103 protein-coding genes (1 of these 103 running past the window's edge) are annotated in these 115,343 nt (G+C 37.7%); 64 read left to right on the top strand and 39 right to left on the bottom strand.

Translation table 11 applies throughout. The annotated features are described in order from the left end of the window. Nucleotides 1-128, top strand: partial view of an anion permease gene (locus ACVWYG_RS04425; RefSeq protein WP_457268938.1) — the final stretch only. Its footprint begins 892 nt before the window's first position; only the last 128 of its 1,020 coding nucleotides appear in the window; its start codon lies beyond the left edge, outside the window; the stop codon is at nucleotides 126-128. Between the two features lie 63 nt (nucleotides 129-191). Here the strand turns inward: ACVWYG_RS04425 and ACVWYG_RS04420 are convergent, their stop codons facing one another. Together ACVWYG_RS04420 and ACVWYG_RS04415 are read right to left on the bottom strand one after the other, a co-directional pair. Beyond that, the gene (locus ACVWYG_RS04420) at nucleotides 192-1,991 is read right to left on the bottom strand and encodes a hypothetical protein (RefSeq protein WP_457268937.1); all 1,800 of its coding nucleotides are present in this window, start codon (nucleotides 1,989-1,991) and stop codon (nucleotides 192-194) included. Nucleotides 1,992-2,095: 104 nt separating this feature from the next. After that, nucleotides 2,096-3,865, bottom strand: coding sequence for a hypothetical protein (locus tag ACVWYG_RS04415; protein WP_457268936.1), 1,770 nt, complete (start codon nucleotides 3,863-3,865; stop codon nucleotides 2,096-2,098). A 201-nt stretch (nucleotides 3,866-4,066) separates the two neighbouring features. Here ACVWYG_RS04415 and miaB point away from each other — a divergent pair, with 201 nt between their 5' ends. The 7 genes from miaB to ACVWYG_RS04380 all read left to right on the top strand — a co-directional run bounded on the left by miaB (nucleotide 4,067) and on the right by ACVWYG_RS04380 (nucleotide 10,371). Beyond that, nucleotides 4,067-5,485, top strand: a complete 1,419-nt coding sequence (gene miaB, locus ACVWYG_RS04410; RefSeq protein ID WP_457268935.1) for a tRNA (N6-isopentenyl adenosine(37)-C2)-methylthiotransferase MiaB — start codon at nucleotides 4,067-4,069, stop codon at nucleotides 5,483-5,485. A gap of 64 nt (nucleotides 5,486-5,549) precedes the next feature. After that, the gene (locus tag ACVWYG_RS04405) at nucleotides 5,550-6,779 is read left to right on the top strand and encodes a sigma 54-interacting transcriptional regulator (protein WP_457268934.1); all 1,230 of its coding nucleotides are present in this window, start codon (nucleotides 5,550-5,552) and stop codon (nucleotides 6,777-6,779) included. A 13-nt stretch (nucleotides 6,780-6,792) separates the two neighbouring features. After that, the gene (locus tag ACVWYG_RS04400) at nucleotides 6,793-7,296 is read left to right on the top strand and encodes an LptE family protein (RefSeq protein ID WP_457268933.1); all 504 of its coding nucleotides are present in this window, start codon (nucleotides 6,793-6,795) and stop codon (nucleotides 7,294-7,296) included. Nucleotides 7,297-7,358: 62 nt separating this feature from the next. Further along, the gene (locus ACVWYG_RS04395; RefSeq protein ID WP_457268932.1) at nucleotides 7,359-8,369 is read left to right on the top strand and encodes a hypothetical protein; all 1,011 of its coding nucleotides are present in this window, start codon (nucleotides 7,359-7,361) and stop codon (nucleotides 8,367-8,369) included. A gap of 10 nt (nucleotides 8,370-8,379) precedes the next feature. Then, the gene (secG, locus tag ACVWYG_RS04390; protein ID WP_457268931.1) at nucleotides 8,380-8,736 is read left to right on the top strand and encodes a preprotein translocase subunit SecG; all 357 of its coding nucleotides are present in this window, start codon (nucleotides 8,380-8,382) and stop codon (nucleotides 8,734-8,736) included. 724 nt (nucleotides 8,737-9,460) lie between these two features. Beyond that, on the top strand, nucleotides 9,461-9,847 hold the full coding sequence (locus ACVWYG_RS04385; RefSeq protein ID WP_457268930.1) for a GreA/GreB family elongation factor: 387 nt from the start codon (nucleotides 9,461-9,463) through the stop codon (nucleotides 9,845-9,847). A 131-nt stretch (nucleotides 9,848-9,978) separates the two neighbouring features. Beyond that, complete coding sequence (locus ACVWYG_RS04380) at nucleotides 9,979-10,371, top strand: GreA/GreB family elongation factor (protein WP_457268929.1); 393 nt, start codon at nucleotides 9,979-9,981, stop codon at nucleotides 10,369-10,371. 334 nt (nucleotides 10,372-10,705) lie between these two features. Here the strand turns inward: ACVWYG_RS04380 and ACVWYG_RS04375 are convergent, their stop codons facing one another. The 5 genes from ACVWYG_RS04375 to yiaK form a co-directional block, all read right to left on the bottom strand. After that, complete coding sequence (locus ACVWYG_RS04375) at nucleotides 10,706-10,855, bottom strand: hypothetical protein (RefSeq protein ID WP_457268928.1); 150 nt, start codon at nucleotides 10,853-10,855, stop codon at nucleotides 10,706-10,708. Between the two features lie 269 nt (nucleotides 10,856-11,124). Further along, nucleotides 11,125-11,568, bottom strand: a complete 444-nt coding sequence (locus ACVWYG_RS04370) for a hypothetical protein (RefSeq protein WP_457268927.1) — start codon at nucleotides 11,566-11,568, stop codon at nucleotides 11,125-11,127. Then, the gene (locus ACVWYG_RS04365; protein WP_457268926.1) at nucleotides 11,565-11,960 is read right to left on the bottom strand and encodes a group III truncated hemoglobin; all 396 of its coding nucleotides are present in this window, start codon (nucleotides 11,958-11,960) and stop codon (nucleotides 11,565-11,567) included. Before ACVWYG_RS04365 ends, ACVWYG_RS04370 begins: the two co-directional genes overlap by 4 nt. A gap of 201 nt (nucleotides 11,961-12,161) precedes the next feature. Beyond that, complete coding sequence (locus tag ACVWYG_RS04360) at nucleotides 12,162-12,593, bottom strand: RrF2 family transcriptional regulator (RefSeq protein ID WP_457268925.1); 432 nt, start codon at nucleotides 12,591-12,593, stop codon at nucleotides 12,162-12,164. Nucleotides 12,594-12,740: 147 nt separating this feature from the next. Further along, on the bottom strand, nucleotides 12,741-13,757 hold the full coding sequence (gene yiaK, locus ACVWYG_RS04355) for a 3-dehydro-L-gulonate 2-dehydrogenase (RefSeq protein ID WP_457268924.1): 1,017 nt from the start codon (nucleotides 13,755-13,757) through the stop codon (nucleotides 12,741-12,743). A 134-nt stretch (nucleotides 13,758-13,891) separates the two neighbouring features. Here yiaK and efp point away from each other — a divergent pair, with 134 nt between their 5' ends. The 3 genes from efp (at nucleotide 13,892) to ACVWYG_RS04340 (ending at nucleotide 15,303) form a co-directional block, all read left to right on the top strand. Continuing rightward, complete coding sequence (gene efp, locus ACVWYG_RS04350; RefSeq protein WP_457268923.1) at nucleotides 13,892-14,452, top strand: elongation factor P; 561 nt, start codon at nucleotides 13,892-13,894, stop codon at nucleotides 14,450-14,452. A 126-nt stretch (nucleotides 14,453-14,578) separates the two neighbouring features. Further along, nucleotides 14,579-15,142 carry a 5-formyltetrahydrofolate cyclo-ligase gene (locus tag ACVWYG_RS04345; RefSeq protein WP_457268922.1) on the top strand — a complete coding sequence of 188 codons (564 nt, stop codon included), beginning with the start codon at nucleotides 14,579-14,581 and terminating at the stop codon, nucleotides 15,140-15,142. A 2-nt stretch (nucleotides 15,143-15,144) separates the two neighbouring features. After that, the gene (locus tag ACVWYG_RS04340) at nucleotides 15,145-15,303 is read left to right on the top strand and encodes a hypothetical protein (protein WP_457268921.1); all 159 of its coding nucleotides are present in this window, start codon (nucleotides 15,145-15,147) and stop codon (nucleotides 15,301-15,303) included. Nucleotides 15,304-15,311: 8 nt separating this feature from the next. On the opposite strand, the gene ACVWYG_RS04335 is transcribed toward ACVWYG_RS04340, so the two are convergent. Together ACVWYG_RS04335 and ACVWYG_RS04330 are read right to left on the bottom strand one after the other, a co-directional pair. Beyond that, entirely contained in the window at nucleotides 15,312-16,079 is a 768-nt protein-coding gene (locus ACVWYG_RS04335) for an exodeoxyribonuclease III (protein ID WP_457268920.1), read from the bottom strand. Nucleotides 16,080-16,150: 71 nt separating this feature from the next. Beyond that, complete coding sequence (locus tag ACVWYG_RS04330) at nucleotides 16,151-16,855, bottom strand: peptidylprolyl isomerase (protein WP_457268919.1); 705 nt, start codon at nucleotides 16,853-16,855, stop codon at nucleotides 16,151-16,153. 91 nt (nucleotides 16,856-16,946) lie between these two features. Between ACVWYG_RS04330 and ACVWYG_RS04325 the strand changes: the two genes are divergently transcribed. The 7 genes from ACVWYG_RS04325 to ACVWYG_RS04295 all read left to right on the top strand — a co-directional run bounded on the left by ACVWYG_RS04325 (nucleotide 16,947) and on the right by ACVWYG_RS04295 (nucleotide 20,764). Further along, nucleotides 16,947-17,348, top strand: coding sequence for an HYC_CC_PP family protein (locus tag ACVWYG_RS04325; RefSeq protein WP_457268918.1), 402 nt, complete (start codon nucleotides 16,947-16,949; stop codon nucleotides 17,346-17,348). Nucleotides 17,349-17,439: 91 nt separating this feature from the next. Continuing rightward, complete coding sequence (locus tag ACVWYG_RS04320; RefSeq protein WP_457268917.1) at nucleotides 17,440-17,976, top strand: heavy-metal-associated domain-containing protein; 537 nt, start codon at nucleotides 17,440-17,442, stop codon at nucleotides 17,974-17,976. Then, nucleotides 17,976-18,785, top strand: coding sequence for a hypothetical protein (locus ACVWYG_RS04315; RefSeq protein ID WP_457268916.1), 810 nt, complete (start codon nucleotides 17,976-17,978; stop codon nucleotides 18,783-18,785). The genes ACVWYG_RS04320 and ACVWYG_RS04315 overlap by 1 nt, the downstream gene beginning before the upstream one ends. A 10-nt stretch (nucleotides 18,786-18,795) precedes the next feature. After that, nucleotides 18,796-19,296, top strand: coding sequence for a DUF3347 domain-containing protein (locus ACVWYG_RS04310; protein WP_457268915.1), 501 nt, complete (start codon nucleotides 18,796-18,798; stop codon nucleotides 19,294-19,296). Nucleotides 19,297-19,498: 202 nt separating this feature from the next. Then, nucleotides 19,499-20,071, top strand: coding sequence for a YceI family protein (locus ACVWYG_RS04305; protein ID WP_457268914.1), 573 nt, complete (start codon nucleotides 19,499-19,501; stop codon nucleotides 20,069-20,071). A gap of 87 nt (nucleotides 20,072-20,158) precedes the next feature. Continuing rightward, nucleotides 20,159-20,476: a rhodanese-like domain-containing protein gene (locus ACVWYG_RS04300; protein ID WP_457268913.1), complete on the top strand. Its 318-nt coding sequence runs from the start codon at nucleotides 20,159-20,161 to the stop codon at nucleotides 20,474-20,476. Nucleotides 20,477-20,572: 96 nt separating this feature from the next. After that, a complete protein-coding gene (locus ACVWYG_RS04295) occupies nucleotides 20,573-20,764 on the top strand; it encodes a DUF6358 family protein (protein ID WP_457268912.1) in 192 nt (63 codons plus the stop codon). Here ACVWYG_RS04295 and ACVWYG_RS04290 read toward each other — a convergent pair. Beyond that, a complete protein-coding gene (locus ACVWYG_RS04290) occupies nucleotides 20,748-21,878 on the bottom strand; it encodes a dipeptide epimerase (RefSeq protein WP_457268911.1) in 1,131 nt (376 codons plus the stop codon). The two genes, ACVWYG_RS04295 and ACVWYG_RS04290, sit on opposite strands and share 17 nt — an antisense overlap. A gap of 42 nt (nucleotides 21,879-21,920) precedes the next feature. Between ACVWYG_RS04290 and ACVWYG_RS04285 the strand changes: the two genes are divergently transcribed. Beyond that, the gene (locus ACVWYG_RS04285; protein WP_457268909.1) at nucleotides 21,921-22,874 is read left to right on the top strand and encodes a hypothetical protein; all 954 of its coding nucleotides are present in this window, start codon (nucleotides 21,921-21,923) and stop codon (nucleotides 22,872-22,874) included. A gap of 125 nt (nucleotides 22,875-22,999) precedes the next feature. Here the strand turns inward: ACVWYG_RS04285 and ACVWYG_RS04280 are convergent, their stop codons facing one another. Beyond that, nucleotides 23,000-24,298: an HAD-IB family phosphatase gene (locus ACVWYG_RS04280; protein WP_457268908.1), complete on the bottom strand. Its 1,299-nt coding sequence runs from the start codon at nucleotides 24,296-24,298 to the stop codon at nucleotides 23,000-23,002. 58 nt (nucleotides 24,299-24,356) lie between these two features. On the opposite strand from ACVWYG_RS04280, the gene ACVWYG_RS04275 reads away from it, so the two are divergent. Then, nucleotides 24,357-25,301 (top strand): DUF3667 domain-containing protein, encoded by a 945-nt coding sequence (locus ACVWYG_RS04275; protein ID WP_457268907.1) that lies wholly within the window; start codon nucleotides 24,357-24,359, stop codon nucleotides 25,299-25,301. Here ACVWYG_RS04275 and ACVWYG_RS04270 read toward each other — a convergent pair. After that, nucleotides 25,291-26,259, bottom strand: coding sequence for an NAD-dependent epimerase/dehydratase family protein (locus ACVWYG_RS04270; protein WP_457268906.1), 969 nt, complete (start codon nucleotides 26,257-26,259; stop codon nucleotides 25,291-25,293). The genes ACVWYG_RS04275 and ACVWYG_RS04270 overlap by 11 nt on opposite strands. A 73-nt stretch (nucleotides 26,260-26,332) precedes the next feature. Here ACVWYG_RS04270 and ACVWYG_RS04265 point away from each other — a divergent pair, with 73 nt between their 5' ends. Both ACVWYG_RS04265 and ACVWYG_RS04260 read left to right on the top strand, forming a co-directional pair. Continuing rightward, on the top strand, nucleotides 26,333-27,514 hold the full coding sequence (locus tag ACVWYG_RS04265; RefSeq protein ID WP_457268905.1) for a formimidoylglutamase: 1,182 nt from the start codon (nucleotides 26,333-26,335) through the stop codon (nucleotides 27,512-27,514). Nucleotides 27,515-27,583: 69 nt separating this feature from the next. Beyond that, nucleotides 27,584-28,729, top strand: a complete 1,146-nt coding sequence (locus ACVWYG_RS04260; RefSeq protein WP_457268904.1) for a redoxin domain-containing protein — start codon at nucleotides 27,584-27,586, stop codon at nucleotides 28,727-28,729. Nucleotides 28,730-28,822: 93 nt separating this feature from the next. Here ACVWYG_RS04260 and purD read toward each other — a convergent pair whose 3' ends face one another. The 4 genes from purD to ACVWYG_RS04240 all read right to left on the bottom strand — a co-directional run bounded on the left by purD (nucleotide 28,823) and on the right by ACVWYG_RS04240 (nucleotide 34,615). Next, entirely contained in the window at nucleotides 28,823-30,094 is a 1,272-nt protein-coding gene (purD, locus tag ACVWYG_RS04255) for a phosphoribosylamine--glycine ligase (protein WP_457268903.1), read from the bottom strand. A 132-nt stretch (nucleotides 30,095-30,226) separates the two neighbouring features. Next, the gene (locus tag ACVWYG_RS04250) at nucleotides 30,227-31,102 is read right to left on the bottom strand and encodes an SDR family oxidoreductase (RefSeq protein ID WP_457268902.1); all 876 of its coding nucleotides are present in this window, start codon (nucleotides 31,100-31,102) and stop codon (nucleotides 30,227-30,229) included. A 59-nt stretch (nucleotides 31,103-31,161) separates the two neighbouring features. Then, the gene (locus ACVWYG_RS04245) at nucleotides 31,162-31,923 is read right to left on the bottom strand and encodes an enoyl-CoA hydratase/isomerase family protein (protein ID WP_457268901.1); all 762 of its coding nucleotides are present in this window, start codon (nucleotides 31,921-31,923) and stop codon (nucleotides 31,162-31,164) included. Between the two features lie 4 nt (nucleotides 31,924-31,927). Further along, entirely contained in the window at nucleotides 31,928-34,615 is a 2,688-nt protein-coding gene (locus tag ACVWYG_RS04240; RefSeq protein WP_457268900.1) for a TonB-dependent receptor, read from the bottom strand. Nucleotides 34,616-34,951: 336 nt separating this feature from the next. Between ACVWYG_RS04240 and ACVWYG_RS04235 the strand changes: the two genes are divergently transcribed. Continuing rightward, the gene (locus tag ACVWYG_RS04235) at nucleotides 34,952-38,059 is read left to right on the top strand and encodes a SusC/RagA family TonB-linked outer membrane protein (protein WP_457268899.1); all 3,108 of its coding nucleotides are present in this window, start codon (nucleotides 34,952-34,954) and stop codon (nucleotides 38,057-38,059) included. A gap of 11 nt (nucleotides 38,060-38,070) precedes the next feature. Then, nucleotides 38,071-39,489, top strand: coding sequence for a SusD/RagB family nutrient-binding outer membrane lipoprotein (locus tag ACVWYG_RS04230; RefSeq protein ID WP_457268898.1), 1,419 nt, complete (start codon nucleotides 38,071-38,073; stop codon nucleotides 39,487-39,489). Nucleotides 39,490-39,932: 443 nt separating this feature from the next. Here ACVWYG_RS04230 and dcd read toward each other — a convergent pair whose 3' ends face one another. Beyond that, a complete protein-coding gene (gene dcd, locus ACVWYG_RS04225) occupies nucleotides 39,933-40,469 on the bottom strand; it encodes a dCTP deaminase (protein WP_457268897.1) in 537 nt (178 codons plus the stop codon). 52 nt (nucleotides 40,470-40,521) lie between these two features. Here dcd and ACVWYG_RS04220 point away from each other — a divergent pair, with 52 nt between their 5' ends. The 5 genes from ACVWYG_RS04220 (at nucleotide 40,522) to ACVWYG_RS04200 (ending at nucleotide 43,574) form a co-directional block, all read left to right on the top strand. Then, on the top strand, nucleotides 40,522-41,193 hold the full coding sequence (locus tag ACVWYG_RS04220; protein WP_457268896.1) for a 4'-phosphopantetheinyl transferase family protein: 672 nt from the start codon (nucleotides 40,522-40,524) through the stop codon (nucleotides 41,191-41,193). Continuing rightward, on the top strand, nucleotides 41,190-41,930 hold the full coding sequence (gene lipB / locus ACVWYG_RS04215) for a lipoyl(octanoyl) transferase LipB (RefSeq protein WP_457268895.1): 741 nt from the start codon (nucleotides 41,190-41,192) through the stop codon (nucleotides 41,928-41,930). The genes ACVWYG_RS04220 and lipB overlap by 4 nt, the downstream gene beginning before the upstream one ends. Nucleotides 41,931-42,038: 108 nt before the next feature. Continuing rightward, nucleotides 42,039-42,686: an SGNH/GDSL hydrolase family protein gene (locus tag ACVWYG_RS04210; protein ID WP_457268894.1), complete on the top strand. Its 648-nt coding sequence runs from the start codon at nucleotides 42,039-42,041 to the stop codon at nucleotides 42,684-42,686. 66 nt (nucleotides 42,687-42,752) lie between these two features. Further along, on the top strand, nucleotides 42,753-43,238 hold the full coding sequence (locus tag ACVWYG_RS04205) for a DUF5684 domain-containing protein (protein WP_457268893.1): 486 nt from the start codon (nucleotides 42,753-42,755) through the stop codon (nucleotides 43,236-43,238). 12 nt (nucleotides 43,239-43,250) lie between these two features. After that, nucleotides 43,251-43,574, top strand: a complete 324-nt coding sequence (locus ACVWYG_RS04200) for a DUF2752 domain-containing protein (protein ID WP_457268892.1) — start codon at nucleotides 43,251-43,253, stop codon at nucleotides 43,572-43,574. Between the two features lie 386 nt (nucleotides 43,575-43,960). Here the strand turns inward: ACVWYG_RS04200 and ACVWYG_RS04195 are convergent, their stop codons facing one another. Continuing rightward, nucleotides 43,961-44,701, bottom strand: a complete 741-nt coding sequence (locus tag ACVWYG_RS04195) for an RDD family protein (RefSeq protein WP_457268891.1) — start codon at nucleotides 44,699-44,701, stop codon at nucleotides 43,961-43,963. Nucleotides 44,702-44,908: 207 nt separating this feature from the next. Between ACVWYG_RS04195 and ACVWYG_RS04190 the strand changes: the two genes are divergently transcribed. The 6 genes from ACVWYG_RS04190 to ACVWYG_RS04165 all read left to right on the top strand — a co-directional run bounded on the left by ACVWYG_RS04190 (nucleotide 44,909) and on the right by ACVWYG_RS04165 (nucleotide 51,019). Next, entirely contained in the window at nucleotides 44,909-45,886 is a 978-nt protein-coding gene (locus ACVWYG_RS04190) for a stage II sporulation protein M (RefSeq protein ID WP_457268890.1), read from the top strand. Beyond that, nucleotides 45,870-46,754 (top strand): hypothetical protein, encoded by an 885-nt coding sequence (locus ACVWYG_RS04185; RefSeq protein WP_457268889.1) that lies wholly within the window; start codon nucleotides 45,870-45,872, stop codon nucleotides 46,752-46,754. Before ACVWYG_RS04190 ends, ACVWYG_RS04185 begins: the two co-directional genes overlap by 17 nt. Before the next feature lies 1 nt (nucleotide 46,755). After that, on the top strand, nucleotides 46,756-47,481 hold the full coding sequence (locus tag ACVWYG_RS04180; protein ID WP_457268888.1) for a DUF4129 domain-containing protein: 726 nt from the start codon (nucleotides 46,756-46,758) through the stop codon (nucleotides 47,479-47,481). After that, nucleotides 47,478-48,668, top strand: a complete 1,191-nt coding sequence (locus ACVWYG_RS04175; protein WP_457268887.1) for a DUF4350 domain-containing protein — start codon at nucleotides 47,478-47,480, stop codon at nucleotides 48,666-48,668. Before ACVWYG_RS04180 ends, ACVWYG_RS04175 begins: the two co-directional genes overlap by 4 nt. Continuing rightward, nucleotides 48,649-49,626 (top strand): AAA family ATPase, encoded by a 978-nt coding sequence (locus ACVWYG_RS04170; protein ID WP_457268886.1) that lies wholly within the window; start codon nucleotides 48,649-48,651, stop codon nucleotides 49,624-49,626. Before ACVWYG_RS04175 ends, ACVWYG_RS04170 begins: the two co-directional genes overlap by 20 nt. A gap of 103 nt (nucleotides 49,627-49,729) precedes the next feature. After that, the gene (locus tag ACVWYG_RS04165; protein WP_457268885.1) at nucleotides 49,730-51,019 is read left to right on the top strand and encodes a DUF58 domain-containing protein; all 1,290 of its coding nucleotides are present in this window, start codon (nucleotides 49,730-49,732) and stop codon (nucleotides 51,017-51,019) included. A 358-nt stretch (nucleotides 51,020-51,377) separates the two neighbouring features. Here ACVWYG_RS04165 and ACVWYG_RS04160 read toward each other — a convergent pair whose 3' ends face one another. Together ACVWYG_RS04160 and ACVWYG_RS04155 are read right to left on the bottom strand one after the other, a co-directional pair. Further along, a complete protein-coding gene (locus tag ACVWYG_RS04160) occupies nucleotides 51,378-52,577 on the bottom strand; it encodes a DUF1501 domain-containing protein (protein ID WP_457268884.1) in 1,200 nt (399 codons plus the stop codon). 9 nt (nucleotides 52,578-52,586) lie between these two features. After that, nucleotides 52,587-54,017 carry a DUF1800 domain-containing protein gene (locus ACVWYG_RS04155; RefSeq protein WP_457268883.1) on the bottom strand — a complete coding sequence of 477 codons (1,431 nt, stop codon included), beginning with the start codon at nucleotides 54,015-54,017 and terminating at the stop codon, nucleotides 52,587-52,589. 72 nt (nucleotides 54,018-54,089) lie between these two features. Here ACVWYG_RS04155 and aat point away from each other — a divergent pair, with 72 nt between their 5' ends. Beyond that, nucleotides 54,090-54,725: a leucyl/phenylalanyl-tRNA--protein transferase gene (aat, locus tag ACVWYG_RS04150; RefSeq protein WP_457268882.1), complete on the top strand. Its 636-nt coding sequence runs from the start codon at nucleotides 54,090-54,092 to the stop codon at nucleotides 54,723-54,725. Here the strand turns inward: aat and ACVWYG_RS04145 are convergent. From ACVWYG_RS04145 to ACVWYG_RS04110, 8 genes are all read right to left on the bottom strand, one after another. Next, nucleotides 54,722-55,330 (bottom strand): TMEM175 family protein, encoded by a 609-nt coding sequence (locus tag ACVWYG_RS04145; protein ID WP_457268881.1) that lies wholly within the window; start codon nucleotides 55,328-55,330, stop codon nucleotides 54,722-54,724. The two genes, aat and ACVWYG_RS04145, sit on opposite strands and share 4 nt — an antisense overlap. Nucleotides 55,331-55,377: 47 nt before the next feature. Beyond that, nucleotides 55,378-56,160, bottom strand: coding sequence for a 3-keto-disaccharide hydrolase (locus ACVWYG_RS04140; RefSeq protein ID WP_457268880.1), 783 nt, complete (start codon nucleotides 56,158-56,160; stop codon nucleotides 55,378-55,380). A 161-nt stretch (nucleotides 56,161-56,321) separates the two neighbouring features. After that, entirely contained in the window at nucleotides 56,322-56,945 is a 624-nt protein-coding gene (locus tag ACVWYG_RS04135; protein ID WP_457268879.1) for a MarR family winged helix-turn-helix transcriptional regulator, read from the bottom strand. A gap of 821 nt (nucleotides 56,946-57,766) precedes the next feature. After that, a complete protein-coding gene (locus tag ACVWYG_RS04130) occupies nucleotides 57,767-58,081 on the bottom strand; it encodes a YgaP family membrane protein (RefSeq protein ID WP_457268878.1) in 315 nt (104 codons plus the stop codon). Nucleotides 58,082-58,220: 139 nt separating this feature from the next. Beyond that, on the bottom strand, nucleotides 58,221-61,112 hold the full coding sequence (locus tag ACVWYG_RS04125; protein WP_457268877.1) for a DEAD/DEAH box helicase: 2,892 nt from the start codon (nucleotides 61,110-61,112) through the stop codon (nucleotides 58,221-58,223). 374 nt (nucleotides 61,113-61,486) lie between these two features. Next, nucleotides 61,487-62,098, bottom strand: coding sequence for a rhomboid family intramembrane serine protease (locus ACVWYG_RS04120; protein WP_457268876.1), 612 nt, complete (start codon nucleotides 62,096-62,098; stop codon nucleotides 61,487-61,489). Then, on the bottom strand, nucleotides 62,099-63,790 hold the full coding sequence (locus ACVWYG_RS04115) for a M14 family zinc carboxypeptidase (RefSeq protein WP_457268874.1): 1,692 nt from the start codon (nucleotides 63,788-63,790) through the stop codon (nucleotides 62,099-62,101). Between the two features lie 54 nt (nucleotides 63,791-63,844). Further along, nucleotides 63,845-64,555, bottom strand: a complete 711-nt coding sequence (locus ACVWYG_RS04110; protein ID WP_457268873.1) for a hypothetical protein — start codon at nucleotides 64,553-64,555, stop codon at nucleotides 63,845-63,847. A gap of 59 nt (nucleotides 64,556-64,614) precedes the next feature. Between ACVWYG_RS04110 and pepT the strand changes: the two genes are divergently transcribed. Beyond that, a complete protein-coding gene (gene pepT, locus ACVWYG_RS04105; RefSeq protein ID WP_457268872.1) occupies nucleotides 64,615-65,874 on the top strand; it encodes a peptidase T in 1,260 nt (419 codons plus the stop codon). Between the two features lie 90 nt (nucleotides 65,875-65,964). Beyond that, nucleotides 65,965-66,831 (top strand): aldose 1-epimerase family protein, encoded by an 867-nt coding sequence (locus ACVWYG_RS04100; RefSeq protein ID WP_457268871.1) that lies wholly within the window; start codon nucleotides 65,965-65,967, stop codon nucleotides 66,829-66,831. Between the two features lie 114 nt (nucleotides 66,832-66,945). On the opposite strand, the gene ACVWYG_RS04095 is transcribed toward ACVWYG_RS04100, so the two are convergent. The 3 genes from ACVWYG_RS04095 to carA form a co-directional block, all read right to left on the bottom strand. Then, nucleotides 66,946-68,070 carry an ABC transporter permease gene (locus ACVWYG_RS04095; protein WP_457268870.1) on the bottom strand — a complete coding sequence of 375 codons (1,125 nt, stop codon included), beginning with the start codon at nucleotides 68,068-68,070 and terminating at the stop codon, nucleotides 66,946-66,948. Between the two features lie 97 nt (nucleotides 68,071-68,167). Next, nucleotides 68,168-68,932 carry an ABC transporter ATP-binding protein gene (locus tag ACVWYG_RS04090; protein ID WP_457268869.1) on the bottom strand — a complete coding sequence of 255 codons (765 nt, stop codon included), beginning with the start codon at nucleotides 68,930-68,932 and terminating at the stop codon, nucleotides 68,168-68,170. A 125-nt stretch (nucleotides 68,933-69,057) separates the two neighbouring features. Continuing rightward, on the bottom strand, nucleotides 69,058-70,170 hold the full coding sequence (carA, locus tag ACVWYG_RS04085) for a glutamine-hydrolyzing carbamoyl-phosphate synthase small subunit (RefSeq protein ID WP_457268868.1): 1,113 nt from the start codon (nucleotides 70,168-70,170) through the stop codon (nucleotides 69,058-69,060). Nucleotides 70,171-70,687: 517 nt separating this feature from the next. On the opposite strand from carA, the gene panB reads away from it, so the two are divergent. The 5 genes from panB (at nucleotide 70,688) to ACVWYG_RS04060 (ending at nucleotide 74,441) form a co-directional block, all read left to right on the top strand. Beyond that, nucleotides 70,688-71,503, top strand: coding sequence for a 3-methyl-2-oxobutanoate hydroxymethyltransferase (gene panB, locus ACVWYG_RS04080; RefSeq protein ID WP_457268867.1), 816 nt, complete (start codon nucleotides 70,688-70,690; stop codon nucleotides 71,501-71,503). Then, nucleotides 71,504-72,190, top strand: a complete 687-nt coding sequence (locus tag ACVWYG_RS04075; RefSeq protein ID WP_457268866.1) for an RluA family pseudouridine synthase — start codon at nucleotides 71,504-71,506, stop codon at nucleotides 72,188-72,190. A gap of 159 nt (nucleotides 72,191-72,349) precedes the next feature. Then, nucleotides 72,350-73,114, top strand: a complete 765-nt coding sequence (gene map, locus ACVWYG_RS04070) for a type I methionyl aminopeptidase (RefSeq protein ID WP_457268865.1) — start codon at nucleotides 72,350-72,352, stop codon at nucleotides 73,112-73,114. A 182-nt stretch (nucleotides 73,115-73,296) separates the two neighbouring features. Further along, complete coding sequence (locus ACVWYG_RS04065) at nucleotides 73,297-73,638, top strand: zinc ribbon domain-containing protein YjdM (RefSeq protein ID WP_457268864.1); 342 nt, start codon at nucleotides 73,297-73,299, stop codon at nucleotides 73,636-73,638. A 245-nt stretch (nucleotides 73,639-73,883) separates the two neighbouring features. After that, entirely contained in the window at nucleotides 73,884-74,441 is a 558-nt protein-coding gene (locus tag ACVWYG_RS04060; protein WP_457268863.1) for a DUF1697 domain-containing protein, read from the top strand. 12 nt (nucleotides 74,442-74,453) lie between these two features. On the opposite strand, the gene ACVWYG_RS04055 is transcribed toward ACVWYG_RS04060, so the two are convergent. Next, the gene (locus ACVWYG_RS04055; protein WP_457268862.1) at nucleotides 74,454-75,416 is read right to left on the bottom strand and encodes an isopenicillin N synthase family dioxygenase; all 963 of its coding nucleotides are present in this window, start codon (nucleotides 75,414-75,416) and stop codon (nucleotides 74,454-74,456) included. A 232-nt stretch (nucleotides 75,417-75,648) separates the two neighbouring features. On the opposite strand from ACVWYG_RS04055, the gene msrA reads away from it, so the two are divergent. The 4 genes from msrA (at nucleotide 75,649) to ACVWYG_RS04035 (ending at nucleotide 80,064) form a co-directional block, all read left to right on the top strand. Beyond that, entirely contained in the window at nucleotides 75,649-76,248 is a 600-nt protein-coding gene (gene msrA, locus ACVWYG_RS04050; RefSeq protein WP_457268861.1) for a peptide-methionine (S)-S-oxide reductase MsrA, read from the top strand. Between the two features lie 113 nt (nucleotides 76,249-76,361). Further along, nucleotides 76,362-77,822, top strand: coding sequence for a cysteine--tRNA ligase (gene cysS, locus ACVWYG_RS04045; RefSeq protein WP_457268860.1), 1,461 nt, complete (start codon nucleotides 76,362-76,364; stop codon nucleotides 77,820-77,822). 115 nt (nucleotides 77,823-77,937) lie between these two features. Beyond that, a complete protein-coding gene (locus tag ACVWYG_RS04040; protein WP_457268859.1) occupies nucleotides 77,938-78,795 on the top strand; it encodes a DUF4440 domain-containing protein in 858 nt (285 codons plus the stop codon). Nucleotides 78,796-79,176: 381 nt separating this feature from the next. After that, on the top strand, nucleotides 79,177-80,064 hold the full coding sequence (locus tag ACVWYG_RS04035) for a glycerophosphodiester phosphodiesterase family protein (protein ID WP_457268858.1): 888 nt from the start codon (nucleotides 79,177-79,179) through the stop codon (nucleotides 80,062-80,064). 53 nt (nucleotides 80,065-80,117) lie between these two features. On the opposite strand, the gene ACVWYG_RS04030 is transcribed toward ACVWYG_RS04035, so the two are convergent. The 3 genes from ACVWYG_RS04030 to ACVWYG_RS04020 form a co-directional block, all read right to left on the bottom strand. After that, on the bottom strand, nucleotides 80,118-81,485 hold the full coding sequence (locus tag ACVWYG_RS04030) for an OmpA family protein (protein WP_457268857.1): 1,368 nt from the start codon (nucleotides 81,483-81,485) through the stop codon (nucleotides 80,118-80,120). 255 nt (nucleotides 81,486-81,740) lie between these two features. Further along, nucleotides 81,741-82,703: an AAA family ATPase gene (locus ACVWYG_RS04025; RefSeq protein WP_457268856.1), complete on the bottom strand. Its 963-nt coding sequence runs from the start codon at nucleotides 82,701-82,703 to the stop codon at nucleotides 81,741-81,743. A gap of 5 nt (nucleotides 82,704-82,708) precedes the next feature. Then, a complete protein-coding gene (locus ACVWYG_RS04020; RefSeq protein WP_457268855.1) occupies nucleotides 82,709-84,073 on the bottom strand; it encodes a foldase protein PrsA in 1,365 nt (454 codons plus the stop codon). Between the two features lie 175 nt (nucleotides 84,074-84,248). On the opposite strand from ACVWYG_RS04020, the gene ACVWYG_RS04015 reads away from it, so the two are divergent. Together ACVWYG_RS04015 and rdgB are read left to right on the top strand one after the other, a co-directional pair. Beyond that, nucleotides 84,249-84,851, top strand: a complete 603-nt coding sequence (locus ACVWYG_RS04015) for a hypothetical protein (RefSeq protein ID WP_457268854.1) — start codon at nucleotides 84,249-84,251, stop codon at nucleotides 84,849-84,851. Nucleotides 84,852-84,913: 62 nt separating this feature from the next. Further along, nucleotides 84,914-85,486 (top strand): RdgB/HAM1 family non-canonical purine NTP pyrophosphatase, encoded by a 573-nt coding sequence (gene rdgB / locus ACVWYG_RS04010; RefSeq protein WP_457268853.1) that lies wholly within the window; start codon nucleotides 84,914-84,916, stop codon nucleotides 85,484-85,486. An 80-nt stretch (nucleotides 85,487-85,566) separates the two neighbouring features. On the opposite strand, the gene ACVWYG_RS04005 is transcribed toward rdgB, so the two are convergent. Then, a complete protein-coding gene (locus ACVWYG_RS04005; RefSeq protein ID WP_457268852.1) occupies nucleotides 85,567-87,867 on the bottom strand; it encodes an OstA-like protein in 2,301 nt (766 codons plus the stop codon). 65 nt (nucleotides 87,868-87,932) lie between these two features. On the opposite strand from ACVWYG_RS04005, the gene tilS reads away from it, so the two are divergent. The 9 genes from tilS to bshA all read left to right on the top strand — a co-directional run bounded on the left by tilS (nucleotide 87,933) and on the right by bshA (nucleotide 101,303). Then, complete coding sequence (gene tilS / locus ACVWYG_RS04000; protein ID WP_457268851.1) at nucleotides 87,933-89,258, top strand: tRNA lysidine(34) synthetase TilS; 1,326 nt, start codon at nucleotides 87,933-87,935, stop codon at nucleotides 89,256-89,258. 9 nt (nucleotides 89,259-89,267) lie between these two features. Then, complete coding sequence (locus ACVWYG_RS03995) at nucleotides 89,268-89,756, top strand: hypothetical protein (protein ID WP_457268850.1); 489 nt, start codon at nucleotides 89,268-89,270, stop codon at nucleotides 89,754-89,756. A gap of 116 nt (nucleotides 89,757-89,872) precedes the next feature. Then, nucleotides 89,873-90,337, top strand: a complete 465-nt coding sequence (locus tag ACVWYG_RS03990) for a hypothetical protein (RefSeq protein ID WP_457268849.1) — start codon at nucleotides 89,873-89,875, stop codon at nucleotides 90,335-90,337. Nucleotides 90,338-90,454: 117 nt separating this feature from the next. Next, nucleotides 90,455-92,338: a 7TM diverse intracellular signaling domain-containing protein gene (locus ACVWYG_RS03985; protein ID WP_457268848.1), complete on the top strand. Its 1,884-nt coding sequence runs from the start codon at nucleotides 90,455-90,457 to the stop codon at nucleotides 92,336-92,338. A gap of 257 nt (nucleotides 92,339-92,595) precedes the next feature. Then, a complete protein-coding gene (locus ACVWYG_RS03980) occupies nucleotides 92,596-95,559 on the top strand; it encodes a SusC/RagA family TonB-linked outer membrane protein (RefSeq protein WP_457268847.1) in 2,964 nt (987 codons plus the stop codon). Nucleotides 95,560-95,564: 5 nt separating this feature from the next. Beyond that, nucleotides 95,565-96,944 (top strand): RagB/SusD family nutrient uptake outer membrane protein, encoded by a 1,380-nt coding sequence (locus ACVWYG_RS03975; RefSeq protein WP_457268846.1) that lies wholly within the window; start codon nucleotides 95,565-95,567, stop codon nucleotides 96,942-96,944. Nucleotides 96,945-97,001: 57 nt separating this feature from the next. Continuing rightward, complete coding sequence (locus ACVWYG_RS03970; protein ID WP_457268845.1) at nucleotides 97,002-98,474, top strand: glycoside hydrolase family 30 protein; 1,473 nt, start codon at nucleotides 97,002-97,004, stop codon at nucleotides 98,472-98,474. 30 nt (nucleotides 98,475-98,504) lie between these two features. Continuing rightward, on the top strand, nucleotides 98,505-99,956 hold the full coding sequence (locus ACVWYG_RS03965) for a glycoside hydrolase family 30 protein (protein ID WP_457268844.1): 1,452 nt from the start codon (nucleotides 98,505-98,507) through the stop codon (nucleotides 99,954-99,956). 207 nt (nucleotides 99,957-100,163) lie between these two features. After that, entirely contained in the window at nucleotides 100,164-101,303 is a 1,140-nt protein-coding gene (gene bshA, locus ACVWYG_RS03960; RefSeq protein WP_457268843.1) for an N-acetyl-alpha-D-glucosaminyl L-malate synthase BshA, read from the top strand. A 34-nt stretch (nucleotides 101,304-101,337) separates the two neighbouring features. Here the strand turns inward: bshA and ACVWYG_RS03955 are convergent, their stop codons facing one another. After that, nucleotides 101,338-101,547 carry a hypothetical protein gene (locus ACVWYG_RS03955; protein WP_457268842.1) on the bottom strand — a complete coding sequence of 70 codons (210 nt, stop codon included), beginning with the start codon at nucleotides 101,545-101,547 and terminating at the stop codon, nucleotides 101,338-101,340. 385 nt (nucleotides 101,548-101,932) lie between these two features. Between ACVWYG_RS03955 and ACVWYG_RS03950 the strand changes: the two genes are divergently transcribed. Beyond that, nucleotides 101,933-103,066, top strand: a complete 1,134-nt coding sequence (locus ACVWYG_RS03950) for an acyltransferase family protein (protein WP_457268841.1) — start codon at nucleotides 101,933-101,935, stop codon at nucleotides 103,064-103,066. On the opposite strand, the gene ACVWYG_RS03945 is transcribed toward ACVWYG_RS03950, so the two are convergent. Next, nucleotides 103,056-104,165 carry an ROK family protein gene (locus ACVWYG_RS03945; RefSeq protein ID WP_457268840.1) on the bottom strand — a complete coding sequence of 370 codons (1,110 nt, stop codon included), beginning with the start codon at nucleotides 104,163-104,165 and terminating at the stop codon, nucleotides 103,056-103,058. The genes ACVWYG_RS03950 and ACVWYG_RS03945 overlap by 11 nt on opposite strands. Nucleotides 104,166-104,959: 794 nt before the next feature. Between ACVWYG_RS03945 and ACVWYG_RS03940 the strand changes: the two genes are divergently transcribed. The 5 genes from ACVWYG_RS03940 (at nucleotide 104,960) to ACVWYG_RS03920 (ending at nucleotide 113,055) form a co-directional block, all read left to right on the top strand. Then, complete coding sequence (locus tag ACVWYG_RS03940) at nucleotides 104,960-108,151, top strand: SusC/RagA family TonB-linked outer membrane protein (RefSeq protein WP_457268839.1); 3,192 nt, start codon at nucleotides 104,960-104,962, stop codon at nucleotides 108,149-108,151. A gap of 29 nt (nucleotides 108,152-108,180) precedes the next feature. After that, entirely contained in the window at nucleotides 108,181-109,785 is a 1,605-nt protein-coding gene (locus ACVWYG_RS03935) for a SusD/RagB family nutrient-binding outer membrane lipoprotein (protein WP_457268838.1), read from the top strand. A 16-nt stretch (nucleotides 109,786-109,801) separates the two neighbouring features. Further along, on the top strand, nucleotides 109,802-110,785 hold the full coding sequence (locus ACVWYG_RS03930) for a glycosyl hydrolase family 18 protein (protein WP_457268837.1): 984 nt from the start codon (nucleotides 109,802-109,804) through the stop codon (nucleotides 110,783-110,785). 23 nt (nucleotides 110,786-110,808) lie between these two features. After that, nucleotides 110,809-112,155 carry a glycosyl hydrolase family 18 protein gene (locus tag ACVWYG_RS03925; RefSeq protein WP_457268836.1) on the top strand — a complete coding sequence of 449 codons (1,347 nt, stop codon included), beginning with the start codon at nucleotides 110,809-110,811 and terminating at the stop codon, nucleotides 112,153-112,155. 120 nt (nucleotides 112,156-112,275) lie between these two features. Next, nucleotides 112,276-113,055 carry a glycoside hydrolase family 16 protein gene (locus tag ACVWYG_RS03920; RefSeq protein ID WP_457268834.1) on the top strand — a complete coding sequence of 260 codons (780 nt, stop codon included), beginning with the start codon at nucleotides 112,276-112,278 and terminating at the stop codon, nucleotides 113,053-113,055. A gap of 99 nt (nucleotides 113,056-113,154) precedes the next feature. Here ACVWYG_RS03920 and aspS read toward each other — a convergent pair whose 3' ends face one another. After that, nucleotides 113,155-114,900: an aspartate--tRNA ligase gene (gene aspS / locus ACVWYG_RS03915; protein WP_457268833.1), complete on the bottom strand. Its 1,746-nt coding sequence runs from the start codon at nucleotides 114,898-114,900 to the stop codon at nucleotides 113,155-113,157. Between the last annotated feature and the right edge of the window lie 443 nt (nucleotides 114,901-115,343).

Genomic DNA, 115,343 nt, shown 5'->3' with positions numbered 1-115,343 from the left:
GTGTTTCTGCGGTACGATGGGGTGTTACGGTGAGTCTTATTTGGGCATGGATACTAACAATTCCTATTTCTGCGCTTCTGGCAGGAATTATTTATGGATTTATACACTTCGTACTCCGTGTAGGATAATTTGTTCGACTATTGTATTCAAACCACATCACATTGTTAATTTTTATTGTTTGATGCCGATATTTAGCGGCGCTCTCTTTCTTTTCTTCGCTGCAATCGCCTCTCTTTACGCGCTTCATGGCTTGCCCTCATTTCCTTAAATTTGGCAATGTGCAATTTTACCTCTTTTTCTTTTTCCTCGGTGATGCCAATGCTATGTTTAACCCCAACAAAAAGACTACGCCATAGCATATTGAAGAAAGAACTGTTTTCCTCTCTTAGGTAGTGCACGGGAGCGGAGGTAAATTTGCCATCTCGCGATGGATTTTCTGAATTTATAAGCAATGCATTTGCAAGGAAAGAAATCAATCCTCGTTTAACCAGGTGATCCTTGTTTGGATCGTTTTCCATTAACGCAACAGAAAGGTCGTAGTATTTAAAGTTAACCACGCCGTCTGTGCCTTTTTCATCCGCCTTAAATTTAAAGCTCAATTCATCTATATTACCCCTATTTATCCGAACAAGTCCTAAGGGCTTTGTGATTTGATTTAATATCCTGGCATTTACATCTTTTAGCGATCCGTTGTAAGAAAAAGCGCCCTGATCGGAGTTTAAATCGAAATTAAAATTCACATCAAACTTTCCCTGACCCATTAAATAAGTAGTCAGTGCAACGTCCATAGAAGGATTAATTGCCTTAATCTTTGCTAAGTTAGTGACGTTTTTAAAGGTTCCACTCGTACTTTTAAAAGAGATTACGCCCCGTTGGTCGCTGTCTCTATCGTACTCCGCATAACCAATATCTATGTCTTTAAGATTTATCTGTTGGATAAGAACCGGAATATCTAACTTTTGCAGCAATTGTTGGGGGAACTTTCCAACGCGTCCGCCCTTACTGTTGTGACCCAAACTATTGTTGTTAAAAACTTCAACATGCCCATTTTGTATAGCCATCGTTTTGGCCCAAAGGGTTCGCTTTTTAATAAATAACGGTAAATCTATTTTATCTAACAATATGTCTCTAAATTCAATATCGAAACGATCTTTTGCATAACCTGCCACTTTACCAAACTCCATTTCACTGTACCGCGGTTGGACAGAGAATCTATCAATTCTGAGTTTTCCTGTTGCAGCTCCAAAATTTAATTCCTTCAGTTTTATGTTATACATGCTGTCAGGAGTTAAATAATTATAGTCGTGTATATTAATCCTAACATCTTTTAGGAGATAGAATCTGGTCGCATCTTCGGCAGACGTAGAATCGATCAAAAAATCTACTAGCGTAATGTTTATTTGATCTACATTAAGAACTTCGGGGATTTCGGTGTTTTTATCAATATATTTAAAACCAGCGTTATTAAATTTTATGTTGCCAATAGAAAATTCTGCTAATACGTTTTTTATTAGCGTATAAGGAGACTTGAGCGGCCTTGGCGGCCTGTCTTCGTTGAAGGCAAACTGCTTATTAATCATTACAACCTCTGGATTGTCAAAAATTATCTCCTCAATACGCAGCTGTCTAAACCGATAAAAGGTAACCGGATGAAAATGCTTAATTCTCATTTTCTTCAACTTCAGCTGATAGAGATTATTTGGAGCTCTTTTTAGCGCGATAAGTTGCCTGAATCTAACGGTATCTGCCTTAATTTCTACGTTTTCTAAGGTCGCGTTCCCAGTTAAAATATTCGTAGTTAGGTTTGTAAAGCTGATGGTATATAAACTATCGGTAGACTTGTATAGATTTTCTTTTATCTGCTGACTTAAAAAAGGCTTAGACTTAACATTTACGTACCAGGCCGCAATGGCAAGCAGTAATAAAACTACGGAAATGCCAGTGGCAATCCATTTAAATTTTTTAATCTTATGCTTCTTTGTTTGGGGCATGTTAAATAAAAAATTGGGCAGGCAAACCGCTCATCGATTCGGAAATAAGGCTTACAGGGTAAAAAAACGAATTAAAATTGATTGATCGTCGCAATAATCAATTTTTATTTTTTATCTGCCTTATTTTTTTGCTTTTGCTCCTTGATCTTTTTAGCCACTGCCCTTTGCTGCTCCACCGGATTTTTTTCCGGTACAATTCCTACACCAACAATGTCTTTTATGCCAACGAAAATGGTCTTCCACATTAAGTTAAAAAAGGATGCAGATGCAATTCTAGTATTTGACATTGTCGCTTCTCTTGGCGTTTCGCCATCCTTTGGATTTTTATCATTTACCAATAACGTATTTGCTAAAAAGGATAAAAAACCTTTTTTCTTTGTACCCTTACCGTCTATATCATCAGAAAGGAGCTCGACTTTTAAATTGTGATAACGCATACTTAACGAACCTGATGCCAAGTTGGTATTTCCTGAAGCGTTGAAACTCAGCTTATCAATTTGTCCTGTTTCTATTTTTACCAAACCAAGTGCTACAGACAAAGAATTTAATCCTGTCATGTTAAATTTCCCCATGTTGCCACTGTAGCTAAAAGCACCATCTTTCGCGGTTAAGTCAAAATCAATTTTCAAGTTTAAGCTACTCTTACCCAACAATGATGTATTTAGGTTTACCAAAGCATGGTGATTTTTAGCGAGCTCCAAACTGTCATTCGTTACATTTAATATACTACCGTTACTATTTTTAAAAAACACCGTTCCGATTTTCTTGCTGGCCGGACTATATTCGGAGTATGTTACGTCCAAATCCTTGATATTGATAGTGTCTAACTTTATGGGGATTCTCAGTTTTTTTAGTGCAATTTGAGGGAAATTCTTCGCTTTATCCAAGCCTGGAGGGGCCGGCGATTCCCTGCTCATAAATACAAAAACTTTTGCATTTGCTAACGAGAGTTTATCCGCCATTATATTTTGATCTGAACTTAAACCAAGAAAATCAACGTTTGTAAACTTTATTTTTCCAAAAGTTAAATCATATCTATCTTTTTGCACTTTATATTTTCTCGCAAATGCCAACTCTTTAAACATAGGAATCATTTTGAAGTTGCTAATTGTAATTTCCCTGGATTTTGTAGAGCCGAAAATAGAATCAATTTTCATGGTATACATCTTATCCTTGCTCAAAGATTTATAACCAATCAGCTGAAATCCAATATTTTTAGTGTAAAAAAATCTGGTAGAATCTCTGCCCGATAAAGAATCTAATAAAAAATCGTCTACCTTAATGTCAACATGTTTTAATAAAGTGTTGCCTGAACTCGCAACAGATTTATCCACATACACAAAATCAGCGTCCTTAATCGATATGGTATTAACGTGCACTGATTTTAGCGTCTTAGATAACTTTTGATAAATTGTGCTGTCGTTCTTTAAAGAATCTGGCTTTTTTGACACTTTATTATGTGTCATCTTTATGGAAGGATTTTCTAGCACAACCTCCTTCAGACTCACTTCTTTGTCAAAATAGGCTTTTAAAATACTAATCCTCGTAAGTTGCAGCTTTGCCAATTTTATTTCAAAAATATTTGCTGGTGCTACATTCGCAATTTTCAAGCTGTCGTAAACACTTATATTTGGTGTTAAAGTTACATTACGCAATGCCAAACTACCCGTAACGAGATTCAAGTTTATCTTATCAAAATTTATCGTATACAAATGATGGGAACCGTTATAAACACCTTCCTTTATTTTTTCGGTAAGCAAAGGTTTCCATTTAACACTTAATATAAATGCTGCAACTATTAGAACTAAAACAATCCCTCCCAGAATGCTTAATGTCCACAACCAGAAATTTTTTCTTTTTTTTGATGCCATCATTTTCTCAAGAAATTTATTAACAATTGGTTAAGACCAAAAGTTTGCGTTGTGTAGTCATAAAATAAATTAAGCGCTATTTGCTGCGTTTAATAAAATTAAATTGGCTACATGCAAAGCTTTGTAAAATGAAGATAACAAAACCTGTCAAATTGTCATTTTTAATATAAATAATGTACTTTTGCCAACTATATTTTTTAGTGTATGATGGATTTACAAATAGCAGACAAGGTGCATGATGAGGCTAGACAAGGTGAAGCTGTCCTGTTAGATTTACCCAAAAAACCTGATGCGAGAAAATTGTATATAGAAAGCTATGGCTGCGCGATGAATTTCGCTGACAGTGAAATAGTTGCTTCTATTCTTTCTGACACAGGATTTGATACGACCAATGATTATCATCAAGCGGACGTAATTTTTATCAATACCTGCTCCATACGGGAAAATGCCGAAACTAGGGTGAGAAATAGACTCTCGCAATTTAGTGCTGTAAAGCGCAAAAATCCGAAGCTGATAGTCGGCGTATTAGGCTGCATGGCAGAGCGCTTAAAATCTAAATTTTTAGAAGAAGAGCGATTGGTAGACGTTGTGGTTGGGCCAGATGCTTACCGAGACTTGCCAAACTTAATTGGGCAGGTAGAGAGCGGACAAAAAGCTGTAAATGTGTTGCTTTCTAGGGATGAAACTTATGCAGATATAAGTCCGGTTAGGCTAAATAGCAATGGTATAAATGCTTTCATTTCCATCACACGCGGGTGTGACAATATGTGCTCTTTTTGTGTGGTGCCTTTTACCAGAGGAAGAGAACGTAGTAGAAATGCACATTCTATCATTGCAGAAGCAAAAAGCTTGTTTAACGATGGCTATAGAGAAGTTACTTTACTGGGTCAAAACGTAGATTCCTATCTTTGGAATTCGGAAGATGGGACTGAACAGGTCAACTTTGCGAGCCTTTTGGAACAAACAGCCTTAGTAGACCCATTGTTAAGGGTTAGGTTCTCTACTTCGCATCCTAAAGACATTACAGATGAGGTGCTTTACACCATCGCTAAATACAACAATATTTGCAACTACATCCATTTACCTGTTCAATCTGGCAACAGCCGGATTTTGGAACTGATGAATAGGACTTACACAAGAGAATGGTACATCAATAGGATTGAGGCCATAAGAAATATAATTCCTGGCTGCGCCATTTCCACTGATATCATTGCTGGTTTCTGTACCGAAACAGAAGAAGATCACCAGGAAACCTTAAGTATAATGGATTTTGTTGAATATGATTTTGCTTACAATTTTACTTATTCAGAGCGGCCGGGAACGCTGGCAGCAAGAAAACTACCAGACGACATTCCTGAAAATGTTAAAAAACGAAGGCTTGCAGAAATTTTGGCCAAACAGCAAGCGCATTCTTTGCTTCGGTTACAAGCCTGGATAGGAAAGACCGTTAGGGTTTTAATTGAGGGCACCTCCAAAAAATCTGACAAAGATTTTTGCGGCAGAGGAGACAGTGGCGCTATGGTTGTTTTTCCTGCTGAGCCCACCATTAAACCTGGCGATTACGCAAATGTGTTGATAGAAAAATGCACCTCTGCAACCCTTTTGGGTAGATTGATTTTATAAACTTAAAGTGTTAAGTCTTAAGAACCTAAAATTAACGCGTAATGCTAATTAATCAGACTTCACAATGGATACACAAAATATAAAACAACGATTCGGGATTATAGGCAATTCGCCATTATTAAACCGAGCGATAGACATTGCGAGCCAAGTGGCGCCTACAGATATGTCTGTGCTAATTACAGGAGAAAGCGGAAGTGGAAAGGAAGTTTTCTCACACATTATCCATCAATTAAGTGCAAGAAAACATGGACCTTTTATTGCGGTAAACTGCGGTGCCATTCCAGAAGGAACAATAGATTCTGAGCTATTTGGTCATGAGAAGGGTTCTTTTACTGGTGCGCACGAAGCTAGGAAAGGTTATTTTGAAGTGGCCGATACAGGAACCATTTTTTTAGACGAGGTAGCGGAATTGCCACTAGGAACCCAAGCTAGGCTATTGCGTATTTTAGAAAGTGGCCAATATCTTCGGGTAGGTTCTTCAAAAGTGCAAAAAACAGACGTTCGAATTATTGCAGCTACGAATGTGGATGTATACGATAGAGTATCTAACGGAAAATTTAGAGAAGATCTATACTATCGATTAAATACTGTGCCTTTACGTATTCCAGCGCTTCACGAAAGGAAAGAGGATATATTTTTATTGTTTAGAAAATTTGCGGCTGATTTTAGCGACAAATATAGAAGTCCGGCCCTACAGTTGGAGCCTGATGCAGTAAAGATTTTAACCAATTATAGCTGGCCGGGCAACGTAAGGCAACTTAAAAACATTGCAGAGCAAATTTGTGTGTTAGAGAAAGAAAGAAATGTGGAAGGCCCAGCCTTATTGCACTACATTCCGAACGAATCGGGACATAACCTGCCGATGAAAATCAACTCCTCGAAAGAAGATTTTACGGAGCGGGACATTTTATACAAAGTTTTATTCGACATGAAAAAAGACATGGTCGAATTGAAGAAACTAGTTGCAGAAATTATACATCATGGTGGCAACACCGCTCCCGTTTTAGCAGACAACCCTCAATACATAAATCAGTTATACAGAGACGTAGAATTACCTTCCAATCACGATAGGAGTTTTACGATACAGCAACCAACCCCAAATAACAACCATACTGATTACAATTATGCACATGAGGCAGAAGAGGTTGAAGAATCGTTATCGTTGATTGATAAGGAATCGGATTTGATCAAAAAAGCATTAAAAAAACACAAAGGAAAGCGCAAGTTTGCTGCTCAGGAGTTGGGAATCTCAGAACGCACACTTTATAGAAAAATTAAGGAATTAGACCTTTAAAATATCACATTTAATGAAAACAAACCTTATTATGGTGTTGATGCTGGCGGTGCTTAGTTCGTGCTCCTATTCATTCGGCGGCGCCTCCATCCCTCCCGAAATGAAAACAGCAACAGTGCGCATATTCGAAAATATTGCACCATTAGTGGTACCTACCTTAAGCAACCAGTTTACAGAGGCTGTAAAAACACGTATCAGAAATCAAACAAAATTAAGCATTACCCAAACAGATGGACAAGCCATTTTCGAAGGTCAAATTACTGGATATGAGATAAAACCTGTCGCTCTACAGAGCAGCAGCACTCCGACCGCAGGGGCAAATCGGCTAACCATTACTGTTTCTGTTAAATACACTAACAGTCTAAACCCAAAATCAAGCTTCGAACAGAGCTTTAGTAGATTTTATGATTTCCCTTTAAATGGTGCACCTGTGCAATCACTGCTTCCGCAGGCTATAGAAAATATAAACAAACAGCTTACAGAGGATATCTTTAACCGCGCATTTGCCCAATGGTAGTACATGGCATTTAAAATTTAAAAAGACAGCTACAATTTATAACTTAGCCGCAAAGCCCAATAATGGAGAATGAAACGCTTCTTGCAGAATTGATGGCAAAACCTGACATGGTTTCTGCCACTCATGTACCTATGTTGCAAGAAATGCGGAGTAAGTATCCATATATGCAGGCCATATATCTTTTGTTGGCCAAAGCGGATGAAAACTATCTTGCGACGGCTGCAATTTATAGCAGTGGGCCGGTGCTGTATCGTTTTCTTAATAAAGGTGTTGAAAAAAGCGAGAAATTTAATGAACATCAAGAGGAAGCAGCTTTAACTAGTCAGGCAGAAGTACAATTAGAAAATTCTGCGACCCATGATTTTTCTAACCTGGAAACGCCGATTAGCATGCCAGGCAGCGATGCACATTTGTTTAACTCGGAAAAAATAGTTGATGACTTTTCATTCCCCAACACACTAAATGGAAGCTTTTTCTCTTTTGAGCAGAAATTAAGTACAGATATCACTGCCGAACCGCCTTTTATAGAAACCGTTGTTCCAGATGAACCTAGTATAAATTTCGTTTCAAAATATGACGACGATAAGCTGCCTTACAGTTTTTTATGGTGGTTGGCAAAAACTAGAAAAGAGTATGAGCAGATTTTTCAGCCTTATGCACAGCCTAACAACCAAGTTAGGAAAGCAAAATTGGGAGAGAATGATATTGAGTTTCAACAACAATATGTAGAACATATTTTCCACATTCAGACTCCATTTGAAGTGGCCGATCATTTGGCAGACTATCCGAAGAAAGAAGGAAAAGAACCAAAAGGCGCTCGAGTAATAGAGAGGTTTTTAAAGGAAGATCCTACCATAAGTGCCCCAAAACCTGAGCACATAAACAACGAAAATAAGGCTAGAAAAAGCGCAGAAGATCATTATGATCTGGTTACAGAGACGCTGGCTAAAATTTATATAGAGCAAATGCTATATTCAAAGGCAATAGATACTTATAAAAAATTAAGTTTGAAATATCCAGAAAAAAGCCTTTACTTTGCCGACCTTATTAAATCTATAGAAAAAAAATTATAAATATATTATCATGGTAACTTTTTTAATCATTTTATTGATCATTTTATGCATTGGCATCAGCATTTTTGTGCTCATCCAAAATCCAAAAGGCGGTGGCTTAGTTACTGGTGGTGGAAGCACCAATATGTTTGGTGTGCAGCGTACGGGAGACGTACTGGAAAAAGGAACATGGGTAATGATGGCTGCCATTGTGGTAATTTCATTAACGATAACTACTTTGTCTATGGGTGGAGGCCAGAAATCTGGCGCTAATTCTGCAATTCAAGAACGGTTGGACAAAACACCTAGTCCGTCGCCAATTGGCGGAGCACTGCAACAACAAACTGCACCAACTGCTACGCCTACTGGAGACAGTACTAAAAAATAATTCGTTTTAAAAAAAATATTTTAAAAAAAGCCCTTTGTAAGGGCTTTTTTTGTTCGAATTAGAGTTGATTAACTCTATTTTATAGTAGATTATTTCAAATGTATTTCGTTTTATTTCTCGTACGGTATGCAGAACACCGAGCGCTGCGGGTGATAAGAAATTCAACCTAACGTTTATCACCTTTCTATGGTTGACGCAGAATGGAAATCGTTTATCGAATTAAAACGATTTGATGCAACTTTAAAGTCAAAAAGCTCGATAATTGGCTTAACCGAGCTACTGTTAAATAGATTTACTTGCGCCTTAAACTTCAAATTAGTATCTTAGTTCAATTGATAACAAAAAGCCAACATATCGATATCATAAATTTCTCCAAACCGCTAAATATTTACGTGCAGCGGTCCGAGGATGGCATGAATCTATATTTTTTAAAGCCAGCTAGCAATCTTTTCTATATTTCTTCCTTCAAGGACTTTGATAATATAGCCCTAAGCCTCTAAACCAAAAATAGCTGGCCTGGGGATCTCCTTTAAGCTTGTCATTTTTCATTCTTTTTTTAAAAACTCCAAAAAGTATATTTCCTTGCTTGCAGTTTATCTCGCTTTTTGATTTTTTAATAACTGATCTAAAGACCGCAAAATAAAAACCCTTACCTACTAGTTTAATTTTTAATCGAGTTGCACACCTAAAATTGGCAATTAATAAGAAATTTATCAGATAAAAAATGAATTTACCCGAAACTAATCCGGTTATGATTACCCAAGAGGATTATAACTTACTTAAACCTTATTTCAGCAAACTGAAAACGATAAGCAATGAAATGTCTCTCTCCTCCGAATTGAGTAGAGCCATCATTCTAAAGAAAGAAGTATTTCCGGCGCACGCCATCAGACTAAATTCAAAAATCTCAATCAAGGATGAATCCTCGGGAAAGATTACAGAGTTAACCATTGTATTGCCTGAATTTGCCAACATTAAAGAAAAGAAAATCTCTGTATTGACGCCAATAGCCGCAGCACTTATTGGATTTAGAAAAGGTGAAACAGTGCGTTGGAAAGTTCCTGCAGGAGTTAAAACATTTAAAATAACAGAGGTAGAAGCGCCGAAATAACTTAAATAGAATTTTATGTACACTTATAACGAGAGCGTAGACTTTAATGGAATAGCCCCGTGAATGGGCCATTCTCGGGGCGTTAGTAAAGAAATCATAAAAATTTAAATTTAATTAAAACACTAAAAATTATGACAACACCTAATTCATCTCAAAATAACATAATTGTAACTACTGGAATGTTTGATTTATTAAAGGCGCAAATTGTACGTAAGAAACTAAGTTTAGAAAACGAAACTAGGATTGCAATTGAACTTAAAAACGCCCAACAGGTATTGCGAAAAGATTTACCAGCGGGCGTAGTAGACGTCTATAAGGAAGTTACGGTAACCGACGTAGATTTACAGCAAACTAAAACTTACCGTTTTGTACCACCAAATTTGGCTAGAAAAAAACACGGAACGCGCTCTATATTGTCTGATATGGGTGTTGCACTAGTTGGATATGCGAAAGGAGCAACTATAATTTGGAGCACCGACGAAGGCGCAAAAACATTTAAAATAGATCAAGTCATCGATATTTAGCTCACCTTTTCAGTGCAAAACAAGGCAGAGGAATTATTTTCCTTTTCCTTGTTTTTAAGAACCAAACATGAAGCATCCTAAATGGAAACTTGGCGTGATTGATCTTAATGTCTACATTCAGTTCGAAGTTCAACCTTATGTTGGATTCTTACTATAACCTTCAAAGTTATTAAATATTCGTTTTTGTCAGACTTTGGAAATTGGGATTGAAGGTCTAAGACTTCAGCCACGCACCTAGCACAACGTTCCATTCCTCCAAAAGTTCCAAACCCGTCTACATCGATCTGATCGGAGATAAGCGCCATTAAACAATGATATTCACCTTAGTTAGCTTTTATCTCCAAACATTATTCGTCACAAATACACCTATTAGCCCCACGAGCCCACTTCGGCAAAACCCGAATTCATCGCCGAAGGGCACTTCATTATCTTTGCCATCACCTAACTTTAATTCAATATTAATTTCCTTAAAATCCTCATGCATAAAAACTGTTCTTTAAAAAAAAGAAACCCTTCTTCAAAACGGATATGTTCTCCCTGCAAATCTGCGAGCGCTAAATAATTGGCTTTTTCGGTGATGTTTTGGACTGAAATCTATTTATAGAATTTCTATTTGCTGATGCTCGTCTTTCGGCGTACGATATAGATTGCTTTCGCCGTTGGCAAATAATGACAACACTCGAAAACTCTTTTTAGATGAATAATTCGAAGTCAATTAAAAGGTTAGGTTCCGTAACAATGTTGGATGCGCATTTATCGATCTTTCTTAAAGTTTAAAATCCCAGCCATCAAAAGTGCTAGAATTTTCAAAATCTCTGCGGCAATAAAGTAGATATGTAGGTTAGAAGCCCCTAAATTTCCCCCTGCAATTATTAAGCCTGCACGTCGGTCTAATGATGGCAGCAACCAAAACGTTTGCAACATCAACAAGCAAATCACAAAAAAGACCAATAAATTTGCCGTTTCAGAAAACTTAGAACCTCCAAAAGAAAAACTGGCAACAATAACGATGGATAATATCCACTCTAGGTTGTTAAGGGCGCTAAATACCAACCTTCCTATACCCAAACCAATGGCCAACGTAACTCCAGGTGCCTGAAATTTAAGCCAAGCTTCTAAAAAGCTGATGGCAAACACCGCTCCTACCCAAATAAAAATACCAATTAGCGCTAGAGGATGATTTACTCGACTTCTCATAAAAGGGGGGTTGCTGAACTATTTTTGTGGTAATCTATTTTGGCCAAGAAAAGCGCTGCCATTTTATCTCCCCTCCACTTCGCCTCCTCTGCAATTTCTCCTTTAAAATATTGATCTATCACCCTGCGCCATAAAGACAACCAAGCATCAAAATGTTGCCTTTCTATAGACATTTTTGCATGAGGTGGAAACGGACTGCCAAAATAAGTATGTTTATTTAACAAAACGGTTTGCCAGAACGTGTACATTTTTTCCAAGTGGATTTCCCACTTTCCAGCCAATTTGCTGTTAAATATAGGGCCGATAAGTTTGTCCTTTCGCACCTCGCCGTAAAAAGTATCAACCAACAATTTAATGTCTTCCAAAGTTGATATATCTGTTAATGATTTCATTAATTTTTTTAACTGAGTAATAGAAATACACCTAACTAAACAAAATAACGCCATACCAAAAAAAACAATAATCAATATCCAAACCCTACAGGTTATAAATCGCTTCCTATTAATTTTTCGATTTACGCTTCATAAAACTGATATTAATATCTTTTTATCTTCTATTTGGGCAACCAAGTCTTAGATTTTAAGAACAAAAAATTATCTTTTTAAAAACAGTTGATTTAAATTCATCTCTTTAACCAACCCATCTAAGCGGGCACTTTCTAACATGGTTAAAGTGTCTTGCCTAATTTTCTTAAATTGATTATGAATGGGACAAGGATTTGATTCCGAGCATTGTTTAAGTCCCAATCCACATCCTGTAAAAAATTTATCGCCATCCATTACCATAACAATAGCTGCAAGTGAAGTTTTAGCTGACTTCTCATCTAAATAAAAACCGCCATTAGGACCTTTTAAAGATTGCACCATATTTTTTCTACCAAGCTCCTGCAAAATTTTAGCGATAAAGTGCTCGGGAGAAGCTATCCCATCTGCAATGGCCTTGACGCCAACTTTACTGCCATTTATCGCATTTTGTGCTATAAAAATCATTGCTCTCATCGCATACTCGCAAGTTTTTGAAAACATTATTTTAAATTATGAGACAAATGTAAAAAAATAGACAGAAGATAAAAAACTCTTCTATTATTTATATAAATCTTTGACGCTTAAGTAAATTGTTTCGATTATATTAAATTATTAAAATGTTGGGTTTTAACACCTCTGTCCTGATTGTTAAATAACTGAGTCATCTGCTATCAAATGATCTAAACTCTCCCAAATTGCCCGATCTACTTCAATTCCCTCTTTCAAATTAAGCGCACGAATCCGCTTAATGTGTTCTCCGGGGTATCTAACTTGGTCATTAGCGCTTGAATTTTTTGTATAAGCCAAAATTTCTCTTATTGCTTCTGCATAAGCCGGATTTAAAGCATCGGGTTTAAAACAAATGTATGTTTGTGAAACAGCACTTTCTTTCTCTAACTTAGAGATGCTGGCGGTAGAATTTCCTCCAGATAACGTGGTGCTCAACAAATCTAACATCAATGCCAATGCAGACCCTTTCCAAAATCCTATCGGCATTAATCTGCCGGATTCCACTATTTGTTCGGGATTTCTTGTCACATTGCCGGCCATATCGTAGCCACCATCCATAGGCAAATCTTTTTTGTCGGTATTGTAATTTTTTACCCTTCCCATCGCAAACTGTGAAATCGCCATATCTAAAACCACATGCCCATCAGGACTAGGTACCGCAATAACCAACGGATTGTTGCCAAGCCTAGACTCCAATCCTCCCCAAGGAACAACCAACGGCATTGTGTTGGTAAAACTAATGGAAATGTAACCAGCATTTGCAGCTTGCCATCCATATGTGCCGCCGCGCATCCAATGGTTGGTATTTCTAAGGGCCACACATCCAATCCCAAATTCATTCGCTAATTCCATCGCCCTCGCCATACTGAAATGTGCATTAGAAATTCCCGGACCTGAGTTCCCATCCCACACTTCTAACGCACCCATTTTATTTACCGCAGACGGAGAAGCTTCCTTATCGATGATCCCTTCAAGACATAACTTAACAAAATCAGGAAATCTATTTAGCCCATGTGAGGGAATGCCTTCTAAGCTATTTTCGGCAAATGTTTCTGCAATTTCGGCAGCCCTATTAACGGAAAAGCCACACTGGACTAAAATTCTACCGAATTTTTGTTTCACTACCTCATGATGAACTCGTACTGTATTGTCCATTGCTTTTTTTTTGACGCAAATAATTAATAAACCCGGCATTTATACAACTCCGAAGAACCATCTGATTTAGATGCACATCTTTGAAAATACTTGTTAACTTTGGCAAAAATTTAGCCGAATAACAAAGCAAACATATGTCAAAAGCATCAGAAATCAAAAACGGTAACATCTTACGCGTCAATAATGAATTAGTAACTGTTGTAGAATGGAATCATCGTACACCTGGTAAAGGCGGTGCATTTTATACAGGTAAATTTCGCAGTATTAAATCTGGTAGAATTGTAGAAGCCCGTATGAATACGGACGAAGTTGTAGAGATTTGTAGGGTAGAAACCAACGATTATCAATATTTATATGATAGTGGCGATTATTTGGTTGTGATGGATAACACTACCTACGAGCAATTTAACGTAGAGAAAGATTTATTCGGAGCATCTATAAAGTTTCTTAAAGAAGGAATGAACGTTATTGTATCTATGGAAAGTGACGAACCAATAATGGGACAACTTCCTAATTTCGCTGAGTTCGAAATTACTTATTCTGAGCCGGCAGTAAAGGGTGATACATCTACAAATGCCTTAAAAGCAGCAACGTTAGAGAATGGCGTTGAAGTTAAAGTACCTTTATTTGTAAACCAGGGTGATAAAATTAAAGTTGATACACGTACAGGCGAATATGTTGAACGCGTAAAATAGAAGCGGCATTTGGTGAGCACCACGCTTGGAAACTTAATAAGAACCACGATTATCTGTCGTGGTTTTTTATTTTTCTTCGTTTCTTAGCAATTTGCCTAATCACCTGGGAAAATCCATATTTAAATCATGCTAAAAAAGCAAATCAGGTTGGCCGCAATGGCTCAAAGAAAAGAATTAAGCAAACAGGAATTCAACCTAAGAAACAGAAAGCTGTTGCAACATTTTTCTTGCTTGGATTTTAGCTGCGTTAATGTGCTACATATTTTCTTACCTATTTTAGAAAAAAGCGAACCTGATACTTTTTTATTTATTGACTGGTTGCAATTACACCATTCGGATATTAAAATTATAGTACCCAAAGCCGATTTTGCAACCTCGCTCATGAGTCACCATGAATATTTGGGAAAAGCAGATTTGAAAAAAAACTTATATAACATTTTAGAACCACAGGAAAGCCGGCCTTACGACGCCGAAATTGATTTGATTATTGTACCAGTGCTTGGGTTTGATATTAACGGAAATAGGGTTGGTTATGGAAAAGGTTTTTACGATCGATTTTTGCAGCATTCAAAAGCCAAAAAAATTGGCCTATCTTTAAACGATTTATCAGTAGAGATAAGCGATTTGCAGAACAACGACGTCGCTCTTGACGCGTGCATCACCCCAAATGGAATTATAAATTTTTCTTGACAATGGAAAACGAAATCACAATAAAAACAGAACAGCAATACGAAGCACATATGATTGCGCTGTTCGAACTGCAAGAAAAAGAGGAATTATCCACATCAGACAAAATCCTTATTGAACAAATGATTACAGCAGGCGATAAATACGAGGCTGAAAATCTATAGGTTTTTTGCTAATCTAGTTCTAACAATACTGGACAATGATCTGAATGGATGGCGTCAGGTAAAATTTTAACACTCTTCAGGCGATTTTCCATGGCGGTTGTTGCTAGGTGATAATCGATGCGCCACCCTAAATTTCTACTTCTAGCGCCTGATCTATAGCTCCACCAAGTATAATGGTATGGATCTTTATTAAAATATCTGAACGTATCTATAAAACCATTTTCTAGAAAAAGCTGCATCCATTCGCGCTCTTGGGGCAAAAAACCCGATGAGTTTGCATTAGATTTTGGATTATGAATGTCAATCGCTGTATGGCAAATATTATAATCTCCGCTCACAATTAAATTGGGATGTTCTCTTTTAACGCTAGCAATATAGCTGTCAAAAAATTCCATAAAAACGTATTTTTTACCTTGGCGTTCTTCTCCGCTCGAACCTGATGGCATATAAAGGCTCATCAAAGAAAAGTCTTCAAAATCTGCACGCAAAATCCTTCCTTCTTTATCAATCCAATCCTCGCCACATCCAATCTCAACATGTAAAGGCTTAAGTTTAGTTAAAATGGCCACGCCGCTATATCCTTTTTTTTCTGCAGGATGAAAATAATAATGATATCCTAGCTGGGTAATTAAATCCAATATTTCCGGAATTTGTATGGGCAACGCCTTTACCTCTTGTAGGCAAACCATATCTGCATTAGTACTTTGCAACCAACCAAAAAAATTCTTTGTACTTGCAGCACGTATGCCATTTACATTGTATGATATTATTTTCATGTTAACCTGATATTCTTTTAATACAAACGGTGAAAGCATTCAAAAAATAAGTTTTGAACCAATGCTTTAAACTAAATTTTCATCGATTCTCTCTTTGCCAATTCTCGTTCCAATCGGCGTACCTGCCCTCTTCTTAGCAAGGTAATTTTCATTTTAACGTCTGCTATGGGGCGATCATTTTTATCGGTTGGCATCTTCGCGATAGAATCTACCATACTTATCCCGCTTACTATTTCTCCAAAAACGGTATAATTGCGATCTAAATGCGGCACGCCTCCAATGGTTTTGTAAACCTCGCGCTGCCAAACGGGGATGGCAAAATGAAGTCGGGTTTTTTCTAATTTATCTAATTGTTCATCAGTAAAAACTTTTCCCTGCACCAAATAAAACTGACATCCACTAGATGCTTTTTCAGGATTGTCATCTCGAGCAGCTGCAATAACGCCTTTTTTATGAAAAAGACTGTCATTAAACTCTGCTTTAATGGTGTAGCCGACATCTCCTTCGCCCAAAAGGGAATCTGGTTTTGCATTTCTAGAATCGGGATCCCCGCCCTGAATCATAAAATCTTTAATAACCCTATGGAATAAAAGCCCATTGTAAAACTTGCGCTTTGCAAGTTTTACAAAATTGTCTCTATGCAATGGCGTTTGATTGTACAATTTCACAATACAAGCGCCGTAGCCGGTTTCTATTTTTACATACTTGTTTTTTGGCTTAGCCGCGAAGGTCGCGATGGTATAGCAAGAGAAAAAAAGCAGCAGAAATCTTTTCATATAAAACATTAATCCAAAGATATTCAAAATATGATAATGCCCTGAGTTAACCCCGTCAATTTCCCCCTTTTTTTAAAGTACCTTTGTACTAGTGAAACTTAAGAAAAAAATAGCGGCTTTTTTTGCTATCCTATACGTTACAAGCGCAATGGGTCTGGCTTTCAGTTTGCACTTTTGCGCTGGTAAGTTAGACAACGTCAAAATATTCGAATCGTCAGCTACTTGTAAGGTTTGCTTAGAAAAGACGACTGCAAAAAAAACAAACGATTGTTGCAAAACGAGTAAAATCTCTTTAACCGTAAAAGATAGCCATCAATTAGAAGCCAAAACGGATCTGCCAAAATTTTTTGCTGCAGTATTATTTGTTAGAGCCCCAGTTGTAGCCATATTAAAAAATGTGATAACAACAGGTTTCACGTTTGTGAGTAACAAAGCGCCTCCGCTTTCTGCAATTATTTCGCTTCATCTCTTCAACTGTATTTTTAGAAATTAGGGTTTTTAGATTCCGAAAAGCCTTTAATTAATTCGCTTGTAGCATAAATCTGCAATAAGTGATTCAAATTTTTATAAATACAATACACCTCATGAAAACATTCTTATTTGCTAGCATTTTTATGCTTGGCACAAATATAGTTGCTTCGGCACAGACCCTTAGAAGCGCAGATTTACTAGTTACCGGCTTGACGTGTTCTATGTGCAGCCAATCGACAGAGAAGTCACTAGAAACCATTTCATCCATCAACACCATTACCCCAGATTTAAACAAGGGGATTTTTGTGTTGGAATTTAAAAAAGATGCTCCGGTAGATTTCGATCAGATTTTAAAAAAGGTAGACGAAGCCGGATTTTCTGTAGGCTCCTTAAACGTAACGATGCAATTTGATCAGGTAGCTGTAGATGCCAATGGACAAGCCATTGTTGGAAACAACGTGTATCGCTTCCAAAACCTGAAGAATACGACGTTAAATGGCCCAGTGAAACTTTCTGTAATAGATAGAGATTTTATCTCCAAATCGACCTACAAAAAGAATTTAACTAAAATTTCTTCGGACGCATACGCCGATGGATCGGGCTTAGTTAACGGAAAAAAAACCCGTATATACCATTTGACAGCATCTTAGTGAGGAAATTTTGCTTATTGTGGGCTACCATCGTTTTGGTAGGCTGCACAACCATTTCTGCGCAAGAACTGTATGTTTTTGCCGAGCCGGCTAGTAATATGGCAGCTCATTCTTTAGGAGTACGAATTACCAGCAAGGGCATGCCCGGTAACGATTTTAAAAATAGGATGACGCCTGAGGTCATGTTTGGTTTCAGCAAAAATTTAATGGTACATACCCAAGGTTTCTTTTCTAATTATGACGGTGGCTATAAGTTTGAAGGAGGCAGTTTGTATGCAAAATACAGATTTTACGCCGACGATAAAGTCCAAACCCATTTTAGAATAGCTGCATTTGGAAGAATTAGTGGAAGTAACCGTAAAACCTCTAGTAAAGATATAAATTTACAGGGTGATAATAGCGGTTTACAGGGTGGATTGATATTTACCCAACTGCTACATAAAGTTGCATTCTCTTCTACAATCGGGTTTTCTCATGCTTTCAAAGAGGTAAACAAGCAGACTTTTGGTGTACCGCAACCAGACAATATGCTGAATTACAGCTTTTCTACCGGCTATCTACTTGCGCCAACAGTCTACAAGAATTATAAGCAACCCAATTTTAATATTTACTTAGAATTGTTAGGTAAAACAGATCCAACTAGTGGGCAATCTTATGTAGATATTGCGCCGGCTGCACAAATAATTTTGAATAGTAGAACACTTTTAGACCTAGGTTACCGATTCCAGGCGGCGGGGAACTTAGAAAATAGGTTCGACAAAAGTGCTTGGCTGATACGCTTAGAATTAAATTTTTACAACATTTTATAAACTTGAAAAAATGAAAAAAATAGCAATTGTAATTGCGTTTCTATTTACAACGCAAATAAACACGGGATCTACCCAAACGAAAGAGCATAGCACAAAAAAAGTGCTTGATATTTACTATCAATTAAAAAATGCTCTAGCAGCAGATGATGATGCTCTGGCAGCTAAGACTGCCACCCTATTGGCCGTAGATCTTTCACAAGCAAAACCCGCTGCATTTGCTACTGGCAGCCAAGGTATATGGATTAAACAATCAGCCGAAGCCAAATCTGCAGCTTTATCAATTGCAGCGAGCGCAGAGATCGTACAGCAAAGAAAACTTTTCGGGAAATTATCCAACGCCATGATTAAGATTTTTAAAAACCTAAAGCTTGGAAAAGATGCCGTTTTTGTACAATACTGCCCAATGGCGAAAGAAAGTTGGTTAAATGAAACTAAAAAGATAGAAAATCCTTACTACGGAAAGTCTATGTTGACATGTGGAACTGTGAAAGAAGCAATTAATGAACAATAATTAAGCCCTAATAAGAAAATAAAATTCCTATTAAATCCGACCAGGCCCTAATCTGTCAATTTTGCCTTGTCTTTTGGAGGAATGAAGTGTACATATTCCTTTCAGGAATGACGAATAAAGCCAATACCGTTTATAGATTATCTTTCTTATCTTTCGGCTGCTCCAAAACAGATAAGGGCTAACTTATATTAAAACGGAAATTATGAAAAAATTAATGTTAGTGCTCATCTTCACGGCGATTTCAGTATCGACGTTTGCGGAAACGACATGGAAAACGGATCCGATGCACTCCTTTGTTGCCTTTTCAATCAAACATATGGGCATCTCCTTTGTAAATGGAAATTTTACTACTTTTTCTGGAACATTGGTGGCGGCGAAAGAAAATTTGTCTGATGCCGCGATCAATTTTACTGCCGATGTCAACAGCGTAAATACCACCGTAGCTATGCGCGACAAACACCTCAAAACTGGAGATTTTTTTGATGCTGAGAAGTACCCAATTATGAAATTCGAAAGCACAAAATTTAAAAAACTAGCGGGCGATAATTACGAGCTCAGTGGCAAACTAACCATTAAAGATGTTACTAAAGATGTGGTTTTCAAGGTGGTAAATGGCGGAACAGCAAAAGACGCTAAGGGCACCGTTAAAGCTGGATTTAGTGCGACAACAAATATCAATCGACTAGATTACCACGTCGACTATGACCCAACAGGTGCCGCATTGGCAAAAAACGTAGAGATTAAGTTAAATTTAGAGTTTATTAAAACCCCATAATTTAGCAGACATCTTGTTGCATTACCATGAAATTAGCATTTGTCCTAAAACTTTTAAAAAAACTATATTTGTAGAAATTAATTTTTTATGAAAGAAATATCGGTACAAGAATTGAAACAAAAAATCGACAATAAAGAAGATTTTCAATTGATAGATGTCCGCGAGCCTTTTGAATATGAAGTTTCTAACCTAGACGGACAAAATATACCTTTAGGTGGCATATTAATAGAGGCAGATGCAATTGCCAAAGACAAGCCAGTAATTGTACAATGTAGGAGTGGAAAAAGAAGTGCGGCAGCAATTATGCAATTAGAACAGCAATTTGGTTTCGACAATTTGTACAACCTTAAGGGAGGAATTGTGGCTTGGAAAGAAGCTTATGATCCAGACATGCCTGTTTATTAGTGAATAACATTTTAAATCTAAAAAGCCTCCTCAGCGGAATTTTTCTAATATTTGCAGCGCTTCCATTAGTGGAAGTTCTGCATTAATTTTAACCAAATGGGTAAAAAAATCGCTATAAATATTGTTTATAATATTTTTATTATCCTCTCTATTATGGGATTGGTATGGTGTTATAATAATGGTAAATATATCCCAGCAGCGTTTCTAGTAGGCATTGGCGGTGCCTTCATCTATCTAAAAGTTCAACTTTCCAAAGACATTAAAAAATCGTTTAAGGAAAAAGATTAGTATTTACGCCTTCTAAACCAAGTCCGGCCTGGTTTTTCAATATCCACTTTCCGTCTTTAAAATCTGGCGTTTTAAATGGATTATTAGTGGTTAAAAATGGGCCATCTAAGTCGGCCCAATTGCAAAGCGGAGCCAAAGCAATAGCAGCAAGTGTTGCGCAGCTTGTTTCGCTCATGCAACCAATAAGCACTTTCATTCCGAGTTCTTTTGCTCTCAAAATGATTTTGTGGCCTTCGTACATCCCGCAGCTTTTCATCAATTTAACATTGATGCCGTGATAAATTCCTCGTAAAGATTCTAAATCACTGTAACGTTGCAACGCTTCATCAGCCAATAGCGGAATTGGGCTCCTTTCGGTAAGCCACGCATTACCCTCCACATTTATTTTATCCATTGGTTGTTCGATCAACAACACACCCTGATCATGCAACCAATAAATAAGGTCTATAGCCTTTTGCTTGTCTGCCCACCCTTGGTTTGCATCTACAAACAGCGGCACATTGGTTACACTCCTAATTGTCTCTATAATTTCCCGATCGTGGTCTCTTCCTAATTTTACTTTTATCACTTTAAAAGCCGCAGCATCTTTAAGCTTTTCGCGGATTATTGCAGGCGTATCAATCCCAATAGTGTAAGAGCTAACTGGCATTTCTTTTGGGTCGGCGCCATAAAATTCGAAACAGGGCCTGTTTAAAATCTTGCCATTTATGTCGTTTAAAGCAATGTCGACCGCAGCTTTTATAGCCGGTTGCCCTTCAGCAATCCCATCTAACATCTCAATAATTTTCTCGAAATCGAAGGGATACACTATTTTTTTCCAATCAATTTTTGACAGGAATTTAGTGGCACTCGCATAGCTTTCACCCATGTAAGGCACCATTGATGCTTCTCCAAATCCTTCTACACCATCTAAAGTTAATTTTAAAAGCAGTAGCGGAGTGCTTGTTCTGGTGAATTTTGCGATAGAGAAAGGATGTTTCAGCTCGAGTTCGTAAGGTCGATAATCAACTTGCATGGATAAATATTTAATGTGCCAAGATAATAAATCTTTCTTTGCTGCACTCCCAAATGTATAAAGTAATGGCAACGTTAAAATTGATCTAAGGTGCTCCACTCCAAAAATAATAGTGGTAACATTGCATTAATACTAAAATAAATGTACAATCCTTTTTTAAATTTCGACTTTTCCTACAATAAGTGTTTCCTTAGCGGGAAAGATATAAGTACCTCTCTTACACAAATTCCGCTCCTGCCAAAATGGTTATTAAACCATGCAGAATTGAGCGGTGAAGAGCAAATAAAACTACTAGATGAAAGCATTCGCAGCTATAGCTCGTTAGAATTACCAATAGACTCGAGTCTAAATAATGAGTTCCTAATCCCGCTAGAAAGCAAGATTGAGAAAGCGTTCAGCGTCGGTTATGCAGGTATTTTCAAGCTAGACGAAAGTGATCTATTTATTTGGATTGGGAAATTTTTGTATGGATTTATTTATGCAGAGATGAACGTAGCGATTAAATCGGAGGGAACCGCGGCCGGTTTAAATATGTCGCAATCGCTTATTAAAAGATTCGGTACACATCAATTTTTCCTGCAAAAACTGTATAGCGACTTAGTTTTCGAAAACTTTAAACCTTGGTCTATCACCGTAGTAGAACTTGTAGATAAAAACACGCCATTTAGCTTTCGAGATGAAATTAACACCTTAACCTTTTCAATGAAATTTAAAAATTTCGGAATTATTGCCTGCTTACAAGACAATGGAACCAATGCTATTTTTCACCATGAACTATTAAAAGATGTTGAAGGGAAGGCGTTATCTGCCGAGCAGTTTGAAGAATTATCAGCTCGGTATTATTATTCTGCGTATCTATTTAATCGCTTGCCAGATTATACCATAGTGTCTTTAAAAGAAACTACATTTATAGAAAATATGCCCTTAAGAGGTGCTTTCGATAAGCCGCTTTTTGACGTTTGGCAAAATAAAGTGTATGGCCAAGTATTAGAAAACTTCTTAAAACCTTGGGGCTTTACTTTATTCGAAATTATCAAAAATCCTGAAAAGCCAATGAGTTTTTTTGAGAACCCGTGCTTACCAACGGCTGGGTAGATAATAGATGATCTGTAATTTACAGGGGCTACCGATCGCATTGAAATTCTTTCCTTTTTGCACCTCTACAGTGCGAAAATACGCTATAGCTGGTTTACATCTTCCAACTGTTGCTTCAAAATACTTTAATAAAGCACCCTAAATTTTATAGTATTTTCTATCTTCTTTAAAGATTTAAAAATTGCCTTGTCATATTCTGCATTGATGTCTGTAATGGCATAGCCGATCTTTGCATTTGTCATTAAAAACTGACCAACAATATTTACATCGTGTTTTGCAAAGGCGGTATTTATTTGCGCCATAATTCCTGGAACATTCTGGTGAATGTGTATCAACCTATGCGATTTCTCAATTTTCGGAAGTTGAAGATTTGGAAAATTGCTACTTAAATAAGTGGCGCCAGAATTCATAAATTTTACCATTCTTTTGGGTATAAAATCTACATTTCTAGGGTTTCCCTTAGAATCATCAAATAAAACAATGCCCATTTCAGTAGCTAGCGATGCATCAATTCGACCTTTACTATTGCCCAAATAACCGACTGCCTTTAATTTACTTGCATTTTTAAGTTGCTCATTAGAAACTTTCTCGCCATCGGCAAGTAGCATCATGCCAACATCTCCAACATATTTCTCTTCGAAGGTTTCTTTATGCCTGATGGACAGACCGTCGTCCTTCAAAAGTTTGATACTTGCCCCATCAACATCCCCAATAACCAAACAAAGAATTCGGTTTTTAGGATAGGAAATAGACTGTGGAAGATCATTTACGTATAAAAACTCATCAAAACTTGGCGTAATGTGGTCTGCTCTGTCTACAATGGTTTGGCGCGAGATATTTTCCGTAAAAGCATAAAACTTGTCGACAACCCCGCTTTCTCTTAGCTGAAAATCAGAATATCCATCGCCAATACCAACCAGTTCACCTTTCAATTTCAACTGTTGCAGCAGCTTCACCTTACCACCTTCTTCACTAAGCGGATTGCCATGATCATAATCTATAATTTGATTATTGGCATCGATTACAAAAGTATTGGCATAAATATTCTTCTTTTTGATGTGAAACTGGCTTACCACAGGGATTATAAACTCCTTAAATCCACCGGAAACGATAAGTACATCATCGGCATGTTTCTTGAAAAAGGCTGCATTTCTAGAAAAAGATTTAGAGACCTTCTTTTTCAGCTGTTTTATTAGCTTTTTAAGGTGTTGCTCATCTGCCTCTAAAAGCTTTATGCGTTGCACTAAACTCTCTGAAAAAGAAAGCCTGCCTTCCATGGCCAAATTGGTATAATCCTCTATTTTTTGATAAATCAATTCTCTGTCTGGATGATCTTTCAAAGATATTCTGGCAAGTTCATCAAGTGCCTCAACTTGGGTAAAAGTGCTATCGAAATCTATAATGTAATATGCTGTTTTCTGCATCAAAAACTCTTAAAAGGGCGCTAAAAATATTAGAGTGAAATCCTATATTTGTAGCTATATGCGCAAAGATAGTAATCAAGAAGTTAATAGTTGTCCATCTTGTAAAACTAAATTCGAAGGGAAATTTTGCCACAATTGTGGAGAGAAAGCTTTTCATGAGGAAGATTACACAATCAAGAAATTTATGGAACAAACTGTTGATGTTTTTACGCACTTTGACAATAAATTTCTCCGTTCTGCAAAGTATATCTTCATAAAACCTGGGTTCTTAGCTGAGCAAAATATGCATGGAATTCGGGTTAAATATGCTAAACCGATGCAGATATTCTTGCTGGCGAACATCCTGTTTTTCTTTATTACACATTTAATTGGTGTGACAGATTATACCCCAAATATTGGAGATGAACAGTTTGGAGGAATTAGCAACTATTATATATTCCATTGGTTAAGACCCTTTGATGAATGGATTGTAAACCAGATATCGCTGTTAACGTCTATCAAATTAAAGCATTTTGAATTAAATGAAGACCAATTTAGCAAGCGGTTTTGGCTAAATAGTTATGTCTATAGTAAATCCTTAATTGTATTGATAATACCTTTTTCTGCAACTGCGATTTATCTTTTTTTTAAGAAGAGATTCAAGTATTTTTCTAATGCGTTGGTATTTACAGCATATTTTACTTCATTCCAACTGATTACCTTTTCCGTATTGTCAATTTTTAGGTATTCGTACGGGATAAATATTTTCGAACCATTTACTTGGCTCTTCAACTATGGAATTATGAAACCAGTGACAGAATTTTTATTCCCATCTAACTTCGAATTCATTCATATGTTTTATTGGATACCATATCTTTTTATTGCCTTTAGAAGAGTTTTTCCTCAAGAAAATGCTGTAATAACATTCATAAAAACCTATTTTATTGCAAAAATTCTGTTTTTCTTAACTTTTATATTTTACAAAAAATTGCTTATCGTATTAACGCTTTTATTTATGCATTAGCCAATACAGCTATAATGTCTTTAATACTTTCAGCTACCGACTTAAATTGAATACCGGTTTTTTCTACAACTTTTCTATTGGAATAATAGCTATTTGTTACGCTGCTTTTTGCAGTTTCCCTTGTTATTGCCGGAGCCCTTCCTGTAAACAAACTGTGAACTTTTAGCGTGCGCCAAGCAAGCTCAAGCATCCAAGCCTTTGCTTCAGTTTTAGGGCGGGCAAGCCCAAAACCATCTGATATCGCTCCAAATAAATTCTGGTAGGTGTAATTCTCCGAAGAGATGATAAAACGCTCGCTTTTAATTTTACTTTCCATCAACAGCACCATCGCTTTAGCTACATCTTTTACATCAACCAAACCCGTGGCGCCGTCGGTATAAAACTTAAAACCTCCTTTTATCAATTTAAAAATAGCCCCACTTCCCTCAAAACCTGCATTTTCACCAATAATGATCGATGGGTTAACAATTACCGCATCAAGTCCTTCGGTAATGCCGCGCCAAACTTCCATTTCTCCTTCATATTTGGAAAGTGCGTATGCTTGTGCATTTGAATTGTATTCCCAGTAATCCGCTTCATTAATTTCTTTATCCTTTTTTGCATCTCCGAGTGCTGCTACAGAACTTACATGCAACAATCTACAGTGGCGCTCGTAACAAAGATTAACAACATTTGAAGTTCCATCGATGTTAACGTGATAAAGCTTTTTTTTGTCGGCGGCATTTAAGGAAACAAAGGCAGCACAATGGTACACTTTTGTAATGTCATCAAAAACGTCTGCAAGAGTCGCTGGTTCGTTAATATCTGCATTGCACCACTCTAAAAGCGGTTGATTGAGTAATATTTTGGGGATGGTGGAAGAAGTTCTTTTAATTGCTCTAACAGGCTGATTGGCTTCCGTAAGCTGCTTAATTAATTCAGAACCTAAAAAACCAGTACCGCCGGTAACCAATATCATGTTAATTTTTTTGCTGCGAAATGTAAAAATACGCCCTCAAAAATAGATATTTGAGGCGATAGTTTTAGAAAATATGTCATTAAAGGATTTTTTTACACCCGTACCTCCAAATACTTTTACCCCTAAAAGCGGCTTTCTAACCTCGCAAATGGGGCGCAAAGCAGATATTTTTATTGATACATTTCCTGATTTAGACGAACAAACTTTCGATATTGCATTATTCGGAGTTCAAGATGGGCGTAAATCTATAAACAACGAGGGTTGTGCATTTGCACCAGATTATTTTAGAGCACAATTCTATCTTTTAAACGAGGGGGCTTTTGACAGTAAAATTGCAGATTTAGGAAACATAAAAGCAGGTGATACCGTGGCCGACACCTATGTAGCAGTAAAAACAATTGTAGCCGAACTGGTAAAAAACAATATCATTCCGGTAATTATTGGCGGCGGTCAAGACCTAACTTATGCCCAATATTTAGGTTATGAAGGACTTGAACAAAAAGTAGATTTGGTGGTAGTGGACAATCAATTCGACATGAATGAAGACGATGAAGATGGCATAGTTACATGTTCTAATTCTTATCTCAATAAGATTTTTCTTCACCAGCCAAATTATCTCTTCAATTTCAGCAACATTGGATATCAAACCTATTTTGTGAATCAAGAAAGCTTGTCGGTGATGGAAAAATTATATTTTGATGCACACCGATTGGGTGATTTTTCCCAAAACATTGCTTTGGCAGAGCCCATTATTAGAAATGCAAACCTGGTAAGCTTTGATATGGGTGCAATTAGATCTGCAGATGCCGCAGCAAATGCAAACACGACACCAAATGGCTTCGACGGAGAAAAAGCCTGTAGAATTGCACGTTATGCCGGTATTAACGATAAACTTACTTCTATTGGCTTTTACGAATTTAATCCGGCCTACGATAGTAACGGGCAAACAGCACTTTTGCTGGCCCAAATGGTTTGGTACTTTGTTGATGGATTTTATGCTAGAAAAAGAGATTTCCCACTCACTCCAAAATCGCAATTTATCATTTACCGTACAAGTTTAAAAGACGCAGCTGGCGAGATGGTTTTTGTAAAGAGTAAAAAATCTGACAGGTGGTGGATGCAAGTTCCCTATCCTCCAGGACCAACAAAGAACGAACGTTACCACTTAATACCTTGCAGATACGACGATTATCAACAAGCGATCAATGGCGAAATGCCAGATTTATGGTGGCGCACCTACCAGAAGCTAACATAATTTTACTTAGCTATCATCGTTTAAAAGCTAACTATTTTTATATTTGATTAAATAATTATTCAAAACCGGATGAAAAAATTACTAATTTCTGCAATGGCGTTGTTGCCGCTTGCAGCCTTGGCGCAAAAACCATATACCGTTGATGGGAATGTTAAAAATCTCAAAACAGGTGATAAAGTATACTTGATATACAACGCAGACGGCAACAATGTAACCGATAGCGCTATGGTAAACAACGGCGCCTTTATGTTTAAAGGAACTTTAGAAAAGCCTGTGAGAGGAAATTTGTTTTTAAACACAAACCCCTATGTAAATAGGCCTGCTCAGGGTGTGGTATTAGATTTTTTACCATTATATGTTGAGCCCGGACAACTAAAGATTACAGCTAGCGATTCTTTAAAGAACGCATTAATATCTGGTTCTCCCGTAAATGCCGATAATAAAAAACTTGCAGACATTTCAAAGCCGATTACTTCCAAACTAGAGGCGCTAAATAATGAATACGCAAATCTTTCTGATTCATTAAAAAAGGACTCTAAAACGATGGAAGACATCCAGAGTCGCTACGAATCTGCGTCTGCCGGTCTGCCTCCAATCATCTATGCTTTTATTAAAAACAATCCTAACTCATTTGTTAGTTTAGCATCATTAATGCAGCTTGCTAGCGATCCTGATCAAGTGACGGAAGCTCAAAAAGCTTTTAATATGCTAAGTCCTACACTTAAAGCAACGACTGAAGGGAAAAAATTAACACAAACTTTTGATGCAGCATCAAAAACTGCGGTTGGCGTTATGGCAATGAATTTTACGCAAAATGACGTGAATGGAAAACCGGTTTCTTTAGCTGATTTTAAAGGGAAATATGTGCTGTTAGATTTTTGGGCATCTTGGTGTGGTCCTTGTAGGCAAGAAAATCCAAATGTGGTCATTGCTTATAACAAGTATAAGGCGAAAGGCTTTACAGTATTAGGCGTATCATTAGACCAGCCTGGTAAAAAAGAAGCATGGGTTAAAGCAATTGCTGATGACAAATTGGACTGGACACAAGTATCTGATCTTAAATTTTGGAGCAATGATGTTGCCGTAATGTATGGCATACGCTCCATCCCAGCTAATTTTTTAATTGATCCAACTGGTAAAATTATTGGAAAAGGATTGAGAGGCGAAGCGTTAGAAAGCAAACTTGCAGAAATATTCAGTTCCAAATCAAAGTAGAAAATATAGAATAAAAAAAATAGGCCTGAAGTTTTAACACCTCAGGCCTATTTTATTTATTGGATTAATTGTTCTAAGATTCTTACAAAGAATTTAAATTAGGTCAAAACCAATGTCTTCTCTAAAAAATTTACCGTCAAAATAAATTCGGCCTGCATCTGCAGTAGCAGCTTGTAAGGCGGAAAACAAGTCTTTTTGTAAACTGGTAATGGCTATTACCCTCCCTCCATTACTTTTTACGACATCATTATCTATTAACGTACCTGCATGAAAGGCATAGGAATGACGAAGATTTTCTATCCCAGAAATCACTTTGCCATTTTGGTAAGGGCCGGGATAGCCCCCTGCCACAATCATTACAGTAGCGGCAGTCTTTTCACTAACCTTTAATTTAAAATTCTTTAGGTCTTTATTTGCCGCACTTAGAAAAAGCTCGACAAGATCACTTTCTATGCGAGGAATAACGCTTTCTGTCTCAGGATCTCCCATACGAGCGTTATATTCAATTAAAAAAGGCTCATCACCAACTTTAATCAACCCGAAAAATATAAAACCCGTGTAATCTATCGCTTCTTTTTTTAAACCATTTATAGTCGGTTTTATTATTCTTTCTTCAATCTTCGCCAAGAAATTGGCATTTGCAAAGTTAACCGGTGACACAGAACCCATTCCCCCAGTATTCGGGCCAGTATCTGCCAAGCCAATTTTCTTATAATCCTTCGCTTCCGGCAGTATTACATAATTTTCCCCGTCGGTTAAAATAAACACAGAAAGTTCTATCCCGTCTAAAAACTGTTCAATAACTACAGTAGCGCCCGCAGCGCCGAATTTCCCGCCAAGCATTAATTTCAACTCTTCTTGAGCTGAATCGACGTCATTGCAGATAACAACCCCTTTCCCCGCCGCTAGACCATCCGCTTTTAATACGATTGGCAAGGGGTGAGAAGATAAATAAGCAAGACCATTTTCAAGCTCGGCAACACTAAAGGATTTAGAGGCCGCCGCAGGAATACCGTGACGCTCCATAAATTGTTTAGAAAAATCTTTGCTTCCTTCTAATATAGCTCCTTCTTTCTTTGGTCCAATAACTGGAATGTGTGCGATAGCTTTATCAGAAAGAAAAAAATCGTGAATCCCATTTACCAAAGGTTCCTCTGGGCCTACAACCACTAAACCAACATTTTCGGCAAGTACGAGTTTACGTACGGCATCAAAATCATTTATCCCGATACTAATGTTAGTTCCATAGGTGCCTGTGCCTCCATTGCCTGGTGCAATTATTAGCTTATCGCAATGCGAAGACTGACTAATTTTCCAGGCAAAAGCACTCTCTCTTCCTCCAGATCCTAAAATTAAGATGTTCATAGCGCAAATATAACGGTTTTGAGGAAGAGACCGCTTTCGAATTTAATATTTACAATCGACGGAGTAAAACAGCAGACTCAACTATTCTTAGAATTTGCTCAGAGATTTTAAATGAAAGTTTATTAAAAGAAGTTACGTTGCGCTTCTGGTCATTTGCTCTAATGTATCCCACATTTCTGGCGGGATGGCTTCTAAACCATTCATCTGACCAGCACCTTGTAACCACTCGCCGCCATCGATTGTAATTACTTCGCCGTTAATGTAGCTAGAAAAATCACTTACCAAGAAAGCGGCCAAATTTGCCAATTCTTGATGCTCGCCCACTCGTTTTAATGGCACACGGTTTTTGAAATCAAATTTCTTCGCCAAATCTCCAGGGAGCAACCGTTCCCATGCACCTTTGGTTGGAAATGGCCCAGGCGCAATGGCATTCGTTCTGATTTGATATTTTCCCCACTCTACCGCCAACGAGCGAGTAAGAGCCAGAACACCACCCTTTGCACATGCTGAGGGCACCACAAACGCAGACCCTGTAAAAGCATAGGTAGTAACTATATTTAAAACAGTTGCGCGCTGTTTTTCTTTTATCCAGTGTTTGCCGAAAGCTAATGTACAATTTACAGTCCCTTTCAGTACAATATCTATAATGGTAGAAAAAGCATTTGCAGACAATCGCTCTGTCGGGGAGATAAAATTACCGGCCGCATTATTTAATAATACATCTACTTTCTTAAATCTTTCTAGTGTTTTAGCAAGCAACTGATCTACCTGAATTGGATCTCGGACATCACACATAAGAGCAAGCACACTTCCTCCTGTTTTTTCCTCCATCTCGCCCGCGGTTTTTTTTAAAACATCCAGTTTTCTACTGGTGATAACTAAATTGGCGCCCAGTTTTAAAAAATAAACGCCCATTGCTTTTCCTAAACCAGTGCCTCCACCGGTTATCACAATTGTTTTCCCTTTTAATGCATCATCTCGAAGCATGGGCTGACTAAAGTTTAACATGATAATTGGATTAGAAAAATTTAATTAAATCATTGCTTTCGAAATTAGCCTTTTCGAAATTACTTCCGCTTTAGATTATCAATAATTGTTTTTAAAAGTACTCTCGTAGCTGGCGCCCACCATTGGGCAGTCATTTGATTTAAAAAATCTGACTGAGTTTCTTTAAACGATTCTATTAAATCTTTTCTAATGTTGAGCTTGCTCTGTTGCCAAGTATTGCTTTCTAACTCCACGAATTTCTTCATTTTTCTATCTGCAAGAGTTAACAAACTGTCTCCATTTACAAGTTCATCTATTAATCCAATAGCCAATGCTTCTGGCGGGTTGTATAAAGCACCTTGAAGCAAACTCCGTGCAGCTTGAGCATTACCCAACCAAAAAGCATAAAGCTTAAAAATATTGTTCGGAACGATAATCCCTACAGGAACTTCATTTAATCCAATAACAAAGGGTCCATCAGCCATTATTCGGTAATCTGCTGCCAAAGCCATTACGCAGCCACCTGCGGGTGCATGCCCACTGATGGCAGCTATTAGAGGTTTCTTAAAACTAACTAAATTGGTAGCGAATTGCAAGAAAATAACCCAAAAGTTTTTTACCTGCTCCTCATTATATTCGTAAAGCTCAACTAAATCAAGACCAGCAGAAAAAAAAGGCGCATTACCAGTCAAAATAACACCTGCGATTGAATTGTCATTTGCTATATTTTTAAACATATCGTCTAATTCGACGATCATAGCGTGATTTAAGGCGCTAGCTTTACCTCTGCTTAATGTAATTGTTGCGATATGGTTTTTTACGTTTACCTGTATAAATTCCATTCTTCTATTGTACGTTATATGTGTAAACTTTTCGTCCTAAATGTCCAATAGCATCTATCCCCTCTATAATAACCCTGTAAGTTCCAGCTTCACTAGCATTGTAGAAATCAAAACTAGCACCTTTATCACCCATGGCAACTACCTGTGGGTTCCAGTAAATAGTTGAACGCAAATCTGCCCTGGGACTTTTTGCAGGATCGTCGTATTTCGGAGCATAAAATTCCCTTGCAACATAAAAACCCTTGGGGCTTACCGACACAACGCCTGGTGCATACCTACTATAACTTCCACCACCCCCCCTTTTGGTAGTGATTAATAAAACCCCGCCAGATCCACTGCCGCCATAAATAGATGTGTATGAGATGCTTTTTAGAACTTCAATTGATTCAACATCGCTTGGCGAAATGCCATCTAAAAAATCGGCGTCACTTTCTATTCCATCAACGCGTATTTGCATAGGAGTATTTGGACTGCGAGTAGTATAAGGAATATTTCCTCTAAAAATAACGCCAGGCAGGCGTCCTTGTAGACACATGATAAGCGATGGACAATTGCCTAGTTGATCTGCACCAAGGACAAAATCCGCATTTCCTGCACCGTTTAAATTAGAAGAATTCTTTGCAACGTTTTTTTTCTGGACAATGGTCACTTCACCTAATTGTATTGTTCTGTCAACAAGACCAAGTCGAACCATTTCATTTAAGTATCGGTCGTTGCTTTTGATGTACTTCATCAATACGTCATTCACATTTACCTCAATATCTGCACTATTCTTGTTTTTTGTCACAATTTGGTTTGGTGCTGGGTCTACTTCTATTTCCACAAATTTTCTATCGGTTGCAGTTCTCGCCTGCACCACAAATTTTGTGCTATCTATATATGCCAAATTGTCAAATACAAATTTTCCTTCCGCATTGGTAACGGTGTCTAAAATAAATTGTGTGCCTTTAGTGGAGAGCAGCAGTACGTGGCCACCAACTACCGGTTTTTTACCTTTTGTAACTGTTCCGCTAATGGTTAGAGATGTTTCCGGCTTAAATGCCATTATGGGTTGGACGTTACTCAGCACGTTTATCCAGGTAAACCTTCTATATCCCTGTGTTAGCATTAAATTATCGAGATCTTCATTCGTTTTTTCGTCGTTTTTTAAGAAATAATAATTAGGGTTTTCTACATATCCTGCCAGATCTGAAGTAAGCAACATCGTCGACAAAATATTACTTTCGTTATTAACATCTGGCGCCACTTTGCTCGAGTTTGTCACAGAGACTGAAAAACTCCCAATAATGGGTTTTTGATCATTTTTCGCCGTAAACTTGAAGGTAGATTTTCCCGTCAGAGTTTTTGAGATTTCATTGGTATTTAATTCGAAATCTAAGAGTCTTTCAGGACTTTTTATAAAAACTAACCGTTCTGCAATTGGCTCATCAGTTGCAGAAAATAAGGTAAACTGAACAATCCCAGAGAGCAGTTTCGATTTCGGTATAGTAGCCGATAATACTTGTTTATCCATTTTGGCCTTTGAAACATAAAGCAAATTTCCTGCTTGTTGGGCAACGATCTTTAATTCCTCACCAGAAACCTTATCGGCTGTGGCAAACACTTTAAGATAGAGGTTGTTGCTATCAGCGGCATTTATTTTTAACGCGTACCCGCTTTTTTGCGTTAACGGCAACTTAAATTCTTTGGCAGATCCATCCTTGAATTTAATTTTTGTTGTATACACCAAATCGGGAATTGAGGTTAGGACGAAACTTCCCATACCTAAGCTGTCTGTCTCGAAGCCAGTCACAACTTGCCCACTACCATCTGTAACTTGTCCGGTCACTGCCTCTCCCCTGCCGATTGAGTTTAAGGCTTTTATCGCAATTTTTGTAGGAATACCCTCTAAGAAGGTTCCTCCTTCGGGCATAAACTGTACGTCGACTTGGCTAGAAGCAGCGGTAATCGGGATTATTTTAATTACCTCATCTTTACTAGGGAGTTTTAACGTTGCCGTAATTTTACCATTGCTAGTAGCTGACGCTTGGCCACGCATAAAATCGATGTTAATGTCGCCGTTCCCATCTGTTTTTCCCTTTCCCTTATTAACATTTCTATAATCTAGGTCTACTTGATAACTCACTTCATTTTGGACATATGGCAGGCCATTTTTATCTTCAAAATGAATTTTCGCTTTCGTTTTTTCTATTCCATCCACGGTTATATAGCTGTAATCGGTTCTGGTAAACACCTTATTCGTCCAACTATTTCCTATTTTTATAGTTTTATCAAAAAAGAAATCACTACCAAAATTACGCATGTAATTGGTATAGGCTCGGACGCGATAATTACCCTCTTTTAAAGAATCTGGTAATTTAAAATCTCCCCAAGTTATTCCTCCTCCCAGCGGTAACTTTAGTTTAGTTGTAATTGAATCTTTTTCGCTGATCAACTCCACATATAAAATGCTGCTTATTGTAGATGGCGCTTGGCTTTTGGTATTTAGCACATATCCTTTAAACCAAATGTCGTCGCCAACTGCATAATAAGGCTTATCCAGTTGCAGATAAACTTTCTCTTGTGGATATTTCGACGAATAATCTTCTAACTTTTTAAGAATGGCAGCAAAGGGATCATCGTCTATCTTGAAGGCAATTACGCCGGTTAATAGCACAAAGAGTCCGAGAAAAAGCATTAATTTATTTTTCATAAAAAAGGGATAAGATTTAAACCGTGTTAATTTACAAAACATTGTTTAAGGAATGTTTAAACGGGCGCTAAAAATTAATTTTAATTGTAACATCTCTATTGCGTTCTCAATTTATTACATAAAATTTTGGAGTATGCGAACGACTTTCCAAATCATTTTCGTGACCATAGAAACCATCGTCTTATCAAATTAAATTAGCAATTTGCCTTCTATTTCACGATTTAGTCATCAAAATGAAAAAATAATTTTGTACTTTAGTTTATATGCTAGAATAAAGCGGCGTTTACTGACGTTATTTTTGCCTTTTTAAATATTCCCAACCTTAAACCTAATTTTATGAAAAGAAAACTACTCATTTTTTTCTGTTTGCTACTCATTACCAACTTTGCCTTTGCACAAAAGGTAATTACTGGTAAAGTAACCTCCAGTTCTGACGGTTCTTCCATCCCTGGCGCAAGCATCTTACAAAAAAACACAAAAAATGGAACCGTTTCGAATGCCGATGGCAGCTATAAAATAACCGTAACTGGAGACAATCCGGTTCTTGAATTTAAATTTTTGGGATATGTTATGCAGCAGGCAACCGTTGGAAGCAAAACAACCATCAATATAGCGCTAGACCCGAGCGAAAATAATTTAAATGAGGTTATGGTAACGGGTGCTTTTGGAATTAAACGCAATGCAAAAGAATTAGGTTACTCCGCCCAAACCATTACTTCTAAAGACCTTAATGAGAACAAGCAAACCAACGTTATCAATGCTCTACAAGGCAAGGTTTCTGGGGTAACCATAAGCAGTGGAGGTGGCGCACCTGGACAGGGGGCTAGTATTCAAATTAGAGGAGTAAATTCTTTAGATCCTAGTAGAGACAACGGACCGCTTTTTGTTATTGACGGTGTTGTAATAGATAATTCTACATCTACACTGGGCGATCAGGCAGAGTTGAGGGGCGTATCCAATCGTGCAGCAGACATAAACCCTGATGACATAGAGAGCGTAAATGTGCTAAAGGGTGGCGCTGCAACCGCCCTTTATGGTTTGCGCGGATCTAATGGTGTGGTGGTTATCACAACTAAATCTGGTAAAGCCGGGCAGATGAGGGTAAATTTTTCATCTTCAGCGGGAATAGAAAGCGTAAATAAATTTCCCGAAGTCCAAAACAAATATACACAGGGATATAGTGGAGTGTATGACTCAACAAGTTTTTGGCCATCTTGGGGACCAACCGTAGCCGAAGCAAAAAAGTTGGATCCGACCCATCCAGATGAACTGTACAATCAATTTAAAGATGCCTATCATCAGGGATATCAATACAGAAACACCTTGTCTCTTTCTGGAGGAACCGATAAGTTGCTGTATAACAGCTCCTTTTCTCAATTTAAAGAAAACGGAACAATCCCATTCACCGATTACAAAAACCTCTCAGCAAAACTGAGCGCGCAAGCTAAAATAAGCGAAAAAGTAAAAGCAGATTTCTCTATGAATTTCATCAATTCGGGCGGCAGACGGTATAATGCCGATAGGTATAATGAAAGTTTGAGCTACTGGTCGCCCCGCTGGGATGTAAATAATTACATCAAACCAGACGGAACGATGAAAACATATGGCAATAACAACCCTATCTATGGTGCTTTTTCCAATCGATTTGTAGACGATGTGAACCGCCTAATTGGAAGTGCTCATTTTGAATACCAACCACTAAAATGGCTCAATTTCTCTTATAGAGCTGGCGTCGACACCTATAATGACTCCCGTACTAGAACTGCACCTGGACCTAAGGGCGTAGCAAACGAAATTGTTTATGAGGATAACGGAGCAGGATTCACCAACGCGTACAGCACGCGGAGCAGAATTATTACTTCCACATTTATAGCCACGGCAAGTACAAAATTAACCGACAAATTTTCTTTAAATCTTAGAGTAGGGCAAGATCTTACTGATGAGAGAACTAAAAATCTGTCTGTAGAAGGAGACACACTTAGCATCTATGATAATTTTGCGCTAAGCAATGCCAAAAGAATAAGTTCTACCAGTAGTTTAGTTGAGAAACATTTAATGGGCTTCTTTGGCGACTTAACGATAGATTTTAACAAATACCTCTATCTAAATTTAACCGGAAGAAATGATATCACCTCTACCTTAAACTTAAATAATAACTCGTTTTTCTACCCTTCGGCTAGTTTATCTTACGTTTTTTCTGACCAGTTTAAACTTCCAAGTTATATAAGTTATGGAAAAGCTCGATTTTCTTACGCAAAAGTCGGCAAAGATGCGTTGGCATATTCTACTGCTAATGGATTTGCTTTTTATACCGCACTGCCCGCAGGTTACACCGGATTTACGAAAGGCGCGCTGCTAGGAAATCCGAATTTGAAACCTGAGTTTACAGAAACTTACGAAGGTGGCTTTGATTTACAATTTTTAAAAAGTAGACTTAGTTTAAGTGCTACGTATTATTACTCTTTATCGAAAGATCAAATTTTACAGGCAAATATTTCTAGCACTACCGGATATGTTAAAGCTTCTGTAAATGCCGGAAGCATGCGGAATAAGGGCATAGAATTAACTTTGAACGCCACACCTGTCTCGTCAAAAAACTTTAGTTGGGATTTAAGTCTAAATTTTTCGGCCAACAGAAACAAAGTTATATCTCTTAACGAGGGCTTAACAGAAATCGTTATTGCTAGCCAATCAGGTTACTCCGGATCTACGGTATCCTCTAAAATCATTCCGGGTCATGCGTATGGAGATTTATTCGGCACCGCTTACACCAGATATTATACAGACGGACAAACCGGTCCAACATACGCAACTGACGCCACAGCACCAATTGTGATAGGCGCCAACGGATTTCCAACTAAGACTTCAGGTGTGTTAATTGCCAATTCTACCCCAAAATGGATTGGCGGCCTAAATTCAAATTTTAGGTATAAATATTTTTCGCTGAATTTACTATTTGATACCCGTCAAGGGCAGTACAAATACAACCAAATGGATAATTTCTTTGCTGCTTTTGGTATAGCGAAGTATACAGAAGACAGGGACCAAACCAAAGTTTTTGCGGGAGTTTTAAGTGATGGGACACCAAATACAAAACCTGTGTTTTTAGGGCAAGGTTTAGGACCAGATGGAGTAAATTATACAGATGGGTATTACAGGAATACCTATCGCGGAGTTTCGGAGAACTTTATTCAAGATGCCTCTTGGTTTAGACTTCGTTCTGCTGGATTGTCTTACTCGCTGCCATCTGACTTATTGCAAAATGCATTTTTAAAAACTGCGCGTTTAACAGCAACAGTTAACAACGTTTTTATCATCACCTCCTATAAAGGGTTCGATCCAGAAACGAGCTCTTTCAATAGCGGAAGCAATGTGGTAGGCTTTGGTGGCTTTACTTACCCTGCCAATCGCACCTTTCTCCTAACTTTAAATGTTGGATTTTAATTTAAAAAAACATGAAAAATAAATATATCATCGCGCTTGTGACCATTTTTATGCTGAGCACATTCTCAGGTTGCAAAAAATATTTCGATCTCAATACAAATCCAAATCAAGTAACAGATCCACCGTTAAAGGGTTTGCTTTCTACGGTAACGAATAAAACAGGCTTAAACAGCTATCGGGTAGCATCTATCACAAATTATTTTGTGCAGTATTTGGCAAATCCTAGTGCCGGTGCAGCAACAGACATTTACGACCAAGTGGACTATACAGGCACTTGGGATAACATTTACTTCGCAATGGCGGATATTAATGAGATGAAAAAGAAAGCAGAAAGTACTGGAGCGACCCAATATACCGGCGTGGCAGATATCTTAATGGCTTATCACCTTTCCTTAATTACCGATGTTTTTGGCCAAGGACCTTATTCTCAAGCATTTCAAAACGGCAATTTCACTCCCGTTTATGATTCAGAAGAGAGCCTTTATAAAGCCATTGGCAGCCTCTTGGACGAAGGAATTGCTGCGCTTGATCTACCAAACTCGACCTTTGAGCTAAGTGCGTCAGATGATTTGATTTATGGCGGCAAGGTGGACAAATGGGTGAAACTAGGGTACACGCTTAAAGCAAGATGGCTGAACAAAATCAGTAAAAAATCCAGTTATAATGCCGCAGCAATACTGGCCGCCGTCGATAAGGGATTTACTTCGAACGAAGACAATGCAAAAATGGCAGTTTTCACTTCAAAAAATCCATGGAATCAGGTCGCTTTTGACAATGCGGGTTTATTATTGGGTGGATGGTTGTCGGCGCAATTGGTGGATGCCATGAACGGTAAAACATTTGGCGTTGTAGATCCTAGAATAAGCAGTTACACTGATAAGACGATCAACAACATTTACATAGGAACACCAAATGGCGCCGGCAACGTTGGTCCGGCAGCCAACACCATTAAAGATGAGTGCTACATTAGTTTGACAGGCCAATTGAGCAGTCCAAGTTCGCCTTTGATTATCGCATCTTATAGTGAAATGAAGTTTATAGAGGCGGAAGCAGCCCTAAAATCTGGAGCGACCCAGCGTGCATACGACGCTTACAAAATTGGCATCAACGCCGATATGGATTTTTTAAATGTGGCAGTAGGCGATAAAAATACCTACTTAACGAGTGCTACAGTGATACAAACGTCCGCTGCATTAACATTAGATAAGATTTTCCAAGAAAAATATGTAGCTACATACCTCAGCCCAGAAGCTTGGAACGATGCAAGACGTCACGACTATAAATACAAAGATTTCACGCTTCCGGCGAACGCACTGTTGCAAAATTTTATTAGGAAGGTTGCCTATCCAGATGGGGAAAAAAGCAAGAATGGCGCCAATGTACCTGCGGCAACCGCATTGAGCGAGCCGTTGTGGTGGGATAAGCCTTAGTTTTAGACTTGGAAATAAGTTGTGTGCTTTTCTAAATACTGGATTTCAACTAAGGATAAAAGCGCCCAATAATTACGGGTATTGTAAACAGTATATAGCACTATACGCCTTCAGAAAAAATTTGGCATTCTCCCGAAAAAGAGACTTGCGCTTTGTGTCTCAATATTTTTGAGCGTTGTTAGCAAAAAAGGGTTTTATATTTAGCTCACGCCAGATAACGCTGCGCCAGATCACTGACGATGGAGATAACATCCTTTAATTGGCACCTATAAGCCAAATAAACGACATAATAGACAGGGTTTTAGCGCACCCAAATAAAATTAGCGTTGCTGTTAAGCTTGCAGAAATGGTACTGCATCTTGATGGGGTCAACCATCTTTGGCACACAAACGAAATTATTTTAAAGTTTACTATAATTTGTTGACTAATGAACCAAAAAGTTGCTAAAATTCGTTCCTCCACATCATACTTTCCACCGGCCGGGTCGTTTTGTTATTGTATTTAGCATTGTCTTTTTCGTTATATGGTGTACCGATTTCGCCATCTACCGCAAAATAAATAAGTTGGCCAATAGGCATGCCATAATAGACTTTTACAGGTTGCGCAACCGAAATCTCTAAAGTCCAAGTGTTGCAGAAACCCACATCGCCCTTGCCGGCAGTGGCATGAATATCAATTCCTAGCCGTCCCGTGCTGCTTTTTCCTTCTAAAAAAGGTACGTGCCTATGGGTTTCGGTATATTCTAAAGTAACTCCTAAGTATAAAGTGCCCGGATTGAGCACATATCCGTCTTTCGGAATCTCAAAATGATCTATCTCGTTTCGTGTTTTTGCATCCAGCACTCTGCTTCGATAGGTAGCCAAATATTTGCCCAAGTGTACATCGTAGGAGTTTGTGCCCAAGCAACTTATATTAAAAGGTTCGATAATGATGCTCCCTTTTTCTATTTCCTCTAGAATGCCCTTGTCTGATAATATCATTTTTATAGTTATTTTTGTCTAAATTATTAATTTTTAGATTAAGTCTCCGACAATGGCCATCGTATTTAACAAAAATGTAGGTAACGAAGCCCAATTAGGTCTTTGGAAAATTGAGGAAAGCGAACAAGAACTTTTTGCAGGCCTGCAATTAAAACAGCATGAATTGGACCTCATTGCTTCTTTTAATAATGGCAAACGTTTATTGCATTGGCTTAGCACCAGAATGCTTTTACGGGTAATGCTAAATACACCCGACTACATAGATTGCCGATTTGATGAACAAGGGAAACCGTATTTGAAAAACTTCGATTTCCATATCTCCTTAAGTCATTCTTACGATTATGCGGCAGTTTTACTGAGCAAGAAATATGAAGTAGGGATAGATGTAGAACTTATAAAGCACAAAATAAAAACGATTAAACATAAGTTTTTGAGCGACCTAGAACTTGCCCAAAAACAAATCGGAAATAATACCGACGGGCTTTATATTTGCTGGTGTGCCAAAGAAGCTATTTTTAAATGGCAAGGAAAGGCCGGACTTAGTTTTAAAGACCACATACACATTCAGCCATTTAAGTTGAAAACCCAAGGCATCGTTAGGGCGTTGGTAAATTTGCCAACGGGTTTAGAAGAGCTTACGGTAAACTATCTTAAAACGGCAGATGGATATATGATTGGTTATGTAGTTCAGAACTTAAAAACTCAGAATGTGTTAATGGCATGATACAGGACCGAGAGATTGATATTAAATTTAAGCATCCAGTGGATGCACAGATTGTACATTTTAAAGATTGGGGTAATATAGCATTTCAAGAAGCTTGGGATAAACAAGAAGATTTGTTAAACGAAACAGTAGCTATTAAAACGCAGAACCGCCAAAATAAAATTCTGTTGCCCACTCCAAACCATCTAATTTTTTGTGAACATCCACATGTCTATACGCTTGGCAAAAGCGGCCATGAGGATAATTTGCTATTAAACGAGCAGGAGCTGAAGGAAAAACAGGCAACTTTTTTTAAAATAAATAGAGGCGGCGACATTACCTATCATGGCCCAGGGCAACTAGTTGGTTACCCTATTTTAGACCTTGATAATTTTTTTACAGACATACATCTTTACCTTCGGACGTTAGAAGAAGCCATTATTTTAACTTTAAAAGAATACGGCATCATTGCCGGCCGTTACCCGGGTTTTACCGGCGTTTGGCTGGATGCAGATAATGAGAATGCCAGAAAAATTTGTGCAATGGGCGTTCGTTGCAGTAGATGGGTAACAATGCATGGCTTTGCGTTTAATGTAAATGTAGATTTAGATTATTTTAAAAATATTGTTCCCTGTGGCATAGATGATAAGGCCGTAACTTCGCTCGCTAAAGAGTTAAAATGTGAACTAGATATGGAAGAGGTGAAAGAAAAAGTCAAAAAACACATTGCTTCTTTATTTAACATGAAACTGCTTTAGCCATGTACATTAAAACTGATTGAGTGGATTTTGCGTAATTTAACTATGAAGATTGTTACAGCTATTTTGGTACTAACTCTAAATTTTTCTTGTTCAAAAGCCCAAAAAATGAATCAGCAAACAGATGCAAAATTGGCGACTACCCATAAAGGGTTTTCTTATTTAGCACTCGGCGATTCTTATACCATTGGAGAATCTGTAACCGAAAAAGATTCCTATCCATATCAGATTAAAAAGTTGTTGAGTAATGAAAATATCGATGTCGAAAAGCCGAAAATAATTGCGGCGACTGGTTGGACCACTCATGATTTACTCGCCGCAATCGCTATTGAAAAACCATCGAGTAATTATAGTTTTGTCACCTTACTTATTGGCGTAAATAACCAATACCGCAATGAAGACATTTCCGTGTACCAAAAAGAATTTAAAATACTATTAAACAAGGCAATTAGTTTTGCAAATGGCGATAAAAATAGGGTTTTTGTCTTATCAATACCCGACTGGGGAGTTACGCCATTTGGAAAAAAAAGCGGTAGGTCACCCGATCAAATCGGCAAAGAGATTGACACTTACAATGCCATTGCAAAGGAAATTACGTTAGCAGCAAACATAGACTTTACTGATATTACTCCGGAATCTAAAAGAGCAGCAATTGATGTTACGCTCCTCGCTTATGATGGCCTACACCCAAGCGGTAAAATGTACGCAATTTGGGTGGAGGCAATCACTCCTAAAATTGTAAAAGCATTGAAGTAAAACTTTCGGATTGTAATTTTAAAGTCTTATTTTTAGCTCGAACTAAAAATAACAAATATTAAAATTATGGAAGATTATGGATCGAGCGGCGCTGCAGCCGGACTTGGAATAGGCGCAGTAATTTATTTAGCTGTGATAATAGTTATGATTGTTGGGATGTGGAAGGTCTTTGAGAAGGCCGGAAAGCCTGGCTGGGCAGCAATTATTCCCATTTACAACATTATTGTGTTATTGGAAATTGTTGGAAAACCTATGATCTGGTTACTTTGGCTATTGATTCCTTGTGTAAATTTCGTTTTTCTTGTTTGGACTTACAATTTAGTAAGTAAAAGCTTTGGTAAAAGTGAAGGATTTACTGTTGGATTGTGTTTACTTCCTTTCATTTTTTGGCCAGTATTAGGTTTTGGAGATGCCAGGTATTTAGGACCATCTGCAGCTGAAGCAAACCTAGGTGGAAACAATCAGTTTGGTTCGGGCAGCATAAACAATCCGTTTAACAACCCCAACAAGCCGTACGACCCAACAGATCCGACCAATCCACCTGTAGTTTAACGACAGACAACTATGATAAAATACAGATTTTGCAGCCCGGTCAGTTTTATTGTCTGGCTGCAAAATCATTTATTACCCTGCCCGTTTAAATTTATAACAGGTATAAATTGCCCCGGTTGTGGCTTTCAGCGCTCTATAGTGGCTTTATTTGAAGGAAATTTCTCCCAAAGTTGGTTCTTGTATCCCGCCACTGTTCCGTTAATGCTCCTTTTTTTGTATGCGGGTTATCGAACTAGATTTCCTGTTAAAAACGATCGTGTTTTTTTAAAGATTTTTATGCTCATCGTTGGTAACTTCATCGTGGTTTCATACGTTTATAAAATTTTAAGCCAATGAATTTACCATGCTAAAAATTAATTTACATGAAATTAAAAGCTGCTGCTACTAAACAACAGGAATTTGGCTTAAGCTTGCTACAAAGCAGGCCATATCGCGATGAGATTTTTCTCTTATATCATTTTTGACAGTACTTGTCGCGATCATCTTGATAATTGTGCTAAACCAAGCAATTTAATTAAGCCAATAGTTGAACGCTCCACTGCCTCGCTTTAGGTAAAATTCCAATTTTATCCCCGTCACATTTTAAATCATTACCTTAAAAAATGCTAAAAAAGACGTAGCTCCGATTTAGATGATCGATTTGTGGGAAGAACATTCCGTTGGACTCATTCTTATCACATAAGGAAAAACCTACTCGAAATATGGCCGACTGCTGGAATTTCTTATCCTAGCTTTGCGGTGAGGTGGTTGTAATCCCTTAAAACGGTTTCTAAAAATTGTAACTCGTTCATTCCATGCGGCATTGTGGCTGAAATATGTGTTTTTGTCTTCTCTGCCATATTATAGATAAGTTCGGCATTACCCGTTTTATAAAACCCTGTTAAAACTTCATGTATAAGCGCTACTTGCGCATCGTTCAAATGAATGGACTCTAGAAAAATCGGATGATAATCATCTGGGGTCAAGGCGCTAAAAACAATGCTTTTAAACGCTGTTCTAGGTTTCGTTTTAATGACGATGGTTTTCGCGATCATATCTCCAATACGCTGGTGTTTTTCCGTAAAAGCCACTGCAAGCACAGCAACTACCCCAAAACCGAAAATAATGCTGAAGTCAATAATCCTAAACAGCCACCTTAATAGATATTGGCTAAGCGTAGGCTGGCTGCCAGTTAAACTAATCACCTTAATTTTCATTATCTTTTTCCCTACAGATTGCCCATTCATAGTCAATTCACAAACCAGGTCATAAAAAATAAAAATCACCGAAAAACCAATTATTACCGCATAAAATCCAATAGAAGAGTTGGAGAAGGCGGCAACCCCAAAAAGAATAATAGATAAAATGTAAAGCGCCAAAAAACCGCCAAGATCTATCAAACGCGCAAGAACGCGCTCGCCTAAACCTGCAACTTCATATTCTATATCTATATTTTGAGCAGTGCTAATTTTAATGGTTTCCATAATCCAAACATAATTTTTTTTAAACGAAAGGGAGGGAATCAAACGAAAAAAATAACAAGCACAACAGTCAATTTATTCAAAAAATAGATTTTTAAAAATAAGATCAGAATATCTCTAAAGTATAAAACGAAAAAAATAAGCAGTTTTCACTTTTGTTCATCCGAAAAAAGCTAATTTGAGGGCAAAATTAACGTCCCCGTTTTTTAGATGAGAGAAGCCTTATTTGTGAAGCAAAATGCAGAAAAATGGCATCGGCTTGAACGCGCAGATTATGCGAACGCTGATGATCTTGCGGATCGATTTATAGAAATAACCAACGATTTGGCCTTTGCAAAAACATTTTATCCAAATTCTAAAACAACGGATTATTTAAATGGTCTTGCCTCAACACTACATCAATCGGTTTATAAAAACAAAAAAGAAAGTACTAATAGGTTTTTAGATTTTTGGAAAACAGAACTCCCACTTGTGTTTTATACCCATCGAAAGAAGCTGCTGTACGCATTTCTATTCTTCTTTCTGGCCTGCCTAATGGGTGCTTTGTCCGCTAAATACGATGATCGATTTGTAAGACTAATTATGGGTGATAGTTATGTAAACATGACCAATCAGAATATTGCCAAAGGAGATCCCTTTGGAGTTTACAAAGATCAAAATCCTATTTTGATGTTTATTCAGATCGGCGCTAATAATATATTCGTTTCCCTTTATACCTTCGTTTTGGGAATTATAGTATCCTTAGGAACCATTGTTTCTCTAGTACGCAATGGAATCATGCTCGGCTCTTTTGAGTATTTTTTCTTTAGCAAGGGACTTGGATGGCAATCTGTTCTTGTTATTTGGATACATGGAACTCTAGAGATTTCTGCACTCATTTTAGCGGGCGGTGCAGGTTTGATACTAGGAAATAGCATTTTGTTTCCAAAAACATTTTCCAGAGCAGTTTCGATCGCCAATGGCGCAAAAGATGGACTAAAGATTGTAATGGGATTGATCCCAATTTTTGTAGTGGCAGCATTTTTCGAAAGTTTTGTTACCCGCCACACAGACATGCCACTGGTTCTGAGTATTTTTATTTTGACCGCTTCCGCCAGTTTTATAGTTTGGTATGCCATCATTTATCCAAGCAGACTTTATAAAAAACAACATTTAATTAAACTCCCAAAAGATGAACATAGAATTTAAGCAACCGAGAGATTTCGGCCAGATTATAAACGACACTTTTACTTTCATAAGGCAAAATTTTAAACCATTAATAAAAACCTATTTTCTCTTTTGCGGAATTTTTGTGTTGGGCAGCATGGTGGCAATGTTGATGCAACAGTTTAAAAGTGTGAACTTATTCAATTCTGCAGGCAGTGCAGGAGTGGCCCGTGACCCGTTTTTGGGTCTCAGGTCATTGATGAGCTGGGAATACTTGATAGCCATTATTTTTTCCGTGGCTACGTACGTCAGTATGCTTACTTCCATACTATCTTACATTGCAATTTACGTACGAAAGGGGAATGTTGCGCCCAGTATTGATGAAGTTTGGACATATTTTAAATACTATTTTTTTAGAATTTTCGGCGGATCTATCCCTTTAATACTCTTGTTGACTGTTGGTTTTGTGTTTTGTTTGATCCCAGGATTTTATCTTTTCCCATTTATAGCGATGATTTTTCCCATAATTGTGATAGAAAATGGCGAGTTTGGCTACTCCTTTTCCCGAAGTTTCAAAATTATAAAAGATAACTTTTGGCTCACCTTTGGCACATTAATTATTATATGGATTATTGTTTACGCCTGTATGAGCGCAGTTGTACTGCCAACCACCTTATTCAGCATGGTTGGATTGTTCTCAAAAAGTTCGCCGCACATGTCGATCGCATTAACAATGACCACCACCGTATTGCAATCACTTTGCCAAATATTTACCATCATTCCACTAGTTACCATTACGCTATGCTATTTTAGTTTGGTAGAGCGAAAAGAAAGTACAGGCTTAATGGAGCGCATCTCCAATTTCGGATCCGGCATTGACCCGCTAAATACGCCGAACGAAGAATATTAATATGCGCAGAGGGCCTTATCTCTTCTTTCTTTTTTTCGGATTGCTGTTTATTTCGGCAGTAGGCATTGCGCAGAAAAAGGTAGGCCATGCACAACGTGGTGTATTGCGCTTAGACACTAGTCACGTAAATGTTCAGCCCTTTAACAAAGCTAGAATCAACTCCTACAAACAACAGCGAGATTTTAACTATGATACCATTTCTACAGAGCGCTCTCTTTGGGATAGATTTTGGATCTGGTTTTGGAGAAAATTAGGAAATTTATTAGGCGGAACCGTCAGAAGCCCCATCTCGAAGTATTTTTTTATCGGCATTGGTATAGCCTTAGTTGCTTTTATTCTATACAAAGTAGCTGGAGCAGAAGCACTGTTTAGCAAAAAATCCAAAGAAACATTTTTACCTTATGATGTACTCAATGAAAACATACACCAAATAGATTATAAAGCAGAATTAGCTAATTTAATTGCCGATGGAAAATATCGGCTAGCGGTTCGCTTACTCTATCTTCAATCTCTCAAAAAATTAAGCGACAACAATAGGATATACTGGCGACCAGAAAAAACCAACTATAACTATTTGATGGAAATTAGCGACCCTAATTTAAAGTCTGAATTTACCCAGCTTACTCGCCAGTTCGATTACATTTGGTATGGAGATTTTCCTGTCGACAAAATTAAATTTGATCCAATCAACGAAACATTTTCTCATTTTATTTCGCAGATAAAATGAGAGGCTATAAAACCTATCTATTTCTGGGAATCGCTTTTATTCTAATATATCTTGTTGCGCAATACAATAAACCAACACCAACCGATTGGAATCGAACCTTTGTAAAAACCGACAAAATTCCTTTCGGTACATTTATCTTTTACAACAGCTTGGTTGATGTTTTCCCAAACAGCTCCATTATAAACAGCAATAAGCGCATCTACAATACGCTTTCAGACCACGAGAAAAAAACGGTTTACCTGATTATTGCACCTGAAATTAAATTGGACAAAGCGGACTCGGCGAAGCTCAGCACCTTTATATCCCAGGGAAACGATGTTTTTATTGCGAGTTACAGTTTCGGCGAAATCCTTTCTAAGCAGTTTAACATTAAAGTTGGAAGCAGTTTTAGCCAAAACCCTACACCGGTAAATTTTGTAAATCCTTTGCTTAAAAGCACCGCCGATTATGGGTTTGACAAGGGAGTTGGAGATAACTATTTTTTAAAAATAGACAGCACAAAAGCAACAGTTTTAGGAATAGCTGCAGGCGGAAAAGCAAACTTTATAAAGTATAAATTAGGAAAAGGAAATATCTTTTTAATGGCAGATCCGGGCTTTTACAGCAATGTAAATTTTTTAGATAAGTATGGTCCGGAATATGCGTCAAAATCATTAAGTTATTTAGCTGAAAATAAAAGAATTATTTACGACGGTTTTTTTACTAAAATACAAACGGAAGAAACTGATCTTTTCACGGTCTTTTTTAAAAATCCTTCCTTAAAATATGCGTACTATCTATCTATTTTTAGCTTGCTACTTTTTGTGTTGTACAATTTAAAAAGGAGGCAACGCATCATTCCACTGCAAGAGTCTTTTAGCAACGCTAGCCTAGAATTTGTGCAGGTTGTGGGTAGTGTTTATTATCAAAATAGAAACAATCAAGACATTGCGCAGAAAAAAATAACTTATTTTTTAGCTTACCTCCGCAGCAGATATTTTTTACAAACCATCAAAATTGATAGGGAATTTTCTGAGTTATTGGTTCAAAAAACCGGAATTCACCAAGTGCAGGCCACCTACCTTACAAAATTACTTAGAGAAATACCTCAGGCAGAAAGCTTAAGCGATCATGCACTTATCGATTTAAACCAAAGCATAGAAAACTTTTATAAAAACACTCAAACCTATGGAACAAGAGCAATTTAACCCACGCACCGACCTAAGCGCGTTAACCGATGCGGTTAATAACATTAGGGCGGTTTTGGGCAAAATCATAGTTGGTCAGAAACAAGTAATAGATTTTTTAATTATTGGGCTGCTCGCAGACGGCCATATTTTAATAGAAGGTGTGCCAGGCGTAGCAAAAACGCTAAGTGCAAAACTTCTTGCAAAGGCTATAAAAGCAAAATTTTCTAGAGTTCAGTTTACGCCAGATCTAATGCCTTCTGACGTATTGGGAACACCCATCTTTAACACCAAAATTGGAGATTTCGAATTTAGAAAAGGTCCCATCTTCGGGAATATTATTTTGGTTGATGAAATAAATCGGGCGCCGGCCAAAACACAATCGGCTTTGTTTGAGGTGATGGAAGAACGCCAAATTACCATAGACGGAAAAACGTATCAAATGGACGAACCTTTTATGGTTTTAGCCACTCAAAATCCGATTGAGCAAGAAGGCACCTATAGATTACCAGAGGCACAACTAGATCGTTTTTTGTTTAAAATTGAGGTTAAATATCCATCATTGGAGGAAGAAAAAGCGATTCTTACTGCACAGCACGCCTTAATTAATAAAGATTTATTAAACAACGTAGAGCCGATACTTTCCATCGATCAAATTTTGGCTGCCAGAAAAGTAATTAGAAACCTCCATGTAGAACCTAACCTTTTAGATTTTATTGCGAAAATTGTAAGCGAAACCAGAAACAATTCTTCCCTGTACCTCGGAGCATCCCCGCGTGCGTCGCTTGCCATTGTCCATAGCGCAAAAGCATTGGCAGCGATGCAAAACAGAGACTTTATCACACCAGACGATATTATTACCGTGGCTTTACCGGTACTCGAACACAGAATTTTAATGTCGCCAGAAAAAGAAATGGAAGGTTTAACAACTACCGATATCATTCAACAAATTATTAAAAAGATAGAGGTGCCAAGATAGTCAGCGCAACTCTTAGTGCCTATTTTAAAAATCAACATCATTCAATTTGAAGAAAATCTTTAGCCTTTTTTATACGAATTTATTTCTAAACAGCCGTTTGTTTATGGCATTAGGACTTTGTGTAGTGCTATTTCTTTTGAAATTTTTCTTTGTTTGGCTAGCAGACATTCCGACAATTGCTTTTGGTGCGCTACTTTTGGCTTTTTTTGCCGATATTTTTATTCTATACCGTAAAAAAAACGGTATTTACGCGCATCGGCTTTGCCCAAAAAGATTAAGTAACGGCGATAAAAACCAAATTAGCATCGAAGTAAAAAATGATTACGTTTTTGCGGTAACTGTTAAAGTTATAGACGAAGTTCCACATCAGTTTCAGCTGCGCGATAAAACCTTTTTACTTGCGCTGAAAACAAACGAGACAAAGTCGATCCACTACTCACTTCGACCAACGAAACGGGGAGAATATGATTTTGGCTTTATAAGGGTGTTTGTCCAGTCGCCGATTGGCTTATTGGCGCGCAGGTACAATTTTAATGCGCAAACCATTCTTCCCTCTTTTCCTTCTTTCATTAATCTTGGGCAGTATGAACTGATGGCTATTTCGCAACATTTACAAGCTTTTGGGATTAAAAAAATTCGTAAAATTGGGCAAAGCAACGAGTTTGATCAAATAAAAAACTACGTTGGCGGCGATGACATTAGAACCATTAATTGGAAAGCAACTGCGCGGAAGAACGAGTTAATGGTGAACAATTTTACCGATGAAAGATCTCAAAATATTTATTGTGTAATAGACAAATCCAGGGTAATGCGTATGCCATTTGAAGGGTTGAGTTTGCTAGATTATGCCATAAACGCTACCGTTGCGTTGGCTAAAGTTGCTATGCTGAAACAAGATAAAGCAGGTTTAATTACCATTTCAGATAAACTTGGCACCGTACTGCCCGCAGAGAAAAAAGCTTCTCAACTTGGAACTATTTTGAATATTCTATATAAAGAAAAAACCAGATATTTGGAAAGCAATTTAGAAGCACTTTATCTCGCTGTGCGAAGCATAATTAAACAGCGTAGTTTGGTCATATTTTTTACCAATTTCGAAAGTCTTTCTGCACTGCAACGCCAAATGCCTAATCTTAAACGTATTTCTCGATATCATTTATTGGTTGTTGTTTTCTTTGAAAACACCGAATTGAAAAGTTTGAGTAGCAACCATGCCGAAGATGTAGAGGGAATTTATCACCAAACCATTGCCGAGAAATTTATTTACGAGAAAAAGCTGATGGTAAAGGAGCTTAATCAACAAGGAATTTTATCTATACTTACTCCGCCGCAGGCGCTAACCATAAACGTAATAAACAAATACCTAGCGTTAAAGGCACAGCAAAAAATCTAATTTTGATCAGACTTTTTTTTCGTTACCAGAATGTATTGTTCGATAATCTTTTGGGCGTTTTTACACGCTGTCCATTATATCTTCTCTCGGCTTAATTGGCCGAGAGAAGGATGCCATTTCCATCGTTAACGCAAAGAAAAACAGCACTTTGAGCCCAAGCCGACCGTTAAACGCTCATGCATGTGATTCTGCTTCCCTAACCAACACGGAACGTTTTACGCCACGTAACCGAAGTTTCTTTTTACCTGCCCGCGTACCTAAACGTGATGGAAGTGATAGCCCCGAGGAACGAGGGCTTTAACGGACAGCGCGACCAACATTAATCGAGCATAGAACCCTGCTTTTCAAAAAAATGCGTCTAAATAAAATCAAGCGAACTAAACTTCTTGTTCAAGATGCTTGCGTTATCTACATCTAGCCATTTACTTAAAATCGTTCCATAAACCTGCCTAAAATCCAATTGATATTTTAAATCTCCTGTGTCTAAATCGCTCAAATTAGGGGCGGCATTAAAGATTCCTGCTTTTTTTAATTGACCGCCATAAACAAACATATTGTTTGCGGTACCATGATCAGTTCCATTACTTGCATTTTGCTCTACACGACGGCCAAATTCAGAAAAAGTAATCACCAAGGTATCGTCTAATTTGTTGTTTTGCTTTAAATCTTTTAGAAAAGCGGCCACACCATCGCTGTATTGTTTCAACACATGTCCTTGTTGCCCCAATTGATTTACATGCGTATCAAATCCGCTGAGCGAAACGTAATAAACCTTAGTTTTTAATCCCGATGAAATAAATTTAGAAACCGTATTTAGCTGCTTTGCAAAATTAGTATTTGGATATGCTGCTTTCGATTGATATGTTTTTGAAGTCTCCTCTATATAATTGGCCGATGAGGAAGTCTCGATCATCGTTTTGTAGAGGTATCCCAAATTATCCTCAGAAAGATGCTCTTTATCATGCTGCACCATGTTTTTAAAAAATGGGTTGTTGGTATTTCTATAGAGTGCAGCGGGATCTTTTAGCGCGATACCTTTTTTCCCTTCACCCTTCATGGCCAGAGAAAGCGTATCATCAACTTCAATAGCAGTGTAAGGAAATTTACAGGTTTGGCAATCGCTGTCTAAATATCTTCCAATCCAACCGGTTGTTAAAAACTGATTGCTATCGCTAGCGGTTTGCCAAATGTCCATAGATCTAAAGTGTGATCGATCTGGATTTGGGTAACCTACATCGTTAATTACAGTCATCCATCCATTGTCGTAAATTTCTCGCAAAGCAGCCATGTTCGGATTCAGCCCTTGCATGTCATTAAGCTTTAATATGTCGTTTTGAGGGATGGCAATTGAATTTCGCTTTTGGTAATAAATATCGTTGCCATAAGGAACAACCGTATTTAGGCCATCGTTACCACCCGAAAGTTGTATCACAACCAAGTTTTTATACAAACCGATTTGATTTAAAGCCATGGCTTCTAAAGGTTTCAAAAAAGCAGGTACAAAAAAAGTTCCTGCAGCAACAAACCCACTATTTCTTAAAAAATTTCTTCTGTTCATCGCTTTAACTTAGCAAAGTTGATATTCTGGTGTACTCGTAATTTCCACTACGGTACTTTTTAAACTCTTATTGTTGACCACCATGGATTTCAATTTATCGCTTAAAGGCGGCTGCAATAAAAACGAGGCTAATTTTCCAGGACTGATGTTATCTGGCAGTGTTTTTAAAAATTCTGGCCAATCGGCAGATGCGTTAATGTAGCTCTTTGCCATTTTAGGCTTGGTGATTTTGCCTAATGCAATAAGCGCTTCATCTTCAGGATCGGCTTTACCGCTAAAATCTATTTGTCCATCATCCAACACCAGCGAGGGAATTCGCATGCGGAGCATTAAAGATGAGCTATCTATCCAACTCTGGCCGCCTGGCCAACCTGCAACATTTGGCGGATTAAATAAATACTGCCCTAAACTAGTTTGTAACTGAATCAAAACCTGTGGTCTATTATAAGTCACGTAAAATTGCCTGCTAAGACCAACAATGAACTCTGCTGGAGATTTAATTTTATTTCCAACATTCTCATTATTTTGAAACCAATCGGCTAAAAACACTTTCCTCATCAACTCCTCAATGTCGTATCTAGAATGGTAAAAATGATCTGCCAACTCCTTAACATGCATTTCATTAGGCGTATCGTTTACAAAAAATTGATACACTTTTCTGCTGATGAATTCAGCTGTTTTCGGATTGGCCAAGATCGCATCGATAATGTATTCTCCATCGAAACTCCCAGTTTTTCCGAAAAAGGTCTTTTCTCCTTCATCATGTAGTCTATCTTTAAATTCAAATGCACCATCTTTATCATACATCCAACCGGTAAAAGCACGCGCAGATTCCTTAACATCAACTTCCGTGTAATTTCCTCGGCCAATGGTAAAGAGTTCCATCAATTCTCTGGCAAAATTTTCGTTAGGATGCCCTTTTCTATTCTGTTGGTTGTTTAAATATGATAGCATCGCCGGCGACTTTGAAACGGCCATTAATAAATTCTTAAAATTGCCTAAGCCTTCGTTTCGCTGAATGTTATTGAGCTGCTGCGCATACATCGGAATTCTTGTCCTGCACGCAAAATGACCATGCCAAAACAGCGTCATTTTCTCTCTGAGCGGGGCTTTAGTATTGATCATCTTTTCTACAAAGCCGATGTTTAGATCTCTACTTTTATCATTTTGTTGCCTAATGATGTCTTTTTTAAGCTGCTTTTCCTCTTCGTTCAGTTGCGCCTTTTTTTTATACAGGCCTGCCTGCATTAACATTTGGCTTTTTGTTTCGGTTACATCGACTAACGAAATGTCGTCGTCTTTCCTCGCTTCCTTAAAAAGTTCTTTTACCACTTTTTCGTAAGGCCTTTTACTTACGTTCTGCAATTCACTATAAGAAATTCCGAAACCTGCCCTACTGTACAGGTGTTTGATCTTTAGCGCATTCTCATCTACATTCATGAAGCGGTGTTTTAATTGAGACAAACTCTTGTACTTATGGTTTAATCAATTTTATGTTTTTTATTTTTGGAGATGGTTTTTCGACTTGTAGACAATGAACTCGTTTTCCCAAACCCAAATTTGGCAGATGAAGATGGTTTATTGGCCGTTGGCGGCGATTTAAGTCCGGCGCGACTCACATTAGCGTATCACAATGGTATTTTTCCTTGGTATAATGAAGACCAGCCGATCATGTGGTTCTCGCCGCCAGAGCGATGCGTTATTTATCCCGATAGGATAAAAATAAGTAAAAGTTTAAAGCAAACCATTAGAAGTGGAAAGTTTACCGTAACGCAAAATGCAGCTTTTTCAGAAGTTATAGATAGCTGCGCAACAGTTTCGAGAAAAGATCAAGACGGGACGTGGATTGGAAACGATATGCTAGTAGCCTATAAAAAACTACATCTACTTGGCCTAGCTCAGAGCATAGAAGTTTGGGAAAATGAAAACCTGGTCGGCGGCGTATACGGTATAAAAATCGGTCGAATTTTTTGCGGCGAAAGTATGTTTAGCAAAGTTTCCAATGCATCTAAAGTGGCTTTAGCAAGTTTGGCTAAAACCAACATCGACTTGATTGATTGCCAAATAGAAAATCCTCATTTAATAAGTATGGGTGCTGAAATGATTCCTAGGGCACTTTTTTTAACTCTGTTAAAAGAACAATTTTAATTCTCGCCGTCTTCAACACCTGCGTCTCGTTGCTCTTTTAATGCACGTTCAATTCGTCGATCTGGGATGATCCAAATCATTGCTACAATTGCGTACATACTTGCGCCCAAATATGGACTTACAAAACACAAACCCATGCCCAAGAGGTAAAGTACAACACTAGCTTTTTCCTTAGTTGTGTTGTTCGCAACCTTTTCTATAACTTCATTTTTCTCTGCCGAAGCATCGATTAACTTCAATAACATAGCAAATGCAATGGCACAAAATAACAGTATGGCTCCATAAACTACTACAGGCCATAGCCTAAAACCCCGTTCCCCCATCCATGCGGAGGTAACAGGAATTAACGACAGCCAAAACAGCAAATGTAGATTTGCCCATAAAATCTTCCCATTAATTGTTTTGACAGGATAAAAAATGTGATGATGATTGGTCCAATAGATACCAACGTATACAAAACTCAAAATGTAGCTTAAAAACTTGGGAATTAACGGTTGCAAGTTATCTACATCGGCGCCTGATGGTACTTTTATTTCTAAAATCATGACGGTAATAATGATGGCAATTACTCCATCGCTAAAGGCTTCTAATCGACCTTTTTTCATGATTTAATCCACATAAAAATGAAGAAAAATTAATTTATAACAAACCTCTAAAGATCTCTTACCCAAATATTTCTAAAGCTTATGGCAGGACTTGGGTCTCCGTGATCTTGAAGTTTAATTGATGAAGGTCCGTGTGCTTTATATTCTGGCTTACCGATGTATTTTGTTGCTCCGGTTAATACAAAATGATTTTCTAGCACCACGCCATTTAAAAACAAAGTAACGGCTGCAGGGCTTTTTAAAGTTCCATCGTCATTAAATCTCGGTGCTGTCCATAAAATATCATAATACTGCCATTCACCGGGCTTCTTGTTCGCATTTGCTAAAGGAATGGCTTGTTTATACACACTCCCAGTTTGTCCGTTTACGTAAGTTTTGTTGTTATAGGCATCCATAATCTGGATTTCATAACCATCATCTCCGGGGCCTGTAGACGCCAAAAAAACACCACTATTTCCACGAGCCTGTCCTTCGCCTGTAATATTGGTAGGAATTTTCCATTCCAAATGAAGTTGATAATCTAAAAATTTCTTGTTGGTCTCTATATTCCCAGTGCCCTTTTTAACTGTAAAAAAACCGTCGTCTATAGTCCAAGCCGCCGGTTGAGCCGGATTGTTTACAGAATGCCATGCATCTAAGTTACGGCCATCAAACAACATAATGGCATCAGAAGGTGCATCTTTGGGTAATTTACCTGGTGTAACCACCTTTGGCTCAGGAGCCCAAATTTCTGTTGCTTTTGGGTCATTGGCGTTTTCCATTTTAGTGTCTTGTGCAAATGCAGCAACAGAGAATGCAGTAGATATTAGAAACAATAGTTCTTTTTTCATTGATAAATTGGTTAAGATTTTAAATATAGACAGTTTATCGTGGAATAGAAATAAATTGGACGATTTAAAAAACAGTTTCTTGAAATAAAACTTACAAAGTCCCTAAAAGAACGAGAGGTAACAATAGCCTACTCCACTTTTCGATTTCAAATTCACTTCAATTAATCCAGAACTACATTAAGATTTTTACTTAACTTTTCATCATGATGGATTTCCAATTTCGAAAGCAGCCTAATCAAATCTATCTTCTCCAAATGAGACAGTGGCTCTGCGACCCTAGCCGATGCAGTCTTTATGTTCTGCATATTTTGGCTCAATAATTCTTTCCCTTTTTCTGTGATGGAAATTAATTGGCTTTTCCTATTATTCTCTAATTTACTTTGCACCACTAAATCACTTTTGATCAACCGATTTACCACTTGCATGCCAGCAGATTTTTCGTGCACATTTAAGCGAATCAGTGCGCTCTTAGTCATGCTGCCCAGAGATACAAGACTTATTAAGTAAATGAAATCGTCGGGTGTCGAAAAACTTGTATCCACAATGGCAGATTTCGCATAAAGTTTTGCATACCTATATAAGTGCACAATTGAAGTATTTATAACGCTATCTGGCGAACGTCCTTCAGCCCTTCCCTGCCAAATAAACTCATCAGATTTCGGCTCGCTCACCTCTTGCTTAACAAGCCATTGTGCAAATAAATGCACATCTGTATTGGATTTTTCTGTTTCCTGCTCAAATTTTTTAACTAAGCCCAGTAAATTCTGCATCAAATCGTAGTACATCTTTAAATAATTTCCTCAAAAATAAATCATTTTAAGTATACATAATTACCTTTTCTAATAATTTGACCAACTAAAATACTCCAAAATAGCCTAAATGGTATATTTTTATACTTAAAAAGATGAGATTTGTGATTTTGTCTAAAAACTTAAAATCGAGAAAAGATCGAACTAATTAAGGTAGCGAATGCTTTAATTCCAATCATTGCTACACCGCAAATGGTTGAAAAGTAACAATCAGCTTAAACGATGGTGCAGGTTAAAAGAAATTAAAATGCCACTTAGGTTTTATTGTTTAAGTAGATAATCAAGCGGTTTTACCTTAAAATTTTTACACTGTAACCGTTCATTTTGGAAATGAAAGGTCTCGGGCATCCGATAGATGCCTGAGACCTTTTTTCATTTAATTGTTGAATTCAAATCTATGAAATGCTTGGAGCTAAGCTTTTAATTGGTAAGGCCGGGAGGCGCGGAAATAATAGGCATCTCTATAATTAATATTATCGATTTTAATACACGTTAATGCATTTGGAAATATTTTAGGCGTTCCCCCTAAGACGGGTCGCGCTTTACGTTCCAATCTTTTTGGCTCGTTCTTCGCAAAAAGGGCTTCCGCTACAATCGCTAATGCAGAATGACCGTCAAATACGAGCGCTAGAGATGGAAATATTAAAGCGCGCAAATGCGTAGTAATGTATTTAGATCATAACGTTACAAAAAACCCAATATTCTCGATTTGCGACCAGTGTGTACCAATAGTGACAACTCATTAATTTAGCATTTTGTTATTGGAGATCAAAAATGCAAGCTCTTAAAATAAAACGCTATAAATTATTCTCAACATAGGTTTCGGTTACAAAGATTTCATCAGCAACCTGTTCAGCTTCACTTTGTGCAATTAATTCTACTGAAGGGCAATAACCAGTATAACCCCTGTAAAGCAATCCGGCACCAGCTGTAGCTCCCAAAACACCCATAATGGGGTGCCGAAAAATATTTGTCAAGCCTTTAAATAGTAAATAAGAGCCTACAACACCAGACAATACGCGTTCAGATTCTGAAATATTTTCGTATAATTCTGGATGTACCCATGCATCTTTAATCTTTTCTATGGCATTGTTTAATTCTGCGTTTGTCATGATGTATCGTTATAATGAGATGATATAACAAAATGAGAAAGATTCAGTTTGATATTGGATAAAAAAAGGTATAAATCCAGCGGGAAAATTATTTCTCAACGAGATGTTTTTCTCGGTCTATCTATAAAACAAAAATAATTTAACTTAAAATTTCTCTAATATCATCCTTACTCAACGATTTGAAAAAACTTTCTTCGGTGGTGATTAAGGCATTTGCAAGCCGCTTTTTACTATTCTGTAACGCTAATATTTTTTCTTCGACGGTGTCTTTTGTTATGAATTTATAAATAAATACCTTTTTGTTTTGACCAATGCGATGCGTTCTATCAATCGCCTGTTGCTCTACTGCGGGATTCCACCAAGGATCTAAGATGAAAACATAATCAGCTTCGGTCAAGTTTAATCCTACGCCACCTGCTTTTATCGAAATTAAAAAAACCTTAACGTTATCCTGTGTTTGAAATTCTTCTACAATTTCACCACGATTTTTAGTGGCGCCATCCAAGTATTTAAATGCAATCTCCTCTTTCTCAAAATAACGCTTAAAAATGCTGAGGTGTTTTACAAACTGAGAAAATACAAGAACCTTATGCCCGCCTTTAAGCACAGTTTCTAAGGTATTAACCACATTTTCGAACTTCCCAGAATCTGATTCGTATTCAAGGTCTACCATTTTAGGATGGTTGGCCAATTGTCTCAAAGCAGTCAATCCTTGCAAAAGCTGAACCTGTTTACGTGCGAAAGTTCCGTCGTCCATGCTTTGTAACAAATCGTTACGGTAAGCCGATTTTGTCTTTTCATAACAAGAGGCTTGGTCCTCACTCATGTCGCACAGAATAATCTGCTCGGTTTTAGGCGGGAGTTCTGACGCAACCTGCTCCTTCGTTCTTCGCAATACAAATGGCTTGATGATAGACTGTAGCTTTCGAGCCTTCTCTTCGTCTTTCTTCTTTTCGATGCTCTGCACATATTCTTCATAAAAAAAAGACTGCGTACCCAAAAGCCCTGGATTTAGAAAAGTTAGTTGCGACCATAAATCGCCAACCGTATTTTCTACCGGTGTACCACTTAAGGTTAATCTATATCTGGATTTGAGACTTCTAACTGCTTTAAAAGATTTTGACGCCGGATTCTTAATGTTCTGACTTTCATCTAGAATCACATAATCGAAATAAAACATCTTAAGTTCATCTATATCAACTCGAGTAATCCCGTAAGTGGTAATTACTACATCATAATTTGCAAAATTTGCGACATCCTTATTCCTATAAGTTCCGGTATGAGCGACAACTTTTAGCTTTGGTGTAAATTTTTTAGCTTCGCTCAACCAGTTGTAAATTAGTGAGGTAGGCATAATAATTAATGAAGTATTCTGCAATTTTGCCAACTCTCCATCTTCCTTTACCTTTTGGAGTAGCGCCAAAGTTTGGATGGTTTTCCCCAAACCCATGTCGTCTGCAAGGCAACCGCCAAAGTTGTAGCTGCGCAAAAAGCTAAACCAGTTGAAACCCGCTTTCTGGTAATCTCTTAACTCGCCCTTAAAATGCTTAGGCATTGGAACATCGTCTATGTCTTCAAAATCTGCCAATTTCTGCAGTTTTCTTTCTAGGGTAACGTTGGCCAGATTATCTTCTGCTAAGTCATTAATAAGACCAATGTGATGCTTTTTTAATTTTAGCGTTTTGCCTGTCTCCGCTAAGCTAAAAAGATTGCCGTATTGGGCAAACCACTTCTCTGGAATGATCGCCACTTCTCCATCTGGTAATAAAAATTCTCTACGTTTATGGAGGATATGTTGCTTTAACGACAAAAACGGGATTTGATATTTGCCAAACCAGACAACTGCATAAATATCAAACCAATCATTCCCTTCTTTTATTTCGAGATCAATTTTATTTGTCCCTAATACAAACTTCTTTTTACCTGTTGCTTGTTGTATTTCGAAACCAGCATTTTCAAGCGTCTCGATATTTTCATTCACCCAATTTATAGGACCATATGCTAGATCTCCTTCGTCATCTGCAACCTCCAAATGACTGAAAAGTGCACTTGCTTTTCGTAGCCCCATTTCAAGCAACATTGCGTAATGCCTTTTTTCCCAATCTGCAGAGCGCTTAACTCTATGGAAAATATAATTGTCGTTAACTTTTTCTAATCTAACAGTTACTTTATGGGCATTTTCAACTGGGAATAGATAGTCGCCATAACTAAAGTTAAGTTGGATTTGAGAAATCCCTCCGTCTACATAAATAACCTTTAAAATAGGCTTTGCTGTAAATTGTTCCGTTCTAATTTCGAAACCCTCCGCATATACGTGGTGTTTTTCTATAAGCGGTGCAATAAATTTTTCAAAATAAGCTGCCTCCGTTGCTTTGGCTATAGAAATATATCGTCTATTTAAAAAAGGTTGGAGCTTTCTACCTTCCATCCCGGCTTCAAAATAATACAGCACATCATGTAATAGCATCCAAGCTGGCTGATTACTTACGATCTGCGCATCTTTAAACATAAATTCAATGCGCTGATTTTGATACTTGATGGTTGGGAAATACCGAGTTTCGGTTTCGGTTCTGCGAAAATGAAATAAAATGGTAGCGGCCTCTTGTGCAAATTCTATTTTTCGCTCAACTGGCCAGCCATCTTTATCCATTACATAAAGCTCATTTTTTGCTTTAAGCAGCTCAAGCGCTTCTGCCAACTTTCTTTCTATTTTAGGGCGGACGTTCTCATAAAATTTTTCATCAAATACCTTGGAAAAAAACTCTGTTGCCCTAATTACCTTTTTATAAAATTTTTTAATTATCGCGTCCTGTTCAATGTCATCTAGAAGGGCAATTAACTTGTGGTCTATCTCTTCTAAACAAGCCTTATATCCTTCTGCGGTGTGCGAAAATAAACGTTGGTGCGTAAAAGAAAAATCGTTATTTGGGTTGAGTTGAACTACGTGTGGCTCTATAATGTAGCCAAAATACTCATGCTTACATAACGAATAAACTATTTTGCAGGGTTTAGAACTATCTACTCTTAACATTAAGATGGATCGAATTTTTTTTGAGATGCACTTTTAACAAGCTTTAAACTTACAGTATTTGAGTTGTTTTAACAAAAATTTTAGATGAATTGAGTGGTGTTATAAAAATAAAAAGGCATATGACTAATTGCGGAGCCTTAGTCAACCACTATTTCGTAAAGTTGACTGTCATTTATTAAAAAATGTTAAATTGTGTTCTTTATTTACGCCCGATTTACAACATGGGACTTCATTCGCGAGTATCTCAAAACAAATTATGATTGCGAATACTGCGAGCAGAAAATGCAAAAAAGTAGCAGAAATGCCAAACTGAACTTAATGCTAGATAGAAAACTTTTTAAAAAAGCTTAATTAAAATGGAAATCGCATGATGACTAGCCAAAGAGTGCACTAAAGAATATTTGCAAAATTCCTGGCACAAAAATAATGGTAAAGATTAGTCCGGTTAAAGCGCCAAAAAGGTGCGCATCATGGTTAACGTTGTCTCTAGAATGTTTTGACGCATAAGCACAATAAACCAAATAAATTACTCCGAAAATAATCGCAGGAATGCCGATAGGAATGAAAAAAAGGTATATTTTAGAAAGCGGATTAAATAAGATATAGCTAAATAAAACAGCGCTAATTGCTCCTGACGCGCCTAAACTGTTGTAATGAAAATTGTCTTTGTTTTTGAAAACGGTAGGCAAATCACTCAAAATTAAACTCACAAAATACAACAGACCAAATTGCCAACTGCCAATTAATCTTTCTAATGTAAATGCGAAAGCATAGAAAGTAAACATGTTAAAAAACAAATGCATCCAGTCGCCATGAATAAGTCCGCTGGTGATAAGTGTGTAGACCTTATTTCCTCGAGAAACGCTATAGGGATGCATCATAAACTTCCCATAAATGGTATGATCATAAAAGGCATACAAACTGGTTATCATTGTAAAAACGAAAATAAGAGAGGCAACTGGCGCTACATTAAAGTATTCTAACATTTATTTTAAATTAAGATTCACTTCACTTTCTAATCGCGAAATAGGATATCTGTTGTGTGTTTTCTCGTAATATGCAGAGTTTTTATATATAAACTCCAGCTGTGCCGATCCGTTCTTCGCAAACTCCGCATCATTTGCCTTCTTATCGTCAAATTTTTTCCTTAACTCCGCATCGCTTTTTAATAAAGCAGCGCCTGTATCTTCAAACACGTAAGCTGAATAATGCTCTTTCATATCGAGGACTGAATCAAAAAAATTCCAGTTAAAAAAAGAGTCAATGCCCTGAGGCTCCAATGTTTCTACAATGTACCTATTAGAAGCTTGATTGACATAAACTACATAATCGCCGGCGTAGTAGTTTATCTTTGCGTTAATCGTTTTTAACTTCACATCGCTGTGCAAATAATGTCCTTCGTATGGTTTAGGAGTAGTTTTATATGTGTCGATGTAATAATTTTGAACATCAAGCATTACATCTTCTTTTAGCTCCCTTAAAACAACTCCATTAAGTTTGAGTAAATAGATCACTTTATCCCATGCTTTAGGTACGATATAGGCCAGGGGTTTTGTGACGGTTATGGCCGGTTTAAAGGCATTATATTCGGCAATATTTTTGGTAAAAGGTTTAGTTCTGTCGTAATATAACCTGTCAAAGCCACTTATTTCACTAGGCTTTTTAGCAGCTTTGAATCCATTGAAACTCAAACTGTCTTCCTTACTTTCATCCAATATCCAAGTAAGCGGGAAACTTTTTTGTTGCGCCACAAAATCATCAGCTTTTCGTTTATTGGCAACAATTTCTTTTGCATCTTTTTGAACCAGGCCTATATACGTTTGCAGTAATTTATAAGTAGCATCTACCCTCAACGGGTAATCTTTTAACATATGTGTTTCGGGCATAAAGCCGATTGTATTGTGCAGCGTTGTATAACCGGTAGAATATCTTGGCGATTCATTAAAACCTGTAATTCCGCCATCTGGCGTTTCATCTATTGAGTTTACATATGGAATAAGCGGATAACCCAAAGCCTTCATTTTAGCGTATAGATTAGGCAATAAACTAGCGGATAAATAGGAGGATAAAATGTGATTAAGTTTATCCTTTTGGGTGGGAATCAACGTCATTACGTATTGATAATCTGCTCCGTTACTTGTGTGCGTATCGACAAAAATTTCTGGTTGCCAAGTATTAAATATCAGTTGAAATGCAGCCGAGTTTTTAGAATCTGTTTTAATAAAATCTCGGTTGAGGTCTAAATTTTTGCTGTTCCCTCTAAAGCCATAAGCTTTTGGTCCGTTTTGATTTGCTCGAGACGTTGCGCTTCTGTTGTGGCTTCCGCCGATGTTGTAGATCGGGATAATGCCAATAACTACGTCTTTAGGCAAATTGTCTTTTTCTAAAAGATCTCGGGCAAGCATCATAGAAGCGTCAATACCCTCTGGCTCTCCCGGATGAATGCCATTGTTGATGAGCAAAAAACTCTTACCAGCTTTCTTAACTTCAGAGGGATCGAAAATTTCATTTTTTGAAAGCAGCAACAAATGTAAAGGCGCTCCAAAATCGGTAGTTCCGTATTCTAAAAGTTTTGCCTGGCTATAATGAGCTGCTAATTGTTTGTAAAAGGCAATTGATTCCTCGTATGTTGTTGTTTCTGTATGCTTACTGCGTTCGTAAGGAGTTATTTGAGCCATGGTTTTGCAACTGAATAAAATAATTAAACATAAAATTGCGCGCATAGGTACTTACTAATAATAACGAAATTTTCCAATAACATATTTAACTCCCACAGAATAAACATTATAAATATCTGGGCTTTTATTTAAAAATTTAGTGGCAGGATCATTGTAACCGTCCAACCCTTCGCCAATTGTAAGGTTACTTTGAGCATTTACATTGATAACAAAATTACTTACGAAGCCACTCTCCGCAATATAAAAATTGATTCCAAGATTAAATGGGAATACCGCATTGTAGCTATTGTCCTTCCCCGGAAAAGGCCCATATCCCGGATCGTCAGAAAAACTTGGCCTGTATCTAACCACGTCTATCATATGGTTTTTAATAACTCCGGCCCCAATCCCAACGTACAAACTTCTAATGGCATATAGAAACTCACTCCGTTCGACATTAAACAACCTACCGACCATTACTTTGCTATCTACTGTTAAAGATGCATATCTGTTGGCAAACTGCCTATTATATAAATCTGTTCTGATGTTTCCACCTTGTATAATACCAGTTTGTGCCTCCAAACCAACGGTGAAATAGCTAAAAGGATAATAATCCGCATTAAATGCAAAAGTATGCCCCCATTCGCCTTTTTTAACATCTGTGTAGGCATAGTTTGGGCCAATGTTTACGCCTGCGGTATATTTTAGTTCTTTGATTTGTGCAAAGGCACCTTCTATAACACATAGAAGAATTACCACCAAAGCAAACATGTTAAATTTAAACATCTAAATTTTTTTCGATAAAATCATCTTCGTCGCAAATATATAAATTTATCTTTGTTGACATGAGCTTATACAAGAACCGCCAAAAATCACTTACGAATCGATTTACTACTTATGTAAAGATAGATACGCAATCAGATGGTTCTTCAGCAACCTGTCCTTCAACACTAAAACAAAAAAACTTAGGAGAATTATTGGTAAAAGAGTTGTTAGAGTTAGGCATTATTGATGCTGCTATGGATCAAAACGGGTATGTTTATGCCACAATATCATCAACAACAACTAAAAACGTTCCTGTTATTTGTTTTTGCGCGCACATGGATACCTCGCCAGATTGCAGCGGTAAAGACGTAAAACCAATTATTCACCACAACTATAATGGAGAAGATTTGATTCTTCCCGATGATAAAAATATAGTCTTGAAGCTTGCTGACCACCCAGATTTAGGTGCGCAGTTTGGCAATGATATTATTACCGCGAGTGGGACTACCCTTTTGGGCGCAGACAATAAAGCAGGCTTAGCTTCCATTATGGAGGCAGTGGAGTTTTTAAACACCAACAAAGAAATTAAACACGGCACCATAAAAATTCTTTTTACGCCAGACGAAGAAATTGGGCGAGGCGTTGATAAAGCAGATATTAAAAGACTTGCAGCCAACTTTGCCTACACTGTTGATGGAGAAACGTTGGGCTCTATTGAAAACGAAACATTTTCGGCAGATGGCGCGACGCTTACGATAAACGGCATAAGTAGCCACCCGGGATTTGCTACAGGAAAAATGCAAAGCGCAATAAAAACATTAGCGTCGGTGATAGACCATTTGCCAAAAACCGAGCTTAGTCCGGAAACGACTGAGCATAAAAGCGGATTTATTCACCCTGTTTCTATTTCTGGTACTGTAGAACAGGCGGAGGCACAATTTATTCTTCGCGATTTTGATGATGAGAAGCTTGTAGCGCATGGCCAGCTGCTAAAAAAATTAACGGAACAAGTACTTACAAAATATCCCGGTGTAACATTTGATTTAATCATAAAGGAACAATATCGAAATATGAAACGGGTTTTGGACAAGTATCCGGAAGTTACAGAAATTGGAATCGAAGCTATAAAAAGGGCAGGCATCACTCCAAAACTTCAAAGTATCCGTGGCGGAACTGATGGATCTAGGCTGTCTTTTATGGGTTTGCCTTGCCCAAATATTTTTGCCGGCGAACATGCATTTCATGGCAAGCAAGAATGGGTAAGCGTACAAGACATGGAAAAAGCGGTGCAGACCATTATAAATATTGCGTGTATATGGGAGGAACGGAGCAACGAATAGCAAAGACAGTATAAAGACGAGCATGGAAAAAATATTTACTCAAGCAGAAATTAATACAAAAACAATCCCAACTCCTACTTTTTAAGTATCATGATAACTTTAGAAAACGACCATTTAAAAATAAACGTTGCAGAAAAGGGCGCGGAGTTGCAGAACTTAATTAGTAAGGAAACACAAATTGATTATTTGTGGAATGCAGATCCAACATATTGGGCTAAACATAGTCCTGTATTGTTTCCGATTGTAGGTTCGTTAAAAAACGACACCTATTTTTATAAGGAGAAAGAATATTCGCTTAGCAGACACGGTTTTGCACGAGACCACATGTTTAGCATTCAAAAAAGCCAAGACAATGAAGCAACTTTTGTATTGAAACAAAATGATGAAACGTTAAAAATATATCCTTTTTATTTTGAGCTCGCCATAACCTACAAGCTCTTAGACGACAGACTAATTGTGAGCTATGTGGTTAAAAATACTGGACAGGACGACATGCTTTTCTCTCTCGGTGCGCATCCTGCTTTTGCAGTGCCCAATACGCCGAATACAAACTACGAAGATTATTACATTACGTTTAACGAAGACATTAAACTGAAACACTATGATTTAGTTGACGGGCTTGTAAGCGATAAAATGGAAGAGATAGTATTAAGTGGACATAAAATGCAATTGGACCACAAATTATTTAAAAACGATGCCTTAGTTTTAAAATCGTTAGAAAGCAATTGTGTTAGCTTATTAAATACTCAAAACCACCATGGGCTCCATTTTCATTTTGATGAATTTCCCTATTTCGGAATTTGGGCAGCTCCCAATGCACCGTTTGTTTGTTTGGAGCCTTGGTGTGGCATAGCAGACAGTATAAAATCCAACCAGAAACTCATAGACAAAGAAGGCATTAATGTATTGGTCAGCAGCAAACAGTGGAGCCGATCTTGGGAGGTTGAATGCTTTTAATGTTCCGATTTTTTTAATAAAACAAATATTGATTCTTTATTTCTTAAGTTTTTTATGCTTTTGGATTTTATATTAGGGATGTTTCACTTCAGTCTTAAAGCTTTGTTTTAATTGCTATTCCCACTTAAAAACCTTAACGGCAACGGCGTAAATAGCGATTCCCCAAACAACCAGAATTAGGATTTGAATTTTAACATCCCAAAGTCCGGCGCCCTCAAAAGCAACCTTTCTTAAAGCATCATTTAAATAGGTAAGTGGTAATACCCTACAAAATGGCTGTAGCCAGGTTGGAAAAGCGTCGATAGAAAAAAATGTGCCAGAAAGTAGAAACTGCGGCAGCGTAACCATATTTGCGATGGGCGGCACCATAGTTTCATTTTTTGCAATACCCGAAATAATAAAGCCAAAACCCATAAAAACAATTACGCCAATGGCCGAAAGCACAAGCATATTTAGCACCGTGACGACGCCGTTTATGAGCGTAAACTTGAATAAAAAATGCCCAATTAGGATGATAAAAATTGCGCCGCAGAGCGCAAAACCTACTCTAGCCATACCTTCGCCAATTACAATACTAGATCGCTTAACCGGCGTAGCAAAAAATCGTTTTATAACCAAAGTTTGCCTCAAACTTAGAAAAACAAAAGCCGTTCCGAAAACACCTGTAGCCAACAAGGAGAATCCTAATTGCCCTGGAAGGATAAAATCTATCGTTTTGTACGTCCTACCAGTTACTGTTTGTTCTTTAAGTTCAGCTACATCAGGTTTCAGATTTCTATCATACAAAATTCCATTAAGTACAGATTTCAAGATATTGCCTTTATCAAGCGATGCCGAAGTATAAGAGATGTTTACATCATAACCCGCGCGCTTGCTACTCTTTTTAACCCCAATTAAAGCATCTATAGTTCCTTTATTTAATAGGTTAGAAAATTCTGCTGCCGTCTTGTGCTCAGTCAGTCGGATAATACTTGCATGCTTTATCGCAGCAATTACCGGATTGTTCAAATCAGCGCCTGGTGCAATACCAACATCTATATGTGTTCCTCCAGTACCTAAAAATCCGAAAACCAAAATAAAGATAAGTGGAAAAGCCAGCGTAAAAACCACTGAAGAAGGACTGCGTACAATGGCTTGAAAACTGGCTTTGGCCAAAGCAAGCATGGCCTTTGTATTGCTGTACTTCGGCTTCTTTTCGATAGAAGTTTTTTCACGCTCAATCTTGCCCTTAATTGCCATAAATTAGTGTTACTTTATATAAGATGTTTTTATGAAAAAAATTCTTTTAAGCCCCCTTTATCTTAGCTTAATTCTCGTTTCGGTTAACAACCGAAATTCACTCTCTCCATTCTTTTCCGGTAAGGTTTATAAAAACATCTTCCAGATTTGCCTGTTTTACTTGTTTTTGGCGCTCAAATCCAGTCGCCACTAATTGATCGATTAAATTGTCTGGTGTATCTAAAGCGATGATTTCACCACGTTCTACAAACGCAACTCGGTCACAGAGCTGCTCTGCCTCGTCCATGTAATGTGTAGTAATAACCACAGTAGTGCCGTTTGCCCGAATTTGAGTAATCAAGTCCCACAAATTTCTCCTTGCCTGAGGATCCAAACCAGTGGTCGGTTCATCGAGAAAAATTATTTTTGGTTCGTTAATTAAAGTTGTTGCGATAGAAAACCGTTGTTTTTGTCCCCCAGATAAGGCTTTATATTTCGCTTTTGCTTTATCTTGCAAGTTCACCTTTTCCAGCATTTCTATAGGTTTCACATTTGCACAATATAAGCCTGCAAAAAGCGCTATCAACTCCAGCAAATTTAAATTAGGATAGTAACCTGCAGCTTGAAGCTGAACGCCAATAATTTGTTTAATTTCCTGCGGGTTTTTATCGACCGAAAAGCCATCGACTACAATTTCGCCCGATGTTTTGGTGCGAAGCGTTTCGATAATTTCTAGCGTGGTGGTTTTACCTGCGCCATTTGGCCCAAGCAGCCCGAAGATTTCATTTTCGTAAACATCAAAACTTAAATCCTTAACTGCTACAAAATCGTCGTACTTTTTTACTAGATTTTTTACACTAATGATTGCGTTATTAGTTTCCATATCGCTAATGTAATAAGCGTAAATGAATAGCGGATGAATTATTTTTGGAATCCGGCTAAAATGGTTATAAAATGATGAAATTCACAATTGGCTAAGAAGCTTTTTTGTCAGTAACAATTATTCAGCTACCAGCTAAGTTCACCCTTCATTAAAGAAACAAAATCATCAAAAAGATAGCGCGAATCATGCGGACCTGGAGACGACTCGGGGTGATATTGAACCGAAAACGCTTTCTTTCCCTTTACTCGAATTCCTTCAATAGATTTATCGTTCAAGTTTAAATGCGTTATTTCTACCTTATCAGAATTTTTAACATCGTCTTGATTTACCCCAAAACCATGGTTTTGAGAAGTCACCTCGCAATGGTTTTTAATGATATTTTTAACCGGGTGATTTAAACCGCGATGACCGTTAAACATTTTCATGGTACCAATACCATTCGCCTCCGCTAATAGTTGGTGTCCCAGACAAATACCGAACATTGGTTTATTGGCTGCTAAAATATCAGTCAAGGTTTCTACCGCATACTGCATTACTGATGGATCGCCAGGACCGTTGGAAATAAAGTAACCATCCGGATTAAATTTTTCCATTTCCTCGAAACTAGTTTTCGCAGGGAAAACTTTAACATAAACGCCTCTAGATTCAAAACTGCGCAGAATGTTCTTTTTTATACCAAGATCTAAAGCCGCCACTTTTAAAGCTGCATTCGGATCACCAAAAACATATGGTTCGCTAGTACTTACTTTAGATGAAAGTTCTAATCCATCCATAGATGGAACTTCAGCCAATCTCTTTTTCAACGCATCAATATCTGTAATCTCAGAAGAAATAATCGCATTCATTGCACCCTTATTCCTAATGTGGCTCACCAAAGCACGTGTATCGATGTCAGAGATGGCTACAAGATTGTCGTGTTCGAAATAATCCTGAATAGATTCTGTGGCTTGTTTTCTGCTGTAAACAATGTTGTAATTCTTGCAAACAAGTCCCGAAATTTTTATAGATTCAGATTCAATTTCGTCTTTCTGAATGCCATAATTACCAACGTGGCTATTGGTGGTCACCATAATCTGTCCGAAGTAACTAGGATCTGTAAAAATCTCTTGATAACCCGTCATGCCCGTATTAAAGCAGATTTCTCCGGTAGTGGTTCCGATTTTTCCGGCAGCTTTGCCCTGAAAAACAGTTCCATCAGCAAGCAATAAAACAGCAGGTAACTTGGTGTAGTTAGTCATTCGAATAAAGTAAATGGGGTTTTAAAAAAAGATAAAAAATGCGGAAGGCGTCAACCAATAAGTTGTTTTTATTAAGGGTATAAAACGTAGAACAAATCCCTTCCATTTCGGGATACAAAGATAGGTTATTGTTTTAAAAATTAAAAGGAATGTTTAAAATGCTTTTTAGATGATTAATTTCTGCACGGGCTAGACTTTGATAATTGTTCAACATAATTTTTTGGGCGCTTTAACACGTTTTGCGTTGGATCTTTACTCGGCTAGAAAGCCGAGTAAAGGATGCCACTTCAATCGTTAGCGCATGTATTTTCTAGCCATAAAATGGATCAAGCTGTTTGGGTAGCACGGTTTTCGAAGAAAAAATACTTTAAAAATGCACAACTAATAAGCTAAATTATGCATGAATAAATTACAAGAGAAGCTCAGGTTTAAATAAAAAGTCGTTTCACCTATCAGACACAAAAAACATTTCTGAAAGAAAAAACCTACTTTTGGATTACAATAAAGCAACTTAGCCATGTCTGTACACAGAGAAGTTAAAAGAGTTACCACCCATATTTTACAAGAGATGAAGCAAAGAGGCGAGAAAATCGCAATGCTCACTGCTTACGATTTTTCTATGGCCACCATTTTAGATGATGCTGGTTTAGATGTTTTATTGGTTGGAGACTCTGCGTCTAACGTAATGGCAGGCCATGAAACTACGCTACCAATTACGTTAGATCAAATGATTTACCATGCGTCTTCTGTAATTAGAGCGGTAAAGCGCGCTTTTGTGGTAGTAGATTTACCTTTCGGATCCTATCAAGGAAATTCTAAAGAGGCTTTAAATTCTGCCATCAGAATAATGAAAGAATCTGGTGCACACGGTGTGAAATTAGAAGGTGGAGAAGAAGTGATAGATTCAGTACAACGCATTATTACGGCTGGAATTCCAGTAATGGGGCATTTGGGTTTAACACCACAGTCAATTTATAAATTTGGAACCTATACGGTAAGGGCAAAAGAAGAAGAAGAAGCTAATAAATTAAGGGAAGATGCCATGGTTTTACAGAATGCAGGGTGTTTTGCTGTCGTGTTAGAAAAAATACCGGCTAGTTTGGCAAAAGTAGTTTCAGAAAATATTCAAATACCTACCATCGGTATTGGCGCTGGTCCGCATTGCGACGGACAAGTACTTGTAGTAAACGACATGATTGGACTGACAAAAGGATTTAGTCCTAGGTTTTTACGCCAATATATAAATTTATACGAAGAAATTTCTGGCGCTGCGCAAGCGTACATAAGAGACGTAAAAAGCAATGACTTTCCCAACGAAAAAGAGCAATATTAAATGCCGATTACCGAAAAAGACATTCTTTTTGAAGACAATCACCTTATTGCCATAAATAAACGGGCCGGAGATATTGTGCAAATCGATGAAACTGGTGATGAATCTTTAGAGCAAAAAGTCAAGGTTTTCCTCGCTAATAAATATAACAAACCAAACGAAGCTTTTCTAGGCGTTGTACATCGCCTCGATCGACCAGTAAGTGGCGTGATAATTTTTGCAAAAACAAGCAAGGCTTTGGCACGAATGAACGAGCTTTTTAAAGGTCGAGATGTAACTAAGACCTATTGGGCAGTGGTACGAAACCAACCCATTCCAACTGCAGGAACGCTGAATCATTGGTTGTTAAAAAATCAACAAAAGAACGTGGTAAGCGCCTACGCCAAAGAAGTTAAAGAAAGTCAGCATGCAGAATTGTCTTATAAACTGCTTACCAAACTTGGCGACTACTATCTGCTCCAAGTAAATCCAGTAACAGGCAGATCACACCAGATTAGAGTGCAGCTTTCTAGCTTAGGTTGCCCTATTGTTGGAGATAACAAATACGGATATCCTCGGGGAAGCAGAAAAGGGAGCATTTGTTTGCATGCGCGTCGACTACAGTTTATTCACCCCGTAAAAAAAGAACCTGTAGACATTTTGGCAAAGTTGCCTATAGATGGTTTTTGGGAAAGGTTTGAAGAGGTCTAAAGCCGTACAAAATTTACTTTTCCCCACCACACTCGTCGTCAAAAACATTTCGTTATCGTCGAAGCTGTTTTTATTTATACTTATGATGTGTAACTTTGAAATAAGTTAGAACCATCAAAAGCTAGCTTTAGCTAACTACAATTATTGTAAATAAATATTATGTCTATAACAACAGAAGCGGAATTAATTGGGATGAAACAAATAAGTGATGCTGTTGCTTATACGCTTAAGGAGATGAGGGATTTTGCACGCATTGGGATGTCTACTAAAGCGCTTGATGATTATGGGGCAGCCATTCTAAAAGATTTTGGCGCAAAATCTGCCCCATTTATAACTTATAAATTTCCTGGTTGCACCTGCATTAGCATTGACCATGAATTTTGCCATGGAATCCCATCAATTAAAAAAATTTTAAAAGAAGGCGACTTAGTTAACATTGATGTTTCAGCAGAGTTAGGTGGCTTCTGGTCAGACAATGGTGCCTCTTTTGTAATTGGCGAAGATGTAAATGGACATCAAAAACTCGTTGACGCATCAAAAGAAATTTTAAAAAAGGCGATCAATCACATCAAAGGAGGCATCAGAATTTCTGAAGTCGGGCACCTTATAGAAACCGAGGCAAAGAAACGTGGCTATAAAGTAATCAAGAATTTAACCGGACACGGAATAGGCCGGAGTTTGCACGAGGAGCCATCGGAAATTGCTAATTATAAAGATAAATATAACCTGACGAGATTTAAAAAAAATACAGTTGTTGCCATTGAAACATTTATATCTACAACATCCACATACGCCGAGACCCAAAATGACGGATGGACAATGGTTGGAAATAAGGGTGGCTTTATGGCACAACATGAACACACGATAATAGTTACCGATCGTGCACCGATTATACTGACGGCGAAAAACGAAATTTGGAATTGAAAAATTAAAAAAGGCGGCGACTAAATGCTGAAAAATTTACTGATATAAAAAGTTTTCGTAAAGGAAACCAAAGATTCTTTTGAGAGTCGAAAAATTTAGCTTTCTTTTTTGAAACACCTCTTTTTTGTGTGGTCTTCATTCCTTAACCACTGTCTAAAAAACAATAACCATCGTACAAAAATATGTCAGAAGAAATGAGACCTTGCCCAAATTGCAAATCACCTTACGGCTATTCTTCGGGTGAAAATGCTTATGCCTGCCCCGAATGTAGCAACAAGTGGATTGCGAGCGAACCTGATGGCGAAGAAGTTTTAAAAGTTATCGACTCAAACGGAAACGAATTAAGCAATGGAGATTCGGTAATTATTATAAAAAATCTTCCAGTAAAAGGAGCTCCAAAACCGGTTAAAGCCGGTACTAAAGTAAAAAATATTCGTTTAACAGAAGGAGACCATAACATCGATTGTAAAATTGAGGGTTTCGGTTCGATGGCTTTAAAATCAGAATTTGTAAAAAAGGCGTAAGATCAGTCGGTTTAGATCGTTTTTATATATTATTTCTAACTAACGCATTGATAAAAATAATCTACCACTTTAATTGGTATCTACAAACTTAACAGCGAAGCCGTAAGCAACGATATTGATAATTTAAAGGACAAATCCTATTTCAGCAAAGGATGGATTTATTTGCAGGTTAATTTCTAATATATCTCTAATACATTATTTTATATTTGAGTAAAAGTTTACAAACGTAATTTTAATCTGCAACAATGCAAACCTATATTTCCATGCTTCGCGGAATTAACGTGAGCGGTCATAAAATTATCAAAATGCAGACGCTTCGCACGATGTACCAAAAACTTGGTTTTAAGGAAGTAACAAGCTATGTGCAAAGTGGAAACGTAGTTTTTCAGGCCGAAACGCACACCGAAAAAAAAACAGCAGAATTAATCTCGCAAGAAATTAAAAAAGAGTTTGATTTCGAGATACCTGTTTTGGTGCTGACTGTCCAAAGCTTAAAAGAAATCATTAAGAACAATCCATTTTTAAAACAGTCTGATAAAGAGGAGGCATTCTTTCATGTTACCTTCTTGTCCGAAAAACCTAAACCCTACGAGCAAGAACTTATAGAATTAAAAAAGAAGAAAGAGGAAGCAATCGCTTTTGCAGAACATGCGATCTACTTATTCTGCCCAGATGGGTACGGGCAAACAAAACTCCACAACACATTTTTGGAAAATAAATTAAATGTGCCTACAACAACCCGCAATTGGAAAACAACCAAAAAGCTGATCGAAATCGCAGAAGAGATGCAAAAATGCTCTTAAATAATTAATTACTTACTTTTTCAAACCTATTTCCCGAAGTCGCTCATCTAAATATTCACCAGCTGTCATATCTGTATATAACTTTGGGTGTTCGGAATCGACAGTACTAGGTAAACTGGTCAAATCCATTTTGCTTTTTGGGTGAAGAAAGAACGGTACTGAGAACCGCGAAGTTTTCATCAATTCTCGAGGTGGGTTAACTACTCTATGCGTTGTCGACTTTAATTTATTATTGGTTAATCTTTGAAGCATGTCGCCTACATTTACCACAATATCAGTATGCGCAGCTTTAATTGGCAACCACTCGTTGGCTTTCGTTAACACCTCTAATCCATCGGCACTTGCTCCAATTAAAAGCGTAATTAAATTGATGTCTTCATGAGCGCCTGCCCTAACCGCATCTGCAGGAAGGATTTCCGGGTTTTCTATTGGAAAATAATGAATTCCACGTAAAATAGAATTCCCATTGTGTACAAATTCAGCAAAATAATTTAAGGGCAAATCCAAATATGTTGCAATGGCTTCCAATAAAAAAGCTCCATTTTCTTCTAGTTTTTTATAAACTTGCATGGTAACCTTATTAAAATCTGGCAATTCCGCTAACACTTCATTACTTGGATATTGTGATTTAACGGCATCGCCATCTGTAACCTCTTGACCGATTTGCCAAAATTCTTTCAAATCTGGTGTTTTAGCACCTTTCGCAGTTTCTTTTCCGGCACTTGTATATCCGCGCTGACCTGCCAATTCTATCTTTTCATATTTTCGCTTAACTTCCAAGGGCAATGCAAAAGCTCCCTCAATATTTTTGTAAAGCGCGTCTATCAACTCTTTATCAAGGCCATGGTTGGTAATGGTTACGAAACCAGAATCGTTAAAAGCGCGACCTAAGTCATCAGAAAATTTCTTTCTATCGAATTCGCTGCCATTAATATAGGCGCCTAGATCTAAACAAGGAATATATGGAGTAGTCATCGTATTTTTTTTAAAAAACGAATTTAGTAAGAATTACGTATATGTAAGTCCAACAACGCCACAAAACTTACAAGATCGCAACAAACAACCACCTACTTTTTAATCCTGTAAAGTTGTAATCCATAAAATGTCATAAAATGTATTAGAGCAACAAATTATAAACTTTAGGTCGGTAATTTGCGTAGTTTAATTGAACATACATTGGAATCTAAATTTCTGAAAAACAGCTAATATGAAAAAAATTATTTTAATTCTCCTATCCCTGCTTGCAGTCAATAATCTCGAAGCTCAACCCAATAAAACCGAAAAAGCAACATTTGGTATGGGTTGTTTTTGGTGTACTGAAGCGATTTTTCAAAAATTAAAAGGCGTTATTTCTGTAAAATCTGGATATGAAGGCGGGACATTGGCAAATCCAACATACGAGGAAGTTTGCAGCGGCGCTACCGGCCATGCAGAAGTAAGCCAAATTACCTATGACCCTGCAAAAATAAGTTATACTGATTTATTAGAAGTTTTTTGGAAAAGCCACGATCCTACCACTTTAAATCGTCAAGGTGCGGATGAAGGAACGCAGTACCGTTCCGTTATCTTTTATAATACACCTGCTCAAAAAATTACGGCAGATAGCTATTTAGCGCGCCTAAACGAAGTAAATGCTTTAGGAAAAAAAATTGTTACCGTAATAGAACCTGCTAAACCATTTTACATCGCAGAGAACTATCATCAAGACTATTACAACAAAAATGGTTCTGCCCCCTATTGTCGTTTAGTAATTCTCCCCAAATTAGAGAAATTAGAAAAGGTGTTCAAAGACAAACTAAAAGAATAGACAGGTTTTTATTTTTTATCGACATTAAGAAATCTCAATCGACGTTGCCGATTGAGATTTCTTGTTAAAAAGTCAGTGCAAAATACATTATCCTTATTTCCTATCTTTGCCGCATGGACAACCCTTTACAGCTATACAATACGCTCACGCGACAAAAAGAGCGATTTGAGCCGCTAAACGCGCCTAACGTTGGCATGTATGTTTGCGGCCCAACCGTATACAGTGATGTACATCTTGGCAATTGCCGTACATTTGTCTCGTTCGATCTTATTTTTCGCTATCTAAACCATTTGGGTTATAAAGTTAGGTATGTGCGTAACATTACCGATGCCGGCCATTTAGAAGGCGACAGAGACGAGGGAGATGATAAATTTGCAAAGCGTGCAAAGCTAGAACAATTGGAGCCTATGGAAATTGTACAAAAATACACCCTCGGTTTTCATGATGTTTTGCGCATGTTCAATACTTTGCCCCCGAGTATAGAGCCAACAGCTACTGGACATATAATAGAGCAAATTGAGATGATAAAGTTGATTATCGCCAACGGATATGCCTATGAAATTGATGGGACAGTTTATTTCGACGTAAAAAAATATAGCGAAAAATACAATTATACCATTCTAACCAATCGAAACATAGAAGACATGTACGCCAATACGCGCGAGCTAGGTGGGCAAGATCAAAAACATGGGCGATTAGATTTTGCGCTCTGGATAAAAGCAAAAACAGAAACGCTTATGAAGTGGCCTTCCCCTTGGGGTTTGGGTTTTCCAGGATGGCACATTGAATGTTCTGCCATGAGCGAAAAATACTTGGGTGCTGAATTTGATATACACGGTGGTGGAATGGATTTGGCGGCAACGCATCATACCAATGAGATTGCGCAAAGCGAAGCTTGTAACCATACACAACCTGCCAAATACTGGATGCACACCAACATGCTTACTGTAAATGGCGTGAGAATGTCAAAGTCGGCAGGAAATGGATTTCTGCCAGAAGAACTATTTACCGGAACTCATCCACTGTTAAAAAAGGGCTACAGCCCAATGACGGTTAAGTTCTTTATGTTACAGGCACATTACAGAAGCACGCTAGACTTTTCTAATGAAGCATTAAAAGCGTCAGAAAAAGGCTTTAAGCGACTAATGGCCGCAATTGCCCTCATCGGCAAATTAACCATCTCTAATGAAGATTCCTTCGATTTCAACGCAATTCGTACTCGTTGTATCAAAGCGATGAATGATGATTTTAACAGTCCGGTGTTAATTGCAGAGCTATTTGAAGCCGTTAGAATGATCAATAGCGTTTATGATGGCAAGGCAAAAATATCTACCGAAGGCCTACAAAAACTAAACTTGCTAATCGAAAATTTTGTAACGGACGTACTTGGACTTAAGGATGAAAGTAATGATAGCGGCGATTTAAAAGAAGTTTTGGGTATGGTTATTAACTTACGAACTGAAGCTAAAGCGACGAAAGATTACGCGACTTCTGATAAAATTAGAATTGGTTTACAACAAATCGGCATTAAACTTAATGACAGTAAAGAGGGAACTACGTGGAGTAAAAACTAGCTTTTTGCCTCGATTGTATGATTCGAAGTTGTAGAAATGTTCATTTGTTAATTACTTTTGAAATCGTTAAAGAAATTAAATTTTATATTCGCCACAAAACCCTTAGAAACAAGAAATGAAAATATTGTTAGTTAGTGCAGTTGCCTTGCTCTTTACGCTAAACGCCGTTGCGCAACGGAGTGATGGTTCTACGAAATCCTTGTTAAACGCTGAAAAGGAATTTCAAAAATCGCTTACCAAAAATGGTGAAAAGGAAACCTACCAAGATTTCTCATCAGCTGGTGGGCTTGTATTTAGACCAAATCCAACGAATACCCAAAAGTTTTATCAAGATGGAACTCAATCAAATCAAGATTTAGTTAGAAATCCGACAATGGCGATGTCGTCTCGGAGCGGTGACTTCGGCTTTACAACCGGATCTTATGCGCTTGGAGCTACAAATGCACAATATGGCCAATATCTTTCTATCTGGAAAACAGACAACGAGAAATGGAAATTGGTTATGGACCTAGAAACTAAAAGCAATAAACCGTTAAAGGACGGTCAAAATAAATTTATAGAGCCAAAAGATCATGTTACCCCAAAATTTATCAACGATAAGGAAATAAAAGCTGGCAAAGACATTATTATCACTACAGAAAAGACGCTTAATACACTTATAAAAACGCACGGAGTAATTGCCTTTAGCGGCTTTTTAGCACCCAACCCTCGTTTAATTTTCCCGGGTAGAGAAGCCATGAACGGAACGGCTGAGATTGTGTCGTTTTACAGCAATACTGTTGATAAAATTAACTTTAAAAATACCGGTGTCGATAAAGCCATAGGTAGTGATTTGGCATATACTTATGGAATTGCTACAGTAGATTATAAAGCAGATTTGCGAGAAAGTTTTAATTACGTTTTTGTTTGGCAGAGGGCTGCAGATTTTAGTTGGAACCTGCTTGTGCAGGCCTATGTACCTGCAGAAAGATAATTTATACCTTCTAATTTTTTTAAAGGCTTTCGGAAAGAAGGCCTTTTTTGTGCTTTATTTTTCAACTATGCAAAACTGAAAATAGAAAAGAGCAATTAGTCAGTTAGAAGTTAAATTTCTTGGGCGTTTTAAAACGCTTTCCACTAAATCTTGTATTGCAGCCAAAAGCGCAAAAAGAATATCGCTCAAATCGTTCATGCACTTAACGAATGCCATTATGCGTTATATATATTTTAAGAGAGATTGCTTCAACATCCGCTCTACTAATAATGCGTTGGGATTTTTTAGTTGTTGATAAAAAAGTAGTCTCAAATGGCGTATTTATCCAAAATATCTAAACATAATAATAATAACTATTCAATTTTAATCTTATCAAAAACCATGTTTAAAAAATACCTTACCATCATCCTTATTGTCATCTCTTCAGCAAATAGTTTCTCTCAAACAAAAGGTTTTGATTTGCAAGGCAAAGCAGGTTGTAGAGGCATAATGCCAGAAAATACCATACAAGGAATGATCAAAGCGATAGATTTAGGCGTTACCACAATAGAGATGGACGCGGTCATCTCAAAAGACAAAAAGGTTGTGCTTTCTCAAGAACCTTATTTTAACAACGAATTTTCTTTGCAGCCAAATGGCAAGCCAATAGCTTTTAAAGATCAAAAAAAATTCAACATCTATAAAATGAACTACAGCGAAATTAAAACTTTTGATGTAGGTAGTAAAGTGCATCCTCGTTTCCCCGGACAAATGAAGTTTAAAGCTTACAAGCCGTTGCTAAGCGAGACAATAGACGCAGTTGAGTCTTATATTAAAGAAAAAAAACTAAAAAAACCTTTCTACAGCATTGAAACCAAAAGCATTAAAAATGGCGACAATGAATTTCAACCAGAACCTGATGAATTTGTAAACCTTATTATGGAAGTGGTTAATAAAAAGCGAATAGCAAAACGGGTAATTATCGAATCTTTCGATATGCGTACCTTAAAATATTTGCATGAGCATTATCCAAAAATTAAAACTTCGTTATTAATAGATGAAAAAGAGCCTTTGGAAACTTATCTAGCTGAACTCGGGTTTAACCCAACCATTTACAGTCCTTATTCAATTTTAGTTGGGAAAGGGCTAGTAGATCGTTGCCACGAGTTAGGAATAAAAATTGTCCCATGGACAGTAAATAGTTTAAAAGATATTAAATATTTTTTGTCACTAGGTGTTGACGGCATCATTACCGACTATCCAAATTTGATGCAACAACTTGATAAATAAAATAAAGTCCGACGAAACCAATCGTAGGACTTTATTTAAAAAAGCATTTTTCTTTATTTAACTTTTACATTAACGGCAACTCTCCTATTCATCGCTCTGCCAGTTGCATTTTCATTGTCTGCAATTGGATGCTCGGCCCCGTAACCTTCTGGTGAAACAAAAGAATTTGCTGGGCCACCGAAAGATTCAACTAGTTTTGCGACCGCTTCTGCACGTTTTTGAGACAAAGGTTTATTAATTGCCGCATCGCCAGTATTGTCTGTATAACCGCCAAACTTAAATTTCGCGTCGGGAAATGCTTTGGTAATCTCAGCCATATTCCTGAGCTGAGTTTCGGAAACCTTGGTTAAATCGGCGCTATTCAACTTAAAATGAACATTTGTAAATTCATACCAATTTCCATTCTTCTCATCCACAGCTATATTTTTATTCTCTAAAAAGGCAACTAATTTTGCTTCTGTACTATTCTCGCCCGCTTCAAATTCTGTCCCATTTGGCAATATAACGGTGGTCATCTCTCCATCATCGTACATGAAGTCTCCAGTATTTTCGTCAAGGGCACCAACATGAATTCCAGGTTGTATACGTTCCCGCATAAACGGTGTAGCAGTGTCGTTTTCATCCATTGTTGGCCTTACATAATTATTTCCAGGTCCGATGGTGTAAAACCACAACAATAAGATTAACCCCAACGTTACTAGCAAAGGCAATACCCAGCTAAAACCGCTTATCGGATTAATCGGCCCGGCAATTACCGCAGCATGCAACTGATGATCGTCTAAATGTGTTGGATCTTGAGTATGCGTTGGGCGTATATTGTCGTGCCGAGCAGCATTAGACTCCACGATAGGGCTTTGCGGGACTGCTCCTAATCCAGCGGCAGATTGCCCGGAAATTACTGAACCCTCAGCTACGCCAAAGCCTAATGGTAAGATCGTTTGCTTGGTTATAATTTCTCCCTCAAAGTATCCGGCTAATTTATTTCCTTCTAATTTATTATTTTGTAAATGTCTTCCCAAAAGCGCTAAAATGGTTGGCAATGCAATTTCAAAAAGAGCTGATGCAGAACTTTCTTTTATTTTAGAAAAAGTGGCAACCTTCGAAGTCATGTCAGTTTCCACATCTCCTGCAAAAGCCGTAGACGATAATTTCGCAGTAGAAGCAGTAGTTTGATGTTTGATAAAATTAGTTAGCGCGTTCAAAACGCCATTTGCTTGTTGAGAGGCAGCTAGAGCGGAAATCTTTTCAGCGCCGTTTGGTTTTTTAACCTGAGCAGAAATTAATCCTATCGTAGAAGGCAGAATTGCACTAAGCGCTTCTTTGATTCCTTCCTCCGATTCATTTAAATTTCTACTCGCTTCTGATATAAACTCGTTGTTAAAATATTCCTTGACCTCTTCGAGCAGGTTGAATGTCATCATGATTTATAGTTGAATTTTTTGAATGGTAATTGTTGTTTGTAAAGGATGTTTTTTAAACAACTAAATTAAGAATAATGTTTTAATTTCGAGGGATATCAACATAAGTTTTTAATGATAGAACGGGTGCTGAAACGTCAATGAAACGTTAAAATTGCGGGAATTTTCAAAAGAAATCCAATTTATTCAATTGGCGAAATCAGGACAAATAAAATTGATTTTTGGGAACCGTTGTTTATTAAACGGACGGTTTGCGCTTTAAAGAATTTCTGCTATTAATTTTTCTATTGTCAGGCCTTCCGCTTCAGCCCGATAATTTCTCACAATGCGATGGCGCAAAATAGCTTCCGCCACCGCCTGTACATCCTCAATGTCTGGTGCATATTTGCCGGTTACCGCAGCGTGGCATTTAGCTCCTAAAACCAAAAATTGCGATGCGCGAGGGCCAGCGCCCCAACTCACATATTTATTTACTGTTTCTGTGGCATAGGCACTGTTCGGTCTTGTTTTAGCAGTAAGCTTTACAGCATACTCCAATACATTATCAGTTACCGGAATATTTCTTATCAGTTGTTGAAAACCTTGAATTTCACTCGCGCCAACAATTTTGTTGAGCTTTATAGATTGATTGCCAGTGGTATTTCTTACAATGGTCAGTTCATCAGCGTAGCTCGGGTAAGTTAACAATACGTTAAACATAAACCTGTCTAGCTGCGCTTCAGGTAATGGGTAAGTCCCTTCTTGCTCAATCGGATTTTGAGTGGCAAGCACGAAAAAAGGTTTTTCCAAAATATGTGTTTGGCCAGCAGCAGTTACAGATTTCTCTTGCATAGCCTCTAGCAAAGCTGCCTGCGTTTTGGGTGGTGTTCTGTTGATTTCATCAGCCAAAATAATATTAGAAAAAATTGGACCGCGAACAAATTTAAAATGTCTGTCTTCGCCCAAAATCTCTGATCCAATAATATCACTAGGCATTAAATCTGGCGTAAATTGAATTCTATTAAAATCTAGCGCCAATACAGAAGCAATGGTTTGAACCAACAAAGTCTTAGCCAATCCGGGTACACCAACCAGCAAACAATGCCCGTTACTAAAAATAGAGATAAGCACCGCTTTTACCACATCGTCTTGCCCTACAATTACCTTGGCAATTTCTCTTTGTATCTCTTTAAAAGTTTGATGTAGCGCATCTACCGCTTCTACTTCGTTTTGGTAAGGCATTGGTATTACTTAGAATTTTCTTTCTCTGTTTTCGTCCAAATTTTTAGCTCGCTACAACCCAAATATTCTGGATCTATCTTAATATAAGTCTTTTCCCTTCGGGTCTCGAACCACTCACTCAAGGTCTTGTTAACTTTGTCTTGTTGCGCAGCATCTCTAATTTTTGGATAATCTTGTGCCAGATTTGCTTTATGTGGCGCAACCTTAGATTTTAGATACAGAATGCGGTAGTGCTGTTTGCCATCGGGGCCTGTATAAAGTGTAGGCTTAGCTATTTCCCCAACTTTCATGGTGTCGATCACCAAAAATGTAGATGGATCTAGTTTATCAACTGGGATAATGGTTGTCCTAGTACGAACATCTTCTGCATTCAACATCATTCCACCATTAAACTTAGACTGTTTATCATCAGAATAAATGTTAGCAGCAGCAGCAAACGTCAAGTCATTTTTCTCTACCTTATTGTAAATGGAATCTGCAGAGAGCTTTAACCGATCTAAACTGCTTTGGGTTGTAACAGGAATGATTAAAATGTGGCGGGCATGAACTTGCTCGCCACGCCGCTCTATTACTTGCAATACGTGAAAACCGTAATCTGTTTCAAAAACAGGAGAAATTTCCCCAGCTTTTAATTTAAATGCCCAAGCTGTAAACTCCTTTGCCATCATGGTGCGATCAAAAAACCCTAAATCGCCACCATCTGATGCAGAACCGGGATCCTCTGAATACGTTTTTGCCAATACTGAAAAATCTGCGCCTGCAACAATACGTTTTCGCAAATCTTCTATCTTATCCTTAAATTTTTGCTTTTCTGCTTTGGTTAATTTAGGATCCAATACTATTTCGCCTATTTCTACTTCTGTATTAAATTGCGGAACACTATCGCCCAAGGTTTTGTAGTATTTTTCTACTTCTAAAGGCGTCACACTCACATTTTCTGTAATTTTTGCCTGCATTTTCTGAGCAATTAGCTCATCCTTAATCTGCGGACGCTGCTCATCTTTATATTGCAATAAAGATTTGTTCAAAAATTGCTCTAACTTATCTTGCCCACCGGCACGTTGTACCATAGAGCGCATTCTCCTGCCCAATTCATCATCTACCTGACCATCATCAACAGCAATAGAATCTATTTCTGCTTGTTGTTTGAGCAGCTTTTGAGTAAGCACATTTTGTAAGATTTTACATTTAACGTCGCTATTGGCAGGATTTCCTTGGTATAAATACTGGCTATATTGCTGATTAATGTCCGAAGACAAAATGATATTATTACCTACCACGGCGGCAACTTTATCTAACGTATTTCCCTGACCCGACGCATGAAGCATAAATCCCACTACTGCAATAATTACTAGATATATTTTTCTCATTTTAAATGTTGTATCGCCTATGGTAGCCTAACTATTTTTTTGTAAAGATAAGGTTTTACTTTTCCCTTTCTCCTCCCGCAATTTAATGGCTTTTAAGGTCTAAAAGTAGGAATTAGACCGCCCATTATCCGGATATTTAACTAATTTTAACAGATATTTTGATGCAAAAATACAAATGGAAAACCAAGTAACCAACAATCCACATGCTTTGCCTCTATTTTTTACAGAAGAAGTGTTTTTAATAGCAGATAAACAGTTTTCAGATGCCAATCAAATGGGAGAAGCTTTACTTGAAAATATTGAGGTTTTAACGCCTCCCAAAAAGCAAACTGTAGCAAACGAAGCCTATATCGCACCGTTGGAAACAGAAAACGTTGGTGATGAGCCTAAAGTGCTGAGGGAATTTAGTTATCTGGGCGGCAATAAAAAAGGCATTTTAATTTTAGTTTACGATAACGACAATGAGGTGAGTACTGAAATAGGAAACACCTTATTAAAAAATATTTTAAAAGCGATACGGTTAAAGAAAGATGATTTTGCATTGCTAAATATGGCAAAACAACATCCAGCAAAATTTACTGACTTAAATGCTTTTTTTAAACCAAAGGTGATCCTCGCGTTTGGCATAGATTCAGCCCTATTAGATTTAGGCCAATTTGATCTGGGCGAAATGTTTACGAAGAATGATGTTAACGTAATTCTTGGTCGTAACCTAAGCGAATTCGATGACACTGATAAAAAGGCGCTTTGGCGAAATCTGCAAGGCTGCACCTTTTAAGGAATAAGTTCTCCGTTCCAAAATCTATTTCCAAACATCAAGCTCAACAAATCTTAAATAACATGCAACAACTAGTTTTCGCAACACAAAACGAGCATAAAACCGAAGAAATTAGCATTGCACTAAGCGGTCAATATGAGGTATTAAACCTGCACGACCTTCATTTTTCTGGCGAGATTGAAGAAACTGAATCTACTTTTTCAGGAAATGCTACCTTAAAAAGTAAATTTGTTACAGAAAATTTCAATCTAGATTGCTTCGCAGATGATAGTGGTTTGGAAGTTTTTGCCTTAGATGGCGCACCAGGAATCTTCTCTGCCAGGTACGCAGGCACCAGAAATAGCGAAGAAAACATGGATTTATTACTGAAAAATCTAGAAGGAAAAAAAGATAGAAGCGCTAGGTTTACAACGGTCATCTCCCTATTCCAAAAAGGAGAAAATCATTTATTTGAAGGTGTGATCACAGGAAAAATCAGAATGGAAAAATCAGGAATAAAAGGGTTTGGTTATGATCCTATTTTTCAGCCTGATGGCTACGACATTACTTTTGCAGAAATGGAAATGGAGGAAAAAAATAAAATTAGCCATCGCGCGTTAGCGCTAAAAAAAATGATTGAGTTTTTAAAACGATAAGTTAATTCCTGAAGGTTTTCCAATTCACCCAATCTTCATATCTTTAAATAGAGCGTGGCATAGCTAGACACGTCTCCAACTTATTGAATCGGCTTTGTTTTGTCAATGGAATCCTTCTTTGGCAAAGTTGGTTTAATGCCAAAAATAGTTGAATCAGGCTTTGAAATAATTTTTGGCATCTTTTTTAACTCCAAAGAATCTACACTAACTTTTTGTAGCGCATCTGCAGGCATGTTTTTTGGCTTTGCTGATTTCAGCGACTCTTTAGCTGTTTTAACCTGCCCGCCTAATTGCTTCGGGGGCTTACCTTTGCCCTTTGCAGTTTTTAAGATAGTGCTTGGTGTAATGGCATCTTTCTTTGACTTTGGTCTTTCCTTTGGTTTCCAAGAAAAGCCAGTTAAAACGTTGTCTTTTGCAACCTTATTATCGGGATTAATCGCGCCCTCAACACCCTTAATGTAAACTACATCCTCGATGTCTTTATCCTTAAATACAAATTTTATACGACTGCTTAACGTTTGATTTACCTCTTTGTACACTTTAGTACTATCGTCTTGTGTATGATAAATACTTTCTGCATTGCCGTCGACATAAAGCGTTTTAAGTGCTCCATCTGAGAAAAAACCTGTCATTAATCTGCCTTTAATCTGATTAAAACGCAAAGAATCTTTTGGTGTATTTACCAAAAATGCATTTTTGATGGATTGCATGTTGTTAAGTTTTTTGTTTTTAAACTGCACATAAATCGTGTCTGCGACTTGCTGTGAACCTTCAGCCCAAACAATTGGGTTTACATAGCAGCGTAAAGTAGAATCTGCACTCGTATAGAACAAACTATCAGTTTTTGCCTGGATATTGCTCTTAAATATTTTTACATGGTGAAATGCATTTATTATTCTAGCTTGAACGGTATCCAAAGGATCAAGTTTTATGGAGTCTTTTAATTTACCGCCAGCCTTCAATTTTAATAATGTAGCTTTTGCACTTTCTAAGACAGGTTTTTTTACTCCCTCAGGTAATTTGCTTAATTCAACTTTTGATTTACCGAGCAAACTATCAGCCTTTTTAAGCACTTTCCTCTGAACTGAATCTGGAGGTAGTTTTGGCAGCTTCTTTATTATGGAATCTGCAACAGACTTCAACTTATTCTTATCAGACAAACTGTCTAACGGAAATAATTTCAATTTCGTTGTAAGAGAATCTACATTCTTTTTCAAGCTATCGGTAAGTGGCGTAGGCAAATTATCATCTCCATTTTTGTTTTTCCCTTTATCTCTTCGTTTCTGTTTTCTACTCGGCGCATTTTTTGTCTTATCCCCTACCTTGCTTGTCTCTTTAGGCTCGTTGCTATTTTTTTCGGGCTTTTTTGGCTCGTCTTCTCCTACTTGATTATCGGCTTTAATAGATATTTTTGGAATCAGCTTTAACGTTTGCCGAAGCACCATTTGAGTAATTAAAGTATCTGCCCCAATCCACAAACTATCGGGCTTTTTTTTGCCATTTACGGTAACAGAATCATCAGTACCAATCCCCAAGTAAGCCTTCTTTGTTACTAACGCCCGTTTATCCGCTTTGTAATAGTAACCCAAGTCTCCAAACATCTTAATTTTATCTTTGGTATCGCCAAAAACGATATTCTTTACCGCTTTGCCGTAACCTTTTGCTCCATAATAATAAAGACTATCTCCTTTAAGAGATTTTGTATCCTGCGTGTATAAGTTTTTCTTACCGAAATAGGCGTCTTGCGACTGCGTATTATAGGCGCCATTTTCCGTATATAAATTATCGTCTTTACCCTTAATATTGGTTGGCCCATAAAAATAAGTCCATTTACTTAGCGTATTGTACCGCATCGTGTCAGACTTTATAGTTGTTTGCGGTGTAACTGCTATCACATCATATCTAAAATAGGCGTCGTTGCTATTGCTGAAATAGTAGCCGTTTCTACTGGTTAGGGTAACGTCTTTATTTACAATTTTGCCGCCACTTGTGTAGGTTCCAATCTTCGCAGCCATATCGTAATCCAATATTTCTGTGGTTAATATGGCCTGCGGATCGATCATTTTTACGTTTCCGGTAAGATGTGCTTTTTTAGTATTGCCATCATACTGCAGTTGATTGGAATAAATATCTGTGGTTTGCTGGTTGATGTGGACATTATTATATGCCTCGAAATAATTTCGCTCGCTGTAATAAATTGCACTATCGCAAGTAAGCGTTGCATTGTCTTGTTGAAAAACAGGTCGACGCAGATAGGAAACCTTTTTTTCAGGCACCCCCGTAATTTGCTCAAAAGAAATAATTTTTATAACCGATTTTTGTTGCGCAGACAAAAACATCGGACCAAACACCAGCAACAATAAAAAAAATCTTTTTTGCACGGTACAAAGTTAGTTTTTTGTTTGGTACGTTCGAATTACCAGTTAAAATTAAATATTTTTGGAACATGTTACCCACCAAGCAGTTTGAAAATTTTATAAATGAACGGCAATTGTTTGATAAAAACCATCGCATTTTACTAGCTGTTAGTGGTGGGAAGGATTCTATGTTGATGTTGCACCTATTTAAATCTTTAGACATTGAGATAGGCGTGGCACACGTAAATTTTAAACTTCGAGGAGACGAGTCTCAGCGCGATGAAGATTTTGTTAGGAGCCAAACCAAACATTTAAACATTCCGTTTTTTACCGTTCGGTTTGAGACTAAAAAGTATGCGGCGCTTCATAAAATATCTACTCAAATGGCTGCTCGAGCATTGCGCTATCAATGGTTTGAAAAAATTAGATTAACAGAAAACTATGATTTTATTGCGCTTGCACAACATAAAAACGATGTTGCTGAAACAATGATCATTAATTTGGTACGCGGAACGGGTTTAAGCGGCTTACATGGAATTCTACCCAAAAAAAATCGGCTTATTAGACCTTTGCTTTTTTTAACTCGCGCAGAAATAGACGCATGTTTTCAAAAACACGATTTGAATTATGTGGAGGACAGCTCTAACTTAAGTACTGATTATACACGAAACAAAATTAGGCTAGAAGTAATGCCTCGCCTGCGTGAGATAAATGCGAGCGTAGAAAATACTTTTGTCCAAAATGCAGCTAGGTTTGCAGAGGTTGAAAATTTTCTAGCGATGCAAGTCGATGCAATTAGGGAAAAAATTGTTCAACAGAAGACAAATGGTTGGTCGATTTCTATTTCAGAAATACAAGCGCTAAATCCCATGTCACTACTCCTTTATGAGCTTTTGAAGCCCTTCAATTTTAGCGCTTCGGTAGTGAGTGAAATCGCCAATGCACTTAAAGGTTTATCAGGCAAAAGCTTTTTTTCGATCAGTCATCGCATAACTATCAGCCGCGGTTTGCTTTTAGTGGCAAAGCTGCAAAAAGAACTGATCGAAAGTAAATTAATCTATGCAGACACAAAAAGCCTGGTCTTTGGCAGTCAACAAGTTTGCTGCACTTTAATTAACGGCAATAGTTTTAACCAAGATTTAAAAATGGCTTGTGTAGATGCCGAAAAGCTCATCTATCCGTTAAAAGTTAGAACATGGGAAAAAGGCGACAAATTCATCCCGTTAGGAATGAAAGGTTTTAAAAAATTAAGCGATTTTTTTATCGATCAAAAAGTAGATCAATCTTTAAAAGCCATTACACCAGTCTTGGTTAATGGAAATGGAGATTTGTTATGGGTTGCCGGAATGCGCCAAGATAATAGGTACAAGGTGAGATTATCAACAAAAAAAGTTGCTATCTTCGAACTAAAATAATTTAGCGCATTGGATAGCAAATATGCATTTTTTGAAAAACAGTACATTGGCAGAGACTATGTACGGATTTTTATAAGGTTAATTATGGCCACTTTCTGCTTTGCCGCATACGTTTATGAGAGAGACAGAAATAACACAGAAGACTTATTTTTAGTAGTCGGTTTCGGTATAATTGGTGTTTCTATGCTGCTGCTTTTTTTAATTCAATATAAAACCGTCGTTATAAATAAAAGCTTAATTTTAGACGGGTTATGGACCACTAAAAAAGTAAAAATAGATTTAAACAGTATCGTAGATGTTAAGAAAGACGTTTACAGCAAGTTTTTTTTTAACAATCCTGTTTACAACCTGCATCAAAAAGGAGCAATAAAGTTTTATTCTTCAGGAAACGATGCGGTGATCTTAACCGATAGAGATGGATTGAAATATTACATCGGAACACAAAGACCGAACGAACTTTTTCTGGTTATAAAAGATGAAATGAGTCGATCTTTTTAAAAATTCTAGCGCTATGTTTCTCTGCTAGTTGTCGATTTTCCTTTTCGTTGTTTAGAAAAACCAATTTATTTTGAGATCATAAGAAGTTCTTTCAAGACTTATAAAAACCAACAAATATGAAAAAACTACTTTTTGTGCTTGTGGCAATTCTAGCTGGTAGTGCCGCATCTGCACAAACTTATACGCCAAAAGTATCAACAGACTCCTTAAAAATAATTCTTACAAAGATTGAAGTTTTAAAACAGCACATAAAAGTTTTAGAACTAAAAGGGAAAGAAGCAGATGAAGAAACACTGGTGGAAAAATTACGTATAAATTTGCTAGAAGCCAACGGCGAAGCAAAAGTTTCTTTAGAAAAGAGAGAAGAAAATACAAATAGGTCTAGCGGTATTGATGACCAAACCAAAGTAAAGAAATTGGCGATTTCAGCTGAACGGGCTGCTATAAATGCGAAAAAAGCATTAGATAGGTTTAACAAACAGGTTAAAAAAGTTGAAGATCTTCGAGCAGAAATAATCAGCGAGGTACGTAAACTTAGCTATAAAAAACCCTCAATTGTTTACGAATACAACTCGTTTTAATTGGCTGTTGATTGAGTAATTATAGGCTACGTTTCCGCTAAAAACTGCTAGCATTCTTTAACATGGCCTTGATAATTGGCAAAGGCCTTTGCTTTACAAAACCATTAAGTCTACCTCTTGAAAAAGTTTTTTATATCCTTTGGTCTAGCTATTTTTTGTCCTCTTTTTTTACTTGCGCAGAAACAAGTCGAAATAGATGACGCCATTCCGCAGCACATATTTACCTTTAACGAGGTCTTCGTATTTGAAGATAGCACCAACACTTTAACATTTGCAGAAATTCTGGATGCAAAGCATTATGCCCTTTTCAAGCCAAGCTTGGCGAGCACGCCACAAAACATCCACCTAAAATCTACCTATTGGTATCGAATTGATATTGCCAGAAAAGAGGATAGCAAAAAAAACTGGATATTAGAATTTTTCGACCAGACCATAGATGATTTGGTGGTTTATTTGCCTGACTCAAATGGCAAATATAGTGCACACATGGCAGGCGATGAAAAGGCATTTTCTAACAGAAGTTTTGCACATAAAAATTTCGAATTCAGAATCCAGAAAGAACCAAAAGATCAATTAATTTATGTAAAGGTAAAATCTAGGCAAATTGCCGATGTCATCATTGTGTTGCGTTCAGTAGATTGGTTTATTCACTACGCGCTTAACGAGTACCTTTTGTTCGGCCTTTTTTACGGAATGATACTTATTTTTTCCTTCTATAATTTAGTGATGTATTTTGCAGTGAGGCAAATCCAATACCTCTATTATGTGCTTTATAATATAAGCGTAGGTGTTTTCGAACTGTCCTCAGACGGTTTGGCCTACCAATATTTATGGCCAAACTACCCAAAGTGGAACCAATATGCTTTCGGCGTGGCGCTGTATTTTGTAAGTATTTTCGCATTGCTTTTTGCTAAAAAACTGCTGTATTTAAAAACCAAAGCACCGTTTTTAAACACATTAATAGATGGCTTTCTGGTGCTTCGCACGTTATTTTTTATTGCCTGTATCGTCATAAATCCCATTTGGTTTAATTATAAATTCTTGGAGTTTATCCCGCTGTTGCTTTCTTACGCAGCCGGCTTAATGGTTTATAAAAACGGTTATAAACCTGCTAGATTTTTCGTGGTGGGTTATACTTTTTTATTCATTGGATTTGTAATTAAGTTCTCGATTACGCTCGGCGTCACCTGGCTTAATATTGATGCCATTGCGTATTATAGTTTGAGTATTTGCTTCATTCTGGAAATGTTTTTCTTGTCTTTTTCCATAGGAGACAATTTTAGAATATTGAAACTGAAAAAGGAAAGGGCACAAAGGAGAATTATAGAGCAATTTAGAATTAACGAAAAACATAAAGACAACTTAAACAAGTTTTTAGAAGATAAAGTTGCGCTTCGCACTAAAGAGGTTTATGAAAAATCGACGTTGATTATAGAAAAAAATAAAGAACTTGTTGGGGTAAACAGACTGTTAAAAGAACAAGCAGAAGAAATTATAAGAATAAACAGCCTGCTGTCTATTGATAATGTGGCGCTCAAAACAAATGTAGTACAAGCTACACGTGCCAGAATTATGGATGATGAAGTAAATTTCGAAGAATTTAGCAGAATCTATCCCGACAAGGAAACCTGCTATAAGTTTTTGGATGGGCTGAAATGGACAGCAGGTTTTAAATGTAAAAAGTGCGGAAGTGTGCATTACTTTCAAGGCCACCAACTTTACAGCAGACGCTGCAGCAAGTGCAGCTATGAAGAATCTGTAACAAACGGCACTTTGTTTGAAAACAGCCGCATCGCAATAAATAAAGGTTTTTACCTGCTATTTTTAAACTACCAAACCAAAGGCAAAATTTCGTCGCATAAGTTGGCAGCGGTTTTGGAAATTAGACAAAGTACTTGTTGGGCCTATAGTGCAAAAATTAAAATATTAATTGATGCAAAAATTAAAGATGGCACCTTTGATAAAATGGGCTGGAGCACCTTACTCCTTAACGAAGTTTAAGTCTTAAAAACCCATAAAAATCATTAAAATCATTAAAAGGTTCTAAACCGTATAATTATTGATGAATGATTCCTCTAAAATCCGTCATTCTAATCTGTAAACCAATCCTTTGTAGCAATTTTTATACGGGTACTAAACCGTATCAAAAACATTTAATTTATAGGATATACGCGAGATTTGTTAAATTTTTTTTTGGATGATCGACGGTTTCTACGCTAAGTTTACATCAACATTAACCAAATATAAATTTGATGATTATGAAAAAACTTTGCACAATTTTTATGTTGCTCTGCACCATTGCGTGTTCTGCGGTATTTGCCCAGACAAACGTACAGGTTACTGGCATTGTAAAAGATGAGAAGGATTTGCCGATACCTGGAGTCAGCATTTTAATTAGCGGCACCAAGGTGGGAGCCACAAGCAATTCCGATGGAACATTTACCATTAGCGCACCAACTGACGCAACACTTGTATTCTCTTTCATTGGTTATAAAACTCAAGAAGTTCCTATTGCCGGTAAAACAACATTAAACATTACCTTATCAGAGAGTGCATCAAGCTTAAATGATGTGGTGGTGATTGGTTATGGATCGGTTAAACGTAAAAACCTAAACTTTGCTACATCAGAAGTGAGCTCAAAAAGCATAGAAGATAGGCCTGTTACTAATTTCCAACAAGCGCTGCAGGGCAGAGCTGCCGGTGTTCAGGTAAGTCAGCCTTCGGGCAAACCCGGCGCTGGATTAACATTGCGCGTTAGAGGCTATGGCTCTTTGAATGGCTCGAACGATCCGCTTTATGTAATCGATGGAGTTCAAACGCTGAGCAATGATGGCATTAATCCGAATGACATTGAAAACATCACCATTTTGAAAGACGCATCGGCAACCGCAATTTACGGCGCAAATGGTGCAAATGGTGTGGTTTTGATTACCACGAAATCTGGCACAGCAAATAAACCTCAAATCAGTTTAGACGCTTATTACGGCAGCCAGAACATTAGCAAGAAATTAGATGTTTTAAGTGCTAAAGATTTTGCAGTATTGATTAATGAAGAACGCACAAATGTTGGCCAACAACCGTTTATTACAGATGTAAATAACTTACCCTTCAATACCAACTGGCAAAATGAGATTTACAGAAGCGGTGTTCAACAAAATTATCAACTCAGCGCTTCTGGTGGTTCAGATAAATATAAATATTACCTCTCTGCGGGCTGGAACGGCGAAAGTGGTACTTTGTCGCCTGCTGATTTCGGCCGTTACAGCATCAGATTTAACCAGAGTGCTAACCTCCTACCAAAATTGAAAGTAGGAAGCAACTTTACAATTAGTAGGATAAACTCGGTAGATGTGCCTGATAATGCCCGGGTAAATAACGGCGGTGTAGTATTGTCTGCGTTAACAACACCACCAAACATTCCGGTAAGAAATGTTGATGGGACATATCCTCAAAACCCTTATCAAGCACTAGAAAATCCGGTGGCAATTACCCAAGGGGTCGATAGTAAATCATTCACAAATAAAGTACTTGGAAATATTTTTGCAGAGTATGAACTTCCCCTAAACTTAAAATTAAGATCTACTTTTGGAGTAGAGGCAAATGACAATAGAGCAGATTATTTTGTCGATCCGTTTTTAACAGGGCAAGGAAGAGCGCAAAAAGGATTTGCAAGCGCCACCTCAAATAACGAACTTATTTGGCAGAATGAGAACATCCTATCGTACAATCAAACTTTTAACAAAGTACATTCCATTGATGCGATTGCGGGTGTTACTTTTAGAGAATCGAATTATACAGGAACTTTTTTATCAGGTAAAAACTTTGCAAACGGAGCAATTAAAACCGTAAACGGCGCATCAGAGAAACTAGATGCAAGTAGCACCGCTTCTAGTTGGGCTTATCTATCTTATCTTGCTCGTGTAATTTACACATATAAAGATAAGTATACTTTGACAGGTTCTGTGAGAGCAGATGGATCTTCTAGATTTGGTGCAAACCAACGATACGGATATTTCCCTGCGGCATCTGTTGGTTGGAGAATATCTGAAGAAAGCTTCTTGAAAGATGTAAGTTGGCTTAACCAGTTAAAATTCCGTTACGGTTACGGCAGCAATGGAAACTCTGCCGGCATTGGAGATTTCAGTTATTTGGCTAGGTATGGTGTAGGATACAACTACCCAATAGACAATAATACACAACCCGGTACCATCACCACAAGCATCGCAAATGAAGATTTGAAATGGGAAGTAAATACTCAAAGTAACTTAGGTTTTGATTTGTCAATTTTTAACAATCGTGTTAATTTTACCGCAGATGCCTACCTAAGAAAAACCACAGATGCCTTGGTAAATAGACCATTGCCGTCTCAAACCGGTTACACGTCTATCACACAAAACGTAGGAAGCTTGGAAAACAAAGGGATAGAACTTGCGTTAAACACCGTAAACATTACCGGAAAAAATCTAAATTGGGAAACAGATGTCGTATTTTCCTTAAATAGAAATAAAGTGGTTAATATTTTGGGTCAAAGCATTCTTTCTGGCGGTGTTGGAGACAATGGAAGTGTTACCATTACAGAAGAAGGCAAACCGATAAGTTCATTTTACGGCTACATTTCTGACGGCGTAGATTCACAAACGGGTAATATTAAGTACCGGGATTTAAACGGCGATGGACAAATAACCGACGCAGATAGAACAATAATTGGCAATCCAAATCCTAAGTTTCAGGGGGGTATTACCAATCGTTTATCTGGCTATGGCTTCGACTTGTCTTTCTTATTTGATGGAGTTTATGGAAACCAAGTTTACAATGCAACCAGAATTGAGACAGAAGGCATGTCTGGGCCAAAAAATGCCTCGACTGCAGTATTAGATAGATGGGAAAAACCCGGCGACATGACAAATATTCCGCGTGCGGCGTTTGGAGATCCAGATAAAAACTCACTAAGAAACTCTACCAGGTTTATAGAAAATGGATCTTACATCAAGCTTAGAGATGTAACATTTGGCTACGATTTAACCAAAGTAGTAAAAACAAATAACGTGCTAAAATCGGCTAGAATTTATATAAGTGGCAGAAATCTGTTTACCATTTCAAAATATAAGGGTTATGATCCAGAGGTGAGCCAAAATGGCGGCAGTGCATTTGCTCAGGGGATAGATTATGGAACCTATCCTCAAGTACGGACATTGGTTTTTGGTATTAACGCTAAATTTTAATTAACATGAAAAAATATTTAATAATAGTCCTCGCATCAGCATTCATGCTAACAGGATGTAAAAAATTTCTAGATCAAAAACCGCAATCGGAGATTACGGGGGCAAATTTCTATCAAGTTTCTTCTGATGCCGAATCTGGCCTGATTGGTTGCTATGATGCATTACAGCCAGATTCATACTACGGTTTTGACATAGAAACCTATGGAGATGTTGTTTCTGACAATGCTTATGCAGGTGGTGATAATCCAGCGAACATTCAACAAGATATGTTCAATACAGACGCAAATAATCCCAACATATCTAGAGATTGGAATCAAATCTATCAGGCAATTGGCCGTTGTAATGACGTAATAGATAACGTAACGGTGATGAATGGATCACTATTTCAGGGCAATAGAAAAAACGAAATTTTAGCAGAAGCAAAGTTTTTGAGAGGCCTACATTACTTTAATTTGGTTAGAATTTTTGGTCCAGTTCCATTGGTTATTAAGCAGATAAAAGACACAAGCCCTGAAAATATAAATGCGGGCAACAGTACCATTCCGGCCATTTATGCGCAAATAACACAAGACCTTACCGAAGCCATTAAAGACTTGCCTAGAGACAACAATGTTGGTAGAACAACGAAGGGCGCTGCGGAAGGAATTTTAGCCAAAGTAAACCTCACAAATAAAAACTGGCAACAGGCCGCAGATCTTTCTAAAGAAGTAATTGATTTAAACAAGTACAGCTTAATTGCCAATTACGATGGCCTTTGGTCGGGTAAAAACACCACCGAATCTTTGTTTGAGGTGCAGTTTACCGGCGGAACAGAAGGCAATACCATGCCCGATTTATTTTTACCATTTCCATTGGCTACCTATGAATTTTTAAAATTTAGCACTCCAACTGAGGATATGATTGCAGCTTATGAACCAAATGATACAAGAAAAGCAGCGTCCATTATCTTTGCAGATCAATATTACGGCAAAAATTTTCCTCATGTTTATAAGTATAGAAATGCTGCAGGTTTTGCAGCGCCAGCAAATGTTCCGGTGTTAAGGTACGCAGATGTGCTTTTAATGCGCGCCGAAGCCTTAAACGAGATCAGCTATCCAAATACAGAAGCCCTAACTTTGCTAAATCAAGTGAGAACCAGAGCCGGTTTGCCTTCCAAAACAATAGGTGATCTCCCTTCTCAAGATGCGATGAGAATTGCTATTGCCAAAGAAAGACGCGTGGAACTTGCTTTTGAGGGCCATAGATGGTTTGATTTGTTAAGAACAGATAAAGCCATAAGCACTTTACAGGGTAAATACCCAATTACGCAGAACAAGTTGCTCTTTCCTATTCCTCAAGATCAGATCGACAAAAATCCGAATCTCAAACAAAACCCAGGCTATTAACAAAATTTATTGGCAAGCAGAATGTACACTGCTTGCCGTTTCAAAATAATCGAGAAAATGAAAATGTTGACCTACCGCTACTTCAAGCTTTGCAGTATTCTTATATTTAGTGTGATGTGTAGCTGCAGCTGTGGCAAAAGCAGTCCGGGCAGTCCAGATGCTACTCCGCCGATCGTTGCACCTCCCGCAACAACCACTTCTTCCGTTCAAATGTGGCTTACAGATGGAGATAAAAGTAATCTATTTAGTAAGCAGAATATTGCATTAAATTTCGACAAAACCGAAAACAAAAGTTTCCCGAGTATAGTGGTAGATTCTACCCAACAATATCAATCCATAGATGGATTTGGTTATAGTCTTACAGGTGGGAGTGCTTTTTTACTGAATAGTCTAGATGCTCAAACTCAAGAAAACACCTTGAAAGATTTGTTTTCTACCGAAAACAACAGTATCGGTGTGAGCTATTTAAGAATTAGTATGGGTTCTTCTGATTTAGATGCGAATGTTTTTACCTATGATGATCTTGCCAACGGACAAACAGACGTAAATCTAAATTCTTTCAGCATTTCTCCAGATCAGAAAAATTTAATCCCGATTTTAAAGAAAATTTTAGCCATAAACCCCACTCTAAAGATTATGGCTACCCCTTGGTCCGCTCCATCTTGGATGAAAACAAACGCAAGTTCTAAAGGCGGGTCATTAAAACAGGAATACTTTGCTGCTTACGCGAGCTATTTTGTAAAGTACATTAAAGCAATGAAAGCGGCAGGAATTAACATTGATGCCATTACGCCACAAAACGAACCATTAAATCCGGACAATAATCCAAGTATGGTGATGACGGCTTTAGATGCGGCGAGTTTCATTAAAAACAACCTAGGCCCGACATTTAAGTCAGAGGGTATATCTACAAAAATTATTGTGTACGATCATAATGCAGATGTCCCACAATACCCGTTAACCATTTTGGCCGATCCGGATGCAAGCAAATACGTAGACGGTTCTGCGTTTCACCTATACGCAGGAAACATAAATGCGCTTTCTCAAGTACATAACGCCTACCCTGATAAAAATTTATATTTTACCGAGCAATATACCCCTATTTCTGGCTCCTTTGCTGGAGATTTAAGTTGGCATACCGTCAATTTAATTATTGGCGCTCCGCGCAATTGGAGCAGAAACGTATTGGAGTGGAACTTGGCTTCAGATCCTAGTTTAGGCCCACATACGCCGGGCGGTTGTACTACTTGTTTGGGCGCTTTAACGATTGGCTCTTCTTCTTCGGTTGTAAAAAATGTATCCTATTACATCATCGCACAAGCCTCTAAGTTTGTTAGGCCAGGCGCATCGCGCATAGCATCTACTTCTAACGGAAATCTTGCGAGTGTGGCTTTCAAAAATACGGATGGAAAAAAAGTGTTAATCGTAACAAATAGTGGTGCCGCAGACCAACAATTTAATGTGTTATTTGGAAATAAAGCGCTTCAAAGCACCTTAAAACCTGGCAGCGTTGCTACCTATATTTGGTAATTTTTTGTAAATCAACTTAAATCTACGATATTGAAAAAAGAAATCTTTGTAGTCATTTTTGCACTAGCATTCGCAGGCTGCAGCAACAACAAAAATCAAGAAACGAGCAAGCCTAAAAGCGTAATAGAAGTTTTTACTACCGCTCAAAATACCAATCTACGCCTCACTAAAACAGCCGATTTAAAATTTGGCCCAAGTGCGCAACCTTTAGAAACGCAAGTTTTTGTCTACGTCGACCCTCAGCATGAATTCCAAACCTTTGAAGGTGTTGGCGGCGCACTTACCGACGCTGCTGCAGAAACTTTTGCAAAATTACCAGTGGCTCAGCAGCAAGAATTATTGACCGATTACTTTGATCCCGACAAGGGAATTGGCTACACCATTGGCAGAACCAATATTAACAGTTGCGATTTTTCTACCGCTAGTTACGTTTATGTAAGCAATAAAGACAAATCCTTAAGCACCTTTAGCGTTGCACACGACGAAAAGTTTAAAATTCCGCTTATTAAAAAGGCAATGGAAACAAGCAAGAATAACCTAAAGTTATTGGTAACGCCCTGGAGCCCTCCAGAATGGATGAAAACAAATAAAAGCATGCTCAAAGGCGGTAAGCTTTTACCAGAATACAATCAAACTTGGGCAGATTATTACGTTAAATTCATCAAAGCCTATCAAGACAAAAACATGCCAATCTGGGCGCTTTCTGTTCAAAATGAACCGATGGCCACGCAGACTTGGGAATCTTGCCTTTACACCGCAGATGAAGAAAGAGATTTTATCAAAAACTATTTAGGTCCAACGTTAAAGAAAAATAACTTGGGTGATAAAAAACTCATTGCTTGGGATCATAACAGAGATTTAATTTATCAGCGCGCAAGTACCATTTTAAACGATCCCGAAGCTGCTAAATATGTTTGGGGAATCGGCTACCATTGGTACGAAACCTGGACAGGGAGTAAAATGCAGTTCGATAATGTTAGAAAAGTGAAAGAGGCATTTCCCGATAAACATTTAATCTTTACAGAAGGTTGTCAAGAAAAGTTCAATTTAGACAGTATTTACAACTGGAAACTTGGCGAAAAATACGGCCATTCTATGGTAAATGATTTTAACGATGGCACCGAAGCTTGGGTAGATTGGAATATTTTATTAGATCAAACTGGCGGCCCAAACCACGTAGGCAACTTCTGTTTTGCGCCCATCCACGCAGATACTAATTCCGGTAAGTTAATGATTACCAATGCGTACTACTACATTGGACAGTTTTCTAAATTTATCAAAACTGGTGCAAAGCGGATAAATTCATCAACCAATAGAGACAAATTAGAAGTTACATCTTTCAAAAATCCGAATGGAGACATTGTAGTGGTTGTACTAAATACCTCTAATGACGAGCTTCCGTTTAAACTGATGTTGAATGGAAAAGCTGCCAATGCAAAAAGCTTGGCGCATTCCATTTCTACCTTTATCGCAAAGAACTAACTATTCTATACTTATTTGGGCAGTTGCATAGAAAGCATCAATTTGCGTGCATAATCGTTCAAAAAATTAGTTATATTCTTTTAGCTACAATTTTTCCAAAATGCCCGAAGGTGCACGGCGCTATTCGGGCATTTTATTGCATTTTGCTTACGTTACTTTCTAACATAATTGGGCTACATTTGTCAGCATAAATTCTATATCGAGCACATGAAAATAGGAATAGTTTGTTACCCAACTTTTGGCGGCAGTGGCGTTGTGGCCACCGAATTAGGTAAAGCGCTAGCAAGTGAAGGGCACCAAGTTCATTTTATAACCTATAGCCAACCGGCGCGGCTAGACTTTTTCTCCGCAAATTTATTTTATCACGAAGTTTCGGTACGTAATTATCCATTATTTGATTACGCGCCATATGAGTCTGCTTTGGCCAGTAAGATGGTAGATGTGGTACGTTTTGAACAATTGGATGTGTTGCACGTTCATTACGCCATTCCCCACGCATCCGCGGCATTTATGGCGAAGCAAATTTTGGCTACTTATGGGATAAACATTCCAGTAGTTACCACGTTACACGGCACAGACATTACTTTGGTCGGCAAAGATCCCACATACAAGCCCGTAGTAACATTTTCAATCAATCAAAGTGATGGTGTAACGACCGTTTCCGCCGATCTGAAGAAAGATACGCTTAAACATTTCAAAATTACCAAAGACATAAGAGTCATTCCAAATTTTATAGATTTAACTCGGTTCAGTCTACAGGCAAAAGATCATTTTAAAAAAGCAATAGCGCCAAATAACGAGCGTATCTTAATACACACGAGTAATTTCAGAAAAGTTAAACGCACAAAAGACGTCATTCGAGTATTTGAAAAAGTGCAAGCCATAATTCCGTCTAAATTATTGATGGTCGGCGACGGACCAGAACGCGCTTACGATGAACAGTTGTGCAGGGAGTTGAAGATTTGCGAAAATGTACGTTTCTTGGGCAAGCAAGATGCGGTTGAAGAAATTTTGTCTGTAAGCGATCTGTTTCTAATTCCCTCAGAATCTGAAAGTTTTGGATTAGCAGCCTTAGAAGCCATGGCCTGCAAAGTCCCAGTTTTATCATCAAATGCAGGCGGTTTACCCGAGCTTAATGTAGATGGTTTTTGTGGCTATATGGATAATGTCGGCGACATAGAGGGAATGGCTGCACACGCAATAGAAATTTTGAAAGATGATGACACACTAAATCAGTTCAAAGAAAACGCATTTATGCGTGCAAAAGATTTTGATCTTAAGAAAATATTACCTCTTTACATCGATTTCTATAAAGAGGTGATAAAAGGTTGTAAGCCCATCACCTAATTTACCTCACGGATGCGGTAACAATCAAGATTTTCTAGGCAACAGAATGAAAGTACTGTATTTCTGCGGACGATATTTTATAGTTACTTCCTAAATAAATATTTTCTAAATCCCTAACTTCCATTACCAGGCGGCTCCAATGTGCACTGTTTTTATGAGACTTCGTAAAAGCAGACAATTCTTTGCAATATGGTAGCGTTGCACTGTTGATAATTTTAAAACTTCGAAAGTTTTTTCTTTGCATCGCATGTGGATGGACCCAATGTTTAAAACAAAGGTTTTATCGACTTTTGATTGGGATTTCTGCCAAATGCCTTCTCCAACATCTGCTATTTTCTATAACCTTCTAAAAACCCAAATTTCATCTGTTCCATCGGTAGTTCTTAAATGACCACTAGACTATCCCACAAATTGCCGTTAATGCAACTGTTAATTTGCTCACATTCAGCATCGGGTTTTAAGATCAAATCTTCGAAAAAAACAATTTCCCCTAAATTAAATCTAGTGGACACCATACAAATTGTAGCAATCGATTTCTTTAAGAAATTGAAAAAATTTTATGCTCTAACAATTAAAGAAGTCAATAGATATTAAAAAAATTACTAAGTTGCATTAACTAAATAATTAAAATGGAAAATTTGCAGGAGAAAAAGCAGAGATACCTTTCCTTGGATGTGTTAAGAGGTTTGACAATTACGTTGATGATTGTGGTAATCAATCCTGGAGATTGGAAAGCTATTTACGCACCTTTTGAACATTCTGCGTGGGACGGTTTTACCCTAACAGACCTGGTTTTCCCTACGTTTTTGTTTGTGGTTGGCAACGCCCTAAGTTTTAGCATGAAAAAATATGAGACGTCAAATTCTTCAAACTTTCTTTCAAAAGTATTTAGACGTACCTTCTTAATCTTTTTTATCGGTTTGTTCCTCAACGGCTTTCCTTATGTTATTTGGGTTGACCATCAGCTCGTTTTTAGAGATCTGACTGATATAAGAATTTGGGGAGTTTTACAACGGATTGCAATTTGCTATGGTCTGGCGAGTCTTTTAATCCATTACTTCAAGCCACGCGTAGTTCTATTTATATCCCTTTTTGTCCTGCTTGCATATTGGTTAGTAATGTATCATTTTGGAACCCATCCTTTGCCATTTAGTTTAGAAAACAATGCATCAGCAAAGTTAGACGCCTTATATCTTGGTTTAAAAAATACCTATCATGGCTATGGAATTCCGTTTGATCCGGAAGGACTATTAAGTACTTTTCCTGCGATGGTGAATGTTATAGCAGGTTTCTTCGTGGGGAAATTTATTCAAAACAGCGGAAATAACTTGCCCACTATAAAAAAACTAGTCGTGTTTGGAACAGCAATTATAATTGTCGCGCTGTTATGGAATATGGTATTTCCAATAAATAAACCAATTTGGACAAGTTCTTATGTGCTCTGCTCAATCGGTGTAGATCTTTTCCTACTGGCCATTTTGATGTACATTATAGAAGTGCTCGGTTTTAAAAAATGGACCTACTTTTTTGCAGTATTTGGCAGAAATCCATTATTTCTTTACGTTATTTCTTGGATTATAATCACACTGATTTACTTAATTAGAATTGACGATGTGCCATTAGGTTCCATCATCTACAAGTCGATCTTTTTAAATATTGCATCTGGAAAAAATGCATCTCTAATGTTTGCACTTGCATACATGTTATTTATTTGGCCAATTGGCTACTACCTGGATAAGAAAAAGATTTATGTTAAAGTATAGCAGCAGCTGTTTCTTCGATTTCTGATGACTTTTCCATAACCAGAATGGCCGCCCCGATCAATTCTGCATCAAGGCCTAGCTCAGAAATATAAATCTCAGTATCCTCGGCTAGTCTTGGAATACAGTATTTATTTAGTGCTTGCTGAATTGGAGCAAGCATTAATTTTCCCACTTTGGCACCTCTACCACTTAAAACAATTGCCTTCGGATTGATGATGTGAATCAAAATAGACAGACCTCGCCCGATTTCGTAGGCTGCTTCAGATAAAAGCTCTATCGCAAATTGATCTCCCTCATTTGCCACCACCATCAAGGCGTCTCCAACCGCAGCTTTTGGTTCATTTTCGTTGTGAATTAGCCGCGTCTTTCTTCCGTTTTTTATCCCTTCTATTGCTTTTTCTGCTACCGCTAACAAAGAGGCTTGCGCCTCTAAGCAGCCTTGCTTACCACAAGAACACAACACACCTTCCTCAGAAATTGGAATGTGGCTAAATTCTCCAGCAAACCCATTATGCCCGCGAAATAACTGCCCGTTGATGATCATCCCAAGTCCAATTCCCCAACTTAAATTAATCACCATCACATCTTTAATTTGCCTCGCAGCGCCAAATTTAAGCTCGGCAAAAGCCACTAGGCTAGAATCATTATCTATGAAAACAGGTAAATCTAAAGCTTTGCTAACGCGAGTAGTTATATTTTCCGAGCCAGACTCGACATAGGTATAATTAAGTCCTTTATCTGTGTTAACAAATCCGGGCATTCCAATTCCTACACCAAGAATCGCGTGCTTAGTTATTCCCGAGTTAAGGATATGATTTGAAATGGCATTAATTAATTCTTCAAGTGATTTTGGATTATTGCGAAGTTTTAAATCTATAGTTTCTACTTCTGTTAAATAGTTATTTAAAATATCTACAATTACAATCCGTGTAGATAATTGATCCATCGCCACAGCGACAATGTATAATTGATCAGGCGCAATGCCATAAAGCAACGGCTTTCTCCCGCCACTAGATGGTGCATAACCCTTCTCTACCAAAAATCCCCTTTCTAAAAGCTGACTTAACAACCTTGTAACAAGTGGGATGCTTTTATTCATTTGCACACTTAATTCTGCGCAAGACAAGAATTTACCATAATAAAGATGCCTTATCACCTCAAAATAAAGTTTCGAGTTTCTTTCGTTAGGATCAAACATTTGGTTTCATGAGGCTTTTAGATGAACTATTTTATGTATTATTATTTATCTGTTGGATTAATATCTTTAGGCGGGGTTAAATGTAAGCCAATCTTTGCGGATTTGTGTAAAGGTAATGACAAGCTAAACAAGTCTATCGAAGTAAATGATATGATCGACACTCTGCACCTCGTATTTAGGAGCAAGGGTCCATCTTACCTGCAAAAAACGAGCGACTTATCGAACCAAGCCAACATTAAAAAAAACATCATACTTTTTAACATTCATACAAAAGTATTAAAAACTTTTTATTAAGTTTGATTTATCAAATAACTTAAGTGGTAATTTCTCGAAATACGCGCAAACTAACGCATTAGATAAATCTTCCACAAACCAACAACTTTAAACAACCAGTTACTTTTGCAATAGAATTTTTGCTCTGATACCATTTTTTGAAATTTTATTAATTTTCCGATACCATTAGATTTTATTTCAGCAACAAATGTCAACGCTTGGCTATGTTATTTTCAACATTTTTTGAGCTTTAACTCCAGTAGAACCACTTTTATACAAACACCTCACATTAGGTGCCTTGTGTAGATACTGAAATTGTAGTACCAACAACAAACCTAACAATATGAAAAAAAACCTAAACTATTACTGTTTCTACGGCTTGACGGCAAAATCCATTCTCGGATTTCTTTTAATATTGGGCTTTGTCGGCTCGGCGACTGCTAAAACTCCCACTAAAGTTTAGAAATGCCACGTTGCATTCTTTTGTCTTACGTGGCACCATTAAGGACGATAAAGGAGTGACTCTTCCTGGCGTCACCATTTCAAATAAAAATAAAAACATTACAGCTATTTCCAATAAAATTGGAAAATTCGAAATACAGGCAGATCAGGGTGACAGCATTATATTTAGATCTATTGGTTTTGAAAGAAAAGGCATCATTGCAGGCGCCAATAACATAATTGTTATTTTAAACGAAAGTTCTACAAATCTAAACACTACCGTTGTCACTGCACTTGGAATAAGCAGAGAGGAAAGATCTTTAGGCTACGCGGTTTCGGAAGTAGATGGATCTACCTTAAATAAGGCGAGAGAAACCAATGTTATAAATTCTTTGGCAGGCAAAGTGCCGGGATTAATTATCAGTGGAACTGCTGGTGGGCCGGCAGGTGCATCTAAAGTAATAATTAGAGGAAGTACAACGCTAACCGGCAACAACCAACCATTATATGTGGTAGATGGCATTCCGATAGACAATTCAAATTATGGCGGAGCAGGGTCTGACCAGTATGCTGAGGGCGTAGATTTGGGAGATGCTATTTCAGCAATTAATCCGGATGACATAGCCACAATTAGCGTTTTGAAAGGCGCTTCCGCATCTGCGTTATATGGATCTAGGGCAGGGAACGGTGTGATACTTATCACCACTAAAAAAGGAAGTAGCAAGCAAGATTTGGGGATAGAGTTTAACAGTACGTCAACCATCGAAACACAACTCACCAGCTATGACAATTATCAATCTTTATATGGCCAAGGCACTAAAGAACTGATAAATAATGTGATGGAACAAGATTATGGCACACTTAACACAAGTTTTGGCGCACGCATAGATCCAAATTTATCTGTGATTACAGGTACTGGTCAAAAAAGACCATATGCTTATGTTCCAAATAACATAGATGGTTTTTTTAGAGATGGTTCTACATTTACAAATACACTTTCTTTTTCTAATGCCAATGATAACTCTAGTTTTCGTTTTTCGTACTCTAACCTAAGCAATAACGACATCATTCCAGAAAGCGGCATAAATAGAAACTCTTTTACCTTAAATGGGAGTTCTAAATTTGGCTCTAAAGTAAGTTTAACTGCAAGAGCTTTTTATCTTAATGAAGACGTAAAAAACAGACCATCGCTTGCAGATTCTCCGGCAAATATTGGAAATAGCTTTCTCTCGTTGGCGAATACGGTAGATCAAGCACGGTTTGCAACGGAATACAAAAACGCTGATGGAAGTTATTTAGACTGGAACAATGGAAATCAATATCGCTTAAATCCGTATTGGGTAATTAATGAAATGAGCAACACCAGCACTAAGAATAGGTTGCTTGCATCGTTGCAGCTTAATTACGATATTTTAAGTTGGCTAAGTTTCCAGGCAAGAGGTTCATCAGACCAAACGCAAGTAGATTTTAGAGACTTTAGTCCGCGTACAACACCCGGAGCACTCACCGGTACCCTAAATCAAAATAACGTTAAATACAGCACCATAGAAGCTGATGGGCTTTTGACGGCAAAGCGCCAAATAAGTCCGTCCATCAATCTTTCCTTACGCTTGGGCGCAAGTATTACCAGAAATAGAAGGGACGGAACAAGTAATCAGTTTACCGATCAGGCCATTACCGATGTTGCCATCCCAACCAGTTATACCATACAATCTGTTTCTCCTGTGGCTAGTAAAAGAAGTTTTAACTCCGTTTACGCGCTAGCTACATTTGCTTATAAAAGTGTTTTGTACGTCGATGCAACGCTTAGACAAGATGCATTTTCTACACTTCCAATAAACAGCAATAGTAAAGTGTTCCCATCACTAAGCAGCAGTTTTGTTTTTAGTGACGCTTTTAAAATTGACAAAAAATACCTTAGTTTTGGTAAGCTTCGGGCATCCGTTGCACAGGTCGCATCAGATACCGATCCATACTTAACAAGTCAATATTATAGGAGCAATTCATTGCCTTTTAATGGTTTGCCTACCGGTGGATTATCAACAGACGTAAAATTTAGCAGTGATTTAAAGCCAACCACCACATTTAATTATGAGTTTGGTACAGAGCTTAAATTTTTAAACAATAGACTGGGACTAGATGTAAGTTATTACAATGCAAAATCCAGAGACCAATTAAATATCGTACCAGCAGCACCTTCATCGGGCTTTAATTCTAAAATTATAAACGCTGGCACCATCAGCAACAGGGGTTTAGAAGTTGCATTGAGCGGAACGCCAATTGTTTCTAAAGGTTTTAATTGGGAATTAAATATCTCATTTGCAAGAAACAAGAATACCGTAGAATCATTGGCAGAAGGAACACCTTTTATAAGCTTATCTGATGCGAGATGGGCAGGAGTTTCTGTAGTGGCGATGCCGGGCCAATCTTATGGCGCAATATTAGGATATAACTATCAGAAAGACCCTAGTGGAAACATCATCTTGGATGCAACAACTTTACAACCGTTGTTAAGTGACAATAGAGAGGTTTTAGGAAAAGGTGTTTTTGATTGGACCGGTGGCTTAAGCAGTACCATGAGTTATAAAAACTTTAGTTTTGGTGCAGTATTAGATGTAAAATGGGGCGCGGATTTACTGTCGCTAACCAATTATTTTGCAGCCGCTGGCGGTGCACTAAAATCTACGCTCCCTGGAAGAGCCGAGTGGATTGCTTCTGAAGAAGATAGACAGGCGGCCGGCGAAACGTTAGAACAATGGACCGCAGAAGGAAAAGTAAGAGGTTTGGTACCGAGCGGAGTTGTTCAAACTGGAACAGATGCAGGTGGAAATCCAGTCTACAAACAAAACACACAAGCAATAGAACCTTCGAGCTATTGGGCAACACTGGGCAATATTTCTAACGCGGTTGCTGTACCTTTCATTTACAGCGCCTCTTACGTTAAAATTCGTCAACTTACTTTAAGCTACAACCTACCTTCTTCTTTAATTAGTAAGTGGAAAATTAAGGATGTACAAGTTGGTTTAGTAGCTCGAAATCCTTTCATCATTTATAAAGATGTCCCTAATGTAGATCCCGATTCGAACTACAACAATGGAAATGGACAAGGAATTGAATATGGTTCTTTACCAGGAAGACGCAGTTATGGTTTCAACTTAAATTTTAGGTTTTAGCAGAGATGATTATTTTAAAAGACAACATCATGAAAAAAAACATAAACAAACTGACACTCATTTTTCTCGGCCTAACGTTAGTGTTGGGATCGTGTAAAAAGTTTGGCGACACCAATATAGATCCTACTCGATCTGCAAACATAGACCCAGCCATTCAATTATCAACGGTACAGCTTCGCTTTTCTGGAGATCTAAATGTGAATGAGAGAACAAGTTTTTTAATGACCTTGCCCTTGGTACAACAAATAGCAGGTTCTTACAGCAACCGTTGGGGTGGTATATATTTTAACAATCCGGATGTAATGGGCGTTCTCTGGGGTGATTCTTATCCAAATGACATCGTTAACATAATTGATGCCGTGAATAGAACGAATGGTGTCGAAAATAAGACAAACCTAAATGCAATTTGTAGGATAATGAAGGTCTATGTATTTGATAGGTTAACAGATTTATACGGCGACCTGCCCTATTCGGAGGCTGGTCTTGGTACTAATGCGAAGTTTGATAAGCAGCAAGATGTCTACGACGATTTCTTCAAAGAGCTTTCGGCAGCCTCCGCTCAATTAAATCCATCAAAAGATGTGGTTAAAGGAGATTTGTTTTACAATGGAGATATAGGCGCCTGGAAGAAATTCGCCAATTCCCTTCATTTGCGATTGGCCTTAAGGTTGGTAAAAGTCGATCTGGCAAAAGCAAAAAAAGAGGCCCAAGCGGCTTATGATGCTGGCGTCTTTACCTCTAATGCAGACATCTGTTTACTTCAACATGAAGACGTTCGCAATCCCTACGAAGAACTTGGTAAAGGGAATATAAAGGGAAATGCAGTTTCTGCCTCTTTTTTTAATGGCGGTGCCGTTCCGGGTCGATTTACAACTGTTTTCTTAAATCAGTTAAGAAGTACAAACGATCCTAGACTTAAATATATGGTTAAATATTACTTAGATAATTCAGCCAGCGAGCCAAAAGATCGTACAGACATCACCGATCAAATTGTGCCTCTACAAGGCTATGTGGGTGTTAAACCGGGAAGCTATATTTATGATACTCCTTATCTAAACTCGGTAACGATAACTGTTCCTGGAAAAGGAACCATTACGGCGACAAATAATGATGAGAAAGCACAACTTGCAAATTTTTTGTTGAGATTTAACGCCCCTTTCTTACATCAAACTTATGCAGAGGTAGAATTTTTACTTGCAGAAGCAACCGTTAGATTTGGTGCTACATTTGGGGGAAGCGCAAGCATGCATTATGCCAATGGTTTAGAAGCAGCTTGTAAACAGCTAAGTGTTTTTCCAGGTGGACCTAACATTCCTCAGACAGAAATAGATCAGTTTATCCTAGCAAACCAATTAACCGCAGGAAGAGAAGTAGAGCTAATTAACAACCAAATGTGGGTTGCGCTTCTTTTAAACGGACCTGAAGCTTACGCCAATTGGAGAAGGAGCGGTTATCCTACTTTACAACCGGCGGTAGGTGTTTCAGAAACCGGTGAAAGTACAACCATTCCAAGACGTTTCGAATATCCATATACAGAGAAAGAGCAAAACAAGGCAAATTTTGACATTGCCCTCGCGCGTATGGGTGGCGAAGACAGCTGGAATGGGAGAGTTTGGTGGGATGTAGATAAATAATTATAAAAAATCCAACATGAAAAAGATAATTAAGCTGTTTGCAATAACATTTCTATCAGTTTTGGCGCTTCATGTATATGCTGAAAATTTTCCTACCACTCCGAAAAATGGAAATAAGGTGCCGTTTCGTGTGGTAGGTTACATACTCTCTCATGGAAACTTAGATACTTTATCTAAAAAAATAGATTTCAAACAACTTACCCACTTAAATATTGCTTTTTTCAATCCAGATTCCTTAGGAAACATCGTTGCGCCAACTGGTTTGGAAGCGATGATAGCAAAAGCGCATGCCGCAAAGGTGAAAGTGCTTTTTTCTTTTGGCGGGGGTAATGCACCAATGGTTCTAAAAAACCTACTTCGAGCCGAGAAAGCTGATGTTTGGATCGCAAATATGTTGGCTTTTGCCGATGACTATCATTTTGATGGGATTGATGTAGATTTAGAGGGCGATTTTATAGACAACAACTATGAGGCATTGGTAACGCAGTTGTCGAAAAAATTGAAAGCAAAGAAAAAACTATTGACCGCTGCGGTAGCCACATGGAATGGCCAAACCATTTCTGATAAAGCACTCTCTTTATTTGATTTCGTGAATGTAATGGCTTATGACCATACTGGGCCATGGAATAAAAGCAATCCTGGGCAACATTCCTCGTATGAAGACGCCGTTGAAGACTTTAATTATTGGAATGAGAAAAGAGGCATTCCAGCAAATAAACTCGTACTCGGATTGCCATATTACGGGTACGGATTTGGAGCTAACATAGCCCCTAGCTTTACCTATGCAGATATTTTATCTCAATATCCCCACGCCGACAAGGCAGATAGCATTGTTGTGGCCAATCAGGGAACAATCTACTATAATGGCGTTGCAACCATCACAAAAAAAGTAAGGTTTGTATTAGAAAAACGCGGTGGAGGAGTTATGATATGGCAATTACTTGGAGATGCGCAGGGAGAGAACTCCTTAATGACAATTATCAATAAAATTAAAAAATAAGTTATTTAATATAAAATATCAACATGAAAAAATTATCCTATTTCTTATTTACCATAATCACTATTTGCGCTTTTAATAGTTGTAAAAAAGGTCAAGAGGCGCAGGTAGATGACAATTTTCACCCTCGTATTTTCGATACGAAAGGTGTTTTTCGGGCACCGTCTATCATCATCAATCAAGGACAATCTGCCATTTATACAGGCCTAACATTTTCTCCAAAACCACAAGAAAAGTCTAAAATCTTGTGGACGGTGGATGGAAAAGAAGTTTCGACAGATACTACTTTTACATTTACGCCTACTGCTGGAGGAGAGTACGAAATAAAACTTCTTTCGACTTACAATGGCCTTTCTTCTACACGCATCTCAAAAGTTCTGGTAAGCCCCAATACGTACACTGCAAAACCATATACGAGTGTTGTAATGGCTTATTTGTCTGAGAATGGAACTGCAGCAAATATAGATTGGTCTAAAGTCACCCATGTTGCGATCAATGGTGCAAAGGTTATTTCGCCAACTTCGATAGATTTTTCCAAAGCAAATTTTAATCAGAATATAGATGAGTTGGTCGCTCGAGGACATATCAACGGTGTCCCTGTTTTATTAGGTGTTTCTGGCAGATTGTCTGGAATAGACGGATGGTCCTCTTACAACAGCACCGATTTTGGCCTTTCCATAAACAGCTCAGCTAAAAGAGCATCGCTTATCGCACTATTAAAAGCTTATGTGATTGCTAGAAAATTGGATGGCATAGATATTATGATGACTGATTTAGGAAATGACTCTTACGATGTTTCAGCAGAAATGGCAAGATCTGTTGCTCCGTTTTTAAACGAATTGAAAGCAGCGTTACCTACCGGATCTTTGGTTACCGTTACCGTTACTACGAATTATTTACATTGGGAATACCTCAGTTTGGCTGCTGCAGATTGGATTAATGTACATGCCTTTGAGAATGGCACGGTTTCTCCAGGATCGCCTCTGGCGCAACAATCACCATATAGTTATTTGGTTGACGCGGCAAATCTTTGGAAAAATACCAAGGGCTACCCTGCAAATAAATTGGTGCTTGGTCTTCCGGCTTTTGGAATTGTTTACAACACTTTAGATGCAAATGGCAATAACCTAAATTATGGTTCTTATGGTTATTTGCCCTATAAAGATATTGTAGCAGCAGACGCCTCTGCGCCTCAAAATGAGTTTACCGATAAAATTGCAAAGGGTGTTTATTATAATGGAATTCCGTTGATTACAAAAAAAGCACAATATATAAAGGACAATGGTTTTAAGGGTGCATACATTTGGGCAGAAGATTACGATGTTACAGGTGTAAATTCGCTGTTAGATAAAACAAGTGCCCTACTAAAATGACGTGTTTCATTTAAGAAATAAATACTTCCTTAAACGAGGAATTATTGGCACCATGGTTGTGAATCTAATAGAGTTACAAATAAATTTTTGTTCTTTTTTTAGCCGCTTATTCCGCTCGATGTGAAAAAAACACTCCTTTTTATTGGTTTTGGACTATTATTCGTTTCCTGCTCGAAGAAGATTACAGCGCCTAAAAAAGAAATCAATTTAGCTAATACAGTGCAATATGGCAGTTTGGTAGATACTTTAAATTTTTCTGGTTATGCTTGGCGGGTTAGAAAACCGATGGATCGTCAAGGTCCGGGGCCAAATTACTGGAGCGGTGCAAACGTTTGGGTTGATGAAAAAGGTTGGCTTCACCTGCGCATCCAAAAAAATGAAACCACGGGACTATGGGCGTGTGGCGAAGTTTCTACCATCCAAAAATTCTCCTACGGAACTTATCAATGGCAGGTTGAAGGTGCTTTAAGTGCTTTAGATAAGAATATTGTGTTAGGCTTATTTAATTATTCCGGAAACGATCGGTTTGATGAAATGGATATTGAAATTGCACGATGGGGCAACAATAGCTATCCAAACCTAAACTATACCATTTATCCGCAAACAGGTAAAACGGCTGATAAACCCGTAAGTTTTACTCAAAATTTTTCTACAAGCAGTGTTCAAACGACACACAGGTTTAAACGAGAAGCAACCAGCGTTACACTAAAAAGTTTAAATGGTTTTGCTAACGATGATAGTGGATTGTTTGCTTCAAAAACTTTCGGAGGAGCAGATGTGCCGATAAGTTCTTTGGACATGTCCGTCTTTATCAATTTGTGGCTATTTGAAGGCAGCGCTCCTAGTGATGGTAAAAGTGTTGAAATAATTGTAAAGAATTTTAAATACACGAAATTGTAGCGCAATTCATCATACCTAAACATTCATTTAAGACCAATGTTGGAGAAGGAACAGTGGTTTTACCTTTATAACCGGAAATAATAGCGTACTGCTGAATTGCTATAACTGCACCCTGATACTCAATTCTTTCAACTGCTTATCGTCAATTGTGCTCGGACTGTCTATCATAGTATCTCTACCAGAATTATTTTTTGGAAAAGCAATAACATCTCTAATAGAATCTAAACCTGCAAAAATGGAAGTTAAGCGATCGAAACCAAATGCGATACCGCCGTGTGGGGGAGCCCCAAATTCAAAAGCATCCATCAAAAAGCCAAATTGCTTTTGAGCTTCTTCATCGGTGAAGCCTAAATGTTTAAACATTAATGCCTGCAACTTTCTATCGTGAATACGGATAGAACCGCCACCAATTTCTGTTCCATTCACCACCATATCATAAGCATTCGCCCTTACCTCTCCAGGTTTTGTATCAAGTAGGGCTATATCTTCTGGCTTAGGCGATGTAAATGGATGATGCATGGCGTGGTAGCGCTCTGTTTCTTCATCCCACTCCAATAATGGGAAGTCTAATACCCATAAAGCAGAAAATTTATTTTTATCGCGCAAGCCCATTTGCGTACCCATCTCTAAACGTAATTCACTTAGTTGCTTACGCACTTTTTCGGTCGAGCCCGCAAGAACCAATAAAAGATCACCCTTTTCACTGGTAAAAGCGTTGCTCCAATCTTTAAGATCGCTTTCGCTGAAAAATTTATCTACAGAAGATTTTATAGAACCATCCTCGTTGTGGCGGGCATAAATTAAACCTGTAGCGCCAATTTGCTGGCGTTTTACAAAATCTGTAAGTGCATCTAATTGCTTGCGTGTATAATGCGCCGCACCTTTTGCATTGATTCCAACCACAAGTTCTGCATTATCAAAAACAGGAAAACCCTTACCTTTTGCCAGGTGATTTAACTCAACAAATTGCATGTCAAATCTGGTATCTGGTTTATCAGAGCCGTACAAACGCATGGCATCTGCATATTGCATCCGTGGAACTTCGGGCAAATCGTAATTGCGAACTTCTTTAAACAAAGTTCTTATTAAACCTTCGAAGGTGTTTAGAATATCTTCTTGCTCAATAAAACTCATTTCACAGTCTATTTGCGTAAACTCTGGCTGTCTATCTGCGCGAAGATCTTCATCTCTAAAACATTTAACAATTTGGAAGTATCTATCGAAGCCAGAAACCATAAGCAATTGCTTAAAAGTTTGCGGAGATTGTGGCAATGCATAAAACTGACCTTCATTCATTCTACTAGGTACCACAAAATCTCTTGCACCTTCGGGCGTAGATTTTATAAGAACCGGCGTTTCAACCTCTATAAAATCTAGGTCGTCTAGATATCTACGTACAGACTGCGCCATTTTGTGTCGCAGAACCAAGTTGTTGCGCACAGGATTGCGGCGAAGATCTAAATACCTATATTTCATCCTGAGTTCATCGCCACCATCTGTTTCATCATCTATCAAAAACGGAGGTAACTTCGCAGGGTTTAAAATTTCTAAGGCTGTAATTTTTATTTCTACATCGCCAGTAGACATTTTTGGATTTTTATTGCTGCGCTCAACTACAATTCCAGAAGCCTTGATAACATATTCCCTTCCCAAACCACGTGCTTGCTCACACAATTGGCGGTTATCATCCATGTTAAAAACCAGTTGGGTAATGCCGTATCTATCGCGAATGTCTATAAAAGTCATTCCACCTAAATCCCTCGATTTTTGCACCCAACCACAAAGTACAACGCTTTCGCCTAAGTTTTTTATGGTTAATGCCCCACAAGTTGTCGTTCTCAACATAATATTATCAATTGTCTAAAAGATAGTGGCGCAAAAGTACCTATTTATCTTTAAAGGCAGAAGTCTCAAATACTAAAGTTCCAGGAAGAGGTATAAAGCGACTGTTTTATTTAAATTTTTGCTGCTTATTTGGGCGTTGCCCAAGCTTCGCAAGGGCCCGGGCTGTTCGGGGGTCGCTTCGCTCCGTGCCAATAAAAAATTGGCACCAAGCCCCTATCATCCCTAACGCAAACGGGAAGTCGGAAATTGGATGTCAGAAATCAGCATTTGTTGAGTGCCATTTCCGCCACGCGCGTTAGGGAAAGAAATCCTTTTACGGGATGGAAGCCCCTTTGGGGTTTGGGGACGTAAAAGATTCTGTGATGAATTCCAAATAATTTCTATCTTTATTTTTCAAGGCGGCTTTGTGCCAGCCTGTTTAGGGCAGCTCCTTTTTTGTGGCT

The sequence above is a fragment of the Pedobacter sp. UYEF25 genome, assembly GCF_054061655.1.
The sequence above is the reverse complement of the archived record's forward strand: the minus strand, read 5'-3'. Positions and strand labels throughout refer to the sequence as shown.

Excerpts from the sequence above, each read along its gene's own strand:
- ACVWYG_RS04420 (WP_457268937.1), bottom strand. The coding sequence starts at position 1,991 with ATGCCCCAAACAAAGAAGCATAAGATTAAAAAATTTAAATGGATTGCC.
- ACVWYG_RS04415 (WP_457268936.1), bottom strand. The coding sequence starts at position 3,865 with ATGATGGCATCAAAAAAAAGAAAAAATTTCTGGTTGTGGACATTAAGC.
- miaB (WP_457268935.1), top strand. The coding sequence starts at position 4,067 with ATGATGGATTTACAAATAGCAGACAAGGTGCATGATGAGGCTAGACAA.
- ACVWYG_RS04405 (WP_457268934.1), top strand. The coding sequence starts at position 5,550 with ATGGATACACAAAATATAAAACAACGATTCGGGATTATAGGCAATTCG.
- ACVWYG_RS04400 (WP_457268933.1), top strand. The coding sequence starts at position 6,793 with ATGAAAACAAACCTTATTATGGTGTTGATGCTGGCGGTGCTTAGTTCG.
- ACVWYG_RS04395 (WP_457268932.1), top strand. The coding sequence starts at position 7,359 with ATGGAGAATGAAACGCTTCTTGCAGAATTGATGGCAAAACCTGACATG.
- secG (WP_457268931.1), top strand. The coding sequence starts at position 8,380 with ATGGTAACTTTTTTAATCATTTTATTGATCATTTTATGCATTGGCATC.
- ACVWYG_RS04385 (WP_457268930.1), top strand. The coding sequence starts at position 9,461 with ATGAATTTACCCGAAACTAATCCGGTTATGATTACCCAAGAGGATTAT.
- ACVWYG_RS04380 (WP_457268929.1), top strand. The coding sequence starts at position 9,979 with ATGACAACACCTAATTCATCTCAAAATAACATAATTGTAACTACTGGA.
- ACVWYG_RS04375 (WP_457268928.1), bottom strand. The coding sequence starts at position 10,855 with ATGCATGAGGATTTTAAGGAAATTAATATTGAATTAAAGTTAGGTGAT.
- ACVWYG_RS04370 (WP_457268927.1), bottom strand. The coding sequence starts at position 11,568 with ATGAGAAGTCGAGTAAATCATCCTCTAGCGCTAATTGGTATTTTTATT.
- ACVWYG_RS04365 (WP_457268926.1), bottom strand. The coding sequence starts at position 11,960 with ATGAAATCATTAACAGATATATCAACTTTGGAAGACATTAAATTGTTG.
- ACVWYG_RS04360 (WP_457268925.1), bottom strand. The coding sequence starts at position 12,593 with ATGTTTTCAAAAACTTGCGAGTATGCGATGAGAGCAATGATTTTTATA.
- yiaK (WP_457268924.1), bottom strand. The coding sequence starts at position 13,757 with ATGGACAATACAGTACGAGTTCATCATGAGGTAGTGAAACAAAAATTC.
- efp (WP_457268923.1), top strand. The coding sequence starts at position 13,892 with ATGTCAAAAGCATCAGAAATCAAAAACGGTAACATCTTACGCGTCAAT.
- ACVWYG_RS04345 (WP_457268922.1), top strand. The coding sequence starts at position 14,579 with ATGCTAAAAAAGCAAATCAGGTTGGCCGCAATGGCTCAAAGAAAAGAA.
- ACVWYG_RS04340 (WP_457268921.1), top strand. The coding sequence starts at position 15,145 with ATGGAAAACGAAATCACAATAAAAACAGAACAGCAATACGAAGCACAT.
- ACVWYG_RS04335 (WP_457268920.1), bottom strand. The coding sequence starts at position 16,079 with ATGAAAATAATATCATACAATGTAAATGGCATACGTGCTGCAAGTACA.
- ACVWYG_RS04330 (WP_457268919.1), bottom strand. The coding sequence starts at position 16,855 with ATGAAAAGATTTCTGCTGCTTTTTTTCTCTTGCTATACCATCGCGACC.
- ACVWYG_RS04320 (WP_457268917.1), top strand. The coding sequence starts at position 17,440 with ATGAAAACATTCTTATTTGCTAGCATTTTTATGCTTGGCACAAATATA.
- ACVWYG_RS04310 (WP_457268915.1), top strand. The coding sequence starts at position 18,796 with ATGAAAAAAATAGCAATTGTAATTGCGTTTCTATTTACAACGCAAATA.
- ACVWYG_RS04305 (WP_457268914.1), top strand. The coding sequence starts at position 19,499 with ATGAAAAAATTAATGTTAGTGCTCATCTTCACGGCGATTTCAGTATCG.
- ACVWYG_RS04300 (WP_457268913.1), top strand. The coding sequence starts at position 20,159 with ATGAAAGAAATATCGGTACAAGAATTGAAACAAAAAATCGACAATAAA.
- ACVWYG_RS04295 (WP_457268912.1), top strand. The coding sequence starts at position 20,573 with ATGGGTAAAAAAATCGCTATAAATATTGTTTATAATATTTTTATTATC.
- ACVWYG_RS04285 (WP_457268909.1), top strand. The coding sequence starts at position 21,921 with ATGTACAATCCTTTTTTAAATTTCGACTTTTCCTACAATAAGTGTTTC.
- ACVWYG_RS04280 (WP_457268908.1), bottom strand. The coding sequence starts at position 24,298 with ATGCAGAAAACAGCATATTACATTATAGATTTCGATAGCACTTTTACC.
- ACVWYG_RS04275 (WP_457268907.1), top strand. The coding sequence starts at position 24,357 with ATGCGCAAAGATAGTAATCAAGAAGTTAATAGTTGTCCATCTTGTAAA.
- ACVWYG_RS04270 (WP_457268906.1), bottom strand. The coding sequence starts at position 26,259 with ATGATATTGGTTACCGGCGGTACTGGTTTTTTAGGTTCTGAATTAATT.
- ACVWYG_RS04265 (WP_457268905.1), top strand. The coding sequence starts at position 26,333 with ATGTCATTAAAGGATTTTTTTACACCCGTACCTCCAAATACTTTTACC.
- ACVWYG_RS04260 (WP_457268904.1), top strand. The coding sequence starts at position 27,584 with ATGAAAAAATTACTAATTTCTGCAATGGCGTTGTTGCCGCTTGCAGCC.
- purD (WP_457268903.1), bottom strand. The coding sequence starts at position 30,094 with ATGAACATCTTAATTTTAGGATCTGGAGGAAGAGAGAGTGCTTTTGCC.
- ACVWYG_RS04250 (WP_457268902.1), bottom strand. The coding sequence starts at position 31,102 with ATGTTAAACTTTAGTCAGCCCATGCTTCGAGATGATGCATTAAAAGGG.
- ACVWYG_RS04245 (WP_457268901.1), bottom strand. The coding sequence starts at position 31,923 with ATGGAATTTATACAGGTAAACGTAAAAAACCATATCGCAACAATTACA.
- ACVWYG_RS04240 (WP_457268900.1), bottom strand. The coding sequence starts at position 34,615 with ATGAAAAATAAATTAATGCTTTTTCTCGGACTCTTTGTGCTATTAACC.
- ACVWYG_RS04235 (WP_457268899.1), top strand. The coding sequence starts at position 34,952 with ATGAAAAGAAAACTACTCATTTTTTTCTGTTTGCTACTCATTACCAAC.
- ACVWYG_RS04230 (WP_457268898.1), top strand. The coding sequence starts at position 38,071 with ATGAAAAATAAATATATCATCGCGCTTGTGACCATTTTTATGCTGAGC.
- dcd (WP_457268897.1), bottom strand. The coding sequence starts at position 40,469 with ATGATATTATCAGACAAGGGCATTCTAGAGGAAATAGAAAAAGGGAGC.
- ACVWYG_RS04220 (WP_457268896.1), top strand. The coding sequence starts at position 40,522 with ATGGCCATCGTATTTAACAAAAATGTAGGTAACGAAGCCCAATTAGGT.
- lipB (WP_457268895.1), top strand. The coding sequence starts at position 41,190 with ATGATACAGGACCGAGAGATTGATATTAAATTTAAGCATCCAGTGGAT.
- ACVWYG_RS04210 (WP_457268894.1), top strand. The coding sequence starts at position 42,039 with ATGAATCAGCAAACAGATGCAAAATTGGCGACTACCCATAAAGGGTTT.
- ACVWYG_RS04205 (WP_457268893.1), top strand. The coding sequence starts at position 42,753 with ATGGAAGATTATGGATCGAGCGGCGCTGCAGCCGGACTTGGAATAGGC.
- ACVWYG_RS04200 (WP_457268892.1), top strand. The coding sequence starts at position 43,251 with ATGATAAAATACAGATTTTGCAGCCCGGTCAGTTTTATTGTCTGGCTG.
- ACVWYG_RS04195 (WP_457268891.1), bottom strand. The coding sequence starts at position 44,701 with ATGGAAACCATTAAAATTAGCACTGCTCAAAATATAGATATAGAATAT.
- ACVWYG_RS04190 (WP_457268890.1), top strand. The coding sequence starts at position 44,909 with ATGAGAGAAGCCTTATTTGTGAAGCAAAATGCAGAAAAATGGCATCGG.
- ACVWYG_RS04185 (WP_457268889.1), top strand. The coding sequence starts at position 45,870 with ATGAACATAGAATTTAAGCAACCGAGAGATTTCGGCCAGATTATAAAC.
- ACVWYG_RS04180 (WP_457268888.1), top strand. The coding sequence starts at position 46,756 with ATGCGCAGAGGGCCTTATCTCTTCTTTCTTTTTTTCGGATTGCTGTTT.
- ACVWYG_RS04175 (WP_457268887.1), top strand. The coding sequence starts at position 47,478 with ATGAGAGGCTATAAAACCTATCTATTTCTGGGAATCGCTTTTATTCTA.
- ACVWYG_RS04170 (WP_457268886.1), top strand. The coding sequence starts at position 48,649 with ATGGAACAAGAGCAATTTAACCCACGCACCGACCTAAGCGCGTTAACC.
- ACVWYG_RS04165 (WP_457268885.1), top strand. The coding sequence starts at position 49,730 with ATGGCATTAGGACTTTGTGTAGTGCTATTTCTTTTGAAATTTTTCTTT.
- ACVWYG_RS04160 (WP_457268884.1), bottom strand. The coding sequence starts at position 52,577 with ATGAACAGAAGAAATTTTTTAAGAAATAGTGGGTTTGTTGCTGCAGGA.
- ACVWYG_RS04155 (WP_457268883.1), bottom strand. The coding sequence starts at position 54,017 with ATGAATGTAGATGAGAATGCGCTAAAGATCAAACACCTGTACAGTAGG.
- aat (WP_457268882.1), top strand. The coding sequence starts at position 54,090 with ATGGTTTTTCGACTTGTAGACAATGAACTCGTTTTCCCAAACCCAAAT.
- ACVWYG_RS04145 (WP_457268881.1), bottom strand. The coding sequence starts at position 55,330 with ATGAAAAAAGGTCGATTAGAAGCCTTTAGCGATGGAGTAATTGCCATC.
- ACVWYG_RS04140 (WP_457268880.1), bottom strand. The coding sequence starts at position 56,160 with ATGAAAAAAGAACTATTGTTTCTAATATCTACTGCATTCTCTGTTGCT.
- ACVWYG_RS04135 (WP_457268879.1), bottom strand. The coding sequence starts at position 56,945 with ATGTACTACGATTTGATGCAGAATTTACTGGGCTTAGTTAAAAAATTT.
- ACVWYG_RS04130 (WP_457268878.1), bottom strand. The coding sequence starts at position 58,081 with ATGACAAACGCAGAATTAAACAATGCCATAGAAAAGATTAAAGATGCA.
- ACVWYG_RS04125 (WP_457268877.1), bottom strand. The coding sequence starts at position 61,112 with ATGTTAAGAGTAGATAGTTCTAAACCCTGCAAAATAGTTTATTCGTTA.
- ACVWYG_RS04120 (WP_457268876.1), bottom strand. The coding sequence starts at position 62,098 with ATGTTAGAATACTTTAATGTAGCGCCAGTTGCCTCTCTTATTTTCGTT.
- ACVWYG_RS04115 (WP_457268874.1), bottom strand. The coding sequence starts at position 63,790 with ATGGCTCAAATAACTCCTTACGAACGCAGTAAGCATACAGAAACAACA.
- ACVWYG_RS04110 (WP_457268873.1), bottom strand. The coding sequence starts at position 64,555 with ATGTTTAAATTTAACATGTTTGCTTTGGTGGTAATTCTTCTATGTGTT.
- pepT (WP_457268872.1), top strand. The coding sequence starts at position 64,615 with ATGAGCTTATACAAGAACCGCCAAAAATCACTTACGAATCGATTTACT.
- ACVWYG_RS04100 (WP_457268871.1), top strand. The coding sequence starts at position 65,965 with ATGATAACTTTAGAAAACGACCATTTAAAAATAAACGTTGCAGAAAAG.
- ACVWYG_RS04095 (WP_457268870.1), bottom strand. The coding sequence starts at position 68,070 with ATGGCAATTAAGGGCAAGATTGAGCGTGAAAAAACTTCTATCGAAAAG.
- ACVWYG_RS04090 (WP_457268869.1), bottom strand. The coding sequence starts at position 68,932 with ATGGAAACTAATAACGCAATCATTAGTGTAAAAAATCTAGTAAAAAAG.
- carA (WP_457268868.1), bottom strand. The coding sequence starts at position 70,170 with ATGACTAACTACACCAAGTTACCTGCTGTTTTATTGCTTGCTGATGGA.
- panB (WP_457268867.1), top strand. The coding sequence starts at position 70,688 with ATGTCTGTACACAGAGAAGTTAAAAGAGTTACCACCCATATTTTACAA.
- ACVWYG_RS04075 (WP_457268866.1), top strand. The coding sequence starts at position 71,504 with ATGCCGATTACCGAAAAAGACATTCTTTTTGAAGACAATCACCTTATT.
- map (WP_457268865.1), top strand. The coding sequence starts at position 72,350 with ATGTCTATAACAACAGAAGCGGAATTAATTGGGATGAAACAAATAAGT.
- ACVWYG_RS04065 (WP_457268864.1), top strand. The coding sequence starts at position 73,297 with ATGTCAGAAGAAATGAGACCTTGCCCAAATTGCAAATCACCTTACGGC.
- ACVWYG_RS04060 (WP_457268863.1), top strand. The coding sequence starts at position 73,884 with ATGCAAACCTATATTTCCATGCTTCGCGGAATTAACGTGAGCGGTCAT.
- ACVWYG_RS04055 (WP_457268862.1), bottom strand. The coding sequence starts at position 75,416 with ATGACTACTCCATATATTCCTTGTTTAGATCTAGGCGCCTATATTAAT.
- msrA (WP_457268861.1), top strand. The coding sequence starts at position 75,649 with ATGAAAAAAATTATTTTAATTCTCCTATCCCTGCTTGCAGTCAATAAT.
- cysS (WP_457268860.1), top strand. The coding sequence starts at position 76,362 with ATGGACAACCCTTTACAGCTATACAATACGCTCACGCGACAAAAAGAG.
- ACVWYG_RS04040 (WP_457268859.1), top strand. The coding sequence starts at position 77,938 with ATGAAAATATTGTTAGTTAGTGCAGTTGCCTTGCTCTTTACGCTAAAC.
- ACVWYG_RS04035 (WP_457268858.1), top strand. The coding sequence starts at position 79,177 with ATGTTTAAAAAATACCTTACCATCATCCTTATTGTCATCTCTTCAGCA.
- ACVWYG_RS04030 (WP_457268857.1), bottom strand. The coding sequence starts at position 81,485 with ATGATGACATTCAACCTGCTCGAAGAGGTCAAGGAATATTTTAACAAC.
- ACVWYG_RS04025 (WP_457268856.1), bottom strand. The coding sequence starts at position 82,703 with ATGCCTTACCAAAACGAAGTAGAAGCGGTAGATGCGCTACATCAAACT.
- ACVWYG_RS04020 (WP_457268855.1), bottom strand. The coding sequence starts at position 84,073 with ATGAGAAAAATATATCTAGTAATTATTGCAGTAGTGGGATTTATGCTT.
- ACVWYG_RS04015 (WP_457268854.1), top strand. The coding sequence starts at position 84,249 with ATGGAAAACCAAGTAACCAACAATCCACATGCTTTGCCTCTATTTTTT.
- rdgB (WP_457268853.1), top strand. The coding sequence starts at position 84,914 with ATGCAACAACTAGTTTTCGCAACACAAAACGAGCATAAAACCGAAGAA.
- tilS (WP_457268851.1), top strand. The coding sequence starts at position 87,933 with ATGTTACCCACCAAGCAGTTTGAAAATTTTATAAATGAACGGCAATTG.
- ACVWYG_RS03990 (WP_457268849.1), top strand. The coding sequence starts at position 89,873 with ATGAAAAAACTACTTTTTGTGCTTGTGGCAATTCTAGCTGGTAGTGCC.
- ACVWYG_RS03980 (WP_457268847.1), top strand. The coding sequence starts at position 92,596 with ATGAAAAAACTTTGCACAATTTTTATGTTGCTCTGCACCATTGCGTGT.
- ACVWYG_RS03975 (WP_457268846.1), top strand. The coding sequence starts at position 95,565 with ATGAAAAAATATTTAATAATAGTCCTCGCATCAGCATTCATGCTAACA.
- ACVWYG_RS03970 (WP_457268845.1), top strand. The coding sequence starts at position 97,002 with ATGAAAATGTTGACCTACCGCTACTTCAAGCTTTGCAGTATTCTTATA.
- bshA (WP_457268843.1), top strand. The coding sequence starts at position 100,164 with ATGAAAATAGGAATAGTTTGTTACCCAACTTTTGGCGGCAGTGGCGTT.
- ACVWYG_RS03955 (WP_457268842.1), bottom strand. The coding sequence starts at position 101,547 with ATGCAAAGAAAAAACTTTCGAAGTTTTAAAATTATCAACAGTGCAACG.
- ACVWYG_RS03950 (WP_457268841.1), top strand. The coding sequence starts at position 101,933 with ATGGAAAATTTGCAGGAGAAAAAGCAGAGATACCTTTCCTTGGATGTG.
- ACVWYG_RS03945 (WP_457268840.1), bottom strand. The coding sequence starts at position 104,165 with ATGAATAAAAGCATCCCACTTGTTACAAGGTTGTTAAGTCAGCTTTTA.
- ACVWYG_RS03935 (WP_457268838.1), top strand. The coding sequence starts at position 108,181 with ATGAAAAAAAACATAAACAAACTGACACTCATTTTTCTCGGCCTAACG.
- ACVWYG_RS03930 (WP_457268837.1), top strand. The coding sequence starts at position 109,802 with ATGAAAAAGATAATTAAGCTGTTTGCAATAACATTTCTATCAGTTTTG.
- ACVWYG_RS03925 (WP_457268836.1), top strand. The coding sequence starts at position 110,809 with ATGAAAAAATTATCCTATTTCTTATTTACCATAATCACTATTTGCGCT.
- aspS (WP_457268833.1), bottom strand. The coding sequence starts at position 114,900 with ATGTTGAGAACGACAACTTGTGGGGCATTAACCATAAAAAACTTAGGC.